Consider the following 113086-nt stretch of genomic DNA (forward strand, 5'->3'; position numbering starts at 1 on the left):
AGTGATAGTAGGTTGGCGTGACGATCCGCATCCACAGCGAATTGGTGTCGGCACCAATGCTGCGGATCAAGGCATGACCCGCATGCCCGTGGGCGTCAATCAGCCCGGGGATGATCAGTTTTCCGGTGCAGTCGATTACTTTTTTTCCGGCATGTCGGGCGTGGAGTTCTTCTGCGGTACCGATATCAACGATCCTGTCGTTTTCTATCGCCAGACCGCCATCCTCGATAATCCGTCGGCCTTCATCGACGGTGACGATTGTGCCGTGCAGTAAAAGAAGTCCACCCATTTCCATTCCCTTATTGTTTTGAATTGCGCGGTTCGCGCATGTTCAACATTGAACTGTCGATGTTTTGAATCATAATTGCCAACAATATCGTTGACAATAACATAAGCGATTACGATACTAACCAAAAATCGGACCCAAAAAGGCCGGTAGGGCTCATCATCCGCGAGGGGAAAAAAGCATGACGCGTCTTAACAGATTTCTCATATCGGCATTGACCGCAGCGGCTATTGCCGCTCCACTCGCGGTCTCATCGGCAGGTGCTGCGACATTGCGGTGGGGCAGCCGCGCGGACATCTACTCCCTTGATCCGGATTCGGTTCCTTCGACGTCCAATCTCGCTTTTCTGAACCATATTTACGAGGGATTGATCCGCTACGGCCCCAATTTCGAGATTGAGCCGGCGCTAGCCACCGAATGGAAGCTCATCGACAACAAGTACTGGCGCTTCACCTTGCGCAAAGGCGTGAAGTTCCACAACGGAGCGGACTTCACCGCTGACGATGTGGTCGCCTCGATGAACCGTGTGTCGGACCCGACCTCGCCCCTGCGCGGCAACATTCCGCTCTATGTCGGTGTCAAGAAAGTCGATGACTTCACAGTCGATATCGAGGTTTCGGCGCCAACCGCATTGTTCCTGAACGATATGACCAATATCTTCATGTTCAATGCAAAATGGCTCAAGGATAACAATGCCGAAAAGCCGACCGATATTGCCTCCAAAACCGAAAACTATGCCACCCACAACACCAACGGCACCGGCCCGTTCAAGCTCGATAGCCGCGTCCCGGATTCAAAGACGGTTCTGCTGGTCAACGACCAGTGGTGGGATGAGAAGAAACATAATCTCGACCGTATCGAGTATGTTCCAATCTCCTCTGCTGCAACCCGCGTTGCCGCATTGCTTTCAAACGAAATAGATCTGGTCGATTCCGCTCCTATTCAGGATCTTCCAAGGCTGGAATCCTCACCGGGCATCAAGGTGAGCAAGCGTACCGAATTGCGCACGGTCTTCATTGGTTTCAACGGCAAGGAAAAGCTTGAGGATGGGCGCCCGAACCCTTTCCTGGATGTTCGCGTTCGTCAGGCTGTGGAAGCGAGCCTCGACCGCGATCTCATCAACAAGAAGATCATGCGCGGTCTGGCCCGGCCTTCCGGTTCTCTCATAGCACCGGAAATCGCTGGTTATGCCAAGTCGCTCGACACCTATCAGCCAGCCGATCCCAAGCAAGCCCAGAAGCTGCTTGAAGAAGCCGGACAAAAGGGGCTGGCCTTCAACTATCTGTGCATGAATGACGAGAGCATCAACGAGGAAGATATCTGCTCGGGCATTGCGAACATGCTGAAGCGTGCCGGTTTCGCGCCGACCATCGATATGGGCCCGCGTGCAGTGCAGCAGCCGAAGCGGACCAATGGCAAAGCCGATATGTTCAACCTGAGCTGGGCCAACGAACCGACGCTCGATGCCTATTCGCTACTTTCGCAGGTTCTCTCCACGCGCAGCGGCTCGACCGGGGTTTCCAACTATGGCGGGTGGTCCTATCCAGAACTCGATGAGCTGGTGAAGAAGGCTGCGCAGGAAGCCGATACCACCAAGCGTCTTGCGCTGGAAGAACAGGCATTGAAGATCGCCAAGGACAACGCGATCCTGATTCCGCTCCACCAGCAGCCTATTGCATGGGGCATGCTTGATAAGGTCCAAAGCGTGGACTTCCGCGCCGACAACAAGCCGCGCCACTGGCATACGATGATGGCGGAATAATCTCATATTTTCAGTAGGTTAACAAATGGGGCGTTTCATTCCGGTGAAACGCTCTTTTGATATGCAACGCGGAGATATGCGATGAAGCCTGAACTGGCACATGAACTCGTTTTGGGTGAGCGGCCACAGGGGCGGACCCTGTTGACAGCGGAATGGGTTCTTGCGTGGCGCGACGAAGGGCATTGGCTCATTCCCAACGGCGAGATCGTCATCGAAGGCAATCAGGTGCTTTATGCCGGGCCGCATTTCGAAGGCGAGGTGGCGCGACGCATCGATTTTGGCACGGCACTGGTCAGCCCCGGTTTGATCGACCTCGATGCATTGTCGGATCTCGACACGTATCTGCTGGTTCATGACAATCAGCCGGGCTGGGCGAAAGGGCGCATCTGGCCGCGTTCCTATGTGGAGCGGGGGCCTTATGAAATGTATTCGAAAGAGGAACTGGCATTCCAGAAGCGCTTCGGCTTCGGTCTCCTGTTGTTGAACGGCATTACGTCAGCCGCTCCCATCGCATCGCTCTATTATCGAGAATGGGCGGAAACGGTGGCGGAGTTCGAGGCGGCAGCAGACGCGGCAGGCGACCTTGGCCTGCGTGTTTTTCTTAGCCCAGCCTATCGCTCCGGCGGCATGATATTGGAGGAACCGGGGCGCATCGAGCCGATGTTCGATGAAGAGCGCGGACTTCAGGGTCTCGCTGACGCCATCGATTTTATCGGGCGCAATCACGGTCGTCATGGCGGATTGGTCAACGGGCTGCTCGCGCCCGACCGTATCGAAACCTGCACATTGCCCTTGTTGCAACGCACCATGGCGGCCGCGCGCGATCTCGACTGCCGGGTTCGGATTCATATGGCGCAGGGCAAGCTGGAGCTGGATACGATGCACAAGCTGCATGGTGTTTCCGGGCCGCAATGGCTGGCGGATAACGGGCTGATGAGCGAAAGGCTCTATGCGCCGCACGGAACCTATGCCTCGGCGCAGGACTTGCAGCTTTATGCGCAGCATGGTGTTTCCATTGCGCATTCACCGCTGGTTTCGGCGAGGATGGGCAGCATCCTGCAATCCTTTGCTTCCTGTCGCAAACTCGGCATCAATATCGGTATGGCCACCGACACGGCGCCGCCCGATATGTTGATGAATATGCTCGTGGGATTGATCGCCTGTCGTATCGGCGAAAAAGCGTCAGACGCGGTTTTCTCGAAAGACCTGTTCGATGCGGCCACGCTGGGCGGCGCCAAAGCGCTCGGACGTCAGGACATCGGAAGGCTTTCCGCGGGCGCAAAGGCGGATATTGCCGTCTTCCGCCTCAATGATCTTTACATGACGCCGAGTGTCGATCCCATCACGACGCTGGTGGTTGGCGGTTCCGGCAAGGTCACAAAGGCGGTTTTTGTCGATGGGCGCTTGTCCATGCTGGATGGCAAGGTTGCCGGAATCGACATGGCGGCTGCGCGGGAGCGGGCGCAGCGGCAATATGAAGGACTGATCGCCAAATATGCCGACAGGAGCTGGCAACACCCGCCGGTCGAAGAGATATTTTCGCCAAGCTATCCGGTATGGAAGTCGGAATAAACCGACGTTCTCCACGGCTCCGTTTGTCGACATGCCGGACGCGCAAATATAATAATATTGTCAACAATTGAGTTGACAACTTTTGACCAATAGACATACTGTTCCCGTGGCCGAGGAAGAAGCCGGAAAGGCGGGGCCATATTGGAGGGAGGAAATCACACTCAATTTTGAAGCGCGCCGAAAAGGGCGCGAACCACCGAAATCATCGCGCGAGCAATGGTTGCGGCGATAAATGAAAACAGACCCCGAAAAAGGGGCGCAAATTTCCAGAAGCGGAGCAAATCAATGTTTAAAAAACTGGGCCTTGCGGCCACGCTGTTGGCTGGCCTGACGGGCTTGGCCTCACCGGTACAGGCTGCAACGCTGAAATGGGGGGCGGCACACGATATTTACTCGCTCGATCCCTATTCATACGGCGACAGCTACACGCTGGCTTTCCTCAATCACGTCTATGAAGGTTTGGTGCGTTACGACGCCAACCTGAAGATCGAACCGGCATTGGCCGAATCCTGGGAAAATGTTTCCGAGACGGTCTGGCGTTTCCACCTTCGCAAGGGCGTAAAATTCCACGACGGCGCGGAATTCACGGCCGATGACGTGCTTGCTTCGCTGAAGCGTGTCAGCGATCCGGTTTCACCGCTGCGCGGCAATCTGCCCGCCTACAAGTCGTCCCAGAAAGTGGACGATTACACTGTCGATATCGAGCTGAGCGGCCCCTATCCGCTGCTGCTCAACGATCTGACCAACATTCATATTTTCGATGCCGGATGGCTCAAGGCCAACAATTCGGAAAAACCGACCGACGTCGGCGCCAAAATCGAAGGTTACGCCACTTATCACACCAACGGCACGGGACCGTTCAAGCTGGAAAGCCGCACGCCGGATTCCAAGACGGTTCTGGTGAAAAACGCGGACTGGTGGGACAAGTCGAAGTCGAATATCGATCGCATCGAGTTCACACCAATCGTTTCGGCGGCGACGCGTGTGGCAGCGCTTCTGTCGGGCGAGATTAATTTCACGGAAAATGCGCCGTCGCAGGATTTGCCGCGCCTCCAGGCTCAGCCGGAGCTGAATGTGATGGAGCGTACTGATCTGCGCACCGTCATGATCGGTTTCAATCGCAAGCCGAAGCTTGTCAACGGTTCGGAAAACAAGTTCAACGATCTGCGCGTTCGTCAGGCTTTTGCTCATGCTCTCGACCGTGACCTGATCCAGAAGCGCATCATGCGCGGGAAGTCGCGCACGGCAGGCGCGGTGGTTGCACCGGAAATTCCGGGCTACACGCCTGAACTCGACACGACGTTGAAATACGATCCGGAACTGTCAAAGAAGCTTCTGGCCGAAGCCGGAGCTACCGACTTCCCCTTCACGCTGGTCTGCACGACCGACGCCTATGTGAACGAGGAAGAACTCTGCCAGGGTCTCGCCAACATGATGAGCCGCGCCGGTTTCAAGCCGCAGCTTGATATCGCGCCAGTGGCCGCACAGACCCCGAAGCGTACGGAAGGCAAGGCTGACGTCTATCTGATCGGCTGGGCAACGGAGCCGATGCTCGACAGCTATTCGATCCTGTTGCAGATGATGGAAACCAGAACCGAGAAGGCAGGCGTGTTCAACTGGGGTGGCTGGAGCTATCCGGAGATCGACAAGCTGACCGAGCAGGCTTCGACCGAGATGGATCGCACCAAGCGTTTGGCGTTGCAGACCGAGGCGCTGAAAGTGGTGAAAGACGAAATCGTGATGCTGCCGCTGCACCAGCAGCCGATGGCGTGGGTCATGTCGAAGAAGATCGACCAGATCGTGCAACTGCCGGACAACAAGCCGCGTCACTGGCTGACGCAGTTCGCCGAATAATTCAATCATGATGCTCCGGGAGAATCCAATCCCCCGGAGCGCCCTGCTGTTACCGAGGGAAACCCAATGCTGGTTTTTATCATTAAGCGCCTGGCAAACGCCGTTATGGTGATGTTGGCCGTCGCTTTGCTTGCCTTTCTGATTTTCCGGCTGGCGGGCGACCCTGTCGAAATGATGGCCAACGAGCAGATGACGCAGGCCGACCGCGATAATCTGCGCGAGCGTCTTGGTCTTAACGATGGCCTGATGACGCAATATACCCGTTTTGTGGTCAATGCGGCGCAAGGCAATTTCGGCATATCCTACCGAAACGGCCAGGATGTGCTGGGCCTGATCGGCGAACGCTTTCCCGCGACGCTGGAACTGGTGCTTGTCGCCACGCTGATCTCGCTGCTGGTTGGTCTGCCATTGGGCGTGCTGACAGCAATCAAGCGCGGCAAATGGTATACGGAGGGATTGCAATTCCTCTCCATTGTCGGTGTCTCGCTGCCGAGTTTCGTGGTCGGCATTCTGCTGATCCTTGTCTTTTCAGTCTCGCTCGGCTGGTTCCCGGCCTTCGGGCGCGGTGATGTGGTGCAGCTTGGCTGGTGGTCAACGGGCCTGCTGACGCCTTCGGGACGCGCCGCGATCCTGCTGCCTTCCATTGCGCTTTCGCTTTATCAGGTCACGCTGGTCATGCGTCTCGTGCGTGCCGAAATGCTGGAAGTGCTGCGGTCCGATTATGTCAAATTCGCCCGCGCTCGCGGCATTCCGCGCTGGCGCATCTATTTCCGCCATGCACTGCGCAACTGCCTTATGCCGGTCGTAACGATGACCGCCATGAATGTCGGTTCGCTGATCGCCTTCGCGCTCATCACCGAGACGGTGTTCCAGTGGCCGGGCATGGGCATGCTGTTCATTCAGGCTGTCACCTTCCTCGATATTCCGGTGATGGCGGCCTATCTCTGCATCATTTCCTTCATCTTCGTCGTGCTCAACACGCTGGTGGACATTGCCTATGCGGTAATCGATCCCCGCTTGCGCACTGCTCGCTGATCCAACGGGGAGTCCATATCGATGAGCACCCAAATCTCACAGGCCACACCCGTCGTGCGGCAGTCGCTTTTCCAGCGCATTCGTAAAAGCGATCTCTGGTGGTCTTTCACGCATAGCAAGACGGCCATGTTCAGTGCAGCACTTCTGGCCCTCCTTATCCTCACGGCCCTTTTCGCGCCGCTGATCGCGCCGCAAAACCCTTATGACGGCGCTGCGCTCGATATGTGGAAAGCCGAGCTGCCACCGGTATGGGAGGAGGGCGGTGAATGGCCGTATCTTCTCGGCACCGATACGCAGGGTCGCGACATGCTGTCGGCCATTCTCTATGGCACGCGCATTTCCATCGTCATCGGCATCGCCTCGGTGGTTCTCTCGCTTGTGATCGGCATGAGCGCGGGGCTTGTATCCGGCTATTTCGGCGGTTTCATCGACAATCTTCTGATGCGCTTCGGCGACATTACCCTGTCGATCCCGACCATTCTGGTTGCCATTCTGGTCTCAACCGTCGTGCGGCAGATGCTGCCCGTCAGTCTGCGCGAAATTGGTGCTTCTGCGGTTCTTATTCTGGCGATCGCGCTTTCAGCATGGGTGCAATATGCCCGCACGGTGCGCGCGCAGGCCATCGTCGAAAGCGGCAAGGATTATGTGTCGGCAGCGCGACTGATCGGCGTGCCGGCGCGGCGCATCATGGCCAAGCACATCCTGCCCAACACGCTGACGCCGATCATGGTGGCGGCGACGCTCAATTTCGGCATGGCCATCCTCACCGAAGCGACGCTCTCGTTTCTCGGTATCGGTATGCCGCCGAGCCAGCCATCGCTTGGAACACTGATCCGCATCGGCAACCAGTTCCTGTTCTCGGGTTCATGGTGGATCGTGCTTTTCCCTGTCATTCAGCTCTGCCTGCTGGTCGTGGCCGTCAACATGCTTGGCGACTGGCTGCGCGATGCTCTCAATCCGAAACTGAGGTAAGTCTTATGAACAATCTTTTGCTCCGCAACGTCCGCCCGATGGCAGGTGAAATCTGCGATATCCTCATCAGGGACGGAAAGATTGCCGGTTTCGGACAGTTTGAAGCAGAGCCGGGAATGGCTGTGGAAGATGGCGGCAACGCCATCGTCGCACCCGGTCTGATCGACGCGCATACCCATCTCGACAAGACCACCTGGGGCATGCCCTGGCATGTAAACAATCGTGCTGCGATCCTGCGCGAGCGCATTGATTTCGAACGCGAGCATCGGCTGGAAATCGGCATTGATCCGCATCGCCAGTCAATGCGCCACGCCATCGGTCTGGTCGCGCATGGCAGCACGCATATCCGCAGTCACGTGGATATCGATCCGACCCACGGCCTGTCGCTGGTTGAAGGCTTGTGGGAAACGCGGGAAAAGCTGAAGGGCATCATCGATATTGAAATCGTGGCCTTCCCACAGTCGGGCCTGATGGTCATGCCGGGCACGAAGGAGCTGCTGGACGAGGCGCTGCGGCAGGGCTGCGAAGTGCTGGGCGGCATCGATCCGTGCGGCATCGACCGTGATCCGAAGGGCCAGCTCGATATCCTGTTCGCCCTTGCCACCAAGCATGGCGTTCCGATCGATATTCACCTGCATGAAACGGGTGATCTCGGCGCCTTCACGATGGAGCTCATTTTCGAGCGCATCCGCGCCAATGGCATGGAAGGCAAGGTGGCGATCAGCCACGCCTTTGCGCTTGGCATGAACGACTATCTGCGCGTCGGCCAATTGATCGAACAGCTTGCTCTTCTCGATGTTGCCATCCTCACCACCGGCGCGCCTTCGGCCACGGTGCCGTCGATCAAGCGGCTCAAGGAAGCAGGCGTGCGCATCGGCGGCGGTTGCGACGGTATTCGCGATACATGGGGTCCGTGGGGCCAGCCGGACATGCTCGACCGCGCCAAGATTATCGGCATGAAGAACGGCGTGCGTTCCGATCACGATCTGGAGCATCTGCTGTACATTGTCTCGCAGGGCGGCGCGGACGTCATGCGACTTGAAAATTACGGGCTGAACGTCGGCTGCAATGCCGATTTCACCCTTCTGACCGGCGAGACGCTGGCCCACGCGGTGGTGGATGTCGCCCCGCGTCCGCTGGTGGTCAAAGGCGGTCGCGTTACGGCCCGTCAGGGCGTTGCCGTGGTGGAGATGCCATGATGAACAAGGCATTGGAAACCCTTCCGCTTGGATCGAGGCCGGAAGGCCGCACCCTGATCACCGCAAGCTGGGTGGTCGGGCACAAGGACGGTAGCCACCGGCTTCTCCGCAATGGCGAGGTCGTCTTCGAGAATAGCGAAATCCTGTTCGTCGGACATGGTTTTTCCGGCGAGGTGGCTCGCCGCATCGATTTCGGCAATGCGCTGATCAGCCCCGGCCTGATCGACCTCGACGCATTGTCTGATCTCGACACCACTATCCTTGGCATCGACCATCATCCCGGTTGGGCCAAGGGCCGCGTCTGGCCGCGCTCTTACGTCGAGGCTGGCCCCTATGAAATGTATAGCGAGGAAGAGCTTGCCTTCCAGAAGCGGTTTGCTTTCGGCCAGCTTTTGCTGAACGGCATCACCACTGCCGCGCCGATTGCCTCACTGTTTTACCGAGAATGGGGCGAAACAGTTGCCGAATTCGATGCTGCTGCGGAAGCCGCAGGCGATCTCGGCCTGCGCGTCTATCTCAGCCCCGCCTACCGTTCGGGCGGCATGGTGCTGGAAGCACCGGGCAAGATGGTGCCGGTCTTCGACGAGGAACGCGGTTTTCAGGGACTGAAGGACGCGATTGCCTATATTGAACGCCAGAATGGCCGTCATGGCGATCTGGTTCGGGGCATGCTGGCGCCGGATCGTGTTGAGACTTCAACGCTCGGACTGATCCAGCGTACCGATGCCGCCGCGCGCGATCTGGGCTGCAAGTTCCGCCTACACATGGCGCAGGGCGCGATGGAAGTCGATACGGTGCGGGCGCTGCATGGTTCGACCGCGCCGGTCTGGCTTGCCAAAAACGGCCTGCTAAGCGACCGTCTCATTGCGCCGCATGCCACCAACGCCACCGACGAAGATCTGGGCCTTTATGCGGAACATGGCGTTTCCATCGTCCATTGCCCGCTGGTTTCAGGCCGTGGCGGTTCGATCCTCAAGTCGTTCTCCGACTGCCGCGAGCGCGGGATCAACATTGCCATGGGCACGGATACGACGCCGCCTGACATGCTGATGAACCTGCTGGCCGGTCTCATCACCGGTCGTGTGGCCGATGGCGCAACGGATCGTCTGCGCGCCAAAGACCTGTTCGATGCCGCGACACTCGGCGGTGCAAAGGCGCTGGGGCGTTCTGATCTCGGCCATCTGTCGCCGGGTGCACGGGCCGATATTGCGGTTTTCCGTCTCGATGACGTCTTCATGGCGCCATCCATCGATCCGATAACCACAATCGTCACCGGCGGTTCGGGCAAGATCACGGAGGCCGTTTTTGTTGACGGTCGTGTCTCCATGATGAACCGCCAATTGGCTGGTTTCGACATGCAGAAGGCCCGTGATCAGGCGCAGGTGCAATATGATGGGCTGATCGCCAAATATCCTGAACGGAGCTGGAACAACCCTCCGGTCAGCGAAATCTTCCCACCCAGCTATCCTATAGAGGAAAATGAAAATGGGTGACATGCAAGAACCAGTCGTTGAGGTGCGCAATCTGCGCGTGGATTTCCCGGGCCGTCGTGGCACGGTAACCGCGCTGTCGGATGTCAGCCTGTCGATCCGCCCGGGTGAAATCCTCGGCGTGGTCGGTGAATCCGGTGCAGGCAAGTCCATGACAGGCCTCGCCATTCAGGGCCTGCTCGAAGCGCCCGGCCATATTGCCGGCGGCGAGGTCTGGCTTGGCAAAACGCGCATCGACACGCTTGATGATCGCGCCATGGAAAAAATCCGCGGGCGCGAAATCGGAGCCATTTTCCAGGACCCGCTCACCTCGCTCAATCCGTTGTTTACGGTGGGTGCGCAGCTTGTTGAAACAATCCGGCGGCATCTGGGGCTCGGCAAGGCGGAAGCCCGCGCCCGCGCCGTGCAATTGCTGCGCGATGTTGGCATTCCCTCACCGGAAGAGCGGGTCAACCAATATCCGCACCAGTTCTCCGGCGGCATGCGCCAGCGTGTAGTGATTGCGCTTGCGCTCGCGGCTTCGCCAAAGCTTGTCATCGCCGACGAGCCGACCACGGCGCTCGACGTGTCGATCCAGGCGCAGATCATCTCGCTCCTGCGCAAGTTGTGCAAGGAAAAGCACACCGCCGTCATGCTCGTCACTCACGACATGGGTGTGATCGCCGAGGCGGCTGACCGCATCGCGGTCATGTATGCCGGGCGGCTGATCGAGATCGGGCCGGTGGCGCAGGTGCTGCACCAGCCGCGTCATCCCTATACGCAAGGGTTGATGGCCTCGATCCCGTCGCTTGGCGCACGGGTCGAGAAGCTTAACCAGATTGACGGTTCCATGCCGCGTCTCGATGCGATCCCCCAGGGCTGCGCCTTCAATCCGCGCTGCAAAATGGCGGGGCCGCGCTGCCTGCGCGAGCGCCCGGAACTCGTATTCTCCGACCAGACCGCCAGCGCCTGCTGGCTGAACGCGGGAGGCACCGCATGACGAAACCGTTGCAAAAAGCTCCGGCCCTTACCGTTAATCGACTGGTCAAAACCTTCGACGTGTCTGCGCCATGGCTCAACCGGGTGGTCGAACGCAAGCCCCGGCAATATCTGCAAGCCGTCAACGATATCAGCTTCACGGTGCCTGCGGGCGGCTGCCTGAGCATCGTCGGTGAAAGCGGCTGCGGAAAATCCACTGTTGCCCGTCTCGTCACTGGCCTGCATCGTGCGACGAGCGGTGAAATGCGCTTTGCGCCGGGCAAGAGCGGCAAGCCGCTTTCAGCGCAGATGATTTTTCAGGATCCCTATGCCTCGCTCAATCCGCGCTGGCGGGTGAAGAACATCATCGCCGAGCCGCTGCGTGAACTGAAGCTGCGCGACACTGCCGCCGAAGTGACCGAGCGTGTGGAGGAACTTTTGCGCACGGTCGGGCTTTCGCCCTCCGATGGCGAAAAATTCCCGCACGAGTTTTCCGGCGGACAGCGCCAGCGCATCTCGATTGCCCGCGCATTGGCGAGCGAGCCTGAATTCCTCGTCTGCGACGAACCGACTTCGGCGCTTGACGTGTCGGTGCAGGCGCAGGTTTTGAACCTGATGCGCCGGTTGCAGGATGAGCTGGGCCTGACCTATCTCTTCATCAGTCACGACATGAGCGTCGTCCGCCATATGTCGGACCGCATCGCGGTAATGTATCTGGGCCGTATCGTGGAGGAGGGCGACACGGAAGAGCTGTTTGCCGCGCCGCGCCATCCCTATACGCAGCTCCTGTTGCAGACCATTCCGAATATTGAGGCCCCGAACCGCAACCGCGAACCGGCCAGCGGCGAAGTGCCAAGCCCGCTCAAGCCGCCATCCGGTTGTACCTTCCATCCGCGCTGCCCATTCGCCACGGAGCGCTGCTCAAAGGAAGTGCCCGCAATGCAGATGCTGCCGAACGGCACCCGGGTCGCTTGTCATCTGGTCGAAACGGAGGCTTGAAGAAGAAAGCCAGCGAAGAAGCCGGTATCCGGCTTCTTCGCTTCACGCCAATGCTGCTCGCAGATCGTGGGAAAGATCGCGTATCTCGCTCAGATCCAGTTCGGATTCCACATGTTCCAGATGATGCGCCATAAGATGCACGGCCTTCTGCACCTCTTTTGCCGAAATCGCTTCCACGATCTCGGCATGTTCGTCGGGGCCGCAATTGAAGCGGGCAGTGTTTCGATAAACGGCGGTGATAAGCGAGCTGCGGGCAATAAGGTCTCGCATCGTTGTGAACAGGAAATCGGAACCGGTCAGTTCTGCCAGCAAAAGATGGAAGCCACCGGACAATTTGATGATGTCGGTGGTGCTGTCTTCGGCGTTTGCAACCCGCTCCTGATTGACGTGATCGCGAAGCCTTTTCACGCTGTCTTTCAACGTCGAGCCGCAGAGCCTTTCAACGATGCACCGCTCCACGGCCTGTCGAACAAAGAAAACATCTCGCGCCTCTTCCACGGACGGCTTGCTGACGAAAGCGCCGCGATTGGGAATGATGGTCACAAGGCCATCGCGTTCAAGGACCGTCAACGCCTGACGGACACGGGCGCGACTGACGTGAAAGATCGAGGCCAGCTGTTCTTCTTTGAGTTGTACGCCAGGACGCAATCGCCGTTCAGCGATCGAAAGCCAAACCCTTTCAACTATCTGCTCGACCGACATTGCGGCTGGTGCGTTCATATGTGGTTTCTCCTTGTTGACGCAGACAATCGCCATATGCGTGAAAAAGTCAACTCGCGGATTTAATTGCTTGCAGTATTGTCGACAATATGAAACATTATTGTAGATAATAGTGCCAATATCTGGACCGCCCATGGAATTCGATTTCGAAGCGATTGAACCGCAGAGCCGTTATAGACTGCTGACGAATTTCATTGGTCCGCGTCCGATTGCTCTTGTGACGACACGATCGGAAGCGGGGCATAACAATGCTGCGCCGATGAGCTTTTTCAATGTGTTTTCCCATGATCCTGCCATCGTCGTATTGGGTATTCAGCCGCGTCTGACAGGAGAGCAGAAGGACACGATGGTCAACATACGTCGGTCCGGTGAGTTCGCCATCAGCATGGTCGATATGGCTTTGTCTCAACAGATGTTGATTTGCGGACTCGGTTTCGACAGCGAGGTGGACGAGCTGGAAGTTGCAGGATTGAGCCCCGTTCCGTGCCGCAAGATCAATGTCGCTTATCCTCAGGAAGCGCCATGCGTTTTCGAGTGCAGGGTCGAACGTCTCATCGAATACCCGCGCCGGACCCTGGTTCTGGGCGAGGTGGTGCAGATGCACGTGCGCCGCAATTGCCTTGATGCCGAGGGCCATTACGTGGATCCGGAAGCCTATCAGCCCATAGCCCGGCTTCATGCCGACAATTATGTGACATCAGACCGCCAGTTCGTTTTGAAAGCTCCGCCGATTGGCGATTTCAAGAAGCCGAAACAGTAGGTTTAGAGCCAGGTAACAGAGAATACCATTATGCATATTCATCTCATCAATCCCAATTCCACCGCTTCCATGACGGCGCAGGCGCTGGAAAGCGCCTTGCTGGTCAAGCATGATCATACGCATATCTCCGCCGCAAACCCGAGTGACACGCCTGTCAGTATCGAAGGTGGCGCGGACGAGGCGATGGCCGTGCCGGGAATGCTGGCAGAAATCCGAAAGGGTGAGGTTCTGGGGGTGGATGCCTATGTCATCGCCTGCTTTGACGATCCCGGCCTGCATGCCGCGCGCGAAGTGGCGAAAGGGCCCGTGATCGGCATTTGTCAGGCCGCGATACAGGTGGCCATGACGATCAGCCGCCGCTTTTCAGTGATAACGACGCTTCCTCGCTCGGTGGCTATCATCGAGGATCTTGTGAGCGATTACGGTGCCGATCGGCACTGCCGCAAGGTGCGTGCGATCGACCTTCCGGTGCTGGCCCTTGAGGAAGATTCGTATAAAGCGGAACAATTGTTGCTGAGAGAAATCGAACGCGCGAAGGCCGAGGACGGAGCAGAAGCCATTGTGCTGGGTTGCGCAGGAATGTCATTCTTGTGTGATCGTCTGAAGGAGGCGACTGGTGTGCCGGTGATCGATGGCGTAACGGCTGCGGTCAAAATGGCGGAAGCGCTGGTTGGCGCCGGATATGCAACCTCCAAGGTGAACAGCTATGACTATCCTCGGGTCAAAAGCGCGCCCGGTTGCAAGGTGTTTACTCAGGAGGCATAACCTTCAATCATTGTTGACAATATTGTCCTCTTTTACCGGTGATGATGGTTGACTTTTATTGTCGCATCAAGCTTGGTGACAAGGAAGGGGAGTATGGCTCATGGCAGAGCAGAGGGGTGCATCGGCACAGCAGATTGTTGAGAAAGTCTGGCTGTCTATTGCAGAACGGCGTTTGCGTCCGGGCGTGCAGCTCAAGGAAGAGCAGATGGCGGAGATTTTCAATGTCAGCCGCGCGCGCATCCGGCAAGCGCTTGCCGCACTCAAACGGGAGGGGCTTGTCGATATCTTTCCCAATCGCGGTGCATTCGTCTGCAAGCCTACAGTCGATGAGGCTCGGGATGTGTTCTTTGTTCGGCGCACGGTTGAGAGTTGCGTCGTGGAGCGCCTTTGCCGGTCAGCAACGCGCGCCGATCTTAAGCGGCTCAGTGATCACGTTGCCAAGGAGCGGGTTGCCAACGCGAAGAATATCACGACTGACATCATCAAATTGTCTGGTGGTTTTCATCTTCTTCTGGCTGAACTGGCATCTTCGGATTTTCTGTTCACGATGATGCGTGATCTCGTGTCTCGAACATCGCTTATTACCGCAGTCTATCGCAAGGCAGATTACTTCAATTGCGGACCGGACGAACATGCCGAGATCGTGGATGCGATATTGCAGAAAAATGTGACGAACGCGGTCCGTCTCATGGCGCATCACCTCGACCATGTGGAAACTCAGCTCGATCTTCGCGAAGTTAATGAATATTCGCATGATTTGAGTTCCGTCTTTGCGTAGATGGTGGCTCCGAAACCAGAGACCCGATGATAGCGCGTTCATAATGTGGATGACGTAAAGATACTCGCATCAAATATTATTTGTGCCTGCGTGACTGACGATTTTCTGCTGCTGCGAGCAGTCAGTTTATGCCGACCCCCACCTGCATTTCGTCGGCCTGGATATGATCTGACCACCGATCCGCCGGTACAGCTCGAAATCGACTGTAACTATTCTCGTTTCTTCGAATTCACATGGAGCAGTGGAATGCGCGGCGCGGATATTTTGGTGCAAATGCTGATTGGCTACGGTGTGGAGACAATCTTCGGGGTGCCCGGTGATACGAACGTACCTTTCTATGAAGCGCTCCAGCAACGGGAAGGCGAAATTCGCCATATCATGGCGCGTGATGAACGCTCTGCTGGTTACATGGCCGATGCCTATGGCCGCTTTTCCAATAAACCGGGCGTCTTCGAGTGCCCATCAGGCGCGGGCGCTATGTATTCCCTGCCGCCAGTTGCTGAATCTCACGGTTCATCTGTCCCGGTCATTCTTTTGACCATCGACATTCCATTGCCCGGCGAAGGACGTGGTGTGCTTACCGAGCTTGACTGCGCCAAACTGTTTGAGCCGGTAACAAAGCTTTCGGTGCAGGTGAAGTCGGCGGAGAAGCTTCCTGAAATTATCCGCCGTGCTTTCCGTATCGCTTGTTCGGGCAAACCCGGTGCGGTGCATCTCCAAATTCCTGAGGATATCCTGCTCGCGGAGATCGATCCAACGCGTATTTCGCTCCATGTTGAAGAAGAGTGCAAAACCTTTCCGGCTTTCCCGACCCTTCCGCCCAAACAGAAACTCAACGAATTGCTGGAGCTGATTGCGAAGGCCGAGCGGCCTTTGATCGTTGCAGGTGGTGGCGTCAATCGCGCTCGTGCCGGAGGATTGATTACCAAGCTCGCCGAGCGCTTTGATATTCCAATGTGCACGACAATGACCGGGCAAGGTGCGATTGATGACGATCATCGTCTTGCTATCGGCGTGATCGGAGACAACGGATATCATCCCCATGCCAACTGGGCGCTGGAGCATTCTGACTTCACATTGTTCGTCGGATCGCGGATTGGTTCGGTTGTTACGATTGGCTGGACGTTTCCGAAGATTACACTCAATCGACGTCTCGCGCAGATCGACATCTCGCCTGAGATAATGGCCAATAATTACGAGAATCTTCTTTCTATTCAGGGCGACGCGTCGCTGGTCCTGGATGAGTTGTTGCAGATCGAGCAAACGTCTGAACCAAGAAAGAACAACGATTGGATTGAGCGGCTGAATACGCATCGTCGAGAGTTCTGGGAACATGCCGAAGAAGCTTTGAGCGATGAACGTGTACCGTTACGCCCTGAACGTGTTGTGCGTTCCTTCAACAATGCTCTCAGCCAGTCGGAGCAGCCTGCATTCATTTATTCAGATGCGGGCACGCCAACGCCCTATATGACCCGTTTTCTGAAGATCAACGATAGTGAAACGCATTTTGCGATCCCGCGTGCTTTCGGCGGTCTGGGTTCGGCTTTGCCAGCAACGGTTGGTGCCTGGCGTGCTGGTCCCGATAAGCGACCAATTGGACTGTTTGGCGATGGCTCATTCGGCATGACGGTGGGTGAGCTGGAGACATTGGTGAGATTGCAAGTGCCGGCCATTCTGATCTTGTTTAACAACGGGACTTTCGGCTGGATCAAGGGTCTGCATCGTCTCAAAGGACATAACCAATGTTTTGGTGTCGATTTCCTGGCCCCAAAGGGACAAGCAATTGCTGAAGCCTATGGTTTGAAAGCATGGACGGCTAAGACTGCAGACCAATTAGATGCTGCGATGACAGAGGCCTTTGCATGGAAAGATGGACCATGCTTGATTGATGTCCATGTCGAATCGATTGCTGATCGCGTACCGCCGGTCTATTCGTGGCTTTTAAAGCGCGGTGAAGACCCGCTTAATCTCAAGCCAGTCGAACATTCCTATATCTGATTGACAGACGCCGCAGACAGATGATGCCTGTGGCGTTTTGCTTCTGCAATGAACCCGTCACGAAACAGGCGTACATTCTTTGATCCCTGACGGGCTTGCGCAGTGCAGAGAAAATAGCTTTCTCCCGATGTTTGCACGCGATCCAGCGCAAGCTTGAGTTTTCCCGACCGCAACTCGTCTTGAACGAAAATTCTGGGGGCAATGGCTAGCCCCATGCCAGCGATGGCGCATTCAATAATAACGTCATGCGTTGGCAGGCGCGGACCAAAAATACGTTTATTGTAATGGATGCCGGCGCCGCGCAACCAATGCAGCCAAAGACTTGGTCTGTTTGAATTCTGAATTAGCGGAAAGTCGAGCAATTCGACATCTCCGGCCAACCCATTTTCAGGCACGATGTCCGGTGAGCCGATGACGACAAGCTCTTCCGGGAAGAGCAGATGGCTTCGAACATGGGCCCAATTGCCGATTCCGCGCAACACGGCTAGATCAAGGTCGGACTTGCTCCAATCAAGATCATGAGAGCAGGGAAACACTTCGAACCATATTTGTGGATATGACCTGGCAAAAATACTGATGATGCCCGGCGCCCATTTTCGCATCAATGTTGGCGGTAGCCCGATCTTGAGCAGGCTTTGGGTTTTATAGCCACGCACGGCATCCATCGACACTTCTTCAAGTTTTGCGAGAATACGCGAGACTTCCTCGTAATAGCTCTGTCCTTCTTCTGTCAGAACCAGGCGCGGTCCCGCACGCTCAAACAGCTTAAGACCGAGAAAGGATTCGAGATTCTGAATCTGACGGCTTACGCCACTTTGCGTCATGCCGAGATTTTCTGATGCCCGCGTGAAGCTCAGGTAACGCACTGAAGCATCAAACGCATGGAGTGCAGAAAGCGATGGAAGAAAGCGGCGCATCGGGCTCCCCTTACGTTTCATCATGAGTTTAAGTCATGCATAATCCAATTTTTAATGCTTTTATTTGATGAGAAAGCGCCGCATGCTCATTAAAAATAAACATAAGGGAACACGATGGACTACGGTGATAGTATCGACCGCAATCTGGTCAGTATCCTGGAAGAAAACGCGCGGATGCCTGCGAGTGAATTGGCGCGGCGGGTAGGTCTTGCCCGGTCGAGCGTTCAGGAACGGATAGGTCGGCTTGAGCGGCGCGGCGTTATATTGGGTTACCGTGCCATCGTGCGCCGGGCAACGGACGATAACAGCATTTTCGCCTATCTGTTCATCACCGCCTCGCAGCGCCTTGTGTAACGCTTGTTCACAACATTGCGTGCCTATCCGGAAATCGTGACTGCTGATGCCATCAGCGGCCCGGCCAATATATTGTGCCGGATTCATGTGGGTTTTCTTGAGGACCTGGAGGCTTTGATTGAAGAGTTGGCGCAGATCGAGGGGGTCGAAAACGTCAGTTACTCGGTAGTACTTTCCAATAAGTTCAATAGAGAAAGCAGCCTGGCGCATTCCAGCGTACAGTAAAGCTTGCTTCAAAAAGAGGGAAACAACAATGAATAGACGTGAGTTTATCCAGACAACACTTTTCGGTAGCGCGGCGGTCATGTTCGCACCTGGATTATCCTGGGCTGTTGACGGGGGCGCGACGCTGAAAGCCATCAAAGAGCGCGGTGTTTTGCGCATCGGCGTGTTCAACGGCACAGCCCCATACTATCAGAAAAATCTTGCGACCGGAGAATGGGCCGGCTTTTGCGTATCCATGGGCAAGGACCTTGCAGAATATATTGGTGTGCAGCTGAAAATGGTCGAAACCACCTGGGGCAACTCGGTCATGGATCTTCAGGGTGACAAGATCGACATCATGTTTGCATTGAGTAACAATCCTGAGCGCGCAAAGGCTGTCGATTTCACTCAAGCGATGATGGATAACGTCTTCACCATCATTACCAGCAAGGATCGCGAGGTTCAAAACTGGGAAGATCTGAACAAGCCCGAAATCCGCGTTACGGTCGATCTTGGTTCGACCCAAGACCTTTTCGCCCGCAGAACCTTGCCGAACTGCACACTCGTTGCGCTCAAAGGAGCTGACGAAACGATCATTGCGCTGCAGTCTGGCCGCGCCGACGCAATCTTGCAGGTTGCGCTCATGTCGGTTGTCACGACGCATAAACTTGGTGGCAAATACAAGGTCTTCATTCCTGAGCCGCAGGATAGTCAACCTACAACGATCGGCGTCCGTAAAGACGCAAATGGTGAATTCCGCGACTACGTTGATGTCTGGCTTAAAAGGCGTCGTGAAGAGGGGAAGGTCAATGAATGGATCGTCGGCAGCCTGTCGCTGGTGGGTGTCCAACCGTCTGACCTGCCACCGACTTTGAAGTTTTGACCCGTCGACCGTCATGCAGCGTCAGCCAGGATCACTCGGTATCATCATGCTTGACACTGACTTTCCGCGTCCGCCCGGAGATGTCGGCAATCCGGCGTCATGGGATATGCCGGTAAAGTTCAAAAAGGTAAGCGAAGCTTCGCCCGAGAGGGTCATTCGTCAGGGTGGTGCCGGGTTGATCGAAGACTTCGTCATCGCGGGCGAGACTTTGATCGGCGAAGGATGCAGCGCGCTCGTTACGTCTTGCGGCTTCATGGCGCGTCACCAAAGCACGCTGAGCAGGAAGCTGTCGGTACCCATTGCGACCTCCAGCCTGCTTCAGTTGCCAATGGTCAGCACCTTGATTGGCCCGCAGCGGAAGGTGGGAGTCATCACCTACGATGAAACAAGCCTTGACGATGCGATCTTTACTGCTTGTGGTGCCGACATCAGCACACCCAGAATTGGCATGCCAGTCGGCGGCGCCTTTCGTGAGTTGATCGAAGGCGGTGGAATTTACGACCGCCCGGGGCTCGAAACCGAAGTCGTACACGCGGCACGGGAACTGAAGACACGGAGGCCTGATCTTGGCGCCATCGTCCTTGAGTGCACGAACATGCCGCCATTCGCGCAAGCGGTCACAACAGCATGCGGCGTGCCGGTGTTCGACATCCTGTCGCTAGGACATTGGCTGTTCAATTCGACCTATTGCGGAGCCTTCGCCGGGAAGTCAGAAAGAGTGAAGTAATGGACTATCAATGGGACTTTTCCGGCCTTTGGCAATATCGGGGATTATTCCTTCAGGGTCTGGCCTATACTGTCGGTTTCACGATCATAACCGTATTTTCGGGAATTTTCGTCGGGACAGTCTTCGCTTTGGGCAGGCTTTCCGGCAACAAAATCATCACCGTGCCCATTATGGCGGTTGTTGAGATATTCCGCTGTACGCCGGTGCTAGTGCAACTGGTCTGGTGCTATTACGCACTTCCAATGTTGATTGGTTTTGAAATTTCGCCGGCCATGGCGGCTTTTATCACACTTACTTTTTACGGCGCTGCATTTTATGCGGAAATCATTCGTGGCGGCATCGTTTCCATCGAGGCAGGCCAGTGGGATGCAGGACGCGCAATCGGAATGCGCCGCGGCCAACTCATGGGGAAAATCATACTACCGCAGGCCCTCCGCCGGATGGTGCCGCCATTGGTCAACCAGTCCGTGCTTCAGCTTAAGAACACATCGCTTTTGTCGGTTCTCGCCGTGCCGGACCTTCTTTACCAAGGCCAGCTTGTCACCTCGACCACCTATCGGCCGCTCGAAACCTACACCTTGATTGCAGTGCTTTATCTCGCAGTTCTTTTCCCTCTGACACGGCTCGCCCATGGGCTGGAGGGGAGGTTGAAATGACGGACTGCACGAGGCAAGCAATCCTTGGGGAGAGAAGCTATGGCTGCTGAACCGATGATCGAAGTACGCGGGCTGAAAAAGTCTTTCGGCGAAATCGTAGTGCTTCGCAATATCAGCCTCACGGTTGAGCGCGGACAGGTGGTTGCGCTTATCGGGCCAAGCGGCTCGGGCAAATCGACACTGTTGCGCAGTCTTAATCTGCTTTCATTGCCAGACGCGGGTTACATCTCAATTGGGGAGCAGAAGATAGATTTCTCGTCCGGGCGCGTATCTCTAAAGGACAGATATCTGGCGGCATTCCGCGCCAATACCGGGATGGTGTTCCAGAACTTCAATCTGTTTCCGCATATGAACGTTCTCGATAATGTCATGATCGGGCCTGTGACCGTTCTCAAACAAGACAAAAAGATTGCCAGCGAACTGGCCATGGAATTGCTGGATAAGGTCGGACTCGCAACCCGCGCGGATTCTAGACCGGAGCAGTTGTCAGGAGGTCAGAAACAGCGCGTTGCGATTGCAAGAGCTCTCGCAATGCGTCCGGATGTGATGCTGTTTGATGAGGCGACATCGGCTCTCGACCCGGCCCTCGTCGGCGAAGTCCTCGCGGTTATCCGGCAATTGGCCGAACAGGGCATGACAATGATCCTCGTTACCCATGAAATGGCCTTCGCTCGTGATGTCGCTGACAAGGTCATTTTCATGCAGGATGGCTATGTCGTTGAAACCGGTGATGCTCGCCAGGTGATAAATGAGCCGCGCGAAGCCGCAACGCGAGAGTTCCTGAGCCATTTCCATGGCGGCCTCGCATAAATGCACGTACAGAACGGATAAATGTCATGACAGGCAATGTCATTGTCGTCGGAGCTGGCATTATCGGCTCCACCACCGCCTTGCGGCTCGCTGAGGCAGGCATGAAGGTAACGCTGTGTGATGGTTCGGAACCCGGTGGCGAACAAAGTGCCAGCTACGGCAATGGGGGCTGGATTAGCCCTGCTTCGATCATTCCGATGAGTATGCCGGGACTGTGGAGGCAGATTCCTGGGTTCCTTCTGGATCGCAACGGGCCGCTGACCCTTGACTGGAAATCGGTTCCTCGGCTGACGCCGTGGCTTTTGCGCTTCCTGCTTGCTGGTGCCACCAGATCACGAGTTACAAAAACTGCTGCGACGTTGAACTGGTTGCTCAATGACGCTCCGAAACGGCATCTTGATCTGGCTAGCAAGACCGGGCAGGCACATCTCATCGTGCAGAGGGGCCTGCTTTACGCTTACCCTGATCGTGCTGCTTTTGAGGCTGAAGCGCTGAGCTGGCAGTTGCGTCGCGATAACGGCATTCTGTTCGACGAGTGGGAAGAGGTGGAACTGCGTGAACGTATCCCGGCGCTTGGAAACAATTTTCGCTTTGCCATTCATGTGCGGGAAGGTGCGCATTGTCTCGATACCGGGAGCTATGTTGCCGGTATCGCCGCGCAGGCGGAAAAAGTGGGCGTTCATCGCATCCGCAAGAATGTCATCAGGGTACTTACCGGTGTCTCTCCTCGTGTCGTCTTCGACAATAATGAAAGTATTGCCGCGGACTATATCGTGCTCGCGGCGGGCATTCATTCCGGTCGCATCATGCGGGATCTTGGCTTCTATGTGCCGATGCAAAGCGAGCGCGGCTATCACGTGACGTTGCCGATGAATGAACTTCCCTTCGACATACCGATCATGCCGAGTACTGGCCGTATGGGTAATACGCCGACCAACATGGGTTTACGTTTATCCGGTCAGGTCGAACTTGCAACGGTGGAGAAAGCTCCCGACTGGCGACGTTCGGAGGTACTGCTTAAGCACGCATTGGCGAGTTATCCCAACCTGGCAAAACAGGATCTCCAGCATCTCAAACTCTGGATGGGGCATCGCCCGTCACCCGCAGATGGCGTTCCGGTGATCGGCAAACTTTCACGCCATCCCGGGATTATTGCCGCCTTCGGTCACGGTCATATCGGGATCGCGGCGGCCCCCAAAACAGCCGATATGGTTTTCGAGGAAATCAACAATGTTGCCTCCGAACGCGCTCGCGATTTTTCCCCGGCGCGTTTCGGCCACTAAATTTCAAAGGAAGAAGCAATGATGCTCAAAGGTGGCTTCACAAATTATGGCCAGCAGATCGGCGTGCTTATGCTGGACACGATTTTCCCACGTCCGATCGGCGATATTGGCAATGCGCTCTCCTATGATTTTCCGGTTCGCTACAAGACGGTGAAAGGAGCGCATGCTGCGCGGATCATGGGCAGCAATCCTGATCCAAAACTAATCGAACCATTTATCGAAGCCGCTCGTGAACTGGAAGCGGAAGGCGTGCGTGCCATCACCACGAGTTGCGGTTTTCTGGGGCCGTTCCAGCAAGACATAGCGGCGGCGGTAAATATTCCAGTCTTCACGTCCGCATTAATGCAAGCGCCGATTATCCATGCCATGCTGGCTCCAGACAAAATCATCGGTATTTTTACCGAGCGAGCGCATCACATGAATGAGGCGCATTTTAAAGGCGTTGGCTGGTCATCCGATGTGATCCCGGTGCAGGTGCAGGGGATGAAGGCAAATGCGGAGTTTCCGCAGACGTACATCGAGGGCCGCGATTATCTCGATACAGAAGTGCTTAAAGAAGAAATGCTGGAAATGACGCGCGAGTTCATGAAAGGCTGCGAAAATCCGGGCGCTATTCTGTTTGAATGCACGAATATGTGCCCTTTTTCATCCCATGTTGCGGCTGAATCCGGTTTGCCGGTGTTCGACATCAACACGCTGATCAGCACTTTCTATCTGGCCGCAAATCCACGTCGTTATCTGTAAGCTCATCCGACAAACTGAATAGCCCTGAGATTTGTAGACGCCTTCTTTCCTAATTTTGAGGCAGGAAGAGCATCATGATCAAATCGAATTTCAGCGAAGATTTTAAACGCGACGCTGTGCATCAGATCACTGAACGGGGCTATCCGGTTGCGGAGGTTTCTCAACGGCTGGGCGTTAGCCAGCATTCGCTCTATGAATGGAAGAAGAAGTTTGCTGCCTCGAACGCGAAGGGCAGCGATGAGGCCGAGAAGATCAGTCTGTCGTTTGTCCTCGCTGGCTCGTTTGCTCAGCGGAGTCTTCAGCCAGGCGTAAAATCCACTCGGATAAACTTGCAAAAGGCGGCACAGAGATGGCTCGGTTTGTTTGAACAGCTTTGTGCGGATTCTAAGTGGCTTCCGGCACTGGTTAAGCCGTCGTAGTCTCGTCTGATCACTTGCGTTGACCGAACTGGTCGAATGGCTAGGTGTTCCAGTCTGCCGCACATCCAATCTGCGTAAGGTTATATGATACAAGACTATGCAATGTTCACCATCAGAATAGACCGAGGGTCCTCAACAAGCCTTCAAATGTATGTTGATGATAATCTTTTATAATTCCCCGCTCCGCAGGAGGAATTTGATCTACAATAGAATTTTTCCTGTATACGCTACTCGGGCTATAACCGAAATACTGTGTAAAGGTGCGGCTGAAATTGGCCGAGGATTCGATGCCAATCGCCAGTCCGATGTCTGCAATTTTCTGGCTATCCGTAGGATCTGCCAGCATGGCATGAGCAGTGAGAAGGCGACGTCGGCGGATATAGTTGGCGACACCGCCGGTAACTTCAAATAACTCATAAAGCCGCGTCCTGGAAATCGCCAGTTCCTTGCAGAGCCTGTCGATGTTCAGATCCGGTGAAGAAATATTGTTTTGGATGAAGCGTCTGGCCCGGGTCATTAATCCGACTTGAGAAAGCTGATCTTTGCTCTCAGTCCGATCTACCAAGGCAGTAACAGCATCAAACACCATTTCTTGCAGGCGGACTTTCACAACTGCCAAATCGTCATGCGTGAAAAGTTCGAGGTTGGCTTCAACGCTTGAAAGATAGTCCAGAAGCAGACTAACCCGATGCCCTCCTATAACGGCATTGTTGCTGGCTGGCGGTAAACCACCCTGATCAAAAAACAGGTCAACGGGGATAACCAGGCTTATCGTTGTCACAGCCAGGCTTCGCCCACGAAACGGTCGGCCGAGCGAACGAACTTCCATCATGCCCGGCTCATTTTGTGCAACATGGCCGTCCACTTCGGTCCAAGTGCGACCTGAGCGGAGGAATGCGATGCGCCAGTGATCAATCGGACTGAATCGAATCTTTTGGGGCGAGCGTTCGTATCCATAGGCCGGAACGGTCTCTTGAACGACTAACATGCCTCCCAGATTCCACACCGTCTGCTGGACAATAAACCCGTTCTGAATATCTGCGCCGTCCGGCAACCGGCAATCCAGTACGGGGGCCATATGCTCCTGCCAGGCAGGAAACTGCTGGGATTTTGGAAGCTCTGCTGTTCCAAATCGTAATGGAATCAGAATGCCCTTCCTCTCCTTATCGATTCCAAGCGGAGCATTGGACACGCGTGGATGACGGCGGCGTTCAACAAATCCCGGTTGTAACAGATCCTCCTTACCACTCATAATCCTACCTCCAACTTCATAGTTCCAATGAGTGCTTCCATTTCTGGAACGACATGCATTCTGCGACATCCAATGGATGGTGTGGTCAGTCAGTCATTACTTACCCAAGCTGAATGGCTCATGAATGGTTTGTGTCGCCGCTGTTCAGCCCTCCAAAGCCCAATGCATGGGGTGCGATTGTCCAGAACACATCTGTGATTTACGAAGTCACTCGCTTGTCCGTCTCCTCGCTGACATTTTCTATTGCCCGCAAAAATGGACGTTTTGAAAACTTTTCCGGACAAGTTGATATCGCCATGCTGGGTTGTAACGGATATCTAGATGGCCGTCAAAGTTGATTTCAAGAAAAATGTCTGAACAAGAAAATACGTTTTGATTCGAAGAAAGTATCTTCGTCCATCTGTCAATGGCGACCAACAATCCTTCCTGCCATCGGAGGCTTTCGTGGGTAAAGTAACTAATTCAGCAAGCGGTAATTCTCATCAGAAATCGGTGAGACGCATTCTTGTGGCCGGTGGTGCTGGTTTTCTTGGCTCACATCTTTGCGAAAGGCTTCTGAACGAGGGGCATTCAGTTGTCTGCGTGGATAATTTCTCCACCGGCAGGATGGAGAACTTGCAACACCTTCTGAGCTTTGACACGTTCAGCTTCGTGCGCCACGACATTGTGGAGCCTCTCGATCTCCCCGTTGACGAAATCTATAACCTTGCGTGTCCGGCTTCGCCGCCGCACTATCAGGTAGACCCTGTTCATACGATGAAGACGAATGTGATTGGCTCGCTCAATCTTCTGGAATTGGCTGTTCGCTATCAGGCGCGGATTTTCCAGGCCTCAACGTCGGAAGTCTATGGTGATCCCCATGTGCATCCGCAGCCCGAGAACTATTGGGGCAATGTCAATTCCTTCGGTCCTCGCGCCTGTTATGATGAGGGCAAGCGATCCGCTGAGACCCTGTTCTATGATTTTCATCAACAATACGGAGTCGATACCCGTATTGTGCGCATCTTCAATACGTATGGACCGCGCATGCGCCCGGACGACGGTCGCGTCGTGTCAAACTTTATCGTACAGGCACTGAAGTCCCAGGATATCACCGTCTATGGCGACGGTTCGCAGACCCGTTCCTTTTGCTATGTGGATGATCTCATCGAGGGCTTCCATCGACTGATGTATAGCCCCCGGGCGATCCATGCGCCGGTCAATATCGGCAATCCCGGTGAGTTCACCGTCGGCGAACTGGCAAGGCAGATCATCGATATGACCGGTTCACGCTCGAAAATCGTCTATCGCCCGCTGCCGATAGACGACCCGCGCCAGCGCCGCCCCGATATTGAAGTGGCGCAACGTGAACTCGGATGGGAACCCGCCGTGGCGCTTGCCGACGGTCTGAGGTCAACGATCGCTTATTTTGAGCGGCAACTGACCAATCCTATCGGGAAGTTCGCGGAGGCAGCGTAAGTCCCCTCCGAACGGGCATGGCGTTGCGACTGACAACGCCATCCAACCACCAGACCCGCAAATGTGAAACTGATGAACACTGCGCATTAGCGTGCGCAGATACTTCTATGCGTTCCAGGAAAAGACAGCGATGACTAAGAAAACGGTGTTGGTTGCCGGTGGGGCAGGCTTTATCGGCAGCCATACGGTCAAGCTTCTTGCCAGGCAGGGTTACGAGCCTGTTGTTTATGATAATCTCTCGACGGGACATCTGGCATCCATCCGCTGGGGAGACTTTGTCGAGGGCGACATCCTCGACACACGTTTGCTGATCGACACGATCGAAGAACACGATCCCGCTGCCGTCATTCACTTCGCCGCGTCCGCCTATGTCGGTGAGTCTGTCGAAAACCCCGCTAAATATTATCAAAACAATGTCAGCGGGACGCAGTCTTTGCTGGAGGCATGTCGCAGAACCGGCGGACGCAATGTGATTTTCTCTTCCAGCTGTGCGACCTACGGGATTCCAGATCAATTACCGATATGCGAAGGCGAAGTGCAGCGTCCCATCAATCCTTATGGGCGGACAAAGCTGATCGCTGAGGAAATGCTGGCCGATTATGCGGCCGCTTACGGAATGCATTATGTTGCCTTGCGCTATTTCAACGCCTCCGGCGCAGACGTAGAAGGCGAACTGGGCGAGGCGCACGATCCGGAAACACATCTGATTCCGCGTGCCATGATGGCGGCGGTCGGATGTATTGATGTTCTGGAAGTCTATGGCGACGATTACGATACAGCGGATGGCACCTGCATTCGCGACTATATTCATGTCACCGATCTGGCACGTGCGCATGTGCTCGCTGTTGAACATCTGATCAACAATCGTGGCAGCCTTGCAGTCAATCTCGGCAGCGGGCGGGGCACCTCCATCAAGGAAATCCTTGATGCCATCAGCAGGGTGACCGGCCGCGAAGTGCCGGTTGCAATGCGCGCGCGGCGTGCGGGCGATCCGCCCGTCCTCTATGCTGATCCGTCGCTTGCTGCGGAGAAGCTTGGTTTCAAGACGATTCACTCCGATCTCGACACGATCATTCGCACAGCTGCTCCCTTCTTCGGTCTGGAGGTACTCTCTTGAGAACTTTCAGGAAAGACGACGGCGCTGTCCACACAGTGCCGTTGATGGTGCCGATTTTTACCGGCTGGCAGCGGGCTGAATACCTGTTCGGCGCGGGACTTTGGATGGCGGCGCTGCTGTACTTCTGGAGTTGGTGGTTGGAACCTGCCAACCATATTCAGCTTGGCGGCACCGTTGTGGTTACGGCGATCCTGATGTGGGTGACGCTGTTGCCAATCTATTTCATCGTGCTCTTCTTCCGCGCGACCCGTCCGAACGGGCCGCTGAGCCTGCCGAAAGGCAGCCGGATCGCAATGGTCGTAACGAAAGCTCCGTCAGAGCCATTTCCTGTGGTAGCAGAGACCTTGCATGCCATGCTGGCGCAAGACGTGCCGCACGACACATGGTTGGCCGATGAGGATCCGTCTCCCGAAACGATTGCCTGGTGCAGGGCGAACGGGGTTTTCATTTCTACCCGCAAGGGACGCACCGATTATCATCGACAAACCTGGCCGCGTCGTACGCGCTGCAAGGAAGGCAATCTGGCCTTCTTCTACGATCATTACGGTTATGAACTTTATGATTTCGTGGTGCAGCTCGACGCCGATCACGTTCCTGAACCGGGTTATCTGTTCCAGATGCTGCGCCCATTTGCGGATCCCGCAATTGGATATGTTTCGGCCCCCAGCATCTGCGATCGCAATGCTGCGGAGAGCTGGTCGGCGCGAGGGCGCCTTTATGCAGAAGCCAGCATGCATGGTTCGTTACAGGCGGGTTACAACAACGGTCTCGCACCGCTTTGCATAGGATCGCATTATGCCGTCCGCACCATTGCCTTGCGTGAGATTGGCGGTCTTGGGCCGGAACTGGCGGAAGATCATTCCACCACGCTCATGATGAATTCTTATGGGTGGCGTGGAGCGCATGCTCTCGACGCCATCGCTCACGGTGACGGGCCGCGCACCTTTGCTGATCTTGTGACCCAGGAGTTCCAATGGTCTCGCAGCCTGATGATGCTCTTGCTGCAATATTCTCCGAGGTTCGTCCGCACTTTGCCCCCGCGACTGAAGTTCCAGTTCCTGTTCTCTCAGTTCTGGTATCCGCTATTTTCGTTCTTCATGGCATTGATGTTCATCTTGCCTATAGCGGCCTTGGTGATGGGCGAGAATTTCGTCGGCGTGACCTATCCCGATTTCTTGAGCCACTTCCTGCCACAGGCGATCATATTGATCCTTTTGGCATACCGCTGGCGCAATTCGGGAACTTTCCGTCCTTACAATGCGAGGGTTCTCAGCCTTGAAATGACGTTTTTTTTGTTCGCACGCTGGCCATGGGCGCTGGCTGGCACGCTTGCTGCCGTGCGTGACTGGGCAACGGGTTCCTTCGTAGATTTCCGCGTGACACCGAAGGGCGCAGCCGACGTGGATCCACTTCCATTGCGTGTGCTAGCCCCGTATGGCTTCCTCGCGATCACCTCGATCATGCCGGTATTGCTCATACCCGACGCCAGCGATGAATCTCGGGGGTTCTACATCTTCGCGATCATTAATGCGCTGATCTACACGGTGCTCCTATTCGTCATCGTCGTACAGCATGCAGGCGAGAACACGGTTCGCTACAAAACACGCATCTATCGCCCAGCTCTCGCAGCAAGTCTTGTTGCTCTCGTCGCGCTGCCGGCCCTTGCATCTGTCGAGCGCGGGCGCGAGGGCATTGAGGCGCTTGCATGGGGAACTCGGAGCTTTTCTCTCTTCGATGATCGCTTTGCTGTGGCCGGTGCAGGGGTCGGGGGGCGCAGCATTCGTCAAAGCATTTTCAACCCACGCTGGCGCACCGATGCCGGCGACAATTCAAATCGCAAGTAAGAGACAATTACATATGAAGATTGCTGTTATTGGAACCGGTTATGTCGGATTGGTCAGCGGGACTTGTTTTGCAAGCTGGGGCCACGAAGTCGTGTGCGTCGACAAGAACCAACAAAAGATTAATAGTCTTAAAAGCGGAATCTTGCCGATCTATGAGCCAGGCCTGGATGAACTCGTTGAATTCAACGTGGCCGAAGGGCGTTTGAGCTTCACTGGTAATCTGGCAGAGGCAGTAAAGGGTGCAACTGTCGTCTTTATCGCCGTTGGTACGCCGCCGCGGGCCGGTTCGGGCGATGCCGATCTTTCCTTCGTTTACATGGCGGCACGCGAACTGGCGCCGTTGATCGACAATCACACGGTTGTGGTGACGAAATCCACCGTTCCTGTCGGCACCGGCGACGAGGTGCAGAAAATCATCGGCTCGGTCCGCAACGCAAGCACTTTCTCGGTGGCGTCAAATCCCGAATTTCTGCGCGAGGGCGTTGCCATCCGTGATTTCCTGGAGCCGGACCGCGTCGTTATCGGCGTCGAGGACGAGCGCGCCCGCAAGGTCCTCATGGAACTCTACAGCGCACCGCTTGAAGCGCAAAATACTCCCATCGTTGTAACGCAGCGCCGCACTTCGGAATTGATCAAATACGCCGCCAACGCGTTTCTGGCGACCAAGATCACCTTCATCAATGAGCTGGCTGATCTCTGTGAACAGGTTGGCAGCAATGTTCGTGAACTGGCGCTCGGAATGGGCCTCGACAAACGGATCGGAACGAGTTTCCTCAATGCCGGACCTGGCTATGGTGGCTCCTGTTTTCCCAAGGACACAATGGCGCTTTTGCGCACGGCTCAGGATTATGGTGTCGCCGTGCGGATCGTACAGGAAACGGTTACAGCAAATGAAGCGCGCAAGCGCCGCATGGCTTTGAAGGTCATGGATGCGCTCGACGGCGACATCGAGGGGCGGACGATTGCTGTTCTGGGGCTCACCTTCAAGCCGGATACCGACGATATGCGTGACGCGCCGTCGGTCCCGTTAATTGAAACATTGCAGCGTTTCGGCGCAAGCATTCGAGCGTACGATCCCGTGGGGATGGAAAACGCAAGCAAAATTCTCACCGATGTGGAGTTTTGTGATGACGCCTACGAATGCGCCCGCGATGCCGATGCAATCGTCGTCATCACGGAGTGGGATAGCATCCGCAGGCTTGATCTGTCGCGTTTGAAGAAGCTCGTGCGCCGGCCGGTTCTGGTGGACCTTAGAAATGCTTTCGAACCCGGTGCAGCTGAAGAGCTCGGCTTTCATGTTTCGGCAATCGGACGCCCAACACCGGTCCGGCATCTTAGCGATGCGAAGATCGCATTACCGCAAAAGGTCAGGCGGACCCATTCAGAACGAGCAAACGGTACTCACATCGAACTGGCGGGAGGTTCCATTGACAATCCTTAAATCGGAACGCTCGCGGAACCGCAGCGGTATTCGAATGATGATGGCTATTGTTACAGCGGTATTTACGCTTGCGGGGCCGGCTTATGCAGAGGTGCCGCAGAATGTTGTGTTGCCCGCTGGAGCCCGCGCCATGACGGCGATCGAGATATTCAAACTCTATAGAAACAAGAGCTGGCAGTGGGAGAATGGTGCAGGCCGGATGAAGGTTGCAGGGCGCCACTTCAGCGCATGGATCGACAGTGACGAGGGCAAATCGTGGGCTGAAGGCCGATGGGTTATCACCCATACCGGCCAGATGTGCCTCAAGGCGACATGGCATTCGGCAAATGGCGCGGCTCCGGGCAGCGTTTGTTTCTCGCATAGGGTCCATGATGGAACTGTCTATCAAAAACGAGAACCCGATGGTGGGTGGTATGTCTTCCGGCATTCCAAGCCCCAGGAAGGTGACGAGGCCAGCAAGCTCATGACGTCCGATCTGGTGTCCGAACGGCTGGAAGGTATGAAGGCTGTGCTTTCTTCGACACAAACATCCGAACAATAGAAGGGAGGGGGCTATGAAAGGTCTCTTGAAAGTCATCGCGGGATTGCTCGGGAGTGCGGTTGTTTGCGGTGCAGTCTTTGCTGCCAGCGGCGTGTCGGGTGCCAGCGTCGACGGGCGCCCGTTTCATGACAAGCGCCCTGTAATAACGGAGCGATCAATCACGCCCGGTGCCTATGATCCGCACGGGGACTATACCAATGATCCGAATTCGAAGATCGAGCACCTGTTCCTTCCCTGGGAGGACGTGGATCTTGCGACACTTAAGACGGCAGACGAATATGCACGTCAACGCGGGCGCTCCTTGCTGATTACTATTGAACCCTGGTCATGGGCCCGCGACTGGCGTGTCAGCCCGGAGGACCTCCTGAGTGGAATTCTGGCGGGGCGCTACGATTCCAATATGGCTGCGGTCTGTTCTGAAGCAGCAAAGTTGAAGAGCCCGGTCACCATCCGCTGGGCACAGGAAATGGACGACAAGGAGGGACAGTTCACCTGGGCCTACTGGAAACCGGAAGGTTATGTGAAGGCCTACCGGCATGTCATCGACATTTGCCGCAAGCATCTTCCAAACGCGCAATATATGTGGTCACCGCGAGGAGATGCCCAGTTAGAAGCCTATTATCCGGGTGACGAATATCTCGACATCGTCGGTCTGTCGGTGTTCGGCTACCAACCCTATGACAAGCTGGTTGTCGGGCGAGACACGACATTCGTCGAGCGCACCAAGCCAGGATATGATCGTGTGGCAGGTTTTGGCAAACCAGTTGCCATTGCCGAGCTCGGTTATGAAGGCAGTGATAGCTACGTTCGGGACTGGGCGGCGGAAGCCAACAAGCCCCACGCCGAGTTTCCGGCCCTGACGGCCGTCATCTACTTTAACGACCGTGAAGTCTACCCATGGCCGCGTGGTGTCGGACGCCCGGACTGGCGCGTCGCAAACCATCCGCTCGATTGACCCGGGTAATTCAACCGGAGCGGCTTGTTATTTGTGAAAACGCCGCCGCTCTTTTCTTTGCATTCTTGCAGTTCCGCCAAGCCAGCTTGCTGGAACTGCTCGATCAACAGGAAGAAGAAAATGCTATCGAAGCATTTCATCATTGCGAGCGCTGCGATGTTAGCGCTCTCGCTGGCAGGCAACGCCAGTGCAGCGCCAAAGCCGGCGACGGATAATACCGTCACCCAACTGGCGGCCGCAGCCTCACCGATGAAAGGCCATGCGCTTGAAAAGCTCTATGCCGGCCGCACCTGGAAATGGAAAACCGGCGGCGGATTCTTTTCCAGTGAGAAAGCCCGTGGCTGGTTTCTTTCTGGGGAACAGAAACAATTCTCCGCTTGGTCCGGCGAAGGCGCGGCCACTACCCATGCCACAGGCTATTGGTATGTGACCGATGGCGGAAAGCTCTGCTTGCGCGCGCTCTGGAGCAGCCGGGGCGACAGCAGCGGCGCAGTCACCTGCTTCCTGCACCGCGAGAAAAATGGCGTGATCTACCAGAAACCCGCTCTTGGCGGAAAATGGTATGTCTTTGCGCACAATCCAGTTCGGAAAGACGATGAAATACGCAAACTGGTCAAAGGTGATCGGGTAGGCGCAGAAGTGGCGCGGCTGAAGGCTAATGGCCGATAAAGAACGATAGTGCGGGGGCTTCTCGAGCGTTGCTCGGGAACTCTGGCCTGTCGTTAATTTAACAGATGAAAAGTTTCACGTAGAGGGCGAAAAACGATGTTAAAGACCAACGAATTCCCGCATTTTAAATCACGTATCGGAAAGACCTGCATGACAATCATGGCCGCGTCGGTGGGCGTGATGATGGCGTGGTCCTCAGCCGTGGCTGACGAATTAACCTGTAGCGCTCCAGAAAATGGCGAAGCGCGAGTCAGCCTGCGTTTGCCGGAGAATGCACGGCCAATGACGGCACTGGAACTTCATGAACTCTACCGCGACAAGAGCTGGAAATGGTGCGATGGCGCCGCTTACATGCAGGACAAGGATCGGATATTCAAGGGATGGGCAGGGTCGGGTGCCCGTGCTTCCTGGGCCTTGGGACATTGGACCGTGGCCGACACCGGAAGGATGTGCCTTGAGGCCGACTGGCATGCTCCAAACGGCACATCCAGCGACAGGACGTGTTTCGAGCACATGATCGATGGCCAGACCATCTACCAGAGGAAAGAACCGACCGGCGGCTGGTACGTGTTCAAGCATTCCGAACCGCAGGATGGCGATGAATTCACCAAACTGGTCCCTGAGGACCTGGTTTCGGAGAAGCTGGAGAAACTCCGCAATCAATAATTGCGGGGCATATTAAACGTAGAAAAAGCTGCCGGACTTTCTGATCGGCAGCCAAGGATATAAAGCCGGTTTGGCGGATGGTATCTGCCACCGGCAGCGTGTCTGCTCCTTGATACGACGGCCGCTATTTTCCCTTCCAGACAGGATCGCGCTTTTCGGCGAAAGCTCTGGCGCCTTCCAAATTATCCTCCGATCCATAAAGAATGTCGACCGTCGCCAGCTTGCGCCGCATGATGAGGTTCATCATGGTTTGGAAGTCCTCGCTTTCTGCGCGCCGAACAGTCTCCTTGATCGCGGCGTAAACGAGTGGAGGACCGGAGGCGAGCAGACGGGCGATCTCCCAAACGCGTTCCTCGAGCCTCTCCTGAGGCAGGACTTCATTGACGAAACCCCAGCGATGAGCTTCTTGAGCGTCGACCCAGCGGCCGGTCAGCAAAAGTTCCATGGCTATGTGGTATGGAATGCGTTTCGGAAGCCGGATACTTGCTGCGTCTGCAATGGTTCCGGAGCGAATTTCGGGAAGCGAAAAGGTCGAATGGTCCGAGGCATAGATCAGGTCACAGGACAGCGCCAGTTCGAAGCCGCCGCCTGCGGCCATGCCGCTGACACATGCGATGACAGGTTTGTTCAGGTCTCGCAGTTCCTGGATGCCGCCGAAACCGCCAATTCCGTAGTCGCCATCGATAGGCGCGCCTTCTGCCGCCGCTTTCAAATCCCAACCGGCAGAAAAGAAACGGTCGCCAGCGGTCTTGAGGATAGCGACACGTAATTCCGGGTCATCGCGGAAGGCTGCAAAAATTTGACCCATCACGCGCGATGTCGGCAGATCGATGGCGTTGGCCTTGGGCCGATCCAGAGTAACTTCCAGAATAGCACCGTCCCGGCGGGTTGTTATGGCGCCTTCGGCAAATGTGCTCATTTCATCTGCCTTTCCATACGGGATCGCGCTTTTCGACCGCTGCGCGCGGTCCTTCCAGCGCGTCTTCGCTTTCGATCAGCGATTTGAACAGTGGGAAATTACCAGCCCGCATGGCGGCGTAGCTTTCGGTCAGGCTCATATGTTCGGCCATACGCGCTGTCTGTTTGGCTGCGGCAACAGAAAGCGGTGCGGAGCGCAGGATACGGGCAGCGAGCGCACGGGCAGCGCTCATCAGCTCCGCCTGCGGCACCACGTCATTGACCAGACCCCAGCGGAGGCAATCCTGCGCGCTGAAACGCCGCCCTCCATAAAGAACTTCGTTCGCTATAACCTTGGGCAGGAGTTTGGGTAGAACGAATGAGCCGATATCCGGCAAAACCCCGAGCGAAGTTTCCGGCAGCCAGAATTGCGCGTGGTCGGCGGCAATGACGAAATCGGCAGTCAGGAGAATTTCGAAACCCGCGCCGATGGCATAACCGTTGATCGCGCAGATGACAGGCTTCTCCAATCCGGGCAATTCGGAAAAGCCATAGATTCCACCCTGACCATAGTCGGCGATATACCCATCTCCGCCGGTCGAAGCCGCTTCGTTCAGATCCCAGCCGGCGGAAAAAAACTTCTCGCCCCCACCGGTAAAAATAGCAACGCGCAGATCCGGGTCGTCTCGAAACATGGCGAAGACATCGCCGAGCTTTCGGCTGGTTGGCTGGTCGATGGCATTGGCCTTTGGCCGGTCGAGCGTGATCTCCAATATCTGACCGTTGCGAACGGCCTTCACCTCGTCAGTCATCAAGCTCTCCTGTTGCGTATCAGGGCATCGACGGCGATTGCATCATCCGCTGTGACGATGAGTGGGTTGATGTCGAGCTCCTCAAGTTTCCCTGCCTGTTCGAGCGCATAGTTGCCAATCTGCCATGTGGCCTCGACAGCGGCTTCGATATTGGCTTTTGGCCTGCCGCGAAAGCCGGTCAGGAGGGGGGCGGAGCGCAGGGAAAGAAGCGCCTCGCGGATTTCATCGCGGCTCGCAGGTAAGAGCAGCGAACGTGTATCGTTCCAAAGCTCAACCATCACGCCGCCCGCGCCAATGGTCAGATAAAGCCCGAATTGCGGGTCGCGCGCGATGCCGATAATCAGTTCAGCTACACCGCCCTGAACCATTTTCTCGACCAGAAAATCGCATTTCAAAGCAGTAAGCGAAAGAGCGGCAGCGCGTACTGCTTCGGCATTCGCCAAATTGAGGCACACCGCCGCCATTTCCGTTTTGTGGAGCAAGTTCTCACCAACACCCTTGAGAACGACGGGGTAACCCAGCTTTTCGGCAAGGGCGACAGCATCGTCGATAGTCGATACTACGCCGCCTGTTGGGGTTATCAGGCCGATTTCGCGCAAGGCGGATTTCGATGACCACTCGTCCATTGCGGTGGCTGCAGATGGCGACGCTGGCGCTTGGTCAGCCAGCATTGGAGATTGCGGTTTCGACCAGATTTCGCCAATCCAGGCAGCATTGGCTGCTGCCGCAAGCGCAGTTGCAAGCCCCATCATCGGGGCTATTCCTGCTGCTATCAGACGTTCGGCATGGGCTTCCGTCATGTTCTCCGGCAAACTGGCAACCAGCGCAAAGCGACCGCCTCCAGCTTTGTGCGCCGCTATCGCGGCTTCGAGCGATGTTTCGCAACCATTATCAACACAGCGGTCCCCACGGGGGAAGTCGAGCACCAGTATGGTCAGACCGAAATTGCCATCGAGCATGGCGCGATAGGTCTCAGTCAGCGACGGCCCGTTTCCCCATGTAAAGGTGTGATAGTCGAGGGGGTTCGAGATGGTAACCATCTCGGGCAGGGTGGCGCGAAGCCTGTTTGCCTCGTGCGGCGCCAGCGGTCTGAGATCGAGACCCGCGGCGTTTGCGAGATCGCCGACGAGTGAGGCTTCGCCGCCGGAACAGCTCATAGAGCCGAGACTGTTGTCCGGTGAGGGGCCAAGCACATGCAGAAGCTTCAGCGTTTCGATAAATTCGTCGAGCGTTCCAACACGGACGACGCCACACCGCGCAAAGAAAGCGTCGGCAAGCGTGTCGGCTCCAGCTAGCGATGCCGTGTGTGAAAGGGTCATCGCCTGTGCAGCGACGGAAGTTCCGACCTTGATGGCAACAACGGGCTTTTTCATCTCACGCGCTCTGGCGAAGACACGTTCCAACCGTGAAATATTGTCGAAGCCTTCTATATGCAAACCGAGAACAGTAACCCGCGGGTCTTCGAGCGCGGCTTCCGCCAATTCGGAAAGACCGGTCTGTGCCTGATTTCCGGCTGTCAGCACATAGGCAATGGGAAGACCTCGGCGCTGCATCGTAAGATTGATAGCTATGTTTGACGATTGAACGACGATGGCGGCGCCGCTTTCCACCCTCTTGCCGCCATGCTGGTCAGGCCAGAGCAGCGCTCCATCAAGGTAGTTGATGAAGCCGTAGCAGTTGGGGCCGAGGATCGGCATTTCGCCTGCTGAGGCCAGCAGGGCCTGATTGCGTTCGGCGCCGTCGGATACTTCGCTGAAGCCAGAGGCAAAGCACACTGCGCCGCCACTTCCCCGCGCTGAGAGCTGGCGAACAATATCGATTGTTCCGTCGCGGTTGACGCCGATGAAACTTACATCCGGTGCGCCGGGAAGGTCGGCGACAGATCGATAGCAGGGAATATCGTCGATAGTATCGCGGGTGGGGTGGACAGGCCAGAGTTCTCCCTCAAAGCCCATTTTACGGCATTGCCTGAGGACAGCCGTAGACCATCCTCCGCCAAAGATGGCGATGGAACGGGGACGCAAGACACGAGACAGGTTCTGTTTGCTCACGATCAGGCTCCGAGTGGGCGAAGGAGGTCGCGGGCGATGATATGGCGCTGGATCTCGCTTGTGCCGTCCCATATCCGCTCGACACGGGCATCACGCCAGAAGCGTTCCAGCGGGAGGTCGTCCATCAGGCCCATGCCTCCATGCACCTGGATAGCCCGATCAGTGACGCGAGCCAGCATTTCGGAGGCGTAGACTTTCGCCGAGGCGATCTCGCGGTTTGCCGGCAATCCCTGATCGAGACGCCAGGCCGCTGCCAGCGTCAGCCAGTCGGCTGCGTCGATTTCGGTGACGGAGTCGGCAAGCTGGAAGCCGACGCCCTGAAAGCGGCCGATAGGCTGGCCAAATTGCTTGCGCTGGGCGGCGTAGTCGACCATCAAGTCGAACACGCGGCGCGCGCGCCCCACCGCCATCGTCGCAACTGTTATGCGGGTCGCGTAAAGCCACTCATTCATGACCGCAAAGCCGCCATCGACCTCTCCGAGAACCTGCGCATCGGGAAGACGGCAGTCGTCGAATTCAAGGATCATGTTCTTGTAGCCGCGATGGCTGACGGATTTGTAACCCTCGCGGATGGTGAAGCCCGGTGTTCCACGATCCACCAGAAAGGTCGTGATTTTCTTCTTCGTTCCGGCGGAGGACTGTTCCTCGCCTGTCGCCATGAAGACAATGACGAAGTCGGCGTGCTCGGCGCCGGAAATGAAGTGCTTGGTGCCGTTCAGCACCCAATCGCCACCGTCGCGACGCGCACTGGCTTTCATACCGCGAATGTCGGAGCCGGCGTCGGGCTCGGTCATGGCAAGTGCATCCATCCTTTCGCCGCGCACCGCTGGCAGGAGGTAGCGCTCGATCTGCTCACCCTTGCAGGCCATCAGGATATTTTGCGGGCGTCCGAAAAAATGAGTGAGCGCCATCGACCCGCGCCCCAGCTCGCGTTCCACCAGCGCGAACTCAAGATGGGAAAGTCCGGGGCCACCCGCCGTTTCCGGGAAATTGCTGGCATAGAAACCAAGTTCGATGGTCTTCCGCTTGATTTCGTCGCCGATTTCCACCGGCACGTAACCAAGCCGCTCGACGGTCGTTTCATGCGGATAAATCTCGTTCTCGACAAAGCTTCGAACTGTCGAGACGATCATTTCCTGTTCTTCAGTCAGTCCGAAATGCATAGCGTTCCTCCCAGTCGCTTTGCCAGACCGTCCCGGCCTATGGCGTCGTTATTTCTATAAGTGCGGGCCCCTCGACAGCCTGGGCGCGGTGAAGCGCCCCGGCGAGTTGCGCAAGGTCGAGTGCACCTGGATGAAGCGCATCCTGATTGTCTTGATTAGTCAGGCGGATATGTTCCCCCGGTATGCCATAGGCCTGCGCGAGCTTGAGAAAATCGGGAGGTGTCGGGCGAACGCCCACGGGCTCGATATCCCGAGAAAGCATGTAATCTTCGATTTCCTGATAACCATGATTGTTCCAGACGACGAAAATCACCGGCGCTTTCTCGTCTGTGGCAGTGCCGAGAGTGCCGAGACAGAACTGGAAACCGCCGTCTCCCACCAGGCAGACCACCGGTGTGTCGGCCTGCGCAAGACTGGCGCCCACTGCGGCCGGAGGACCAAATCCGAGCGCGCCGTACCCCGTCGAAGCATTGAACCAGCTTCGTGCGCCATCGGCTTCGAAGAAAAGGTTGCCAGCATAGGCGAGCTGCGTGGAATCTCCGACTATGATACTGCCGGGCAGGGCATTCCGAATGGTGTCCAGAACTTCGGTCAAAGCCTGCATCTTGGGTGAAAGGAAGTCGTATGCCGCAGCTTTAGCCGCCGTTGCGCGCTCCTTTCCGTCCTCACGTGGTGCCTGAGGAAGAAGCTGCAGAACAGAAATGAGCTCTGCCGTTATTGGGGCGGCATCGCCCACGATCATCAGGCCCGCCGGGGCGCTGGTTGCCTCCGCATCCGGGTCGATGTCGATGCGGATCATGCGGGCAGGAGGTTCGAAACCTCCGTCTACATACATGTCGTAATCGGTCGGACCGAACTGGGTTCCTATCGCAATGACGAGATCGGCATCGGCGATCAGCTGGCGGATAGGCGGCAGGCTGGGGCTTGCCTGCACCGCGAGCGGATGACGGCCAAGCAAACCACGGGCGTTCGTTGTGGTCACGACCGGGGCGTCAAGCATCTGCGAAAGGACGAAAACGGCATCACCCGCCCGGTTGGCGCCTCCACCTGCGAGGATCAAAGGACGGCGAGCTTCGGCGCAAAGTGTTGCAGCGGCTTTGATTTTCTCGACATTGGAACCCACAGCCGTAGCGCTCGGAACTGCCGGGCACTTGCGCAAGTTTCCTTCAAACGGGGCTTCCATAAGGTCCGTCGGGATTTCAATATGGACAGGGCCCGGACGTCCGGATTTCATCCGGGCGAAGGCACGGCCAACTAGTTCTGCAAGATCGCCGGGCTGTTCCAGTCGTTCTGACGACAGGGCGATTGTTCGCATGGTCGCGGACTGGTCGGGAAGCTCGTGCAGGTGCCCCTTATATTGTCCAAGCGTGTGGCGCGCGTTGACGCCTGAGATGACGAGCATCGGTATGGAATCGGCTCGCGCCTGGGCCATCGGGGTTATCGCATTGGTAAGCCCCGGCCCCGTAATCAGCAGGCAGATACCCGGCTTGCCCGAAACCCGCGCATAGCCATCTGCCATGAAGCCCGCATCCTGTTCGTCGCGCGGGGTAACATGCCGGATGCTCGATCCGGCAAGGCCACGATAAAGTTCGGCTGTGTGCACGCCCGGAATGCCAAATACTGTATCGACATCGTATGCTTCCAGAAGGCGGATCAGCGCTTGCCCGACCGTTATTTTGCTGCTCATGAAACCAGACTTTCCGCTCTGTAGTTCAGGCTGCGGGCAAACCGGGCAATGCGGTCACAAGCCTCGATTATGCTGTCTTCAGGAACGGTGACGCTCATGCGGACCAGATTCTTCGCGACCTGGCCGAAAGACGTGCCGGGCATCGTCGAGACGTAGTGTTCTTCAAGCAGCCGGCTGGCGAATTCCTCACCATTGAGGCCAGTGCCGCCAATATCCAGCAGCACGAACATGCCCGCTTCCGGCATCAGGGGCTTGATACCCGCAACGCCTTGCAAACGCTCTACAATCAGCTCGGACCGCGCCTTGTACTGCGCGCGCATGATTGAGGCTGTCGGCAGATCATGTGTCAGCGCATAGGCTGCCATGTCGGCAATGAAAGGCTGTCCACCGAAGAGCATGGATTCGGAGAAAGGCAGCAATCTCTGGCAAAACTCCTCCGAACCCACAGCCCAGCCTGCACGAAAGCCGGGGGCTGCGTGTGACTTCGATATGGAGGAGACCACGATGGTGCGGTCCGCCATCTCCGGAAGATCGAGCGGCGACGCAAATGCGGCGCCGAAAGTAAGCTCTTCATAAACTTCATCGCACACGATCCAGAGATCGTTCTTGCGGCAGACTTCGCTGATCGCAGCAATTTCGGGTTTTGTGAGAACCGCTCCGGTCGGATTGTGCGGGTTGTTGAGAAGCAATACCCGGCAGCCGGGCGTGATTGCCGCTTCCAGTATTTCCGCTCGAAGATGAAAGCCATCTTCGGCCCGCAGTGGCACCGGGACGATATCGGCTCCCGGCGCTCGCACCACGCCTTCATAGGTTGCATAATAAGGATCGGGGACGAGAACCTTGTCGCCACTCTCGACCAATCCTGTCAAAACGGCATAAAGCGCTGTTTGGGTTCCAGGAAAATAGAGGACATTGTTGGTCGTGATGGCGCGGCCGGTGCGCTTTGAATATTTTGCCGCCAGCGCCGCCAGCACCGCCGGTTCGCCGCGACCGTTGGAATAGCGGGTGCGTCCGGCGCGCATGGCGTTATTGCACGCTTCGAGCAGCGAGGAATCCGGGGCAACGTCGGGTTCGCCGATCGTAAATTCTATGACGGGATGGCCAAGCGCGCGCAGTTCCCTGCCTCGTGCATGGACCCGCCATTTGTCCGAACCCAATCCTGAGAGTCTATCGGTGATGGAGGCGTAATGCATGTCAATCTCTCGGAAGTGGTGGCGCAGCGGGAAGCTCAATGCCGAGAAGAGCGCCGATTGAGCTTAGTCCGATGCCAATTTGGGTGGTTTCGTCGATTTCAGCCGCGCTGAGACAGCCTTCGATCCAAAGGCCGTCAATCAGGGCGTTGACTGCGATGGCAAGGTTTCGGCACGATTGCGGGGCCGGTTCCCGGCCTTCTGCCGACAACACCTCGGCAATCAAGGTCTCGGTCGCCCGCCGGAAAGCGAGATAGCCTTCGCGATGTTCGTGCTCCAGATCCGGATCAAGATGAACCTGGCTGACGAAAGTCGCCCAGAGCGAGAGCATCCGCGGATCGGCCACAGCTCCGCCGAGGCTGGCTGCGATGAACCGCGTCAGCCGGTCGTGGGGCGTGCCGCCATCCGATTCCAGAACGCTAAGCGCGGGCAGGGTCATCATTTCGATCATGCGCTGGTAGGCGGCGGCGATGAGATTGGCCTTCGATGCGAAATGATGGCGGATCAGGCCATTGCTGACGCCTGCACGCGCCGCAACGGCACGAACCGTTGTCGCCTGTATTCCGAGATCGGCAATGCAGTCGAGCGTAGCCTCTATCATGTCCGTGCGACGATCGAAGTCCGGCGCACGTCGAAACGATGCGGTCATCCTCTCCTCCCTCGATGTCTGACTATGCACTTGCGCAATACTTATTCAAGTGTATAGTCGACGTCAAGGGAACGGTTGGCCGCTTGTCGAGAAGTCGAAAGAACTCCGAAGTGGCTGATAATAAAGCAATATCCAGGTGGCTTGCGACAAACCGCAAGGGTGTCGGGCCAAGGGAGGTTTGTGCCGCATGAGCCAAGGCGAAGAGGCGATCTCCGTCGTCGACCTTCACAAGCGTTTCGGTGATCTCGAGGTGCTTAAAGGCGTTTCACTCAGGGCGCGCGAGGGCGATGTCATCGCCATTATTGGCGGATCAGGCTCCGGTAAATCGACATTTCTTCGCTGCATCAACATGCTGGAACTGCCAACATCGGGGGCGGTCACCATCCACGGTGAAACCATTGCCATGCGAAACGCCGGCAATGGCGGCCAGATACCCGCGGACCGAAGGCAGATCGAGCGTATTCGCACGCGGCTTGGAATGGTCTTCCAGAGCTTCAATCTCTGGCAGCACATGACCGTTCTGGAGAATGTGATCGAAGCGCCTGTGCATGTGCTGGGCGTGCCCAAGGCCGAAGCGACAGAGCGGGCCGAAGCGCTTCTAAGGCGCGTCGGCCTTTACGAGAAGCGAGACGTCTATCCCGCTTTCATGTCCGGTGGCCAGCAGCAGCGTGCCGCGATTGCGCGGGCGCTGGCGATAGAGCCATTAGTGATGCTTTTCGACGAGCCGACATCTGCGCTGGACCCTGAACTGGTCGGCGAGGTACTCACTGTTATCGGTGATCTGGCCAAGGAAAAACGCACGATGATCCTGGTTACGCACGAGATGAAGTTTGCGCGCAAGGTCGCCAATCATATCGTTTTTCTGCACAATGGCAGGATTGAGGAAGAGGGGCCTCCCGAAGAGGTCTTCGGGGCGCCCAAATCCGAGCGATTGAAGAAGTTTATCAGTTCAACACACTGAAATGGGAATGGGAGGAGTACCAATGAAGTGTCTTTTGGCTAGTCTGTGCGTGGGTGTAACATTTGCCGTTGCGGGAGTGGGGGCGGCAAGCGCCGAACAGGTGAAACTCGGTATCGCAGCAGAACCTTATCCCCCTTTCACGGAACCTGACGCCACGGGAAAATGGCACGGCTGGGAAATCGATTTTGCGGATGCAGTCTGCAAAGAAGCCAAGCTTGATTGCGTGATAACGCCGGTCGCCTGGGATGGCATCATCCCCGCACTCACCACCGGCAAGATCGACATGATCGTCGGCTCAATGTCGATGACGCCTGAACGTCTCAAGACCATCGATTTCTCTGACAAATATTATAATACACCGACGATCGTCATCGGCACCAAGGATCTCAAATTCGACGCGACGCCGGAGGGGCTGAAGGACAAGACGATTGGCGTGCAGGTTTCTACCATCCATCAGGCCTATGCGGTGAAGCATTTCGCGCCCGCCGGTGCCACGATCAAGGAATATCAGACGCAGGACGAAGCCAACAACGACCTCACCGCCGGGCGCATCGATGCCGTGCAGGCGGACTCTCTGGCTCTGCGGACGTTCCTTGCGACGGATAACGGCAAGGCATGCTGCGAGGAAAAAGGAACCGTCGCTCAGGATGTCGAGGTTCTGGGGCCGGGCGTGGGCATCGGATTGCGCAAGGGCGATACGGAACTCAAGGACAAGCTGAACGCCGCGATCAAGGCCATCCGCGCGAATGGAACCTACGATGCCTTCACCAAAAAATATTTCGATTTCGACATTTACGGCCAGTGAGTTTCCTGGCCAGCCGGTTTCTCTTCGGCTGGCCTCCCCGATTTCAGCATGAACGGAACTGCCCATGGATGCACCACTGATCAACTGGAGCCTGCTTGCTCTCAATCCGCCGGGATGGGGAGGGGTGCTTCTGCAGGGTTTCTGGCACACGCTGCAAATTGCCGTTGGCGGTTATTCGCTCGGTCTGTTGATCGGAATGTTCGGTGCGCTGGGCAAGCTCTATGGCGGTCCGATCATTCGCGACCTTCTGGAAGTGTATACGACAGTGGTCCGCGCCGTGCCGGAACTGGTGCTGATCCTTATCCTGTACTACGCAGGCACCGACCTGTTGAACCAGTTGCTTGCTCTGCTTGGGCAAGGCAAGGTCGATATCAGCGGACTTGCGGCAGGTATTTTCGTCATCGGTGTCGTGCAGGGCGCATATTCGACGGAAGTCCTGCGCGGTGCGATCAAAGCGATCGCGCCCGGCCAGATCGAGGCGGCGCGCGCATTCGGCATGCCCCCGTCCAAGATGCTCAGACGCATCACGATACCGGCCATGTTGCCCTTCGCCACCCCTGGCCTTGCCAATCTGTGGCTTATCTCAACCAAGGATACAGCCCTTCTGGCGGTTGTCGGCTTCAGCGAACTGACCCTGGTGACGAGACAGGCAGCGGGCACGACCAAGCATTATCTGCTGTTCTTCATGGCCGCTGGCGTGCTGTATCTCGGGCTTACCCTGATTTCGAACGTCTTCATCGGCATTGTCGAGCGGCGCGCGCGCCGTGGTTTCGCACGGATTGACTGAGATGAGCACATCTTCAGCAGTATTGGAAAACCGGATATCCGTCAGAAACTGGCTCGAACCGCACCGCCTTGCGCTGATTGTCATCGCGATAGCGCTGTTTGCCTCGGCGGTGGTGCTTGGCCGCTGGGACTGGCTGCCGCAATACCTGCCTCGTCTGGGTTCCGGCATCGTAGTAACTCTGTTCATGCTTTTCGGGTCTGCAATTCTGGGGTTTATGCTGGCTCTTCCCCTCGGATTGCTTCAGGTGACCGGCCCATGGTGGTTGAGCTGGCCAGCGAAGGCGTTCTGCACCGTCATCCGGGGGACGCCGTTGCTGTTGCAGCTGTGGCTGCTCTATTACGGCCTTGGGTCGCTGTTTCCCTCCATTCCCGGCATTCGCGGCTCGTTTATCTGGCCTTATCTGCGCGAGGCATGGCCATATGGACTTGCCGCGCTGACGATCTCCTTCGCGGCCTATGAGGGGGAGGTCATGCGCGGTGCGTTTGCTGGCGTGCCATCCGGCGAGCTGCAGGCCGGTCGTGCCTTCGGCATGTCACCCTGGAAAGTGTTTCGCCGTATCTGGCTGCCGCGCGCGATCCATCGCGCCCTGCCGACACTGAACGGCGAAACGGTCCTTCAATTGAAATCGACGCCGCTGGTGGCAACCATAACCGTTGTCGATGTCTACGGCGTCGTTTCGCGGGTGCGCCAGGAAACCTATCTCACTTATGAACCGCTTCTGCTGTTGGCCTTGATCTACATGATATTGACCGCAGGCCTGGTCCTGGTCTTCCGGCGTCTTGAGAACCGAATTCCGACAAGAGGTGCTTGAATGCGCGATTTTTCGACTGCTATTCGCAACAACCTTCCAGAGCTGACAGCGTTGCGGCATGACCTTCATGCTCACCCTGAACTGGGGCTCGAGGAGAAACGGACCTCCGAGATCATTGCGCGGCAGCTCGAGGCCCTGGGATACAAGGTCACGCGAGGACTTGCAAAAACCGGGGTCATTGGGACTTTGACGAATGGATCGGGCCGGAAGTCGGTCGGCATTCGTGCCGATATCGACGCGCTTCCCATTCATGAGCAGACAAATCTGCCCTATTCCAGCAAATCCCCGGGTCTGATGCATGCCTGTGGACATGATGGCCATACGACGATGTTGCTCGGTGCTGCCAAGGCTCTGGCTGAACGGCGCAATTTCGACGGAACCATTCATCTGATTTTCCAGCCGGCGGAAGAGAATTTCGGCGGTGCCAAGATCATGATAGACGAAGGATTGTTCGACCGTTTTCCTTGTGATGCTGTTTTTGCCCTTCACAACGATCCCGGCATTCCCCTCGGCAAGTTTGCCTTCCGCGATGGGCCGATCATGGCGGCGGTCGATGAAGCATTTATCAGGGTGAACGGCTACGGCGGTCACGGCTCGGAACCGGAAAAAACCGCTGATCCGATAACCGCGGGCGCTTCGATTGTGATGGCCCTGCAGACCATCAAGTCCCGTAACGTGCCAGCGCTCGACCCGGCGGTTGTGACGGTTGCCGCATTCCATGGTGGTTCGGCCAGCAATATCATTCCATCGACGGCAGAAATCGTGGTCGGCATTCGCACTTTTTCGCCCACCATTCGCGATCAGATCGAGCAACGCATCAAACGTGTTGCAGCGCATCAGGCAGAGAGCTTCGGGCTAACTGCTGAAGTGGAGTATCTGTGCAGTTATGATGCGACGATCAACCATACCGCGGAAACTGATTTCGCGCGCTCACTGGCGGTGAACTCGTTTGGCGCAACGAACGTGATCGATCTGGAACGACCTTTCATGGGCAGCGAGGATTTTGCCTATATGCTCCGTGAGCGGCCCGGAACCTACTTCTTTGTGGGGGGCGGCAAGGGAGAAAACGATTTCCAGCTCCACCATCCGTCTTACGATTTCAACGATGATCTGATTCCCATCGGCGCGGCCTTCTGGACCGAGCTTGCTGAAGCCTATCTCAAACCCGAGTGATTTCCATGACTGCCGTTTATCAATTCAATGCAGCTATCGTCCGTACGCCGGGACGATCCGTCGTCAATGGTTTGCGCGCCGATGACAAGGGCAATCCGACCTACGAAGGTGTCAGGGAAGAACACGAAGCCTATGTGCAGGCGTTGCGAAACGCTGGTGTCGAGGTGACGGTTCTGCCGCCGATGGAGGATTTTCCGGATTCGATATTTGTAGAAGATCCGGCGCTGGTGTTCCACGAAGGCGCAGTTCTGCTGCGTCCCGGCGCACCATCGCGCATGGGTGAGACGGCTGAAATCGAACCGGTTCTGCGTTCGCTCTTTGAGAATGTCGTGTCGCTCCCTTCACCCGGTTTCGCCGATGGCGGTGATGTGCTGGTGACGCCCAAGGCGGTGATGATCGGCCTGTCGGCGCGTACCGACAAGAGTGGCGCCGAAGGGCTTCGGGCTGCACTGACGGCGCTCGGACGTGCCGCTGAGATTGTCGAGACGCCGAAGGGTGTACTGCACTTCAAGACCGACTGTTCGCTGTTGGACGAGGAGACGGTGCTTGCGACGCACAGGCTGGCGGGCTCGGGCTTCTTTCGAGGCATGCGTGAAATTGTGACGCCGGAGGGTGAAGAGGCAGCCGCCAATGCGCTTCGGGTCAACGATGTCGTTTTCGTCGGCGCGGACTATCCCCGCACGATCGATAAGCTTGATAAAGAGGGATATAAGGTTGTTGCCCTCAAGACAGGTGAAATTGGACGGATCGATGCAGGCTTGTCATGCATGTCGCTCAGGTGGCGGCGATAATTAGAAACAGATTTTACAATGGATCGGCGCGGTAATTCCGCGCCGATTTTCGTTTGATGTTGCTCAGGCCCGACGCCTTAATGGTGACGCGCTCAACGCACGAGGGAACGTTTGAAGCGAGCTTCGAGCTTCGCCTGGCCATATTCCAGCACGACGGACAGTGCCCAGTAGATCATTGATGCCGTGATGAGCATCTCGATATGCCGGAACTCGGTTTGGCCCTGTGTGCGGGCAAGATACATAAGCTCCCATACGCCGATGACAGAGACCAGCGACGAGTCTTTGAGCATCGCGATGAACTGGTTGCCCGTTGGCGGAATGATGATGCGCATCGCCTGCGGAAGAATGACCAGCCACATCGTTTGCGACGGTCCCAGACCCAGAGCGGCGGCACCTTCCTGCTGTCCGCGCGGGATGCTTTCGATGCCCGCACGAAAGATTTCCGTCATATAAGCGCCGTAACACAGCGAAAGCGCCAGAATACCGGCGGGGATCGGCCCAATGACATATCCCACCTGCGGCAAGCCGAGGTAAATAATGTAAATCTGCATCAGCAAGGGCAGGCCGCGGAAGAGCGAGGTGTAGAACGTCGCCAGACCATAGACCAGACCGTTCTTGGAGAGTTTGGCCACAGCGCCGATCAGCGCCAGAACGGTTGCGAAGAAGATGGAAGCGGTGGAAATGTAAAGCGTCGTGACGACGCCCTGACTGATGAGAAATCCGATTTTTTTGGCGATGAATTCAAACGAGAGATTGAATGAATAGAAGAAGACCATCAGCAGCAGGAACAGTTCCAGCCATATGGCTATAATCTGCACCCAACGTGGAAATAGTCTCAAAAAGCTCCAATTGGCGAAGATCAGGAGGCTAAGCAGAACGGAGGAAAGCAACGTCGCCTTGGTGAAACCCGCCTTCGCGACTTTGGGGTCGATCCCCAGCCAGTTTGTTATGCCCGAGAATCGGACATTCATGAAACAGAAGAGCGCTGTCAGGATAACAAAAAACGCTACCTGAACAGTTCGTTTAGCGGCCTCAGGCCGTGTCAGAAAAAACCTCCCGAGCATGTTCTCTCCCCTGTCAGCCTGCTTTTCGCTCGGCAAGCCAATCCTGCATCTGCAATTTCCAATAGGTCAACTGGGCGGCTGCGAGACCTGCGGCACCTCCCGCCCAGACCAGCCCGAATTTCTCGAAGAGCTTGTAGCGGTCACTTTGTCCGCAAATGGCTTCGGCGACGACCTTGCCGCCGATTGCGGTCGTGTTGAGCCCATGTCCGCCAAATGCCGTGCAGTACCAGGTGGCCCGATCGAGCTGGCCGATCTGGGGCATGAGATGTCTTGCGTAAGACATCAGGCCCGACCATGCGAGTTCCGTCTTCAGCGAAGCGAGCTGAGGGTAGGTCCCCACCATTTCGTTGCGCAGTTCCCGCACGACACCGGGCGTATCGGCTGCTCTTGTCGTGATGCGTCCGCCCCACAATAGTCTGCGGCCGCCATCAATCACGCGGTAATAGTCGCCCGCCCGGCGATTATCCCCAATCGCTGCGGTTGTGCGGATTGCTGATGCGATGAGTTCGGGCGCTTCTTCGCTGACCATCACATAAGTCGCGATGGGCAGATAGGCCCGCTTGATCTGACCAACCAGTCCATCGGTATAGCCTCCGGTGGTGATCAGAACTGCACCTGCCTTAACTTGCCCCTGTGCCGTTTTTATGAGCTTGCCATCTCTATCGTCGAGCAGCTGGACCACGCGGCTATGTTCGAATATCCGCCCGTCAAGCCGTTCGATCTCGCGACCGAGCGCCCGCAGATAATTCAGCGGGTGGATATGAAACGCATTGGGGTCTGTGACAGACTGGAAATAACGCTTGGAATTCAAAATATTGCGGGTTTCGGCTGTTGTATGAAATTCGAGCTTGTAGCCGTAGTCGCGGTAGAGTTCGTCGGCGTAGTGTTTCAGGCTGTCGCCATCGTCATACCGGCGAACGCTCATAATGCCGGGAGATAGCTGGGCTTCCTCGATGTTCAGCGAGGCAATGTTCTGGCGAACGAACTCGACGCCCTCGATCGACATTTCATGTAGCGTTCTGGCGACGGCATCGTTGGTGCGGGCGGCAATAGCATCACCGCCGGTCGCAAAACCGGGGCTGACAAATCCGCCATTGCGCCCGGACGCGCCGAAACCGATGCTTTCGGCTTCAAGAACAACAACTTTCTTGCCCGCGCGCGACATTTGCAAAGCAGCCGACAAACCGGCAAGCCCGCCGCCGATCACCGCGACGTCTGCTGTTATTTCACGCTCCAGCGTCGGACGTGCGAAGTCGTCCGCCTTGGTACGGCTGTAGTAAGTGACGGGATATGTCATCGTAACACCAAAATAAGGGTATCGGATGAGCCACCGCATGGATGGCTCATTTCAATATAGAAGCAGGGGACAGGTCAGTCGGCGCTGTAGTCCTTGCCGTACCACTTTGCGGTGAGCGTCCCGAGAGTGCCGTCGGACTTCATCTGCTTGATGATTTCGCCAATTTTGGCGGTCCAGTCAGGATCGTTCTTCTCGGCGATAACAACGAGCGGCTCGCGGAAAGCATAGTCGCCTTCAAGGATTTTTACAGGGTAGCCGTTCTTGATCGCGTTCTGGGCCGTCTGCTCCGGTGCGACAATCGCATCGATACGAACGCCATCACCCAGTCTCAGATCGTCGAACGGCAGCATGGAATCCGCGAAAGTGCGAATGTCGCCCGGTTCGAGCTTATATTCGATCGGGGGAAGGCCGGGCGCGTCGATCTCCAGCTGGTGACGCGCATAATCTTCCGAAGTGGTGGCGGTCTCGACGCCGATAACCTTGCCTTTGAGGTCTGCGACCGATTTCGCCTCGCTGTCCTTGTGCACGACATAGACATATGGGCTGTAATAATAAATGCCAGCAAAATCAATGACATTGGCGCGCGCCTTGGTCGGCGTGACCGATCCGACGCCTACGTCATAGCGCCCTTGCCAGCGTCCGCCGGTCAAGGTTGCCCAGTCCGGTGTCTCGAAGGATACCGCAACGCCGAGACGCTTGCCGATCTCGTTGGCCACGTCGACGTCAAAGCCTACGAGCTGGTTGGAATCATCGAGAAAGCTTTGAGGAGGCCAGCCTGCATTGGTTGCGACAACCATGGCTTTCTTTTCCATGACGCGATCCAGCGTCTCTCCCGCATGAGCCGCGAATCCCGTTGCCAGAATGGCGCCTGCGATACCCATTATTGTTATGATTTTTCTCATCTTATCGACCCCTCCACTGGTCTGACGCACGAGCATGGCATAAACACGCAAGCATCGGCTAGGCTGCTCGCGGAAACGAATTATGAAATTAGCGTATGATTATATGCTAATCGCGCAGGAGTCAGGTCAGGGCCGGACAAGTTCGGGGCCGTTCATATCCCACGGCCCCGAAGGCGAACTGTGCCGTGTGTCGGCGGCTACTGATTGCGGACGGCCATTGCCGTGACTTCAACCCGCATCTCCGGCGTTGCCAGCCCCGCAACGCCGACCGCGCAACGAACCGGAAAAGGTTTCTTGAAATAGCGCAGATAAACTTCGTTGAAGGCGGGGCGTTCGTTGATATCGGTCAGATAGATCGTCAGATGAATGACGTTCGCCAGGCTGCTGCCAGCCTTTTCAAGTGATGTTTTGAGGCTGTTCAGCGTGCATTCGCTTTGGGCGGTTATGTCGCCGGTTTCCATTGAGCCATCTGCCCGGATGGGAACATGGGTCGTTACAAGAAGATTGCCGATGCCTGCGACATCGGAAGAAATCTCGCTTTCGTCCGTATCCTCAAGAAAATAGGGCATTGCGTTGTTTGTCATGGTCATTCTCCAAGCAGGCTCATCTGAATTTGCGAAGCGCTTGTCGAATAAATCGCGCGTTAAAACAAGCCGCATGAACATCGTTCCCGCTCAAACCGAACGCCAAACGTTTCCAATGGCAACAGCTGAATGGCTCGAACGAGGTAGCAACATTGTGTATCCGCCATGCGGGCAACCTGTTGCGATGGGAAGCGGACAGGTCTAAGAAACAGGGTCGGAAGCGAGGAGGCTTCCACTCAACGACGACCGTTCTGGTCTGAAAGCTATCCATGACAGAAAAACATTCTCATCGCGGGCTCGTTGTCGCTGCGATCATGGCAAGCATGGCCATGATCGCCGTCGAGGCAACGATTGTGTCAACTGCAATGCCGCAGATCGCAGCGCAGCTGGGGCAGCTCAATCTGTATTCCTGGGTTTTCTCGTCGTTCCTGTTGAGCCAAACTGCAACGACGGTGGTGTTTGGCAAGCTGGCCGACATATACGGACGCAAGCCGGTGCTTGTTTTCGGCATTGCGCTGTTTCTTTCTGCGTCGGTATTGGCCGGTTTCTCCTGGTCGATGCCTTCGATGATTGTTTTCCGGTTATTGCAGGGCATCGGGGCGGGGGCCATCCAGCCAGCATCCATGACCGTGGTCGCGGATCTTTTTCCGGGCGCGCAGCGCAGCAAGGTGCAGGGATATCTTGCAAGCGTCTGGGCACTGTCAGCGGTTGTCGGCCCGCTGCTTGGCAGCCTGATCATTCATAATGTGAGCTGGGCCTGGGTGTTCTGGATCAACGTGCCGGTCGGCATCCTGGCGGCATCGGGTTTTCTTCTTTTCCTGCATGAAGAGAAGCGGACAAAGCCGGTTTCGGTCGATGTGCTGGGTGCGGCGCTTTTCGCCGTGTCCATCTCTTCCCTGATGATTGCGCTCACTCTTATCGAAAGTGCGGTCTCGCTCGAAGCGGTTCTGTCGTTCATTCTCTTTGGCTTGTCGCTGGTTGCCTTCATCTGGCAGGAGCGCCGTGCAAAGGAGCCGATGGTTGCGCCCGGCCTGTGGCTGAAGCGTCCGATCGCATTCTCCAATCTGGCGGTCTTTCTGGCCAGTATGTCGATCATGGGGCTGACGACATTCCTTCCGATGTATGTGCAGACGGTTCTTGATCGGTCTCCGGTGGTAGCGGGCTTTGCCTTGACCATGCTGCTGTTGGGCTGGCCATGCGGAGCAACGATTGCTTCGCGGCAGTTTACGCGTTTCGGACTGCGCCCCATCATGATTGCCGGGAGCATTTGCATTCCCATTGGAACATCTCTGCTCGTCATGCTCACCCCATCAAGCTCGGCCATTTTGGCCGGAGCCGGTTCTCTTGTCATGGGGTTCGGCATGGGGCTGCTTAATATCGGGGCGCTGATCTTGACGCAGGACAGCGTGAACTGGTCGGAGCGCGGCAGCGCCACGGCATCGAACGTATTCTCGCGCAATTTGGGCAGCACCCTTGGAGCGGCCATTCTGGGAGCGATTCTGGCCTACGGCCTCGCAAATGCCAACCACGGTGAAGCGATTACCTCGGACCAACTCCGGGATCTTCTGAACGGCGCGGAGATGTTGATTGATCGGCAGGAGCTTCGGCTGGCGCTTCAACAGGCGCTGCACGCAACGTTTGTTGCGATGATGCTTATCGCCGCGTTGATCGTACCGGCCTGCCTCTGTGTGCCGGGGGTTAAAAAGACATACGAAGAAAACGTGGTGACCTGAGCGCTCTCGAATTTTTGCAAGCAAAGGGCTTGGAGCGGTTCCTATTTGTACGGAATCACCGGAACCGCTCTAACGATTTGTTTGTCGCATTTTCAACGCATCGAAGCGGGATAAGAAATCAGTCCAGTGAACTGATTTCCCCGCGTAGACGTTTCACACTTTTGGCTCGAAAATGCTCCGGCTGATGATTGATTTCATGCCGGCTGAGCTTGCGCGGCTGCTGCAATCGCACCGGCGCACTTTGACGACGAAGAAAAAGCCTGAAAAGCAAAAATCCCGGACAAAGCCGGGATTTTGTTGCCTGTACTTAACGGAAAACTGGAGCGGGCGAAGGGATTCGAACCCTCGACCCCAACCTTGGCAAGGTTGTGCTCTACCCCTGAGCTACACCCGCTCGCGCCAGTAGTTTCCGTCAGGCAGGCGCTATATGAACCAACGCCCCGGAGATTGCAACAGGGAAATTGCAGGAAAATACAGTTTCAGTGAATTTAGCAGTCGGTTAAATCATAACTATCTGTAAATATTATCTTTTCCAGAGGTGTTTGTCAGGTTTTCGGCTGTGGTTTCTCCGCGAAACAGGAAAAATGCACCTCTGCGGATGGCGGAATCAGGCGCTTGCGGCGCGAGTCAGTTCGTAGCGTTTCGAACGATCAATCCAATTTGCGTTGCATGGTTTCTAAGCATGCAGCCATGGTCTATAAGCGCTGTTGCGTGTCGCCGAAACGTGAGGAGCGTGGTGACATGTCCAACATATCAGTGCCGAACAGAATGGGGTGGAAATCATGCCTTTGTCGCCGAGCGAGCTTCACGATTATCTTCAGAAACTTGGTATCGAAGTGAAAACGGTCGAACATCCTCCCTTGTTCACGGTCGCCGATTCCCAAAACCTGCGCGGTGAAATTCCCGGCGGTCATACGAAGAACCTCTTTTTGAAGGACAAGAAAGACAATTTCTTTCTGGTAACGGTGGAGGAAGATGCGGTTGTCGATCTGAAGTCGATCCATCAATTGATCGGCGCGGCAAGCCGCGTATCGTTCGGCAAGCCGGAGAAGCTGATGGAATATCTGGGCGTGATCCCCGGTTCGGTCACCGTATTCGGTGCGGTCAACGATACCGCGCATAATGTGCAGGTCGTTCTCGACGCCGATTTGATGAAACATGATGTCATCAACGGGCATCCGCTGACCAACGAAGCCACGACCTCTATCAAGCGCGACGATCTTGTCGCTTTTCTGAAGTCCACGGGACACGAACCGCGTATTCTGGCCGTTTCCGAGGGTGCGAAGGTGGATGCTTCGGTATAAACTGATTTTCGAAACCGGTTGCCTTTTCACACATGGCGAACAGCGATTGAAGTGAGGCGCGGGAGCGCTAGATTACAGCGCAAATTGCCTGATCAACCGTCTTGAATTTCGCCGTTGAAGATACGAACTGAAAGATCGACACCGGCTTGCATGCGGACTTTGCATGGGGCGGAAAATACGAAGGAATTTCTCATGACCAGCCAGAACAATCCTTATGCCGGCGCAGGCGGCCAGATGACGGCGAATGTCTCTTTCGGTTCGGCGCCAGCAGCCTCAGGGAGCACGGACCTTGTCAAGGACACGACGACGGCAGGCTTTCAGGCGGATGTGATCGCGGAATCCCGCAGGCAGCCGGTGCTTGTGGACTTCTGGGCGCCATGGTGCGGACCTTGCAAGCAGCTGACCCCGATCATCGAAAAAGCGGTTCGCGAGGCTGGCGGCGCCGTCAAGCTGGTCAAGATGAATATCGACGATCATCCGTCCATCGCTGGCCAGCTTGGCATTCAGTCCATTCCGGCGGTCATCGCTTTCGTCAATGGCCAGCCGGTCGATGGTTTCATGGGCGCGGTGCCGGAATCGAAGGTGAAGGAATTCATCGCCAAGATCGGCGGTCCGAGCGACGCGGAAACTGCGATTGCCGAGGCGGTCACAGCGGCGAACGAGCTGATGGAAGCCGGAGATTTCGTTCAGGCAGCGGAGATTTTCTCCTCCATTCTTCAGGCCGTGCCGGATAATGTCGATGCAGTCGTCGGACTTGCAACTTGCGTTCTGGAATCCGGCGATGCGGAAAAGGCGCGCGAAATTCTGGCTCAGGTTCCTGCCGACAAGCAGAATGCGCCTGCCGTTCGCGCACTGGAAGCGCGTCTCGCGCTCGCCGATCAGGTCAAGCTCATTGGCGATCCGATTGAGCTTGAAAAGCGAATTCAGGCCGATCCGAAGGATTATCAGGCCCGGTTCGACCTTGCGCAGGTGCGCAACGCGCAGGGGCGGCGTGAAGATGCAGCCAATGAGCTGCTTTTCATCATGAAGGCCAGCCGCGAGTGGAACGATGACGGTGCGCGCAAGCAGTTGCTCCAGTTCTTTGAGGCGTGGGGCAATGCCGATCCGGCGACGCTCGGTGCTCGGCGCAAGCTGTCGTCTCTTCTCTTTTCCTGATCGCATGCGGTCGGGATGTGACGGGTAAATTGCGTTTTCCCGTCACACAGAATCCAACTGTTAGAACCACCCCTGCGGTGGGCTCTAAAAGGAGGTTGCAATGCAGGTGGGCAATGCCCGTTATAGAACGGGCGCTGACATACCGGAAACCGTGCCGGTTTTTCCGTTGAAGGGGGCGCTGCTTCTGCCCGGTGGCCAGCTTCCGCTTAACATTTTCGAGCCGCGCTATCTGGCGATGGTGGAGAATGCCCTGGCAGGCAAACGCATCATTGGCCTGATCCAGCCGAAAATCGATGGCGACGACGACGAGACGATCGACGAACTGGATGAGAGCTTTCGTCCCCAGTTGAGCAATGTCGGTTGTCTCGGCCGCATCACGACCTTTGCCGAGACCGGCGATGGCCGCTTGCTGATTACCCTTCAGGGCATCTGCCGTTTTCGCGTGCGCGAGGAAGTCAACTGCCGCCAGCCGTACCGGCAATGCCGGATCATGCCGTTTCTGGCCGATCTGGAAGAAGCGCGGGATTCATCGGAAATCGACCGGGATGCCTTGCTGGGTGCATTCCGCGATTATCTGGAAGCGCACAATCTGGAAGCGGACTGGGACAGTATCGCGCGGGCGAACAACGAAACTCTCGTCAACGCGCTTTCCATCATGTCGCCATTCGGCCCGGCTGAAAAACAGGCGCTTCTGGAAGCCCCCGATCTGAAGACGCGTGCAGCGACCTTGATCGCCATCACGGAAATGGTATTGGCCAAGGTGAAGGACGACGATTTCGGTTCGCGTTTGCAATAGATTTCGGAAACAGGACAATGGAAGACAAGACGGATACCGGCAATATCGACGTGCGCCTGCTGGAACTGCTCGTTTGCCCACTCACCAAGGGGCCGCTGGAATATGATGCGGAACATGGCGAGCTGATCTCGCGCAAGGCAAAGCTTGCCTATCCGGTTCGCGGTGGCATCCCGATCATGCTGCCTTCCGAAGCGCGCAGCCTGACGGACTGACCGCAAGCGGGCTCATCGGTTGTGAATGCGCGAGACGCTGAGCAGCGCGTGCCGGATTGATGGTTATATAATTTCTGCACAAGCCCTCATCTTTTTCATAAGTTTCAGCCCTGCGCATTATTGCTTGTCGGACAACAGGGCTCTATAACCCTCGCGGAACTTGAAAAAGGCAGTAACGGAAGGCATCGCGCCGGTCGTTGATGCCGTGAATTCGAACGCAGATTTCCTGGCGAAACGGCTCTCCGTTTCGCGGAATATTCGAAATAAAACAGAGGCTTGGCATTATGGCATCCAGAAAACTCCTTCTCCTGCCCGGCGACGGCATCGGTCCAGAGGCGATGGCGGAAGTCCGCAAGATCATCGCTTTCCTCAATTCGGGACTCAATCTTGGTTTCGAAACCGAAGAAGGTCTGGTTGGCGGTTCTGCCTACGACGCGCATGGCCAGGCGATTTCCGATGCGGATATGGAGAAGGCGCTGGCTGCCGATGCCGTGCTTTTCGGTGCCGTTGGCGGTCCGAAGTGGGATAGCGTGCCTTATGAAGTGCGCCCGGAAGCCGGTCTTCTGCGTCTGCGCAAGGACATGCAGCTTTATGCAAACCTGCGCCCGGCCATCTGCTATCCGGCGCTGGCTCATTCTTCCTCGCTGAAGCCGGAAGTGATCGAGGGCCTCGACATCCTCATTCTGCGCGAGCTGACCGGCGGCGTCTATTTTGGCGAGCCGAAGGAAATCATCGATCTTGGCAACGGCCAGAAGCGTGGCATCGACACGCAGGTCTATGACACCTACGAAATCGAACGTATCGCCGATGTTGCCTTCGAGCTGGCGCGCACGCGCCGCAACAAGGTCACGTCGATGGAAAAGCGCAATGTGATGAAGTCGGGCGTCCTGTGGAACCAGGTCGTGACCGCGCGTCACAAGGAAAAGCACGCGGACGTGGAACTGGAGCATATGCTGGCCGACGCTGGCGGCATGCAGCTCGTGCGCTGGCCGAAGCAGTTCGACGTCATCGTGACCGACAATCTGTTCGGCGACATGCTGTCGGACGTTGCCGCGATGCTGACCGGCTCGCTCGGCATGTTGCCATCGGCTTCGCTCGGTGCGGTCGATTCCAAGACCGGCAAGCGCAAGGCGCTGTATGAGCCGGTTCACGGTTCCGCACCGGATATCGCCGGCAAGGGCGTCGCCAATCCGATTGCGATGATTGCCTCGCTTGCCATGTGCCTGCGTTATTCATTCAATCTCGTTGAAGAAGCCGACCGTCTGGAAGCAGCGATTGCTCAAGTGCTGGATGACGGTCTGCGCACCGCCGACATCTGGTCGGAAGGTACAACCAAGGTAGGCACTGTCGAAATGGGCGATGCCATCCTCGACAAGTTTTCGAAGCTCTCGGCTGAATAAGCACGACAAAATCACAAGAACGAAAGCCCGTATGCTACTCGCATGGCGGGCTTTTCTTTTTTGAATAAGTGCCCGATTTGAGGCTGTAAATTCATGGCGTGCTGCATAAGAATAGCGGCATGTTGTTCACGCTCCCTGACCAAGACAAACTTTACGATGCGCTTGTCGCCCGCGATGCCGCTTATGAGGGCAGGGCCTATGTCGGCGTAATCTCAACCGGAATTTTCTGCCGCCTGACCTGTCCGGCGCGCAAGCCCAAACAGGAAAACTGCCGCTTCTTTGCGTCGGTTGCCGAATGCATGGCCGATGGCTTCCGGCCCTGCAAGAGATGCCATCCCCTGCAACCGGCAGCGGAATCCGAACCTGCGGTGAAAATGCTTCTCGATGCGCTTGAATCCGATCCTGCGCGGCGCTGGAGCGAAGAGGATGTGGCCCGAATGGGGCTTGATCTATCGACTGTTCGCCGCAGTTTCCGCCGCCATTTTGGAATGACGTTTCTGGAAATGGCGCGGCAGGAGCGTCTGCGGCACGGATTTCAGGCGCTTGCCGATGGCGGACGTGTGATTGATGCGCAGATTGACGCGGGATTTGAATCTCCCGAAGCTTTCCGCAATGCCTTTGCGCGCATTCTTGGGCTTCCGCCTGGCAAATTGCGGGGCGATGGTTTGCTGCGTGCCGACTGGATCAGGACGCCGCTGGGCACGATGATCGCCATCTGTGATGCCCGAAACCTGCATCTTCTCGAATTCGTGGATCGCAAGGCGCTGCCCGCTGAACTGAAGAAGCTCCATGCCACCTGTCGCGGAAATCTGGGGATCGGTCGTTTTGAAACGCATGATCTGGTGGAAGGTCAGCTGAATGCCTTTTTCGAGGGCAATTCCCCGACGTTCGACCTGCCGTTGGTGCTGCACGGCAGTGCTTTTACGCAAGATGTCTGGCGTGCGCTTCAGAACATCCGGGCAGGGGACACGCGCAGCTATAGCGAGCTTGCGCAAGCTATCGACAAGCCGCTTGCCGTGCGTGCGGTTGCGCGGGCCAATGGCGCGAACCAGATCGCGATCATCATTCCCTGCCATCGTGTGATTGGCGCGGACGGGTCGCTGACGGGCTACGGCGGCGGTCTCTGGCGCAAGCAGAAGCTGATCGAGATCGAGGCGCAATATCGCCGATAGTGCACCATATGAATATGAAAACGCCGCCCCGGGAGGCGGCGTTTCGCATCGTTTTTTGCGGGATCAGTCGACCTTGTGCAGATCCACGCCCTTGGTTTCCTTGACGAAGATCATGCCGATCACAAAGGTGACGGAGGCGATGATGATCGGGTACCAGAGACCGTAATAGATGTCGCCCTTGGCGGCGCTGAGTGCGAACACGCCAGCCGGAAGCAGGCCGCCGAACCAGCCATTGCCGATGTGATATGGCAGCGACATGCCGGTGTAGCGAATGCGGGTCGGGAACATCTCGACGAGGATCGCGGCAATCGGGCCGTACACCATCGTCACATAGATGACGAGGATGGTCAGGATGGCGATTGTCAGGACCCAGTTCACCTGTGCAGGGTCGGCAACCATCTTGAATGCGCCAGCATTCGGGATGGTGTAGACGGCCTGCTCGGTGCTGACGCCAAGGCCGTCAGCTTCGGTCTGGGTCAGAAGCTTCTGCTTCACCAGATCGGCAGCCGGAACCATGGATTTGTCGCCGGCGCGAATGGCTTCGGCATTCAGCTGAAGCTCCGGATTGGCAGCGACGAATGCTTCGAGCTTGCTGTCCGGCACCTTCGCAGGGTCGCGAACGAGCGGGAAACCGGCTTTTTGCAAAGCAAGGTTTACGTCATGAGCCAATGCCGACTGCTTGGTCGCAGCATCTGCTCCGGCTTGAACAGCGTCGTAGGACGTGATCGTGCTGTCACCGATCGTGACGGTTGCAGCAGTGCCGGCCGCCGCCGTCTGGACGATTTCGTACGGCACCGAGGTCTTTGCGAGGAAGCTTGTTGCGACATCGCAAGACGTGGTGAATTTGGACGTGCCGGTGGCGTTGAACTGGAAGTTGCAATCGCCAGGCGCAGCCGTCACAGTTGCCTTGATGGTCTGCTCAGCCTGTGCCAGTGCCGGGTTGGCGGCATTGGTCAACGCCTTGAACAGCGGGAAGTAGGTCACAGCCGCAAGAAGCAGGCCTGCCATGATGATGGGCTTGCGCCCGATCTTGTCCGACAGCCAGCCAAAGAAGACGAAGCCGCTGGTGCCGATCAGGAGCGCGATGGCCACCATGATATTGGCCGACTGGTTTTCCACCTTCAAGACGTTCTGCAGGAAGAACAGCGCATAGAACTGGCCGCAATACCACACGACGGCCTGACCGGCGGTGAGGCCGAAAAGGGCGATGAGCGCGATCTTGGCATTCTTCCACTGGCCGAATGCTTCAGAAAGCGGAGCCTTGGAGGTTTTGCCTTCTTCTTTCATGCGCTTGAAAGCGGGCGACTCGCTCATCTGCATGCGAATCCAGACGGAAATGCCAAGCAGGATGATCGAGACGAGGAACGGAATGCGCCAGCCCCAGGCCGCGAAGGCTTCCTTGCTCATGGCTGACTGGATGCCGAGGATGATCAGCAGCGACAGGAACAGACCGAGCGTCGCAGTGGTCTGGATCCATGAGGTGAAGAAACCACGGCGATTGTTTGGCGCATGTTCCGCGACATAGGTTGCGGCACCGCCATATTCACCGCCGAGTGCGAGGCCCTGCAACATGCGCAGCGCGATCAGGATGATCGGGGCGAAAATGCCAAGCGTGGCGGAGCCGGGCAGGACACCCACGAGGAAAGTGGATGCGCCCATGATGACGATGGTAACAAGGAATGTGTATTTACGGCCGACGAGATCGCCGATGCGTCCGAAAACGAGCGCGCCGAACGGACGGACGAGAAAGCCTGCCGCGAAGGCGAGCAGAACGAAGATGTTTCGGGTTGCTTCCGGATATTCGTTGAAGAAAGCCGCGCCGATGAAGGCAGCGAGCGTTCCGTAGAGATAAAAGTCGTACCATTCGAAGACGGTACCAAGCGATGACGCAAAGATCACCTTGCGTTCTTCGCTCGTCATTTTCTGCGTGCCCACATCGGCACTTGACGAGACTGCCATTAATCTGTCCTCCCAAACAGAGCCCGTGACGGGCAAATGTAAGACGATCCTTCTTCACCGGGTAAATGAAGTTCGCCTGATGCGCCGGGAACAGTTCCTCTCAACTGTCCGGGCGCTCTCCTCACACTTGCATGATGAACCGAAAAAGGGGATTCGTGCAGTAGTCTTTAGTATGAGACAGAATTGACGGCTTGAAATACTGGAAGAAACAACAAAGCGTCGAAAAATACGCTCCTTGAAGCGTTGGAGAATTGACTCCATCTATAAACCGCGTAAAAGCAGTGGCGAACGAAGGAGAACCCGCGTGGATCGCGTCAACGTAGCGTCAGTTTCGCTTGGAACTGCCGGCATTCTTGCCGGGGCAGCGCGCATGCCTTCGATTTCCAAAACACTCACGGCCATTACCAAAACGACCACGAAAACGGTCTGATTCCCTTGGCCTGCTCGCCCTCTCCCCGGGTCTGGCCCGGGGGCGGAAGTCCCGCGTGGCCTGCGGGGTTCCGAATCTGGAAGCGGAGAGGGACAGGAGACGAAAAATGGGTTTCAAGGTTGCAGTTGTCGGCGCTACCGGAAATGTCGGGCGCGAAATGCTCAATATCCTCGAAGAACGCGGCTTCCCGGCTGACGAAGTTGTTGCGCTCGCATCGCGCCGCAGCCAGGGCACGGAAGTGTCCTATGGCGACCGGACGCTGAAGGTCAAGGCGCTCGACACGTATGATTTCTCCGATACCGACATCTGCCTGATGTCTGCCGGTGGCGAGATTTCCAAGGAATGGTCGCCGAAGATCGGCAAGCAGGGCTGCGTCGTCATCGATAATTCCTCGGCCTGGCGTTATGACTCGGAAGTGCCGCTGATTGTGCCGGAAGTGAACCCGGACGCAATTGAAGGCTTCCGCAAGAAGAACATCATTGCCAATCCGAATTGCTCGACCGCCCAGCTCGTCGTGGCTTTGAAGCCGCTGCACGATGTCGCCAAGATCAAGCGCGTCGTCGTGTCGACCTACCAGTCGGTCTCGGGCGCTGGCAAGGAAGGCATGGATGAGCTGTTCGAACAGTCACGCGCTGTTTTCGTGGCCGATCCGGTCACTGCGAAGAAGTTCACCAAGCGCATTGCGTTCAACGTGATCCCGCATATCGATGTGTTCATGGAAGACGGCTACACCAAGGAAGAATGGAAAATGGTGGCCGAAACCAAGAAGATGCTTGATCCGAAGATCAAGCTGACGGCAACGGCTGTTCGCGTTCCTGTCTTCATCGGCCATTCCGAAGCGGTCAATATCGAGTTCGAAAATCCGATTACGCCCGAAGAAGCACGCGAAATCCTGCGCGAAGCCCCAGGCTGCCAAGTTGTCGACAAGCACGAGAACGGCGGCTACATCACGCCTTATGAATCCGCCGGAGAAGACGCGACCTATATCAGCCGCATCCGCGAGGATATCACGGTCGAAAACGGTCTTGCCATGTGGGTTGTTTCCGACAATCTGCGTAAGGGTGCTGCTCTCAACACGATCCAGATTGCCGAACTGCTGGTCGCACGCGGCCTCATCAAGCCGAAAGCGCTTGCCGCCTGATCTGTTTTCTCAGTACTGAGATTGAAAAGCGCCGGTTTTCCGGCGCTTTTTGTTTGATGCAAGTGGCGGTCTAGTAGGCTTTGGGATAAGAAGTGATCGGGATGGGGAGGGCAATATGAGTTTGATACACAACGAACGAACCAAGTTGCTGGCGAACAATCTTGATCGCCTTTCCACGGGGTTTCTCGCTGTCGGGGTTTTGGGCAACACCTTCAATTTCACGCCGGGGAGCGGATTGTTTGTGTCGTTTCTCAGCGTTGCGGCTTGGATTTTGCCGGCGATTGGCTTACATTTAGCGGCAAGGCGTGTTCTAGGGAGACTAAAGCCATGACGTCTGAAGTGTTCTTCTGGTATGTTTTCCCGTTGATCGTAGCGGCCGCTGCTTTTGGCTGGCTTTGGTACGACAAGCATTATAACGACCATTATCGCTGATCTGGCATAGCCTTATCAGAAGTCCGAGCGCCGGTTTTCCGGCGCTTTTTTGTTAGCGGTTGAGACTGTCGGCGAGATTGCCGCGTATGTTGAGCAAGCGCGTGCGCAAATCCTGCAACTCATCGACAGGCTGACCAAGCGCGCAGAACACCTGCTCGGGAATGTTCTCAGCCTCCTTGCGCAATTCCCGGCCCTCGTCGGTCAGTGTAATGCGCACTTGCCGCTCGTCGCGGGGATCGCGCCGCCGTGCAATGCGTCCGGCAGCTTCAAGCCGTTTCAGCAACGGGGTCAGGGTTCCTGAATCCAGATTGAGTTTTGCGCCGATTTCCGAGACGGTCCGATCATCTTGTTCCCACAGCACGATCATCACCAGAAACTGCGGATAGGTGAGGTCAAGTTTGTTGAGGATGGGCTGATAGGCGCGCGACAGCGCATTCGCGGTCGAATAGATCGCAAAGCAGACCATGTTGGATAGGTCGAGACTGGATTCCTGTTCGTCGCGCTTCATCGGGATAACTCCTTGGGAAATATATACATCAAGTGCAATCCAATTGTGCATCATATAATCGTGATATTATATTTTACAAAATTAGATTGCGCACAATTTAATAATCTGCAAGCTTGGTTGCGAAGACAAGCCAAAGGAGAAACCCAATGCCAATTCTGTATACCACCCAGTCCACAGCAACCGGCGGCCGTACCGGCAGCGCCAAAACCGCCGACGGACGGCTCAGCGTCGTTCTCGACACGCCGAAGGAACTCGGCGGCTCGGGCGGCGAGGGCACCAATCCCGAGCAGCTTTTCGCTTCCGGCTATGCGGCCTGCTTCCTCGGCGCGTTGAAGTTCGTTGCCGCAAAGGAAAAAGTTGCCATTTCAGCCGACAGCACGGTCACCGCGACGGTCGGTATCGGTCCGCGAGAAGATGGTACGGGATTCGGCCTCGATGTCGCGCTGCAAGTGGCCTTGCCGGGCGTAGACAAGGCAAAAGCAGAAGAGCTGGTTCAGGCAGCACACATTGTCTGCCCATATTCGCACGCAACACGCGGCAATATCGATGTTCGCCTGAGTGTGGCCTGACAGACATGGAAAGGCGCCTGATGAGGGCGCCTTTTATGATATTTTCCAAATTTTAGCAGGAAGCCATTTCGATGAACCCGGATATTCGCGAACTTCGCTCCACGTGTGAAAGAATGGAAGCGCGCTACCTTGCAAATCCAGTAATAAATGCCTCATACCACAGGCTTGCAGATCGCTTTGCCGCAGACCTCTCAGAAGAGCGAGACGTCTTGCTCAGCCGGTGCGCCGCGCTCATGGCGATCAAATTCTTGAGGGACGATGGAGCGCTTTAAATCGCTCCCGTAAACGGCAGACGACTACTCCGCCTGAGCTTCGATATTCTCCATGTCGTCGTCTGACAGGCCGAAATGATGACCGATCTCGTGAATCAGTACATGGGTGATGATATCGCCCAGCACTTCTTCATGTTCAGACCAGTAGTCGAGGATCGCGCGACGATAGAGCGTAATGCGGTTCGGGCCATCGCCGGTCTGAAGGCTGAAGCGTTCGCCGATGCCGCGACCTTCGAAGAGGCCGAGCAGGTCGAAAGGCGTTTCCAGCCCCATATCCTCAATGATCTGATCATCGGGAAAGTCGGCGATCTGGATGATGATGTCGCCGCACAGCGCACGAAACTCCTGCGGCAGATGCGCAAGAGCTTCAATCGCGATGGATTCAATTTCGTCGAGCGAGGGCGAGAGTCGTCCCGCCCAGTCACCGCTTTGATCTTCTCGGGCCATTCCAGCCAATCGTGTCCTATTCAATGTCTCAGGCCACCGGGCTCTTGCAGGCCATATATAATGCTTTCAGTCATCATGCCCAGGGGCGCTGTTCGGCGCGTTTAGCCTCGAATGCGTCAATGCTGCCAGCCTTTTCCATGGTCAGGCCGATATCGTCGAGACCGTTGAGCAGGCAATGGCGCTTGAAATCATCAAGGTCGAAGGAAATGGTGCCACCATCGGGGCCGTGAATTTCCTTGGCTTCCAGATCGATGGTGAGGGTTGCATTGGCGCCGCGCGAAGCGTCGTCCATCAGCTTGTCGAGGTCTTCCTGGGCGACCTTGATCGGCAGAATGCCGTTCTTGAAGCAGTTATTGTAGAAGATATCGGCGAACGAGGTCGAGATCACGCAGCGGATGCCGAAATCGAGCAAGGCCCAAGGCGCATGCTCGCGCGAGGAGCCGCAGCCGAAATTGTCGCCTGCAACGAGGATCTGCGCGTTGCGGTAGCCCGGCTTGTTCAGGACGAAATCCGGGTTCTCCGTGCCGTCTTCGTTGAAGCGCATTTCGGCGAAAAGACCCTTGCTCAGACCCGTGCGCTTGATCGTCTTCAGGTAATCCTTCGGAATGATCATATCCGTGTCGATATTGACGATCGGCAGGGGGGCAGCGACGCCTGTGAGCTTGGTGAACTTATCCATGTCCTGAACCTGTCGGTTGGGAATTTGCAATTTGCAAACTGGTTTACATCAGCTTGACCGAGAGTCAACGTTTGAGGCCGAAACTGCCCAATAGGTCGCAACTCCCGACCCGCCTTGCGAATTATCCGGCGCGCTTGCAAACGCGCCGGATCGTTCGACTGTCGGGTTATGCGCATAATCCTGTCTGTAAACGGCGTCAAGTTTTACGGATCATGCGTATGCGAGGCATTTTGAGTAATTATGCAACATTCAGCGCGACGCCGCCGCTCTCGCTGCCGGTCAGGCGGCGGGATTTGCCGTCGGTGCCGACGACGATCGTATAACGCCCCCGCCGCATTGAGAGGTTTGGCGACATAGCCACATCGATGGCAGGATCGAACCGCAAGGTGATACGCCACAATTCAGGCTTGATCGTTTCCTCGACTGCGATGATGCGGGCATCGAACGGCGTGGTGTGAAACATGCCGGTGATGCGCTGTCCGACGCGGTAGGGCGCGGTTTCGTCCGAAACGAAAGCGGGTTCCGCCTTGCTGCCATTGGCGGCAAGCGTGTTCCAGTCGCGTGTGCCGGACTGGCGTGCCACAAGGTCAAGCGCCTTGCCGTGGCTGATGGTGATGCCTTCCTCGCTCAGTGCCTGCCGCAGACGGCGGGCCTGATGCTTGAAGTCAACGTTATTGGTCCCAGCAATGATAGCTGTGGTCATTGTTTTCGCTCCTGGTTGTGAGCGGCGTTTTCATGAACGGGTGCCCGCATTGCCGTTTCTGCCGTCACCGGAACAGGAACGAGAAGTCAGAATGCTTTACCATGGCTTGGAAGCTGCGGGCGGCAGGTGCATTCAACCGAAGGCCGGAAAATAGGCGTGTCGACGCAGGATTTCAAGGCCCTGTCCGCAGGCGCTGTCTGTGCTTGCGCTGCCCGGCGGTTCAGTGCACAAATCGGGACATGAAAACCATTGCTCGTCCTCGCCGTTCCGTCCTGTTCGTTCCTGCCGTCAATGCACGGGCATTGGAAAAGTCGCTGACGCTTGCCGCCGATTGCGTGATCTATGATCTGGAAGATTCCGTTGCGCCGGAGGCAAAGGTTTTGGCGCGTGACGCGCTGTCGGCGCATTTTGCAAGCCATCCGAAGGCAGGTTTCGAACGCATCGTGCGGGTGAATACGGCGGAAACGCCATGGGGCAGGGACGATGTTGCGGCTGCGGCGAAGATGGGCGCGGATGCGATCCTTCTGCCCAAGGTCGAACGTCCGCAGGATATCATCGACGCGGCCAACCGGCTTGATCGTCACGATGCCGATCCCGCAGTTGGCGTCTGGGCGATGATCGAGACGGCAAGAGGCATTCTCAATGCCGACGAAATTGCGGTTCTCGGCCACCGTTCGGCGGTGCGGCTTGCCTGCTTTGTCGTCGGGCCAAACGATATTGCGCGGGAAACGGGCGTGCGTCCGCAACCGGGGCGACCCTATCTGATCCCCTGGCTGATGCAGATCATTCTTGCGGCGCGCGCCGGAGGGATCACCGTTCTCGATGGTGTTTATAATGATTTTCGCGACAGCGTTGGCTTCGAGGCGGAATGCGCGCAAGGTGCCGCCATGGGGTTCGACGGCAAGACGTTGATTCATCCCGGCCAGATCGAAGCGGCCAATCGCGCATTCTCGCCAACGGAAAGCGAATTGGCCTATGCCCGCGCCGTTGTTGATATTTTCGCCCAGCCCGAAAATGCCGACAAGGGCGTCGTTTCGCTTGATGGGCAAATGGTCGAAAGACTGCATCTCGAAATGGCCGAGCGTTTGCTCGCCAAGGCGGGCGCAAAGTTATAACAGAGGAAGTACCAGCATGAAGTTATATCGTTTCATTACAGGCCCGGACGATTCCGCATTCTGCCATCGCGTCACGGCGGCCCTCAACAAGGGCTGGCAGCTCTATGGCTCGCCGACCTATGCCTTCAACGCCGCCACCGGCGTCATGCATTGCGGCCAGCCGGTGGTGAAGGAAGTCGACGGCGTTGACTACACGCCAGACATCAAGCTCGGCGAATACTGATGGCCGTGCGCCGCATCGTCACCAATATCGCCGCCGGTGATCCGGCGGCGGCAAAGCGCTTCTATGGCGACTTGCTGGGCCTCGATGTGGCGATGGATTTCGGCTGGATCGTCACCTATGCCACCGATGCTGAGGCGCGGGTACAGGTGAGCATCATGAGCGAAGGTGGGGCGGGCACGCCGGTGCCCGATCTTTCAATAGAGGTCGATGACGTCGACGCCATGCTGGAACGCACCATCGCGCTGGGTTTCCCCGTCGAATACGGTCCGGCGGAAGAGGAATGGGGCGTACGCCGTTTCTTCACGCGTGACCCTTATGGGCGGCTCGTGAATATCCTGACCCACAAGAGTTGAAAAAGGCCGGTTTCCCGGCCTTTTTCCTTGTTCAGTTCAGTCCGCGCTTTTCGATCATCGCGTCCGGTGTCGGCATCTTGCCGCGGAATGCCTTGTAAAGCTCTTCCGGGTCGCGACTGCCGCCGGCGGCATAGATATGCTGCTTCAGTTTCGCTGCCAGTTCCGGGTTGAAGGCATCGCCGGTTTCCTCGAATGCGGAAAACGCGTCTGCGTCCAGCACCTCCGACCACATATAGGAATAGTACCCTGCGGAATAACCGTCGCCCGAGAATACGTGGGTGAAGTGCGGCGTGCGATGACGCATGATGATTGCATCGGGCATGGAGAGCTTTTCCAGCGTCTTTACCTCGAAAGCGAGCGGATCAGCGATCTTTTCCGTGCCGGTGTGGAATGCCATGTCCACGAGCGCCGAAGAGGTGAACTCGACCGTGTTGAACCCCGAATTGAAGGTGCGGGCGGCCAATACCTTGTCCAACAGCGCCTTCGGCATGGCTTCTCCAGTGCGATAATGCACGGCGTATTTTTCGAGAACCGCAGGGACTGTGAGCCAGTGTTCATAAAGCTGCGACGGCAGTTCCACGAAATCGCGGGAAACGGCGGTGCCGGCAACGGCAGGCCACGTCACGTCCGACAGAAGCCCATGCAGCGCATGGCCGAATTCGTGGAATAGCGTGCGTGCATCATCGAGCGAGAGCAGGGCTGGTTCACCGGCCTTTGGCTTGGCAAAATTCATCACATTGTAGATGATCGGCTTCTGCCCGCCATCAAGCTTGTGACTTGATTGCAGGGAACTCATCCACGCGCCCGAACGCTTCGATGTCCGCGCGAAATAATCGCCAAGGAACAGGCCGCGTTCGCTGCCATCGGCGTTGAGCACCTGAAACACGCGCACATCGGGGTGCCATGCGGCAATGCCTGTCTTCTCCTCGAAGCGGACGCCGAACAGTCGGCCTGCCACATCGAAAGCGGCTTCGATGATCTTTTCAAGCTGAAGATAAGGCTTCAGTTCCGCTTCATCGAAGGCGAAACGTTCGGCACGCAGCTTTTCCGTATAGAAGCGCCAGTCCCATGGCGCGACCTTGTGATTGCCGCCATCGGCCGCGATCAGACGCTCCAGCTCTACCTCTTCCTGGCGGGCTTTGGCGCGTGCCTTGTCCCAGACGGGTTCGAGAAGATCCATGACCGCCTTGGGCGTCTTGGCCATGGTGTCATCGAGCTTGTAGGCGGCAAAGTTGGCGTAACCGAGCAGCTGCGCCTTGCGCTCGCGCAGTTCCACCATTTCGCGCACGATTTCACGATTGTCGCTTTCACCGCCATTTTCACCGCGCTTCGCCCAGGCGTTGAACGCCTGTTCGCGCAAGCTTCGGTTCTGCGAGAATGACAGGAACGGCTCGACAATCGAGCGCGACAGCGTAACGGCCCATGCATCCGGCTTGCCGCGTTCGGCGGCAGCGCTCTGCATGGCGTTTTTCAGGAAGTCCGGCAGACCGGCGAGGTCAGCCTCATCGGTGATGAACAACGCCCAGCTCGATTCATCCTTCAGCACGTTCTGGCCGAAGCGGGCGCCAAGTCCGGCAAGCTTTTCATTGATGCCTGCGAGTTCCGTCTTGCCCGCTTCATCGAGCTTCGCACCCGAGCGGACGAAACCCTTCCACGTCTTTTCAAGAACGCGCTTGGTCTCAGTGTCGAGGTCCAGCATGTCGCGGTTTTCATAAAGCGCGTCAATGCGGGCGAAGAGTGCGGGGTCCATCATGATACGCGAATAATGACGCGACATTCTCGGCGCAATTTCGCGCTCCAGCGCCTGAATCGTGTTGTTGGTATGCGCACCCGCACGCAGCCAGAAAATGGAGGAAACGCGGTCGAGCGCCTTGCCCGTCAATTGCAGCGCCTTCAGCGTATTGTCGATGGTTGGCGCGTCGCTCGCCCCGGCGATGACTTCCACTTCGGCAAGGTCTTCCGCCAGCGCCACATCGAAGGCGGGTGCGAAATCCTCGTCCCTGAACGCGGTGAAATCCGGCAGGCCCAGTGGTCCGCTCCAGTCTGTCAGCGCGTGATTGTGGGCGGTTTTGTCGGACATGATGAAGCTCCGGTTGAGATGGCATCGATATGCAGCAAATTAATAAGTCGTGACCCTATGCGCCGCCTTGCTACCAAGCAAGAGGGAAACCGTGGGAGCTAACTTGCGGGAAAACCGTTCCACATCGTCCGGCAGGGCTTGACTTTATGGGCGGCCAAGCGCAAATCACGCTCGCAGCCGGAATTCAGCGGCAGCATTTTCAACCGGAGTTTTATTCTCTTATGCCAAGCGACAGTCACAGTCGATTGTTTCAGCCGTCAAGGCAGTTCGTGATCTGATCGCTTGCGGTCGGCTTGCACGGTCTGCCTTTGACGGCGGATCGACAGAAAGGCAAGCCCCATGACCGGCCTTAAGACCGACAACAACTTCTCCCCGGAAGTACTCAATGTTGCCGACCTTCCTGCTGCTGCCATCGCAAGCCGCATTGCGGATATGCGTACCGGCGACGCAGTGGAACTCGTTAACGAACTCGATGCCGATGATGCAGTCGCCGTCATCGCCCAGCTTTCGCACGAAGATGCTATCCGTCTGCTCGATCAGCCGGAACTGCACCGTGCTACCGAAATCATCGCCACGCTCCCGCCCGGCCTCGCAAGTCTTTTGCTCGATGGCATGTCTGCGGACCGTGCAACCGACGTTTTTCAGGAACTGGAAGACGATGACCGCGCACGCCTGTTTCCCATTCTCGCGCCTGAGACCAAGGTCGCGCTGAAAAAGCTGATGGGCTATCCGCCGAATACGGCGGGTTCGCTCATGACTATCGAATTCATCGCCGTGCCTTCCAACTGGAATGTCGGCCAGACGCTGGAACATATCCGCAAGGTCGAGCGCACCCGCGAAACGGTTTATGCGATTTATGTGATCGATCCGGTCAGCCGCGTTCTGCTTGGCGTGGTCAGCCTGCGCCGCCTTATCATCCGCGAGCCGGACGAGCCGATCCTGTCGATTGCCCGCGATGACGAACCGATCACGATTTCGCCGCTGGCAAGCCGTGAGGAAGTGGCCCGGCTTTTCCGCAAGCATGACCTTCTGGCCGTGCCTGTGGTTGACGAAAGCCGTCACATCATCGGCATCGTGACCGTCGATGACGTGCTGGACGCCATGACCGAAGAGGCCAGCGAGGACGCTTACCGTTTCGGCGGTATGGAAGCGCTGGACAAGCCCTATATGCGCATCGGTTTCGGCGAGATGCTGAAAAAACGCGCTGGCTGGCTCGGCATCCTTTTCCTTGGCGAAATGCTGACCGCGAGCGCGATGCAGCATTTCGAGCTGGAGCTTGAAAAGGCGCTGGTGCTGACATTGTTCATCCCGCTCATCATGTCTTCGGGCGGCAATTCCGGTTCGCAGGCAACGTCCCTGATTATTCGTGCGCTTGCCTTGCAGGAAATCAGGCTCAAGGACTGGTGGCGCGTCGCGCTTCGCGAATTGCCAACGGGTCTGGCGCTCGGAAGCTTCCTCGGCGTCATCGGCATCATACGCATCGCCATCTGGCAGACGCTCGGCATCTATGACTACGGCGAACACTGGATTCTTGTGGCCGCAACCGTCGGCATGGCGCTGGTCTGCATCGTGACATTCGGCTCGCTGACCGGGTCCATGTTGCCGTTCATATTGCAAAGGCTCGGCTTCGATCCGGCCAGCGCATCGGCGCCTTTCGTTGCCACGCTGGTCGATGTGACCGGTCTTGTGATCTATTTCAGCGTCGCGCTGGTGATTTTGTCGGGCACGCTTTTATAACGGCCCGAATGCTTTCGGTGACAAAAAACTGACAGATTAGCCGTGTAAAAACGTAATGAAATCCGGGTTTTTCGGGTTAATTGGGGGGCAGTTTCGTGCTGCCCCTTTCTAAAAGGCAAAAAAACCTGTAAGAGCGCCGCATTGTTTTTCCGCGCGGGTCTGTTGGCGCGGCTCCCAACTCATATAGAAGTGATCTCCATATGGAATTGCGTAATATCGCTATTATCGCACACGTCGATCATGGCAAAACCACTCTGGTTGACGAACTTTTGAAACAGGCTGGCTCGTTCCGCGAGAACCAGCGTGTTGGTGAACGCATGATGGACTCCGGCGACATCGAGCGTGAGCGCGGCATCACCATTCTGGCCAAGGCGACTTCGGTTGTCTGGAAGAACACCCGCATCAACATTGTCGACACGCCCGGCCACGCCGATTTCGGCGGCGAGGTGGAGCGTATCCTGTCGATGGTGGACGGCGCGATCGTGCTGGTCGACTCTGCTGAAGGCCCGATGCCGCAGACGAAATTCGTCGTCGGCAAGGCGCTGAAAGTTGGCCTGAAGCCCATCGTTGCGATCAACAAGATCGACCGTCCGGATGGCCGCCATGAAGAAGTCGTCAACGAAGTGTTCGACCTCTTCGCCAATCTCGATGCGACCGACGAACAGCTCGACTTCCCGATTCTCTACGGTTCGGGCCGCAATGGCTGGATGGCGCTGAACCCGGACGGTCCGAAGGACGAAGGTCTGGCCCCGCTGTTCGACCTCGTGCTGAAGCACGTTCCAGCACCGAAGGTCGCCGAAGGTCCGTTCCGCATGATCGGCACCATCCTTGAAGCCGATCCGTTCCTGGGCCGTATCATTACAGGCCGTATCCATTCGGGTTCGATCAAGCCGAACCAGGCCGTCAAGGTTCTCGGTCAGGATGGTTCGCTGCTGGAAAATGGCCGTATCTCGAAAATTCTCGCTTTCCGCGGCATCGAGCGTCAGCCGATTGAAGAAGCGCAGGCAGGCGACATCGTCGCTATTGCCGGTCTTTCCAAGGGCACTGTTGCCGACACGTTCTGCGATCCATCGGTCAATACGCCGCTGGAAGCCCAGCCGATTGATCCGCCGACGGTCACTATGTCCTTCATCGTCAACGACAGCCCTTATGCGGGCACCGAAGGCGACAAGGTGACGAGCCGCGTCATTCGCGACCGTCTGCTGAAGGAAGCCGAAGGCAATGTCGCGCTGAAGATCGAGGAATCGAACGAAAAGGATTCGTTCTTCGTGTCCGGTCGCGGTGAATTGCAGCTTGCGGTTCTGATCGAAAACATGCGCCGTGAAGGTTTTGAGCTTGGCGTTTCGCGTCCGCGCGTCGTCATGAAGGACGGCGAGAACGGCGAAAAGCTGGAGCCGATTGAGGAAGTCGTCATCGACGTCGATGAAGAATATTCCGGCACGGTCGTGCAGAAGATGTCTGAACGCAAGGCCGAAATGGTTGAGCTGCGTCCTTCGGGCGGCAATCGCGTGCGTCTGGTGTTCTATGCGCCGACCCGTGGCCTGATCGGCTATCAGTCGGAACTTCTGACCGATACGCGCGGCACGGCGATCATGAACCGCCTGTTCCACGATTATCAGCCATATAAGGGCGAAATCGCAGGCCGCAGCAATGGCGTTCTGATCTCCAACGATCAGGGTGAAGCAGTGGCCTACGCACTGTTCAACCTTGAAGATCGCGGCCCGATGATCATCGACGCAGGCGTCAAGGTCTATCAGGGCATGCTGATCGGCATTCACAGCCGCGACAACGATCTGGAAGTCAACGTCCTGAAGGGCAAGAAGCTCACCAACATCCGCGCCGCTGGCAAGGATGAAGCCGTGAAGCTGACCCCGCCGATCAAGATGACGCTGGAACGCGCCCTGTCGTGGATTCAGGACGACGAGCTGGTGGAAGTAACGCCGAAGTCTATCCGCCTTCGCAAGCTCTATCTGGATCCGAATGAGCGCAAGCGCTTTGAAAAGAGCAAGTCGAGCGCTGCATAAGCCCGACAGCGTAAAAGAAAACGGCGGTCCGAAAGGCCGCCGTTTTTGTTTGGAGAGTTTTACCGCTCGCCGCCCCTTGCCCTTCGAGACGCCGCCTGCGGCGGCTCCTCAGGATGAGGGGCTGGTGTTGCGTGAAGCGCTTACCGCTCGCCGCGCCGATAAGGCTGCATCAGCGCCTGCGGAACGCGGGCGCGGCGCGCCATGACGATCAACGCCACAATCGACATGATGTAAGGGATCATCAGGAAAAGCTGGTAGGGCACGGCCTTGCCGTAAACCGTCTGCAATCGAAGCTGGAACGCATCGAACAGCGCAAAGAGCAGGGCACCCAGAAGGGCGCGAGCCGGTTTCCATGAGGCGAAGACGACAAGCGCGATACAGACCCAGCCGCGTCCCTGCATCATGGTGGGGAAGAACGAATTGAACGCCGAAAGCGTCAGGAACGCGCCGCCCACGGCCATCAGCGCGCTGCCGAACATGATCGTGAAAATGCGCACGCGGATCGGGTTGATGCCCTGCGCTTCCGCCGCATGCGGGTTTTCGCCGGTCATGCGGATGGCAAGGCCGAGAGGCGTGCGGAACAGGACGTAACCGAGCAGAAGCGCCAGCGGAACGGCAATCCATGTCAATGCCGTCTGTGTGCCAAGCACCTGTCCGATGAACGGGACTTCCGCAAGCCAGGCCGGATTGAGCGGCTGGAAAGGCGTGATGGACGGCGGTGTTGAGGACAGCGGCACCAGAAGCCGAAACAGGAAATAGGAAAGGCTTGAAGCAAACAGCGTGATGCCCAGGCCCACAACGTGCTGCGACAGGCCGAGCGGTACGGTGAGCGCCGCATGAAGCAGGCCGAACAGCGCGCCGGAAGCTGCCGCAACCGCTACGCCGGTCCATAGGTCCGCGCCGTTGAACACGGTCAGCCAGCCGATCATTGCGCCGAAGGTCATGATGCCTTCGATGCCGAGATTGAGCACACCGGCGCGTTCGCAATAAAGCGCGCCGAGCGTGCCGAAAATCAACGGCGTTGCAATGCGCAGGACCGAAACCCACAGACCGGCGGAGAGAAGAATATCCATCAACTCGTTCATCGGGCGATCCTGTATTGTGTGAAGAACAGCGCAACCAGCATGGTCAGGAGCGACAGCGCGACGGTAACATCGGCGATAAAGCTCGGGATGCCGATGGCGCGGCTCATGCCGTCGGCGCCGACGAACATGGCGGCAGCAAAAAGCGCGGAGAAGATCGCGCCGATGGGGTTCAGATTGGCGAGCATCGCGACAATGATGCCCGAATAGCCGAAGCCGGGCGAAAGATCGGTCGTGACATAGCCCTTCACGCCCATGACCTGTATCGCGCCTGCAAGCCCGGCCAGCCCGCCGGAAATGCAGGCGACCTTTATCAGCGTTCTGGCCAGGGGCACACCGGCGAAGCGGGCAGCGGCAGGGTTGAGCCCCGCAGCCTTGGTTTCGAGCCCGAATACGGTTCGCTTCTGCACATAGGCGATGATGAGCGCCAGAGCGATGGCAATCGCGATGCCGATATGGAGTCGCATGCCGGACATGATCTTGGGCAGCACGGCGGCATCGGGAACGGGTTCGGATTGCGGCCAGCCGAAGGCAAGCGGATCTTTCATCGGCCCTTCGATCATCATCGAAACGATGAGCACGGCGACGAAATTCAAAAGCAGCGTCGTCACCACTTCATCGACGCCAAAGCGCAGGCGAAGCCCGAGCGGGATCAGAAGAAAAATCATGCCCGCTATCGCTCCGACGATCAGCAGAAGCGGTATGAGGATGGCGGCTGGAAGCTGCAACTGCGTGCCGCAGGCGACCACCGCCAGCGCGCCCATATAGAACTGGCCTTCTGCACCGATATTCCAGAGCTTCGAGCGGAAGGCGACGGCGGCGGCAAGGCCTGTCAGCATCAGGGGCGTTGCGCGGGTGAGCGTTTCGGTGATCGAAAGCTTGTTACCGAAAGCGCCAATGGCGATCTGCCGGAAGGCTTCCAGAACCGGCGCACCGGCGGCGGCGATCAGCAATCCGGCAAGCACGAAGGCGGTCAGGACGGCGATGATCGGTGCCGTTGCCACCAGAGCCATGGGCCGTGTTTCGCGTCGTTCAATACGCATCAGTTCAGCCCCTTGTTGCTATTATTCTGCCATTCGCCAGCCATCATCAGGCCCAATCGCTGCGCATTGGCTTCTTCCGCGTCGATGGGCGGGGAAAGACGGCCTTTAACAATCGCTTGAACCCGATCCGCCAAGCCAATGATTTCATCGAGATCTTCCGAAATCAGCAATACGGCAGCGCCCTTGGCACGGGCTTCCAGAATGCGGGCGTGGATGGCCGCGACGGCGCCTTCATCGAGGCCGCGCGTCGGCTGCGCGGCGATCAGGATGCGCGGAGCGGTTTCCAGATTACGGCCCAGAATTAGCTTTTGCATGTTGCCGCCGGAAAGCAGGCGAATGCGGCTGTCGGGCGTGCCGCCGCGCACATCGAAATCCTTGATGATGCGGTTGGTAAATTCCCGCGCTGCCGTGCGGTTGACCAGAAGTCCATTGGAAAACTGCGGATCGCGCACGCGCTCCAGCACCGCATTTTCCCATAGCGTCAGATCGCCGATTGCGCCTTCGGCATTGCGGTCTTCCGGGATGCGGCCAACACCCGCCGCCACAAACTGGCGAGGGTCGAATTTCGTGACCATCTGCCCGAACATTGCAAGCTCGCCGCTTGCCGGTTGGCTGAGGCCGGAAACGAGACGTCCAAGCGCTGCCTGACCGTTGCCCGACACGCCGATGATGCCAAGCGTTTCACCGGCGCGAACGTGGAAATGGAGGTCGGAAAGGCGGGGCGCTCCATCTTCAACGACCGTTACATTCTTTGCTTCCAGCAAGGTCTCGCCGGGTGTGGCCGCAGCGCGTGCAGGGCGCGAAACGCGACGGCCAACCATCAGTTCGGCGAGTTCTTCTTTCGAGGTTTCGGAAGCCTTGCGTTCGGCGACAAGCTTGCCGCCGCGCAGGACGACCACGCGGTCGGCTGCCGACATGACTTCATGCAGCTTGTGCGAAATGAAGATCAGCGACAGGCCCTGACGCGCCATCTCCTTGAGCGTCGCGAACAGGCTTTCCGCCTCCTGCGTGGTCAGAACGGCGGTTGGCTCATCGAGGATCAGTATGTCGGCGTTGTTATAGAGCGCTTTCAGAATTTCGACGCGCTGCTGCTCGCCCACCGACAGATCGCCCAGCCGCGCGTCGGGATCGACCTGCAAGCCGAAGCGCTTTGCAATCTGGGCGATTTTGGTGCGCGCAGGCCCGTGCGCGGATTTGAGCTTCCACAGGCTTTCGGTGCCGGTGATGATGTTTTCTAGCACGGTAAGATTGGGCGCCAGCGTGAAATGCTGGTGCACCATGCCCACGCCCGCATCGATTGCCGCGCGGGGCTTGCCCTGCGGGATTTCCGCGCCCTTGACGAAGACGCGGCCTTCATCCGGCACATAATGGCCGAACAGGATATTCATCAGCGTGGTCTTGCCTGCACCGTTTTCGCCAAGAAATGCAAGAATTTCGCCGCGTTCGAGTTTGAGCGAAATATCGTCATTGGCGGTCAACGGGCCAAAGCGCTTGGTGATATTTTGCAGTTCAAGGACGGTGGAGGTCATGGGAGAGGCCCGTACAGGAGGGCGCGCCGGTGCTGGAACGAGCGTTGAAGCACCGGCGCGGAGGCATGATTATTTCGGCTCTTCGGCGTTCAGCTTGAGCGTAAAGGTGCCGGATTTGATCTCGTTGCGGCGGGCTTCCATCTTCGCTTCCGCTTCCGCCGGTGCGATGCCCTTGACATAGATGATGTCGTTGCCGCCTTCTTTCATCATGCTGAAAGGCGTGTAGTCCTTGCCCGCAGGCTGTCCAGCCTTCACGTCCGCGATTGCTGCGTTAAGGATTGGCCCGAAGTTCCAGATTGCATTGGCAAAAACCGTATCGGGATAACGCGGCGTATAGTCGGTCAGCGAACCGATGGCCTTGATGCCGCGCTCCTTGGCGGCATCCGCCGTGCCGATGCGCTCGCCAAACAGAATGTCCGCGCCGGAATCGATTGCCGCAAGCCCGGCCTCGCGCGCCTTTGGCGGATCGAAGAAGGTGCCCATGAAGGAGGCAACGAATTTCGCGTCGGGCCGCGTTTCGCGCACGCCGTCCTGAAAGGCGTTGATCAGCATGTTGATTTCCGGGATCGGCACTGCGCCGACCGAGCCGAAGATGCCGGACTTGCTCATCGCGCCCGCCAGCATTCCGGTGAGATAGCCCGCTTCGAAATTCCAGGTGCCGAACACGCCGAAATTGTCGCCCTGCGGCTTGCCGGAGGAACCCATGACGAAAGCCGTCTGCGGATAGTCGCCCGCAACCTGACGCGCTTCACGTTCGACGGCGTAGGATTCGCCCACGATCAGCTTGATGCCCTGTTCGGCATATTCGCGCATGGCGCGGGGATAGTCGCTCGCCGAAACGCCTTCCGAAAAAACATAGTCGATCAGGCCAGCATCATTGGCCTGTTGCAGGGCGGCATGAAGGCGCGAGTTCCAGGCATTTTCAACCGGCGAGGCGTGGATGCCTGCGACTTTCAGCTTTTCATCGGCGGCGAAGGCGCGGGTGGTCATTGCCGTTGCACCAAGCGCTGCCGACATTGCAAGAAAATCGCGGCGCGTGAAGTTCGATGTCTTGATGATTTTGGTCATTTGGTCAGGGACCCCTCATGTGTGTTTTCGGCGCGCGGGTGCGCGCAGCCGGTTGCTTCGTTTCGACGTGCGTATGTCATGAGCAACGATTTCCATCATTGCCCAAACCGCCTTTAATTCAAGAAAATTCTAAAGCTGGCCGACTGGTGCGTAGTCAGCTCCATCAACCGAAGACGGGCGGCCTTCGAGGTTGAGTGCGCTTACACGCTGCGGGGTTTCGGCGATCACCTTGCCGCGCTTCACGACCTTGAGGCGGTTTGCCTTGAGCCGCAGCGCTTCGATGGGGTCGCGTGCTTGCAACACCACGAAATCCGCATTGCAGCCCTTGGCCAGACCGTAGCTTTCGAGGCCGAGCGCCTTGGCCGAGTTGACGGTCAGCGCGTCGAAAACCTGCCGCTTGCCTTCGATGGAAGTCATCTGCGCGACATGGATTGCCATGTGTCCCACTTCCAGCATGTCGCCGGAACCCATCGAATACCACGGGTCCATCACGCAGTCGTGGCCGAAGGCGACATTGATGCCCGCCGCCATCAGTTCCGGCACGCGGGTCATGCCGCGGCGCTTCGGATAGCTATCGGCGCGGCCCTGCAGCGTGATGTTGATAAGCGGGTTTGGAATGGCGTTCATCTTCGCTTCCGCGATCAGCGGAATGAGTTTCGAGACGTAATAATTGTCCATGGAGTGCATGGAGGTGAGATGCGAGCCAGAAACCCGGCCCTGCAGTCCGAAGCGCATGGTCTCGGCGGCCAGCGTTTCGACATGGCGCGACATCGGGTCGTCGCTCTCGTCGCAATGAATATCGACCGGCAGGCCGCGCTCGGCGGCGATGCGGCAGAGCGCTTCCAGCGAGGCTGCGCCATCGGCCATGGTGCGTTCGAAATGCGGAATGCCGCCGACGACATCGAGGCCCATGTCGAGCGAGCGGTTGACGAGATCGACCGCGCCCGGCGAACGGTAATAGCCGTCCTGCGGGAAGGCGACCAGTTGCAGGTCGATATAAGGCTTCACCTTCTCGCGCACCTCGATCATCGCTTCTGCGGTGAGAAGGCGCGGGTCGCTAACATCGACATGGCTGCGGATCGCCAGCAGGCCTTGGCTGACGGCCAGATCGCAATAGCGCAATGCGCGCTCGACCATGGCTTCGACGGTCAGCATCGGCTTCAGTTCACCCCAGAGCGCGATGCCTTCCAGAAGCGTGCCGGAGCGGTTGAGGCGCGGCAGGCCGAGCGACAGGGTCGCGTCCATATGGAAATGCGGATCGACGAAAGGCGGGGTTACGAGCCGGTCGGTTGCATCGATTTCCTGAGCCGCCTGATGCTCGCCCGTGGATGGGATAATGTCGGCAATCTTGCCGTCCTTGACCAGAATGTCCTGCTTCTCGCGACCGTCGGGGAGATTGGCGTTTCTCACGATCAAATCGAACATCGGCGGGACCTTTCATCTGGGTATGCAAGAACCGAGCCCAAAAGAAGGGCTCATTTTTCAATTGCCTTATACTCTATAACCGGTGGGCGCAATGGCGGGAAATACCAAAACTCAATGAGTTTGGCTCATCGAGTTTTGGTCAAGCCCGTGCGGCGATTGAGCATTTCCGGGCGCGATGCGTCAGCATCTTAGCGCCCGGATATAAAGTCTGGAAGGGGTCGTCATCCTCAATGGAAAATGTTAGGGCGCAAACGTTATTGTTTTCGGGATTGCCATGTTCACGATCAGCCGCGTCGAAACCTTCAGCCAGGAGATCAAGAAGAGCCGGTTTCTGGCCATTGCCGCGCCTGTTGCGAACGAACAGGCAGCGAAGGATTTCTTGAGCGAACATTCGGACCTTTCCGCCACCCACAATTGCTGGGCGTGGCGCATGGGGCAGAGCTATCGGTTCAGCGACGATGGCGAGCCGAGCGGCACGGCGGGCAAGCCGATCCTGCAAGCCATCGATGGCCAGCAGCTCGATAACATCGTGGTGGTGGTTACGCGCTGGTTCGGCGGCATTCTGCTGGGCAGCGGCGGCTTGATGCGCGCCTATGGCGGTACTGCCGCGACCTGTCTGCGACAGGCCGAAAAGACCGAGGTCATTCCGCTGATCGGCTTCTCGCTCGCCTGTGATTTTTCCGACCATGCGCTTTTGAAGGCACGTCTCACTGCGGTCGAAAATCTCGCCATTGCGCAGGAAAACTTCACCGGCACCGGCGTCGAGATAACGGGTGCCATGCCCATTGCCGCGCAGGATGATGTCGCGCGGCTCGTGACCGATCTGACGCGCGGCAAGACAGTTATCAAGTTCGACGACTAGATCATGCCGCCCGTATATTGCTGGCGTTTGTTTTCATACATCAGCAGGTCGGCGCGCTTGGCGACGGTTTCGAGCTTTTCGCCGGGCAGGCTTGTGGCCGTGCCAATGGAAAGATTGAGCTTGAGCTGCGAATAATACTGGTTGTTGATATCCACCAGCCGCTGGATGTCCTCGACCATCGCTTCGGCGCCGCGTTCGTCCACATAAGGCAGCACGACTGCGAATTCGTCACCGCCGATGCGGGCCGCATGGCCCGGCTGCTTCACAGCCTCATTCAGCACTTCGCCAAGGCGCCGCAGCAACCCGTCACCCGTGGCATGGCCCCATTGATCGTTTGCGGCCTTGAGGCCGTTGAGATCGATGATGATGATCGAGATGGGCGCATGGCCTTTGCGCTCAAGCCGGTTGAGCTCATCGACATAAAAGGCGCGGTTGTGCAGCTTCGTCAGCACATCGTGCTTGCCGAGATATTCCAGATAGGCTTCCGCCTTTTTGCGGGCAGTAATGTCGGTGAGGGCGACTTGCACCAGCGACCAGTCCTGCTCATGTCCCGGCAGGACCGAGAATTGCAGCAGCACATGCCGCTCGGTGCCGTCGAGTGCGTAATTGACCACTTCGCGGCGCTGGAACAGCAAGCCGTTCCACAAGTCGATCAGCTGCTCGCGGAACGATGCCTCCATCTCGTCCTTGAAGATGTGCGGCAGGTTTTGCAGCAGGGTTTTCTTGTCGGGCGCGAGGAAGAGGGCAAGCGTTTCGGAATTGACTTCGAGCACGCGGATTTCGCTCATGCACTGGCGCACGAATTCCGGATGCACGTCGGTGAATACGCGAAAATCGACAATACCGCGCTGGCGCACATCGTCCATCAACTGCTTGATGCGGCTGAAATCCTCGACCCAGAGGGAAACCGGCGAATGCTCGAAAAGCCCCTGCGCATGCTGCTTGTGGCGGTCCTGTTCGCGGCGGGCATTTTCGCGCGCGGTCACGTCCTCGATGGAAAGCAGGACGCGCTCCCATGAATGTTCGTAGCCGGGCAGAACAACACCCTTCAACTGAATGTCGAGCCGCTTGCCGCCGAGCGTATAGTTGATGGTGTCGCTGGAAAAGGCATTGCCACCATTCCACAGCTGCACCATCTCGTCGATATGCGGGTCCAGCATGTCGTCGCGGAACACGCGTTCCAGATTCGCGACCAGATGGTCGACGCTATCGGCCTCGAAAAGCGAAAGCGTCTTGCGATTGACCTTCAGCACCCGGATATGGCTGGTGCAGATGCGCAGCCGGCCCGTATCTTCGTGCAGGAACGCCCGCAGATCGGTAACGCCCAGCGCACGCCATTCTTCGAACTGCCTGCGCAGGCCGCTATAGTCCTCAAGCCACAGGGAGATTGGCGCGAGGTCAAAAATATTGGCGCTGTCGCTCAGGGCAGACTCGATATTCATGGATTTCCGTTCCAACTTTTTGCCGAAACACGTGTCCAGGTTGGGGGCCGTCTCACAATGTTCGGGATGCGTTGTCCGTCCCATCGGGAAAAGCCGCGATGGTTATTGGGCCGCCTTATATTATGGTTGTCTTGCATAAACTAGGGGTTTTATGACTTGCTGTCTCAGCTTTGTGCGCAAAGACGAAAAATGGGCGGCCCAGCGGACCGCCCATTCATAACCCAAATTTCGCCGGTAGAGGCCGGGTTCGCTCAGTTGCTGATTGGCAGGCGATGCCGCACGAGGGTTGTCCAGTAGGAGCAGCCCCAGGCGATCACATCATCGTTAAAGTCGTATTTCGGGTGGTGCAGATTGGCGCTCGGGCCATTGCCGATGTTGATCATCGCGCCCGGCACCTCGTTCAGCATGAAGGCAAAATCCTCGCCGCCAAGCGTTGCCGGCATGTCGCGCGTGACGCGTTCAGCGCCAGAGACGGCTTCGGCGGCAATCGCCGCAAGCTCGGTCTCCCGCTCGTGATTGACCGTCACCGGATAATTGCGCTGGTAGTCGAGCGTGGCCTTTGCTCCGAAAGCATCGGCAATGCCTTGCACGGCGCGGGTGAGCTTCTCCTCGATATGGTTGCGCACTTCCTCGCGCAGCGTGCGCACCGTGCCGGTCAGGCGGATTTTCTGCGGAATGACATTGAACGCATCGCCGCCCTGAATGGTGGTGATCGAAATCACAGCGGAATCCAGCGGATCGATGGTGCGTGCCGTCAGCGTCTGGATCGCCTGAATAAGCGCCGCCGTCACCGGAATGGGGTCGATGGTCTGGTGCGGAGAGGCCGCATGTCCGCCAACGCCTTCAATGGTGATATCCAGCACATCGACCGATCCCATGATCGGGCCGGAATTGATGGTGAAATGCCCGACCGCAAGGTTCGGGCGGTTGTGCATGCCGTAGACTTCGTTGACCGGCCAGCGCTTGAACAAACCGTCGTCAATCATCGCCTTGGCGCCTGCGCCGCCTTCTTCGGCAGGCTGGAAGATCACGATGACCGTGCCGTCGAAGGCGCGGCTTTGCGCCAGTTCGCGGGCAGCGCCCAGAAGCATGGTCGTATGGCCGTCATGGCCGCAGGCATGCATCTTGCCCGGCACTTTCGACGACCATTCCGCGCCGGTTTCCTCAAGGATCGGCAGGGCGTCCATGTCGGCGCGCAGGCCGATGACCCGGCCCGAACGGTTGGACTGGCCGCGAATGACGCCGACGACGCCGGTGCGCCCGATGCCGGTCACCACCTCATCGACACCCGCAGCACGCAGCGCCTCGGCCACCTTTTCGGCGGTGCGGTTGACGTCATAGAGCAGTTCCGGGTTCTGGTGCAGGTCGCGGCGGAAGGCGACCAGTTCTTCAATCTGGTTCGAAGTCCAGTTTTCAACCGGCATATCAGGCTTCCTTGTCTTTGGATTCGAGGCGGTAGCGGAAATCGCAGTGGCTTGCGCCCTTCATGATGGTCTGCGTGCGCTCCAGCTTCATGTCGGGGTTGTAGCCGATGCAGAAATCGCCATCGCGATTGCAGGAGAGCAGGTGCCCGATATGGCCAAGGCCCATCTCGCGGTACATTTCCGAATAGCGGCAGCGCGTCACGTTGAAATCGAAATGATCTTCGCCCTGCGAAATCACGTCGATTTCCAGCGCGTTTTCCTTCGTCCACAGCGGCTGGATATCGGCAAAATCCTGTATTGTCGGCGTGCGGCCAAGCTCGTCGGCAAAGCTTTTGCCCTGTTCGATGGCCGAACGGCTGACGGCTTCGCCGATTGCGGCTTGCGCTTCGTCCTCGCCGGAGCGCTCGCGAATAACTTCGTAGACATTCTTGAGAACCAGCGCCTCGATGCGGCGGCGTTCGAGAATTGACATTTGATTCATGGACCTGACCTTTCACATGAACATTCAATGAGGTGCGTTAGAGATTTGGCTCGGTGAGATCCTTGCGCCGAAGCCATGCGAGATAGAACGGTGCGATTTTTCGGGCGACTTTATGAAAAGGCAGCGGCGCCGGTTCCGAAACGGGAAGCGCAAGTTCCTGCACAGGCTCGCCATCCAGTGCGCGCGCGAATTCCCGGCCAAGCGATGTGCCAAGCGCAACGCCGCGACCGTTACAGCCGATCCATGCCCAGCCATTGGGGCCGAGTTGATGGACACGCGGAAAACGATCCCACGTCATGCCGATATAGCCGCTCCAGACATGGGTGATTTCCGGTTCGCCAAGGGCCGGAAAGGCTTCCGCCATGTTGCGCGCCGTCTTGCGCCTGACGCGCTCAGCCACGTTGAAATCGCCCATCACAACGCCGCCGGTAATCAGCCGGTTGCGGGCATCGTAGCGGAAGAAGCGCAGGTCGCCGCGCGTGTCGGAAACGGCCTGCCTGCCGGGCAAGATCGTTGCGCGCAGATTGTCGCTGACCGGCGCTGTCGCCATCTGCCATGAGAGCACCGGCACGATGGTGCGGGCAAGGCGCGGGGCAAGCCCTTCGCGCAGTTCGCCGGTATAGGCGTTGGTAGCAAGCAGAAAGCCCTTGGCGCGCACTGTGGCGCTGGCGGTCTTCACCTCCCAATGATCGCCCGTTTGAGCATAGGCGACGACCGGGCTTTGCTCGTGGATGATTGCGCCGTGGCGTTCGGCAGCCGCGGCAAGGCCGCGCGCGAAAGCCAGCGGATTGATATGCCCGCCGGTCGGGTTGAACATGCCGCCATACCAGAAATCGCTGCCCAATAGCTGCGATGTTGCCGTGCGGTCGAGAAACTCTGCCGGGAAGCCGAAGCGCTTCCACGCTTCCACGCGACTTTGCGAAAGTTTTACCCGGCCCGGCGAATGGGCAGGCTGGAACCAGCCGTTCTGCTCAGCCTCGGCCTCGATGTTTTCATCACGCACGATGGAAAACAATATGTCGGCGCTGTTGCCGATCAATCGGGCAAAACGCTCACCCGAAGCACCATAACGCTTGGCAATGGCATCCGGCTCGGCGGCGGTCATGGTCGGGATCACCTGGCCATTATTGCGCCCAGATGCGCCCCAGCCGACCGCTTTGCCTTCCAGCAGGATGACGCGCTTGCCGCGCTTTGCCAGATGGAGTGCCGCCGAAAGCCCCGTAAAGCCGCCGCCGACAATGACAATATCGGCTTCCGCGTCTTTTGTGAGCGCAGGGGCGGGTATGCGTTCGGGTGCGGTTGCGGCCCAGATGGAGGGTGGAAATTCTACTTTTTGCATGGCTTCACGCATTTTCAAAACGGGGTGGCGTCCAGCTCTTGCCGGGGATGGAGGCGAGCAGGCGCTGTGTATATTCATGTTGCGGGTTGGCGAAGACTTGCGCCGTTGGCCCGGTTTCGGCGATCTCGCCCTTCGACATGACGATGACGCGGTCGCAAAGCTGGGCTGCGACGCGCAGATCGTGCGTTACGAAAAGGAGCGACAGGTTCAGCCTTTCGCGCAAATCGGCCAGAAGCCGCAGCACTTGCGCCTGCACCGAAACATCGAGCGCCGAGACCGGTTCGTCGGCCACGATGATGCGCGGCTCAAGCGCCAGTGCGCGGGCGATGCCGATACGCTGGCGCTGCCCGCCCGAGAATTCATGCGGGAAACGGTCGGCGGCAGCGGGGGAAAGTTCGACCAGTTCCAGCAATTCACGTGCCTTCGCGTGGGCCTGTTCTTTCGGCACGCCATGGACGATCGGACCCTGCGCGATCAGGTCCACGACGCGACGGCGCGGATTGAGCGAGGCCATCGGGTCCTGAAAGACCATCTGGATATCCTTGCGCATGGCGCGCACTTCGCGCGGGCTGGCGCTCAGAAAATCACGGCCATTCACATCGACCTTGCCGCTATCGGCTTCCAGCAGTCGCGTCACGATCCGCGAAACGGTCGTCTTGCCGGAGCCGCTTTCGCCGACGACGCCAAGCGTTTCTCCCTGACGCAGTTCGAAGGAAAGGTCTTTCACGGCGGAGACGGCGCTGCGCTTGCCGGTCAGCAAGCCGCCGCGCGCCCTGAAGGTTTTGCGCAAGGCGCTCGCCTTGAGAATGATCGGCTGCGCGTCGCCCGCTGGCTTCGGTTCGGGCGGCGTGAGGGCTGGAACCGAGGCAATCAGCGCCTTTGTATAGGCGTGCTGCGGGTGGTTCAGCACTTCATTTGCCGGGCCTTCCTCGACCAGTTCGCCGAGCCGCAGTACGGCGACGCGGTCGGCGATCTCCGCGACCACGCCAAAATCATGCGTGATGAACAGGATGCCGGTATTATGCTCGCGTTGCAGGTCGCGGATCAGTTTGAGGATTTGCGCCTGCGTGGTCACGTCGAGCGCCGTGGTCGGTTCGTCGGCGATGATGAGGCGCGGTTTCAGGATCAGCGCCATGGCGATCATGACACGCTGGCGCTGGCCGCCGGAAATCTGGTGCGGATAGGCGTTATAGGCGGATTCCGGGTCAGGAATTTTCACCTCTGCCAGCATGTCGAGTACGGCGGCGCGACGTTCCTTGCGACCGAGTTTCGTGTGCAGGCGCAGCACTTCATCGATCTGCCAGCCAACCGTCTTCTGCGGGTTGAGCGCGGTCATCGGCTCCTGAAAAATCATGCCGATGCGGTTGCCGCGCAGCTTCTTCATATCGGCTTCGCTGAGCGAATAAAGATCGGTGCCTTCAAGCCTGATCGTGCCATTCGTCACGCGCACATGCGGTTCGGGCAGAAGGCGCATGATCGCGCCTGCCGAAAGCGACTTGCCGGAGCCGCTTTCTCCGACGAGGCAGACGATCTCGCCGGGATTGATGGTGAGTGAAAGGTCTTGCAAGGCATAAGGCCGGTCGGCGCCTTTCGGTAGCGCGATTTGCAGGTTTTTGATTTCAAGCACAGGTGCGGCGGTCATTATTTCTTCTGCCTCGGATTAAGCGCGTCGTTCAGGCCCTCGCCAAGCAGGCTGAAGGACAGGACGGTGAGCAGAATGGCGATGCCGGGAATGACCGAGCAGAACCAGTCGGTGCGCAGCACGGCGCGGCCCTGGCCGATCATGTTGCCCCAGCTCGCATAGTTCGGATCGCCAAGGCCGAGGAAGGCGAGCGCGCTTTCCATCAGGATGGACGTGGCCATCACCACGGATGCGAAGACGATCACCGGCGGCAGGGCATTCGGCAGGATTTCGCGGAAGATGATCGAGACATTGCCGACACCCAGATTGCGCGCTGCGTCGATGAATTCGCGCTTGCGCAGCGCCAGAAACTCGGCGCGCACCATGCGGGCGGGCGCAGTCCAAGAAACAATGCCGATGCAGATGATGATGTTCTCGATGGAAGAGCCGAAGATCGCCACCAATGTCAGAAGCAGCACGAAGCTTGGCACGGTCTGGAAGGCTTCGGTGATGCGCATCAAAACGTCATCCACCCAGCCGCCATAATAGCCAGCAAGCGCGCCGATTATGATGCCGATGAAGATCGAAATCAGGGTGGCCACCACGCCGATCATGAGCGAGATGCGCGCGCCATGGAAGATGCCTGCCATGATATCGCGCCCAAGCTGGTCGGTGCCGAGCGGCGTTGCGGCATTGATGAACGGCCAGACCAGCGGATCGCCAGCGCGCCGCAGCGGGTCGCCGGGCGCAATGACATCAGCCAAAAGCGCGATCAGCACAACGACGATGAAGAGGATGAGGCCGAGCACGGCAGCGCGGTTGCGGCTGAAGCGCTGCCACAGAATTTTCGTGCGGGAGACCTGCGGGCGGGTTAGGGAAAGGTCCTGTGAAGTCATGACAGTTCGATCCTGGAATCAAGCCGCGCATAGATGAGATCGGTGATGAAATTCACGATCACCACCAGCACCGAGCACAGGAAGATGATGCCCATCAGCGTGTTGAGGTCGCGCTTGATCACGGATGTATAGGCAAGCTGGCCGAGGCCGGGCAGTGAGAAGATCGTTTCGATCACGACCGAGCCGCCAAGAACGGTCGAGAACTGCAGGCCGAGCAGCGTGACGACAGGCAGGAAGGCGTTGCGCATGATGTGATGAAACATCAGCCTTGCGCCGCTGGCGCCCTTGGCGCGCGCGGTGCGCACATAATCGAGGTCAGCCACTTCCAAAACGCTGGTGCGCATCAGGCGCATATAGAAAGCGAGATAGATAAGCGAAAGCGCCGTCGTTGGCATGACGAGGTGCACGGCAATATCCCAGACATTCTTCCAGCCGGTATAAAACCCGCCAAGCGTCTTGTAGCCGCCGACCGGCAGCCAGCCGAGCTTGACCGAAAAGATGAACATCAGGATGAGGCTGAGGAAGAAGCTCGGCATGGCGTAGAAGACAAGGCCGAGCGTGGAAATCGCATTGTCGGTCAGCGAGTAGGCGCGCCGCGCCGCAAAGGCACCGAGCGCGATGCCGAAAATGAAGGCCACCGAAAGCGAGGAAACCATCAGCAGGAGCGTCGGTATGAGGCGGGCTTTCAGCACGTCCAGCACCGGCTGTTCATAGACATAGGACCAGCCGAAATCGAACTGTGCCAGCTTGGTCATGTAAATCCACAGCTGCGTCCAGACCGGCTGGTCGAGGCCATATTCAGTGCGCAGATTGGCGACGAATTGCGGGTCTGCGCCGCCCATGTCGCCGACAAGCGCGTCCACCGTATCGCCGGGGGCAAGCTTGATCAGCAGGAATGACCCGATCATGATCAGGAGAATGACGGGGATTGCCTGCAAGATGCGCCGCAGCGCAAAAGTCAGGATCGGGGGCAGGGGCATTGCGGATTATCCTGCAAGATATTCATTTCGGCATTCATAAAACAGGGGAGCCGCCGCCGGTTGACCGGCAGCGGCTGGGCCTTGCTTATTGGTCGATCCACAGATCATACCAGCTGGAGGAATCCCAGCGCGGCGTGTTGTGGTGGTTCTTCAACACCTTGTTGGTCACGCCGACGAACGGATGCTCGATGGCGAAGATGACCGGCAGGTCCTTCATCTCAAGCTGCTGGATCTGGTGGTAGAGATCGGCGCGCTTGGCCGGATCGAGCTCGGAAGCGGCCTGATCGATCAGGCTGTCCATCTCGTCGGACTTGTAGCCGAACTGGTTGGACCATGCCGTGCCGACCGGAGCGCCGGAGCGCAGCCAAACCGTGGTGGAAACCGCCGGGTCGGAGCGGAACTGGTGCCAGCCATTGGCCGTATCGAAGTCGTGATCGCGATAGACGCCGTTGAGGAAACCCGGCGCGTCGTTGGTGAGAATCTGGACGTCGATGCCGACTTCCTTCATCGCCTGAGCGTAATATTCAGCCCAGAGCTGCGTATATTCGCCCCAAGGTGCCGGACGGTGGCGGAGCTTGAAGCGGATGCCATCGGGGCCAGCGGGATAACCGGCTTCATCGAGAAGTTTCTTCGCCTTTTCAACATCATACGGGTAAGTCTGAACCTGATCCGTATAGTTGGCGCCGCCGGTGCTGGGGATCGGGCCGCGACCCGGCTTGGCATAGCCGCGCATGATCGTCTTGATCGCGAAGTCGATGTCGAGCGCGTGATAGATCGCCTGGCGAACCTTCAGATTGGCGAGGATCGGATTGCGCAGGTTGAACTCGATTGTCGAGTGGGCGACGTTGTTCTCAAAACCCTTGGTGCCGGTATCGAAGCGGCCATCCTTCTGGAGACGTTCGGTGTCCGACATGGAAATGCCGTTGAAGGCCGTTTCCATCATTTCGCCTGCTTCAAGCGCTGCGGCGGCAGCGGCCTTGTCCGGCATGAAACGCCAGATGATGCGGTCGAGATAAGGATATTCCTTTCCGCGCCAGTAATCGTCATTGCGTTCGGCAATAATGTGCTGGCCGCGCTCATATTCGACGAACTTGAACGGTCCCGTGCCGATTGGCGCGGCGTTATACTTGTTCTTCAGAATATCCGTGCCTTCATAAAGATGCTTCGGCACCGGATGGCCGAGATCGGGCATGGCCGCGACGAGCAGTTCGAGCGGCATCGGCTTGGAATAGCGGAACACGGCGGTGTGCGGATCGGTGCAGTCCACGGCTTCCAGATTGGCCTGAAGCGTCGTCGAATAGTTGAGCTGCGTCTTCCAGAAGTTCATCGCGGTATAGGAGACGTCATCGCAGCTGAAAGGCTTGCCGTCATGCCAGCGCACATTTTCGCGCAGCTTGAAGGTGATGGCCTTGCCGTCTTCCGAGGAAGACCAGCTTGTCGCCAGAACCGGCACATATCCTTCATAGGTGCGGTCGATCAGCGGCTCCATGATGCGGCCAGTGATCTGATAGACGCCGGTCGAGGCGCGCAGCGCAGGGTTAAGCACACCCTGCTCGGTATTCATATGGACGATGACAGTGCCGCCGCGCTTCACTTCTTCGGCGTGCGAAGGCGCCGTCGCAAGCGAAAACGCCGCAACAAACAGGCCAAGGCCAGTCTTTCTGATATGCATTCTCTGTTCCCCTGAAGGACGTTGAGGGAGGGCTTTCAAGCCTCTTTTCCCGCAGGTCCCAATATTGTTCAAGCCCCTGAAATTGCTCGAAAAGCTGCTTCAGAAGGTCTTTATTCTACACAAGCACTGGCATGCTAGAATGCGTGACGATATTGTCAAGATAAACTAATATGAAGCATAAATTTAGAAAAATATATCAGCGGTTCCGCGCCAATAAATGTGTATTTTTCTGATGAAGATCGGCGGTAGGCCGGTTTCCCGCAAAATAGCGGGCAAACCGGCGGCGGCGATGAAATTGAAAAGGGAATTTTGCATGTCTCATCCGGTCAAGGGCGTCGATCATATTTTCCTGCTGGTCGATGATCTGGAGAAAAGTGCCGCGCACTATCGCCGTTTCGGTTTTACGCTGAGCCCGCGCGGGCTGCACAGCAAGGAAAAGGGCACCGGCAATTACACCATCATGTTTCCGGAAGATTATTTCGAGCTGCTCGGCATTGTCACCGAGACGCCGGGCAATCTGCACCAGCGCGAGAAACTGTCGGCGCAGGGCGAGGGGCTTCATGCCATCGCCTGCCGGATCGACAATGCGCGAGACGCCAAGGCCGAACTGGGTGCTCTTGGCATCACGACGGGCGAAGTTGGCGCTTTCCAGCGCCCCGTGGAACTGCCGGGCGGCGGCGAGGGTGTCGCGGCTTTTGAAACCGTTTCCTTTGCCGACAGCGAAGTGCCGCAAGGCATGGTATTCATGTGCCAGCACAAGACCCGCGAGACCGTCTGGCTGCCGGAACTGATCGAGCATCCAAACGGCGCGAACGGCCTTTCCGCCATTATTGCCATTTCGTCCGACCCGCAAACAGCCGCCAAGGGGTTCGCCCGGCTGTTCGCGGATGGGAAAGCTGAGGCACAGGATGGCGGCTGGAAGGTGTCAACCGGCCCGCGCTCGGCTGACATATGGGTTGTGACCAACGACCGGACGGCGGAAATCTATCCCGGTGTCGATTTCAGCAAAACGCCGGGTCAGGCCTTCGCGGTCCTTCGGGTCCGTGTCGCTTCGCTGGACAAGGCGCGGGGCGTTCTTGAAGCCAATGGCGTTTCTTACGTGGCGACAACAGCAGGCATCGCCGTGGCGCCGCAGAATGCCAGCGGCACGCTTCTGGAATTCTCCGAGCGCTGATTGGAGCCGCTTTGCCAAACATGCGCTAAATTAGGCAAAGTTGATCCCAATCAATGACATCCGGCTCCGAATTGGGTTGATGGGGCAGGCGCGTGTTCCATATCGCTTGTGGGATGCGTTGCATTGCCATTCACCAACCACGCAGGAAAGGATGAATCATGTCGGCAAACGGTAAGGTCGCGCTTGTCACGGGCGCAGCACAGGGCATTGGGCGCGGCATCGCATTGCGACTGGCCAAGGACGGTTTCGATATCGCGCTGGTCGACCTGAAGGCCGACAAGCTTGATGCGGTGCGGAAGGAAGTCGAGGCGCTGGGCCGCAAGGCGTCCACTTTTTCCGCCGATGTCAGCAAGCGCGATGATGTCTATGCCGCGATTGACCATGCGGAAAAGACGCTTGGCGGCTTCGATGTCATCGTTAACAATGCCGGTATAGCACAGGTTCAGCCGATTGCCGACGTGAAGCCGGAAGAGGTGGAACGGATTTTCCGCATCAATGTCGATGGCGTCCTGTGGGGCATTCAGGCGGCGGCTGCCAAGTTCAAGGCGCGCAAGCAGAAGGGCAAGATCATCAATGCCTCTTCCATTGCCGGCCATGACGGGTTTGCGATGCTTGGCGTCTATTCGGCGACAAAATTCGCGGTGCGCGCGCTGACACAAGCCGCCGCCAAGGAATATGCAAGCGCCGGGATCACGGTCAACGCCTATTGCCCCGGCATTGTCGGCACCGATATGTGGGTCGAGATCGATGAGCGCTTCTCGGAAATCACCGGCGCGCCGAAAGGCGAGACCTACAAGAAATATGTGGACGGCATCGCGCTTGGCCGCGCCCAGACGCCGGACGATGTGGCGGCTCTGGTGTCGTTCCTCTCAAGCCCGGATTCCGATTACATCACCGGTCAGGCCATCCTGACCGACGGCGGTATCGTCTATCGCTGACTGTATCCGTCCCGCGCCTTTCAGGGTGCGGGACGGACAATTCTGCCTGATAATCAGGCTTTCGCCTTCAGCGACTTGAAGATGTTGAAGGCGATCACCACCACAATGCCGATCAGAATGGCGAGCACTGCTTGCAGCAACGACGTTGCGATCCATTCGAAAGCGCCCGAAAACCGGGTGTTTTCGGTCGGCAGGTGGGACACGATGGAATGGATGAAGGCTTCAACGCCGTGCACGCCGATGGAATCCAGCCCGTGAACGATGATGCTGCCGCCGACCCACAGCATGGCGACGGTGCCGACCGTGCTTAAAACCTTCAGCACGATGGGCATGCCCGCGACCAGCCCCTTGCCGAACTGTTTGCCGAAGGCCGTGTGGCTGTTGCGCACCAGCGAAACGCCCATATCGTCGAGCTTCACGATGAAGCCAACCACGCCGTAAACGGCGAAGGTGATCAGAATGCCCACGCTGGCGAGAATGGCCGCCTGTGTATAAATGCTTGAAGGCCCCAGCCCGGCCAGCGTCAGCGCCATGATTTCCGCCGAGAGGATGAAATCCGTGCGGATCGCACCGTTGACGGTCGTTTCCTCGATCTCCTTGGGCGTCGCGCCCTTGGTCTCCTCATGTTCCTCTTCCTTGTGCGGAATGAAGAACTCCACCAGTTTTTCCGTTCCTTCAAAGGCCAGATAGACGCCGCCGATCATCAAAAGCGGCATGATGAAGGATGGCGCAAAATAGCCGAGGATGAGCGCCAGCGGCAGCAGGAAGATGAGCTTGTTGCGCAGCGATCCCTTGGTGATTTTCCAGATGACCGGCAATTCGCGTTCCGGCTTCAGCCCCACGACATATTTCGGCGTGACGGCGGTGTCGTCGATGACGATGCCTGCCGCCTTGGCGCTGGCCTTTGCCGTCTGTCCTGCAACGTCATCAAGGGAGGCTGCCGCCATTTTCGCAATGGCTGCAACATCATCGAGAAGCGCGAACAAGCCGGACGCCATGGGGAACCTTTCTATATTGCTGTTGCAAGTAGCTAAACTTTGTCGGGGCGCTACGTCCAGATGAAAAATCATCGAGAGTTATTGTCTCTAAAATCGATACAATCTGTGTATGATTGTCAATATTTCAATATGCATTCTGATGGTTATATTGCCGGTAACACAACAGGAGAGATCGCTATGCTTAATCAGATCAAGGGGCTCCATCACGTCACCTCGCTTGCCGCTGATGCGCGTTCCAACAACCGGTTTTTCACCGATGTTCTGGGGCTGCGCCGCGTCAAGAAGACCGTCAATTTCGACGATCCGAGCGTCTATCACCTTTATTATGGCGATGAAGTGGGCACGCCCGGCACCATTATGACCTATTTCCCGTTTCCCGGAATTCCGCGGGGCCGCGAAGGCACCGGCGAGGTGGGGACGACTGTTTTTGCCGTGCCGCAGGGTTCGCTTGGTTTCTGGAAGGACCGCTTTGCGCAGTCCGCTATCAAGGTCGAGTCCGAAGATGAAGCCTTTGGCGAGAAGCGCATCCATTTCCGTGGGCCGGATGGCGACAGCTTTGCCTTGGTGGAAGTGAAGGACGATCCGCGTGCGCCCTGGCTGCATGACGGGATCGATGCCGATCACGCCATTCGCGGCTTTCATTCGGTTTCGATGCGGCTTCGCGACGAAGGCGCTACAGCCGAATTGCTGAACTATATGGGATATCAGAAGCTTGATGCGAAAGATGGCATCACCCGTCTCATCATGCCGGAAGGCAATGGCGCGGGCGTTATCGATCTGGAAACGCTGCCATCAGTCGGTCGCAACCAGCAGGGTGCCGGTTCCGTGCATCACGTGGCCTTTGCCGTCGATAATCGCGAGAAGCAGCTGGAAGTGCGCAAGGCGCTGATGGATACGGGCTATCATGTGACGCCGGTCATCGACCGCGATTACTTCTGGGCCGTTTATTTCCGCACGCCGGGCGGCGTGCTGTTCGAGGTGGCGACCAGTGAACCCGGTTTCGACCGTGACGAGGATACGACCCATCTCGGCGAGGCATTGAAGCTGCCAACGCAGCACCAGCATCTGCGCGACTATCTCGAAGAACATCTCGACAAGCTTTGAAAACGTCGGGACAGGAGATCGGACATGACCATTCAAACCTATGAGCACCGGCTGAAGGCCGGTGCGAACGGCGCGCCGCTTTTCATCGTGTTTCATGGCACCGGCGGCGACGAGAACCAGTTTTTCGGCTTGGCGGAACAGCTTCTGCCGGAAGCGACCATCGTGTCGCCGCGCGGTGACGTGTCGGAATATGGTGCCGCGCGCTTCTTCCGCCGCACGGGCGAGGGCGTCTACGACATGGAAGACCTTGCCCGCGCCACCGACAAGATGGCCGGGTTCATCGCCGGACTTGTGGCGGAACACAAGCCGACGGAAGTGATCGGGCTTGGTTATTCCAATGGGGCCAACATCATGGCGAACCTTCTGATCGAGAAAGGCCGGATCTTTGACAAGGCGGCGCTTCTGCATCCGCTGGTGCCGTTCAGGCCGAAGGACAATTCGGCGCTTGAGGGCGCGAAAATTCTGATGACCGCTGGTCGTATGGACCCCATCTGCCCGCCGGATCAGACGGAAGCGCTCGCGCAATATTTCGAGCGCCAGAAGGCCGATGTCGAGCTTGTCTGGCATTCCGGCGGGCATGAATTGCGCCAGACGGAACTGAGCGCCGTGCAGGCGCTGCTTGGGAATTAAAGCAATTCCAGCAAAAGTGGACACCGGTTTTGCGTTCGGAAATGCGTTAGAAGAAAAAACCGCCGTTCAGAATTGAGCGGCGGTTTTTTGCGTCGGCCCCTCTTGTAAATATCATTATATAATATACTTAATTGTATAATGATAATGAGGTGCCGTGATGGAAGCGATGTCGGGCGGTGCGCCAGCCCATGAAAACAGAATGACGCGCGCGGAAATGGAGGGGCGGGCAACCGAGGTTGCCGAACTCCTGAAAACGCTGTCGCATCCGGCGCGGCTGATGCTGGCCTGTACGCTCGCGGAAGGAGAATATTCGGTCGGGGAGCTGGAGGAGGCGCTTGGCATTCACCAGCCGACGCTGTCGCAGCAGCTCGGCGTGCTGCGCGAAGCTGGCATCGTCGAAACCCGCCGCGACGCCAAGCAGATTTTCTACCGCCTGACAGAAGCGCGGGCCGCGCAGCTTATCGAGGCTCTTTACGGCATTTTCTGCACACCGGAGATCCGATCATGATCGCAACCTATCTGCAATCGCTGGCGGGCGGCATGTTGCTCGGCCTGTCTGCCATTCTGCTTCTCGTCTTCAACGGACGCATTGCCGGCATCAGCGGCATCGTCGGGCGTCTTCTTGGCGGCAAACAGATACCGGCCAATGCGGTCTTTGTGGTCGGCCTCATTCTCGGACCCATTATCTATGCGGCGATCTATGGTTCCTTTCCGCCGGTGACGATTGCCATGTCCTGGCCTGTCATTGTCGTGGCAGGGCTTCTGGTCGGCATCGGCACTCGCATGGGATCAGGCTGCACCTCCGGTCATGGCATTCTCGGCATGGCGCGGTTTTCCAAGCGTTCGATAGCCGCGACGCTCACTTTTCTCATAACCGGCATCGTGGTCGCCAGCATTTCAGGGGCATTGCTATGAAACAGTCGGCTTATGCACGTCTCGTCGTGACGCTGCTTGCGGGCGCGATCTTCGGTTTCGGCCTGTCGCTGTCCGGCATGATCGACCCGTCGCGCGTGACGGGTTTCCTGTACGTCACCAGCGGTGATTGGGACCCGAGCCTTGCCTTCGTGCTGGGCGGCGCTCTTCTGGTGGCCATCCTCGGCGTGATGATCCAGCGGCGCATGGCGCGGCCCGTGCTGGACCAGTCCTTCCATCTGCCGGAAAAGACGGAAATCGACCGGCGGCTGATTATCGGTTCCGCCATCTTCGGCGCGGGCTGGGGGCTGGCAGGCTTTTGTCCCGGCCCGGTCATCTCCGCGCTATCGATGGGCCTGCCGCAGGTCTGGCTTTTCGTCGCGATGATGGTGGTGGGAATGATTGTCCATGATCGCATCATGGTGAGCTCTTCATAGAGCGCTAGAAGAACAAAGGGAGGCGCTGCGCCCCCCTTTGTCGCCATGTTTAGTAGAGAACGTTCTTGGCTTCAGGCTTGTCGATATTGTCCTTGGTCACGACAACAGCGCCCGTATCAACGAACTTCTCGACCTTTTCCTTGTTCAGCACTTTCAGCAGGGTTTCGATGCCCTTTTCGCCCATCTGGTAGGAACCCTGAACGACGATGGCGTTGAGCGTGCCGTCCTTGACGAATTCCTGCAGGTCCTGATTGCCGTCGAAGCCGATGGCAGTCAGCTTGCCGGACTTGCCTGCCTGCTTGATCGCGCGACCCATGCCGATGGCGGTCGGTTCGTTGGCGCCGAAGATGCCGACGAGATCGCCATTGGCCGCCAGAGCGTCGGTGGTCTGGTTGAGCGCGGTCGCCATCTGCGACTGCGAGTAATAGGGGCCGACGATTTCCAGCTTGGAATTGGCCTTGATATAATCCACGAAGCCGCCGACGCGGCCGATTTCCGAACCTGCACCCGCGACATAGGACATGACGGCGATCTTGCCGGTGGTGCCTGCCTTGTCGATCAGGGCCTTGGCTGCGGCTTCACCAGCCTTGCGGTTATCGGTGGCGAGGAAGGACTGGTAATATTTGTCGCCGCCATCGGCGAGCTGCGAGTCGATGATGACCACCGGAATGCGGGCTTCCCATGCCTTCTTCACGGCAGGCGTCAGCGCGTCCGGGTCGGAAGGTGCGAGCAGGATCGCATCCACTTTGCGGTTCACGGCATTTTCCACCATGTTCACCTGATCGGCGATGGCCGATTCAGCCGCCGGACCCTGAAAGGTCATAGTGTGATCCTTGGAATCCTTGATCGCAGCTTCGGCGCCCTTCTGGACATTCTGCCAGAAGGTCGAGTTCACGGTCTTCACGATCACGGCGATTTCGCCCGCCGAAGCGCCTGCCGCTCCTGCTAGCACAAAGGCCGAAGCCATCAATGCAGACACCAGTTTACGCATGTTTTCCTCCTGTTATCGAGCTCTTGGCTCTACCCTTGCCGGAATGCCCCGCATTCCGTCTCCCCTGTCATCGGCGGTTGCGCATCTGGTCGATCCATACGGTGACCAGAATGACGAGGCCGATGATGATCTGCTGCGTGAAAGCGGAAATGCCGTTCATGTTGAGGCCGTTCCGCAGGATGCCGATGACGAACGAGCCGATGAACGTGCCCGAGATCGTGCCGACGCCGCCGATGAGCGATGTGCCGCCGATGACCGCGCTCGCAATGGCGTCAAGCTCATAGGCAACGCCTTCATTGGGCTGTGCGGTGACGAGGCGGGACATGAGAACGCAGCCCGTAAGCCCGGCAAGCGTTCCCGAAACGATATAGGTGAAGGCCGTCACGCGGGCGACATTGACGCCGGAAAGCCGTGCTGCCTCGGCATTCGAGCCGATGGCATAGATGTGGCGGCCAAGCACGGTGCGGTTCAAGACGAGTGCGGCCGCGATCGCGATCACGATCATCAGCACCACCGGATAGGGGATGCCGGGGAAGGTGACGACCGGAAAGCCCTGTTCGTCGATGCTTTCGATGCGGAACAGCGAGCCGTTGCCGAGCACGCCGAAGGATTCGCCGAGGCCGGAAACGGCGCGCGCGCCGGTGATCTGGAGCGCGACGCCGCGCGCGATCAGCATCATGCCAAGCGTGGCGATAAAGGGCGGCAGCTTGAGCCTGGTGATGACGAAGCCGTTGATGAGACCGCAGAGCGATCCCGTCAATATGCCGAGCAGCATGGCGAGCGGGATCGGCAGCGACAGCTCCTTGACCGCGAGAGCTGCCACCACGCCCGCAAGCGCCAGCACGGAGCCGACCGAAAGATCGATGCCGCCGGTGATGATGACATAGGTCGCGCCGATGCCGAGCAGCGCGATGGATGTCACCTGCAAGGCGATGGTCATCGCATTATTGACGGTCATGAAGGCGCTGCTGGTGACGGAAAAGATCGCCGCCAGAATAATCAGGCTGCCGACAGCCGCAAATTTCTGGATGATGTCCTTCTGGCGGTCGCTGAGCCCTTTGGATTTTGCCGTCTGCTGGGGCTTGTCGGTGGTGATTTCGGCCATTACTGCGTCCTCATTTGTCCTGCCGGCCCCGACCGGAGGCATAGGTCATAATTTCTTCCTGCGTTGTCGCAGCCGTGTCGAGGACCGCGGTGATGCGCCCCTCGTGAAAGACCGCCACGCGGTCCGAAAGCCCAAGAATTTCCGGCAGTTCCGAGCTGATCAGCACAATGCCGATGCCTCTTGCGGCCAGCTCGTCCATGATCTGGTAGATCGCGAATTTCGCGCCCACATCGATGCCGCGCGTCGGCTCGTCGAAGAACATGATGCGCGGCTCGCGGAACAGCCACTTGCCGATGATGATCTTCTGCTGGTTGCCGCCCGAAAGCAGGCGGACGGGCTGGGCCAGCCCCGGCGTCTTGATGTTGAGAAGATCGACATAGCGCTGGCTTGCCTGCCGGTGGCGCTCGAAATCGATAACGCCATAGGCGCTGCTGACAGCTTCCATATTGGCAAGCGTCAGATTGGCGTCGACCGGCATCTTGACGGCCAGTCCCTGCGCCTTGCGGTCTTCCGATAGGTAGGCAATGCCTGCCTCGATGGCGTCGCGCGGGCTGGCGATCGAAAGTGTTTCGCCTTCAAGCACGATTGTTCCGGCGTCATGCGGATCGGCACCGAAGATCGCGCGCGCCACTTCCGTCCGTCCCGCGCCCATCAGCCCGGCAAAGCCAAGGATTTCGCCGCGCTTGAGCTCGAAGCCGATATTCTCGAACACGCCGCCCCGCGTCAGCCCGGCGACGGAGAACATCACTTCCTCTGTCGGCTTTCGCGTCGGTTCGGGAAATTTCTCGTCCAGCGAGCGCCCGACCATTCCGGCCACGATCTCATCCACGGTGACATCGTGGAAATCCTTGGTCCAGACGTAGCGCCCGTCGCGCAGGATGGTGACGCGGTCGACAATCTCCGCCATTTCGTCGAGGCGATGCGAGATATAGACAATGCCGGTGCCCTGCGCCTTCAGTTCCCGGATGACCCTGAACAGGAGCTGCGCTTCCTGTTCGGTCAGGGAGGAGGTCGGCTCGTCCATGATGAGGACGGAGGCGTTGAGCGACAGCGCCTTGGCGATCTCGACCATCTGGCACTGGGCGACCGAAAGGTTCAGCACCTGTGTCGACGGGTCGATCTTGACGCCAAGCCGGTCGAGGCAGCGCTGCGCGTCTTCCTTCAGCTTGCGGCGGTCCACGAAGAAACCGCGTTTCGGCTCGCGCGCAAGATAGATGTTTTCGGCAACGCTCAAGTGCGGAATGAGGTTCAGTTCCTGATGGATGATGGCGATGCCCGCCGCTTCCGATTCCAGTGTGGAGCCAAAGCGAACCGGCTGGCCGCGATAATGGATCGTCCCGCCATCGGGCTGATAGACGCCGCTGACGATCTTCATCAGGGTCGATTTGCCCGCACCATTTTCACCGCAGACGGCATGAACCTCGCCCGCCCGCAATTCAAAGCTGACGTTCGACAGGGCTTTGACGCCCGGAAATTCCTTGGAAACGGAATCCAGCTTCAGCAATACAGGCGCAGCATCCGCGCGCGCTGACGCTGACGGTAATCCTCCCATCGCGCTTCCTCCTCGCGCAAAGTTTCGTCAACTATCGACAGAAGAAGTAGAAGGCACGCGGTTTCTGGTCAAGCCAATTTTGTGCAGGCAGCAAAAAACTCGTTTGGATGGAGAGGCTCGGCCCTGAATTGCCGCTATCAGCCCTGATTGGCCTGACCAAACTTCTATTTCTCCGTTTTACCTGCATTCCAGAACATTTATCGGCAGGACGGTCAAAGGACAGGCTTTCCGCACGGAAACGGGCCGGAAGAAAGCGCGTCATGACTGCAATTCAGGCAGTATCGCAGTATTTTATGCGGGGCGCCTCTGGAAAGAGGGTGCTTTCCTTTCTATTATTAGAGCATTTCCAGCAAAAGTGCGAAGCGGTTTTGCGTAGGATAATGCGTAACAAAAAGGATAGAGCGGTTCTACGAATCCGTTTTAACTGGAACCGCTCTATATTCCGATTATCTGATCCTGAGGGGCAGTTTTGTATTTTGAAATAATTACGGTCGTGCTGTTGACGATCCTCAATGGCGTTCTCGCCATGTCGGAACTGGCAGTAGTTTCCTCCCGCCCGGCACGACTGAGGGTAATGGCTGACAAGGGCAGCCGCGGCGCCCGCATGGCTATCGAGCTTGCCGATAATCCAGGCCGTTTCCTGTCCACCGTGCAAATCGGCATTACGCTGGTCGGCATTCTGTCTGGCGCATTTTCCGGCGCGACGCTGGGCGCCCGCCTGTCGGGCTGGCTTCTGGGGCAGGGCCTTTCGCCAGCCCTTGCCGATGCGCTTGGCGTCGGCTCGGTCGTAGTGGTCATTACCTATCTGTCGCTGATCGTCGGCGAACTCGTGCCGAAGCAGATTGCGCTGCGCGCACCGGAGGCGGTGGCAAGCCGCGTCGCCCCGACCATGACGCTGTTGTCGAAAATGGCGGCGCCGCTCGTCTGGCTTCTCGATACATCGGGCCGTCTGGTCCTGAAACTGCTCGGCCAGTCGGGCAAGACGAGCGATGGCGTGACCGATGAGGAGATCAAGTCCGTTCTTGCCGAAGCGCACAGCGCCGGTGTGATCGAGACCGAGGAATCCCGCATGATCGCGGGCGTTATGCGCCTCGCAGACCGCACCGCGCGCGGGTTGATGACGCCGCGCATGGACGTCGAAATGGTCGATATAGAAGACAGTTTCGATGAAATCCGCGAGCAGTTGCACACTACCAGCCGCTCACGGCTTCCGGTGCGCGGCGAAGATTCCGATGAGGTGATCGGTGTCCTGCATGTGCGGGATTTCTTCAACCAGCTGTCCTCAAGGGGCAGCGTCGATCTGCGCGAGATCGTCCGGGACGTCCCCGTCGTGTCGGATTTTTCCGATGCGCTGGACGTGGTGGAAGCCATTCGCGGCACGCCGACACATATGGTGCTCGTCTATGACGAATACGGCCATTTTGAAGGCGTGATTACTGCGGGCGACGTGATCGAGGCCATTATCGGCGCCATGCAGGAAGAGGATCATATCGAGGAAAAGGCGATCGTGCGCCGGGCGGATGGTTCCTATCTCGTCTCGGGCTGGATGCCGATTGACGAGTTCTCGGAATTTCTGCGTTTCCAGATCGATGATGAGGCGGAATACAACACCGTTGCCGGGCTGGCGCTTGAGGAACTCAAGCATCTGCCGGATGTGGGCGAAACCTTCGTCAAGAACGGTTGGGTGTTCGAGATTGTCGACCTTGACGGACGCCGCATCGACAAGCTGCTGCTGACGGCGGAAGAACCCGCGACCGAGTAGGCCTGGCTATCAATGCCGGTTTTTGAGAACAGGCAGGATGGGCATGCCGGGTGGTATGCCCCATCCACCGAAGTAATTCTATCGATTGAACCGCTGGACCATTGGCATTTTAGATAAAGTGCATGTTATATTTGGCAGCTGGGGGCAGGTTTTCTGCATTCCTTTCTGGTCGGAAACTCGGGGGCGTCCCGATCGGGAAAAGCTGAACGTGCTCTGGCCGGTGGTTGCGTATCAATGGGGTCGAAAACTGCATATTGGCTTCAACTGGTCAGGTCGGCCTATGGCAGCCACGACAGTCCGATAGCCGACAAGATCCTTGCGGACCAGCTCGAGGAGATTTGCGAGGGCGCGCGCTTCTCGATGCCCATCAGCACGATTCTTTCGGGGCTTATCGTGCTGGTCCAGAGCGCCGCCGGGCATTTCTGGGAATCGATTGTCTGGTTCGCGCTGGTGAATATCGTCAACGCGCTGCGTTTCTTCGAGGCAATTGCCCATACCCGCCGCACGGCACCGATCGGGAACATCGCGGATTTGCAGCGCCAGATCGGGCATTTCCAGCTTCTTGCCGCCCTGTCCGGCTTTCTGTGGTCCGGCGTCGCTCTGCTCTCCAACGGGTTCACGGACCCGCAATCGCCGGTCTACCTCGTCATCCTTGCCGGCATCTGCGCAGGCGCTGTTACCTACGGCTCGTCCTATGCGTCCGTTGCCATCAATTTCATAACGCCGCCGCTTGTCGTGACGGCGGTGTGTCTGGCCGTGCATGCAGACCTGCATAGCGGCGTGATCGTGGTTTCCGTCGTCCTGTTCTGGTGCGGGCTTACACGCGGCGCGCTTCTGGGGCAGAACCGTTTCATCCAGACAAGCAGGCTGAAGCACGAGGCCGAGCAGCTCGCTGACGAAATGGCGCTCAAGTCGCAGGAAGACCCGTTGACGGGCCTTTTCAACCGGCGCGGGCTGGAAACCTCCATCCGGCTGTTTCCGCCAAGGGACGGTCCCTTCATTGTCATGCTGATCGATCTCGACGGCTTCAAGTCCGTCAACGATACTTATGGTCACAAGGCGGGCGACGATCTCCTCGTTTCCATCGCGCAACGCATCCGCCAGATTTCGCCCGAACGGTCCATGCTGGCGCGCATTGGCGGCGACGAATTCGTGCTCGCATATCCCGAGCCGTCGGCGACCATCGAGGCGGGGCTGGTCGCGGCGCGCATCATTGGCAGCCTGAGCGCCCATTATGAGGGCATCCTGTCGGTCGAGATCGGCGCCTGCGTCGGCATCTGCCGGCTGGAGCAGCTCGACCCGGTGGAAATGCTGCTGCGTGCCGATTTCGCGCTTTATGCGGCCAAGAAACGAGGCCGCAACGAATATTACTTTTTCGAAAAACGCCTGCAACATGAATGGGAACGCAAGCAGAGCATCGAGCGTGATCTGCGCATCGCCATCGAGACCGGGCAGATACAAACCTATTTCCAGCCGGTGGTGGAGCTATCCAGCGGGAACATGGTGGGCTTCGAGGCCTTGCTGCGCTGGGATCATCCGCAGCACGGCACAATCGCCCCGCCGGAAATTATCGATGTTGCCTGTGAGGTGGGCGTGGTGCGGCAGCTCACGCATAATGTGTTCTTCAATTGCTGCGAGATGATCGACAAGCTCATGGAAAGCGGCCGCTGCGATCTGACGGTCGCCATGAACCTGTCGCCGCGCGAACTGTCCGGCGGGCGCATTCCGCATGAAATCCTGTCCCAGATGGAAAAGCGCAAACTGCTGGTCTCCATGCTGGAAATCGAGATCACGGAGGAGGCCCCCTTCGACCAGCGCGGAATGAATGACAGCCTGAGCGCGCTGGCGAATGCCGGTGTTTCCATTGCGCTCGATGATTTCGGCACTGGATTTGCCACCTTTGCTTCCTTGAAGAAGGGCCTTGTCACCAAGATCAAGATTGATCAGGTGTTCGTGCGCGGTATCGCAGGATCGGAGGGCGACCAGCACATCGTGCGGGCGATGGTTGCGCTGGCCGACGCCCTCGGCGTCAAGGTCACGGCTGAAGGGATCGAGACGGAGGACGACCGCAATATGCTGCGCAGCCTCGGCTGCGGCAGCGGGCAGGGGTTCCTGTTTGCGCCTGCCCTGCCGATGGGCATGGCCCTGGATGCGCTTGGCCGCTCCGGTGCGCGGCTTGACCAGGCTTTACGATAAAGCTTTAACTTCACGCGTTCTTCCTCAACCGGCCCTCGCTTGCAGGAGCCTAGGGGCAGGTGGAGAAAATGCTGAATCTGTCTGGAGGGAGGAAACTTATGGCAGGCGACGAGGATGCTTCGAAGCTTATTGACGGGCGCATTGCGGAACTTGGCGACTGGCGCGGCGAAACGCTCGCCAGAATGCGTGCGCTGATAAAGCGGGCTGATCCGGACGTCATCGAGGAATGGAAATGGCGCGGCGTCCCGGTCTGGTCGCATGACGGCATCATCTGCACCGGCGAGACCTACAAGAAGGTCGTGAAGCTGACTTTCGCCAATGGCGCGGCGCTTGACGATCCGGCCCATATCTTCAATGCCAGCCTTGAAGGCAATATGCGCCGGGCGGTCGATATAGGCGAGGGCGAAACGATCGACGACGACGCCTTCATTGCGCTCGTTCGCGCTGCCATAGCGCATAATCAGGCCAAAAAGGCGCGGAAAAAGTCCGGACGCGGCTGACCGGATTTATCAAAACCTGTGAGAAATTTGCAAAATATGCCGATTTCTTTCAGGTTTTTATGCAATGTAGCCCAGTATTTTTCCGCATTTTTATTTCTATTTTATTAGAATTAACTAATATAAATAATAATGGTTTCATTTATTGATTTGAAATTCTTTTTTCCTATCGTATAGGTTCAAAGAATATTTGTCATCCGGTCTATGATATTTGGATGAGTGGGTAAGAGAGGAATATTCGGATGTGTATTGCCTGTAATCCCGGCATGGTGGCTTATCTGCGGTCCACGGCGTCAAGGCGCGATTTTCTCAAATATCTCGGTGCCGCCGCCGCGACGTCGGCCTTCGCCTGTTCTTCGCCGGGCATGGCGTTTGCGCAGCAGGCCGCGACACCCGCAGGCGATATCATCTTCAAGGGCGGAACGATCATCACGATGAACGATCAGGCGCCGCGTGCGGAAGCGATCGCCATCCGCGGCAACAAGATACTGGCCGTCGGCAAGCTGGATGACGTGCAGTCCGCCATCGGCTCCGGGGCACAGGTGGTGGACCTTCAGGGCCGCACGTTGATGCCGGGCCTGATCGATCCGCATATGCATTTCGTGTTCACGGCCTTCGAGGACTGGATCGACGTCAGCCCGATCACGACGCCGGATTACGCGACTGTCTGGTCGAAGCTCCAGAAGGGTGTTGCCGACGCCAAGCCGGGCGAATGGGTGCGCGCGCAGCAGTTCGACGCCAGCATCACCCGCGACGCCAAAATTCCTACGCTGGCCGAATTGGACGCTCTTGCTCCCAACAATCCGTTCTTCATGCAGGAAAGCAACGGTCATATCGCCTATGCCAACAGCGCTGCTTTCAAGGCTGCCGGCATCACGCGGGATACGCCCGATCCATCGGGCGCGCGCTTTGTGAAGGACGCCAGCGGCAACCTGTCCGGGCGCCTTGAAGAAATGGCGGCGCAGCAGGTGTTCCTCGGCGCGATGCCTTCGCCGACGGCCGCGGACATGGTTGGACGTGTTCGTCGTTTTGTGGATCATGCAAGTTCCGTCGGCTGCACCATGCTGCACGATTGCGGCATCGGCATCATGGCAGGCGCACAGGACCTGAAAATCCTCGATGCGGCTCTGGGCGACGGCAAGGCTCCGGTGCGCTATCGCGGCATGCTCGTGTCGACGATCATGGACGAATGGGAAAAGGAAGGGATCAAGCCCGGTCGCGGCAACGACCTTTTCCGTGTCGATGGCATCAAGGCCTGGGCCGACGGGTCCAATCAGGCGCGGACCGGCTACCAGCGCGAGAATTACCTCGGCACCGATGCGCGCGGCGCTTTGAACTACAGCCTTGAGCAGGTGACGGATGTCATCCGCCGGGCGCATGAAGGCGGCTGGCAGGTTGGCGTTCACGCCAATGGCGACGCGGCCATCGACATGGTTCTGGATGCCTATGAGGCCGTTCTCGGAAAAACCTCGAACAGCGATCTTCGTCATCGCATCGAGCATTGCAGCGTCTTTCACCCGGAACAGATGGTCCGCATGAAGGAGATGGGGCTGTCGCCATCCTTCCTGATCGGCCATGTGCACTGGTGGGGCAAGGCGTTCCGCGACCGTCTTCTGGGGCCGGACCGTGCCCGCTTCTATGACCCATGCGCTTCGGCACTGGCGGCGGGCCTCAAGATTTCGCTCCATTCCGACTGGAACGTGACGCCAATTGAACCGCTGCGCTATGTCGAAAACGCGGTCACCCGCGTCATGAACGAAGGCGGCGATGTGTTCTTCCCGGAAGAATGTATCCCGGTGGATGCAGCGCTGCGCGCCGTCACCATCGATGCGGCCTGGCAGTGCCATATGGAAGACCAGATCGGTTCGCTGGAAACCGGAAAGTTCGCCGACTTCGCCATTCTGGAAGAAGATCCGACTGCACCGGATGTGAAGATCAGCAAGATCAAGGTCAGCGAAACCTGGATGGACGGCACCAAGCGTTACGCTGCCTGACGAACTTTAGAGCATAATCCGACCGGAGTGAAACGAGGTCGATAAGATTATGCTTGAAATAGAAGAAGTTAGAGCGCCGATCTGATCCAGTCAGATCGAAACGCGCTCTAACGCAGCGGCAGCTGGCTTGGAGCATTTCCAGCCGCAAAACCGGTTTCCACTTTTGCCGGAACCGCTCGAGCGCTGCCGCCGCGCCATCAAATCATACCGACCGGGTCAGGCCGCCATCCACGCGCAGGTTCTGGCCCGTAATGTAGGCGGCGCCATCCGATGCGAGGAAGGCGATCGTCGCGGCGATTTCCTCGCTCTTGCCATAGCGCTGCATCGGAACGCTTGCGCGGCGCTCTTCCACCGTCGGCAGGCTGTCGATCCAGCCCGGAAGAACATTGTTCATGCGGATATTGTCGGCAGCATAGGTGTCGGCGAAAATCTTGGTGAAAGAGGCGAGACCGGCGCGGAACACCGCCGAAGTCGGGAACATGGCGCTTGGTTCGAAGGCCCATGCGGTCGAGATATTGATGATGACGCCGGATTTCTGCTTCTGCATTGTCGGCACCACGAGACGGGACGGCCGCACCGCATTGAGGAAATAGGTGTCCATCCCCTTGTGCCAGTCCTCATCGGTGATGTCGAGGATTGGCGCGCGCGGACCATGGCCTGCGCTGTTGACCAGCACGTCGATACGGCCCCATTTTCCCAGAACCTCATCCACCAGACGCTTCAGATCGTCATTCGACTGGTTTGAGCCGGTAACGCCGATGCCGCCCAGTTCCTGCGCCAGTGCTTCGCCCTTGCCGGAAGATGAAAGGATTGCGACCTTGAAGCCGTCCTGCGCCAGCCTGCGTGCGGCGGCTGCGCCCATGCCGCTTCCGCCAGCCGTCACAATCGCTACTTTTTCTACTGTCATGATGCTTTCCTTTCCGGGAAATGCTGCCCGAGACGGCAACCGCCAACAATCATTCCTTCGATTTATAACGGAGAACCATTGTCCTGACGAACGAAAATGCGTAACATCAGGCAATAGAAAATCTATCGGTTTTGTTTCATGAAAAGACTTCCCTCGCTCAACGGCCTGCGTGTGTTCGAAGTCGTCACGCGGCATCTGAACTTCCGTCTGGCGGCGGAGGAACTTGGCGTGACACAGGCGGCGGTGGCCCAGCAGATACGCGGCCTTGAGGCGGAGCTTGGGCTGAAACTCTTTGAGCGCCAGCCGCGCACGCTGGTCATGACTGAACCGGCTCGTTCTTATATCGCCAGTGTGCGGCGGGCGTTTGACCTGCTTTCGGAAGCGACCGAAATGCTGCGTCCCGAGCCGCAGCACCTGACTGTCAGCGTGACGCCGACCTTCGCCTCGAAATGGCTGATCCCGCGGCTGGCCGGGTTTACGCAAGCCCATCCCGATATTGAATTGCGCATTGTTGCGAGCGACAAGGTCGCCAATTTCCAGACCGATGCCGTCGATCTCGCGGTGCGCTATGGCGAGCCGCCATTCGGTCCGGGGCTCAATGCGGAGCTGCTTTTCGAGCATGTGATTGTCGCCATCGCAAGCCCGGTGCTGGTCGAGAGGCTGGGTGATCCGGGCCTGCCGGAAAATCTGGAGCGCTATCCGCTGCTGCACGATGCGCATAATTTCTGGCCGCGATATCTGGAAAAGGCTTTTCCGGGCGGCGTGTCGGCTTCGCCGAAGAATACCCGCTTCAACCAGACTTCGCTTGCCATCGATGCGGCAATTGCCGGGCACGGGCTGGCGCTGGCAAGCCGCTTTTTCGTGGAAAAGGATATTGCGGCGGGCAGTCTCGTGCAGGCGCTGGCCACCGAATTGCGGGTCGGCGCGGACTTCTATGCGGTTTCACTGCGAAAGCCGCGCCATCCGCAATCCGTGGAGGCGGTGAAGGATTGGCTGAAAAGCGCGAGCGCATCAGGTTGATGGTTCGGGCACTTCAAGCCGAGTTTTCTGGCTGCGTGTCGGTATGGTGATGCAGACAAGGCAGGCCACAACCAGAACCACGCCGAGCCAGCCGGTGGCGGAGAGCCTTTCACCCACGATCACCGCCGCGAAAAAAGCGGCCACCACCGGCTCGAACAGCGTCAGCGTGGTAGCGACGCTCGTTTCGACCCGGCTCAACCCATAGCCGAAACACACATAGCCGAGAAACATTGTCACGAAGGCCATATAGAGCCCCACCGCAGCATTGTTCCACGAGGCGAGAAACGGTCCGCCGGTGGCGATCAGAACCGGCATGAGCAACAGTCCGCCAACGCCGAATATGGCCCCCATGGCGGTGGTCGAGGCCATGCCGCCCTGCATGAGCTGGCGCGCGCATGAGGAATAGACGGCATAGGTAAGGCCTGCCACAAGGCCAAGCAGCGAGCCGGTCAGGGTGGCGCTTCCGGTGGCATGGGCGCCGCCGTCCTCCGACAGGCTGAGCATCATCATGCCGATAATGCCGATGATTGCTCCTGCCAGCCAGCGTAGCGATGGGCGAAAGCCGCTTTGCCTGTATTCGACAGCCGCCGAAAGGAGCGGGGCGGACCCGAGCGAAATGACCGTTCCGATGGTCACGCCTGCAAGCCGCATCGACGCATAAAAGGCGAGGGGATAAAGGGCGACGCAGATGGCTCCCAGCATCAGCCCGCGCCATTGATGGGCGAGCGCCCGTCGCGAGGCGATGATGCCGCGCCAGGCGATTGCCGCCTGCGCCAGCCCGCCAAGCCCCATGGCGGCGGCGCCGATTGCGACCGCGCTGACTTCCGGCGCGAAGGTCGCTGCCGTTCCGGTCGTGCCCCAGATCGTGGACGCGACGAGGATAGCTGCCACGCCCAGAAAATAGTCCCTCGATGATTGCATTTTACCCCAGCCGCAAAACTGTAGCCACCATCGCCCTGGCTTCCCCGAGGCGGGCGCTGTTTCCCTCAAGCCCTGCGCGCATGATTGCTCCTTCCAGTATGAAGGAAAGCTGCACGGCCAACTGGCTGACCCGTTCCGGATTATCGGGGATCAGGCCGTTCAGATGCTCCACAAGCAGGTGCTCCACCTGTTCCTTGTGTTTTCTGACCGCTTCCCGTCCGGGGTCGCCAGCGGGCAGTTCTGCTGCCGCATTCAGCAGGCCGCAGCCGCGAAACCCGTGTTCATAGGCAAATTCCGCGTGATCGCGATAAGCGTCGAAGATGGCCAGTATCCCGTCCATCGGGTTTGCTGCCTGTTCGAGCCGCTTTTCATAGAGGCCAAGCCATTCGGCGTGGCGGTGCTCCAGATAGGTGGCCACCAGCTCCGCCTTGGAGGCGAAGTTGTTGTAGAGGCTCTGCTTCGCCACGCCTGCGCGCTGGATGATCGCGTCGATCCCGGTGGCCGAAATGCCCTCGTCGTAAAACAGTTCCGCCGCCGCTTGCAGAAGCCGCTCGCGGGCTGGTTTCGAACTTGCCGTTGCGGAATCGCTCATAATTCGTTGCCTTGATGATTAGGTAGACCAGTCTACCTAATCGAGAGGCCGAGTCAATTCCGCAGTAGCCGTGCCGTCTTGATGTGAACTGATTTCTATCCGCATGGGATCCTGCCGGACAGCCGAACAGACCTGTCAATTGTCAGGGAAAGGCATATCGAAACACGTCGTTCAAATAGGCCTGGTTCTGAATCCGGAAATGCGTTGTTCCAATTCGTTCAAAGCCTTGGGACGTATAGAAATTGATTGCGGAGGTATTTTCCGAGTTCGTGGTCAGCCATACGGAAGGAACATTCGCATCACGTGCGTGGCGCAAAGCTTCCTGCAGCAGTGCTCGTCCAATCCCGCTTTTTTGATGTCGAGGCTGGACGTAAAGGGTCGAGATTTCCATGGTCGAACAATTATCTATCGGAGCGGAGCTTTTTGAACTGATCCGAGTGAAGCCATCCAGACCCTCTTTATTCTCCGAAACGACAATATGTTCATCGGAGTCTTCGATGAGGTTCCGGAATTTTTTCTCCGTGAACTCGCTTAAAACGTAATCGGCAAAAAATGCGTTCACGCCTTGGCGGATGTAGGTGCCCAGCCAAACCTCAATCGAGATGGCAGCGAGAACAGAAGCGTCAGAAATTTGTGCTGTTCGCAAGCCCATGGGCAACTGTACTCCAACAGGAAAAATAATAATCAAGAATAAAGGGTTGGCTCAATATTTACAGCACATATAAACGTTGATGGGATGTCGTGACAAGTTTGGCACTATCCCCCTTGTCCCGTGGGAGAGATTCACGTATCCGCTATGTGAGGCAGATGGAACGGGAGGTCGTCCGGTGCCGCAGAGAATTTCCCCCCTGGCGCCTTTCCAGTACAAGACATTCCGGGCGCTGTGGTCAGCTACACTGGTTTCCAACCTTGGCGGTCTGGTGCAGACGGTCGGCGCTGGCTGGATGATGGCAACCATCGCCCATTCGGACGACATGGTTGCACTGGTGCAGGCTTCGACAACCCTGCCTGTGATGATCTTTTCGGTCGCAGCCGGTGCCCTGGCCGATAACTTCGACCGCCGCCGCATCATGCTGACCGCGCAGGTCCTGCTTCTGTTCATTTCGGTTGCATTGGCGGTTTTTGCCTATCTTGGCATCCTGACGCCGTGGATGCTGCTCAGTTTTACGTTCCTCATCGGCTGCGGTGGGGCCTTGCACAATCCTTCGTGGCAGGCGTCGATGGGCGACATCGTGCCCCGCACCGATCTGCCTGCGGCGGTGGCGCTCAACAGCATGAGCTTCAATCTCATGCGCAGCATTGGTCCGGCTATCGGCGGTATCATCGTTGCGGCTGCAGGTGCGGCTTTTGCCTTCATTTTCAATGCGTTCAGCTATTGCGCGCTCATTCTGGCGCTGTGGCAGTGGAAGCCCGAAACGGTCAAGTCCACCTTGCCGCGCGAAACGCTGGGACCGGCCATGATCGCTGGGCTGCGTTATGTCGCCATGTCTCCGAACCTTCTGAAAGTGATGTTCCGGGGCTTCCTCTTCGGCCTGTCCGCCATTGTCATTCTGGCGCTTCTGCCGCTCGTCGCCCGCGATCTCGTTCACGGAACGGCGCTGATCTACGGTATCATGCTGGGTTTCTTCGGGCTTGGCGCCATTGGCGGCGCGTTGCTCAGCGCCCGGCTGCGCGAGCTTCTCGGCAATGAATGGCTGGTGCGCGGCGCTTTCATCGCGTTCGCGGTCAGTTGCGGCCTGCTGTCGATCAGCCGGAACATGTGGCTGAGCTGCATTTTCCTGCTGCCTGCTGGTGTTTCGTGGGTTCTGGCGCTGTCGCTGTTCAATGTCACCGTGCAGCTTTCCACGCCGCGCTGGGTGGTTGGGCGCGCGCTGGCGCTTTACCAGACCGCGACCTTCGGTGGCATGGCGGCGGGCAGCTGGCTCTGGGGTGCCGTGGCGGACGAATATAGTGTGCCGGGCGCGCTTCTGGCTGCCGCCGTCGTGCTCGTTTTCGGTGCGCTGATCGGGCTTCTCCTGCCACAGCCTGACTTTGAGGCCCTCAATCTCGATCCGCTCAACCGTTTCAGCGAGCCGCAGCTTCGGCTTGATCTTCGTTCGCGCAGCGGCCCGATCATGATCATGGTCGATTACAAGATCGCGCAGGAAGATGTTCCGGCATTCCTTTCCGCCATGGCGTTGCGGCGGCGCATGCGCATCCGCGACGGTGCCCGGCAGTGGGTGCTGCTGCGCGATCTGGAGAACCCGGAAACCTGGACGGAAAGTTATCACGTGCCGACCTGGGTGGAGTATGTCCGTCATAACCAGCGTCGCACCCACGCCGATGCGGAAGTGTCGG

106 protein-coding genes, 1 tRNA gene and 1 pseudogene (2 of these 108 only partly in view) are annotated in these 113086 nt (G+C 57.7%); 64 read left to right on the forward strand and 44 right to left on the reverse strand.

Going from position 1 to position 113086, the window contains the following annotated elements; all coding sequences use genetic code 11:
* On the reverse strand, positions 1-289 hold the 5' end (the start) of the coding sequence (locus AC0TOF_RS17530) for an amidohydrolase family protein (RefSeq protein WP_473769182.1). 1190 nt of this gene lie to the left of the window's left edge; the window shows 289 of its 1479 coding nt (coding positions 1-289); its start codon is at positions 287-289; its stop codon lies off the left edge, out of view.
* Positions 290-467: 178 nt separating this feature from the next.
* On the opposite strand from AC0TOF_RS17530, the gene AC0TOF_RS17535 reads away from it, so the two are divergent.
* The 9 genes from AC0TOF_RS17535 (at position 468) to AC0TOF_RS17575 (ending at position 12126) form a co-directional block, all read left to right on the forward strand.
* Entirely contained in the window at positions 468-2048 is a 1581-nt protein-coding gene (locus AC0TOF_RS17535; RefSeq protein ID WP_122002619.1) for an ABC transporter substrate-binding protein, read from the forward strand.
* 81 nt (positions 2049-2129) lie between these two features.
* Positions 2130-3620 carry an amidohydrolase family protein gene (locus AC0TOF_RS17540; protein WP_473769183.1) on the forward strand — a complete coding sequence of 497 codons (1491 nt, stop codon included), beginning with the start codon at positions 2130-2132 and terminating at the stop codon, positions 3618-3620.
* 285 nt (positions 3621-3905) lie between these two features.
* Positions 3906-5474: an ABC transporter substrate-binding protein gene (locus AC0TOF_RS17545; RefSeq protein WP_473769184.1), complete on the forward strand. Its 1569-nt coding sequence runs from the start codon at positions 3906-3908 to the stop codon at positions 5472-5474.
* Positions 5475-5540: 66 nt separating this feature from the next.
* Entirely contained in the window at positions 5541-6509 is a 969-nt protein-coding gene (locus tag AC0TOF_RS17550; RefSeq protein ID WP_122002617.1) for an ABC transporter permease, read from the forward strand.
* 21 nt (positions 6510-6530) lie between these two features.
* On the forward strand, positions 6531-7481 hold the full coding sequence (locus AC0TOF_RS17555) for an ABC transporter permease (RefSeq protein WP_473769185.1): 951 nt from the start codon (positions 6531-6533) through the stop codon (positions 7479-7481).
* A 5-nt stretch (positions 7482-7486) separates the two neighbouring features.
* Positions 7487-8680, forward strand: coding sequence for an amidohydrolase family protein (locus tag AC0TOF_RS17560; protein WP_473769186.1), 1194 nt, complete (start codon positions 7487-7489; stop codon positions 8678-8680).
* On the forward strand, positions 8680-10173 hold the full coding sequence (locus tag AC0TOF_RS17565) for an amidohydrolase family protein (RefSeq protein WP_473769473.1): 1494 nt from the start codon (positions 8680-8682) through the stop codon (positions 10171-10173). The genes AC0TOF_RS17560 and AC0TOF_RS17565 overlap by 1 nt, the downstream gene beginning before the upstream one ends.
* Complete coding sequence (locus AC0TOF_RS17570; RefSeq protein ID WP_121980825.1) at positions 10166-11149, forward strand: ABC transporter ATP-binding protein; 984 nt, start codon at positions 10166-10168, stop codon at positions 11147-11149. The genes AC0TOF_RS17565 and AC0TOF_RS17570 overlap by 8 nt, the downstream gene beginning before the upstream one ends.
* Positions 11146-12126, forward strand: a complete 981-nt coding sequence (locus AC0TOF_RS17575; protein WP_473769187.1) for an ABC transporter ATP-binding protein — start codon at positions 11146-11148, stop codon at positions 12124-12126. The genes AC0TOF_RS17570 and AC0TOF_RS17575 overlap by 4 nt, the downstream gene beginning before the upstream one ends.
* A 42-nt stretch (positions 12127-12168) precedes the next feature.
* Here AC0TOF_RS17575 and AC0TOF_RS17580 read toward each other — a convergent pair whose 3' ends face one another.
* Entirely contained in the window at positions 12169-12846 is a 678-nt protein-coding gene (locus AC0TOF_RS17580; RefSeq protein WP_473769188.1) for a GntR family transcriptional regulator, read from the reverse strand.
* Between the two features lie 133 nt (positions 12847-12979).
* On the opposite strand from AC0TOF_RS17580, the gene AC0TOF_RS17585 reads away from it, so the two are divergent.
* The 4 genes from AC0TOF_RS17585 to AC0TOF_RS17600 all read left to right on the forward strand — a co-directional run bounded on the left by AC0TOF_RS17585 (position 12980) and on the right by AC0TOF_RS17600 (position 17147).
* The gene (locus AC0TOF_RS17585) at positions 12980-13606 is read left to right on the forward strand and encodes a flavin reductase family protein (protein WP_122002612.1); all 627 of its coding nucleotides are present in this window, start codon (positions 12980-12982) and stop codon (positions 13604-13606) included.
* Positions 13607-13636: 30 nt separating this feature from the next.
* Complete coding sequence (locus AC0TOF_RS17590; RefSeq protein WP_473769189.1) at positions 13637-14371, forward strand: aspartate/glutamate racemase family protein; 735 nt, start codon at positions 13637-13639, stop codon at positions 14369-14371.
* Positions 14372-14471: 100 nt separating this feature from the next.
* The gene (locus AC0TOF_RS17595) at positions 14472-15149 is read left to right on the forward strand and encodes a GntR family transcriptional regulator (RefSeq protein ID WP_122002610.1); all 678 of its coding nucleotides are present in this window, start codon (positions 14472-14474) and stop codon (positions 15147-15149) included.
* 246 nt (positions 15150-15395) lie between these two features.
* Complete coding sequence (locus AC0TOF_RS17600; RefSeq protein ID WP_473769190.1) at positions 15396-17147, forward strand: thiamine pyrophosphate-binding protein; 1752 nt, start codon at positions 15396-15398, stop codon at positions 17145-17147.
* Here AC0TOF_RS17600 and AC0TOF_RS17605 read toward each other — a convergent pair.
* Positions 17138-18064, reverse strand: coding sequence for a LysR substrate-binding domain-containing protein (locus AC0TOF_RS17605; protein ID WP_122002608.1), 927 nt, complete (start codon positions 18062-18064; stop codon positions 17138-17140). The genes AC0TOF_RS17600 and AC0TOF_RS17605 overlap by 10 nt on opposite strands.
* A 60-nt stretch (positions 18065-18124) precedes the next feature.
* Positions 18125-18802, reverse strand: a complete 678-nt coding sequence (locus AC0TOF_RS17610) for a hypothetical protein (RefSeq protein WP_473769191.1) — start codon at positions 18800-18802, stop codon at positions 18125-18127.
* On the opposite strand from AC0TOF_RS17610, the gene AC0TOF_RS17615 reads away from it, so the two are divergent.
* The 7 genes and pseudogenes from AC0TOF_RS17615 to AC0TOF_RS17645 all read left to right on the forward strand — a co-directional run.
* The gene (locus tag AC0TOF_RS17615; RefSeq protein WP_473769192.1) at positions 18795-19505 is read left to right on the forward strand and encodes a transporter substrate-binding domain-containing protein; all 711 of its coding nucleotides are present in this window, start codon (positions 18795-18797) and stop codon (positions 19503-19505) included. The two genes, AC0TOF_RS17610 and AC0TOF_RS17615, sit on opposite strands and share 8 nt — an antisense overlap.
* Before the next feature lie 46 nt (positions 19506-19551).
* On the forward strand, positions 19552-20232 hold the full coding sequence (locus tag AC0TOF_RS17620; protein WP_473769193.1) for an aspartate/glutamate racemase family protein: 681 nt from the start codon (positions 19552-19554) through the stop codon (positions 20230-20232).
* Positions 20232-20888 carry an amino acid ABC transporter permease gene (locus tag AC0TOF_RS17625; RefSeq protein WP_473769474.1) on the forward strand — a complete coding sequence of 219 codons (657 nt, stop codon included), beginning with the start codon at positions 20232-20234 and terminating at the stop codon, positions 20886-20888. Before AC0TOF_RS17620 ends, AC0TOF_RS17625 begins: the two co-directional genes overlap by 1 nt.
* Before the next feature lie 39 nt (positions 20889-20927).
* A complete protein-coding gene (locus AC0TOF_RS17630) occupies positions 20928-21698 on the forward strand; it encodes an amino acid ABC transporter ATP-binding protein (protein ID WP_473769194.1) in 771 nt (256 codons plus the stop codon).
* Positions 21699-21724: 26 nt separating this feature from the next.
* The gene (locus AC0TOF_RS17635; RefSeq protein WP_473769195.1) at positions 21725-22981 is read left to right on the forward strand and encodes an NAD(P)/FAD-dependent oxidoreductase; all 1257 of its coding nucleotides are present in this window, start codon (positions 21725-21727) and stop codon (positions 22979-22981) included.
* Between the two features lie 21 nt (positions 22982-23002).
* Positions 23003-23725, forward strand: coding sequence for an aspartate/glutamate racemase family protein (locus tag AC0TOF_RS17640; protein WP_473769196.1), 723 nt, complete (start codon positions 23003-23005; stop codon positions 23723-23725).
* 71 nt (positions 23726-23796) lie between these two features.
* Positions 23797-23947: pseudogene (locus AC0TOF_RS17645) on the forward strand (transposase); the annotation flags it as partial.
* A 309-nt stretch (positions 23948-24256) separates the two neighbouring features.
* Here the strand turns inward: AC0TOF_RS17645 and AC0TOF_RS17650 are convergent.
* On the reverse strand, positions 24257-25396 hold the full coding sequence (locus AC0TOF_RS17650; RefSeq protein WP_473769197.1) for an AraC family transcriptional regulator: 1140 nt from the start codon (positions 25394-25396) through the stop codon (positions 24257-24259).
* A gap of 131 nt (positions 25397-25527) precedes the next feature.
* Between AC0TOF_RS17650 and AC0TOF_RS17655 the strand changes: the two genes are divergently transcribed.
* The 9 genes from AC0TOF_RS17655 (at position 25528) to AC0TOF_RS17695 (ending at position 34087) form a co-directional block, all read left to right on the forward strand.
* The gene (locus tag AC0TOF_RS17655; protein WP_473769198.1) at positions 25528-25734 is read left to right on the forward strand and encodes a hypothetical protein; all 207 of its coding nucleotides are present in this window, start codon (positions 25528-25530) and stop codon (positions 25732-25734) included.
* A gap of 106 nt (positions 25735-25840) precedes the next feature.
* Positions 25841-26854, forward strand: a complete 1014-nt coding sequence (locus tag AC0TOF_RS17660) for a UDP-glucuronic acid decarboxylase family protein (protein WP_473769199.1) — start codon at positions 25841-25843, stop codon at positions 26852-26854.
* A 130-nt stretch (positions 26855-26984) separates the two neighbouring features.
* Positions 26985-27971, forward strand: a complete 987-nt coding sequence (gene galE, locus AC0TOF_RS17665; RefSeq protein WP_473769200.1) for a UDP-glucose 4-epimerase GalE — start codon at positions 26985-26987, stop codon at positions 27969-27971.
* 44 nt (positions 27972-28015) lie between these two features.
* On the forward strand, positions 28016-29815 hold the full coding sequence (locus AC0TOF_RS17670; protein ID WP_473769475.1) for a glycosyltransferase family 2 protein: 1800 nt from the start codon (positions 28016-28018) through the stop codon (positions 29813-29815).
* 13 nt (positions 29816-29828) lie between these two features.
* Positions 29829-31256, forward strand: a complete 1428-nt coding sequence (locus AC0TOF_RS17675) for a UDP-glucose dehydrogenase family protein (protein WP_473769201.1) — start codon at positions 29829-29831, stop codon at positions 31254-31256.
* Positions 31257-31290: 34 nt separating this feature from the next.
* Entirely contained in the window at positions 31291-31797 is a 507-nt protein-coding gene (locus AC0TOF_RS17680; protein ID WP_473769476.1) for a DUF995 domain-containing protein, read from the forward strand.
* 13 nt (positions 31798-31810) lie between these two features.
* Positions 31811-32752: a glycoside hydrolase family 26 protein gene (locus AC0TOF_RS17685; protein ID WP_473769202.1), complete on the forward strand. Its 942-nt coding sequence runs from the start codon at positions 31811-31813 to the stop codon at positions 32750-32752.
* Between the two features lie 120 nt (positions 32753-32872).
* A complete protein-coding gene (locus AC0TOF_RS17690; protein ID WP_473769477.1) occupies positions 32873-33421 on the forward strand; it encodes a DUF995 domain-containing protein in 549 nt (182 codons plus the stop codon).
* A 96-nt stretch (positions 33422-33517) separates the two neighbouring features.
* Positions 33518-34087, forward strand: a complete 570-nt coding sequence (locus tag AC0TOF_RS17695) for a DUF995 domain-containing protein (RefSeq protein WP_473769203.1) — start codon at positions 33518-33520, stop codon at positions 34085-34087.
* Between the two features lie 124 nt (positions 34088-34211).
* Here the strand turns inward: AC0TOF_RS17695 and AC0TOF_RS17700 are convergent, their stop codons facing one another.
* From AC0TOF_RS17700 to AC0TOF_RS17730, 7 genes are read right to left on the reverse strand one after another with little or no spacing between them, the layout of a single operon-like run.
* Positions 34212-35006, reverse strand: a complete 795-nt coding sequence (locus AC0TOF_RS17700; RefSeq protein ID WP_473769204.1) for a carnitinyl-CoA dehydratase — start codon at positions 35004-35006, stop codon at positions 34212-34214.
* A gap of 1 nt (position 35007) precedes the next feature.
* Complete coding sequence (locus tag AC0TOF_RS17705) at positions 35008-35796, reverse strand: enoyl-CoA hydratase-related protein (protein WP_473769205.1); 789 nt, start codon at positions 35794-35796, stop codon at positions 35008-35010.
* Entirely contained in the window at positions 35796-37853 is a 2058-nt protein-coding gene (locus tag AC0TOF_RS17710; RefSeq protein ID WP_473769478.1) for an acetate--CoA ligase family protein, read from the reverse strand. The genes AC0TOF_RS17705 and AC0TOF_RS17710 overlap by 1 nt, the downstream gene beginning before the upstream one ends.
* The gene (locus AC0TOF_RS17715) at positions 37850-39010 is read right to left on the reverse strand and encodes an acyl-CoA dehydrogenase family protein (RefSeq protein WP_473769206.1); all 1161 of its coding nucleotides are present in this window, start codon (positions 39008-39010) and stop codon (positions 37850-37852) included. Before AC0TOF_RS17715 ends, AC0TOF_RS17710 begins: the two co-directional genes overlap by 4 nt.
* Before the next feature lie 37 nt (positions 39011-39047).
* Positions 39048-40697 (reverse strand): 5-guanidino-2-oxopentanoate decarboxylase, encoded by a 1650-nt coding sequence (locus AC0TOF_RS17720; RefSeq protein ID WP_473769207.1) that lies wholly within the window; start codon positions 40695-40697, stop codon positions 39048-39050.
* Complete coding sequence (locus tag AC0TOF_RS17725) at positions 40694-41890, reverse strand: pyridoxal phosphate-dependent aminotransferase (protein WP_473769208.1); 1197 nt, start codon at positions 41888-41890, stop codon at positions 40694-40696. Before AC0TOF_RS17725 ends, AC0TOF_RS17720 begins: the two co-directional genes overlap by 4 nt.
* 1 nt (position 41891) lies before the next feature.
* Positions 41892-42536: a TetR family transcriptional regulator C-terminal domain-containing protein gene (locus AC0TOF_RS17730; RefSeq protein WP_473769209.1), complete on the reverse strand. Its 645-nt coding sequence runs from the start codon at positions 42534-42536 to the stop codon at positions 41892-41894.
* 187 nt (positions 42537-42723) lie between these two features.
* Here AC0TOF_RS17730 and AC0TOF_RS17735 point away from each other — a divergent pair, with 187 nt between their 5' ends.
* The 6 genes from AC0TOF_RS17735 to AC0TOF_RS17760 all read left to right on the forward strand — a co-directional run bounded on the left by AC0TOF_RS17735 (position 42724) and on the right by AC0TOF_RS17760 (position 47864).
* Complete coding sequence (locus AC0TOF_RS17735) at positions 42724-43497, forward strand: ABC transporter ATP-binding protein (protein ID WP_473769210.1); 774 nt, start codon at positions 42724-42726, stop codon at positions 43495-43497.
* A gap of 22 nt (positions 43498-43519) precedes the next feature.
* Positions 43520-44302, forward strand: coding sequence for a transporter substrate-binding domain-containing protein (locus AC0TOF_RS17740; RefSeq protein ID WP_473769211.1), 783 nt, complete (start codon positions 43520-43522; stop codon positions 44300-44302).
* A 64-nt stretch (positions 44303-44366) separates the two neighbouring features.
* Positions 44367-45089, forward strand: coding sequence for an ABC transporter permease (locus AC0TOF_RS17745; RefSeq protein ID WP_122002583.1), 723 nt, complete (start codon positions 44367-44369; stop codon positions 45087-45089).
* Between the two features lies 1 nt (position 45090).
* Positions 45091-45900, forward strand: a complete 810-nt coding sequence (locus AC0TOF_RS17750; RefSeq protein ID WP_473769212.1) for an ABC transporter permease — start codon at positions 45091-45093, stop codon at positions 45898-45900.
* Positions 45901-47073, forward strand: coding sequence for a M20 aminoacylase family protein (locus AC0TOF_RS17755; RefSeq protein WP_473769213.1), 1173 nt, complete (start codon positions 45901-45903; stop codon positions 47071-47073).
* Between the two features lie 5 nt (positions 47074-47078).
* Positions 47079-47864, forward strand: a complete 786-nt coding sequence (locus AC0TOF_RS17760) for a dimethylarginine dimethylaminohydrolase family protein (protein ID WP_473769214.1) — start codon at positions 47079-47081, stop codon at positions 47862-47864.
* Positions 47865-47956: 92 nt separating this feature from the next.
* On the opposite strand, the gene AC0TOF_RS17765 is transcribed toward AC0TOF_RS17760, so the two are convergent.
* From AC0TOF_RS17765 to AC0TOF_RS17780, 4 genes are all read right to left on the reverse strand, one after another.
* Positions 47957-48928 (reverse strand): amino acid ABC transporter permease, encoded by a 972-nt coding sequence (locus AC0TOF_RS17765; RefSeq protein WP_473769215.1) that lies wholly within the window; start codon positions 48926-48928, stop codon positions 47957-47959.
* A gap of 13 nt (positions 48929-48941) precedes the next feature.
* Positions 48942-50225 carry an NAD(P)/FAD-dependent oxidoreductase gene (locus tag AC0TOF_RS17770; RefSeq protein ID WP_473769216.1) on the reverse strand — a complete coding sequence of 428 codons (1284 nt, stop codon included), beginning with the start codon at positions 50223-50225 and terminating at the stop codon, positions 48942-48944.
* Between the two features lie 74 nt (positions 50226-50299).
* On the reverse strand, positions 50300-51127 hold the full coding sequence (locus tag AC0TOF_RS17775; protein WP_473769217.1) for a transporter substrate-binding domain-containing protein: 828 nt from the start codon (positions 51125-51127) through the stop codon (positions 50300-50302).
* 197 nt (positions 51128-51324) lie between these two features.
* On the reverse strand, positions 51325-51711 hold the full coding sequence (locus tag AC0TOF_RS17780) for a RidA family protein (protein ID WP_473769218.1): 387 nt from the start codon (positions 51709-51711) through the stop codon (positions 51325-51327).
* Positions 51712-51980: 269 nt separating this feature from the next.
* Here AC0TOF_RS17780 and AC0TOF_RS17785 point away from each other — a divergent pair, with 269 nt between their 5' ends.
* Positions 51981-53444 (forward strand): MDR family MFS transporter, encoded by a 1464-nt coding sequence (locus AC0TOF_RS17785; protein WP_473769219.1) that lies wholly within the window; start codon positions 51981-51983, stop codon positions 53442-53444.
* A 319-nt stretch (positions 53445-53763) separates the two neighbouring features.
* Here AC0TOF_RS17785 and AC0TOF_RS17790 read toward each other — a convergent pair.
* Positions 53764-53838 (reverse strand) — tRNA-Gly (locus AC0TOF_RS17790).
* A gap of 388 nt (positions 53839-54226) precedes the next feature.
* Between AC0TOF_RS17790 and AC0TOF_RS17795 the strand changes: the two genes are divergently transcribed.
* The 6 genes from AC0TOF_RS17795 (at position 54227) to AC0TOF_RS17820 (ending at position 59483) form a co-directional block, all read left to right on the forward strand.
* Positions 54227-54748, forward strand: coding sequence for a prolyl-tRNA synthetase associated domain-containing protein (locus tag AC0TOF_RS17795; RefSeq protein WP_473769220.1), 522 nt, complete (start codon positions 54227-54229; stop codon positions 54746-54748).
* 192 nt (positions 54749-54940) lie between these two features.
* The gene (trxA, locus tag AC0TOF_RS17800; protein ID WP_473769221.1) at positions 54941-55903 is read left to right on the forward strand and encodes a thioredoxin; all 963 of its coding nucleotides are present in this window, start codon (positions 54941-54943) and stop codon (positions 55901-55903) included.
* Between the two features lie 100 nt (positions 55904-56003).
* On the forward strand, positions 56004-56699 hold the full coding sequence (locus AC0TOF_RS17805; RefSeq protein WP_122002574.1) for an LON peptidase substrate-binding domain-containing protein: 696 nt from the start codon (positions 56004-56006) through the stop codon (positions 56697-56699).
* Between the two features lie 17 nt (positions 56700-56716).
* On the forward strand, positions 56717-56911 hold the full coding sequence (locus AC0TOF_RS17810) for a Trm112 family protein (protein ID WP_122002573.1): 195 nt from the start codon (positions 56717-56719) through the stop codon (positions 56909-56911).
* 284 nt (positions 56912-57195) lie between these two features.
* Complete coding sequence (gene leuB / locus AC0TOF_RS17815) at positions 57196-58311, forward strand: 3-isopropylmalate dehydrogenase (RefSeq protein WP_122002572.1); 1116 nt, start codon at positions 57196-57198, stop codon at positions 58309-58311.
* 119 nt (positions 58312-58430) lie between these two features.
* On the forward strand, positions 58431-59483 hold the full coding sequence (locus AC0TOF_RS17820) for a bifunctional transcriptional activator/DNA repair enzyme AdaA (protein ID WP_473769222.1): 1053 nt from the start codon (positions 58431-58433) through the stop codon (positions 59481-59483).
* A 63-nt stretch (positions 59484-59546) separates the two neighbouring features.
* Here the strand turns inward: AC0TOF_RS17820 and AC0TOF_RS17825 are convergent, their stop codons facing one another.
* Entirely contained in the window at positions 59547-61442 is a 1896-nt protein-coding gene (locus tag AC0TOF_RS17825) for an MFS transporter (RefSeq protein ID WP_122002571.1), read from the reverse strand.
* Positions 61443-61746: 304 nt separating this feature from the next.
* On the opposite strand from AC0TOF_RS17825, the gene AC0TOF_RS17830 reads away from it, so the two are divergent.
* Together AC0TOF_RS17830 and AC0TOF_RS17835 are read left to right on the forward strand one after the other, a co-directional pair.
* On the forward strand, positions 61747-61872 hold the full coding sequence (locus tag AC0TOF_RS17830) for a hypothetical protein (protein ID WP_006472225.1): 126 nt from the start codon (positions 61747-61749) through the stop codon (positions 61870-61872).
* Positions 61873-61978: 106 nt separating this feature from the next.
* Positions 61979-63013, forward strand: a complete 1035-nt coding sequence (locus tag AC0TOF_RS17835) for an aspartate-semialdehyde dehydrogenase (protein WP_473769223.1) — start codon at positions 61979-61981, stop codon at positions 63011-63013.
* Positions 63014-63497: 484 nt separating this feature from the next.
* Here the strand turns inward: AC0TOF_RS17835 and AC0TOF_RS17840 are convergent, their stop codons facing one another.
* Entirely contained in the window at positions 63498-63953 is a 456-nt protein-coding gene (locus AC0TOF_RS17840; protein ID WP_122002568.1) for a MarR family transcriptional regulator, read from the reverse strand.
* 146 nt (positions 63954-64099) lie between these two features.
* On the opposite strand from AC0TOF_RS17840, the gene AC0TOF_RS17845 reads away from it, so the two are divergent.
* Complete coding sequence (locus AC0TOF_RS17845; RefSeq protein WP_010658490.1) at positions 64100-64522, forward strand: organic hydroperoxide resistance protein; 423 nt, start codon at positions 64100-64102, stop codon at positions 64520-64522.
* Positions 64523-64818: 296 nt separating this feature from the next.
* On the opposite strand, the gene AC0TOF_RS17850 is transcribed toward AC0TOF_RS17845, so the two are convergent.
* From AC0TOF_RS17850 to AC0TOF_RS17860, 3 genes are all read right to left on the reverse strand, one after another.
* Positions 64819-65241: a metallopeptidase family protein gene (locus AC0TOF_RS17850; protein WP_122002567.1), complete on the reverse strand. Its 423-nt coding sequence runs from the start codon at positions 65239-65241 to the stop codon at positions 64819-64821.
* A gap of 73 nt (positions 65242-65314) precedes the next feature.
* Positions 65315-65920, reverse strand: coding sequence for a 3-isopropylmalate dehydratase small subunit (gene leuD, locus AC0TOF_RS17855; protein ID WP_122002566.1), 606 nt, complete (start codon positions 65918-65920; stop codon positions 65315-65317).
* A 238-nt stretch (positions 65921-66158) separates the two neighbouring features.
* On the reverse strand, positions 66159-66623 hold the full coding sequence (locus AC0TOF_RS17860; protein WP_122002565.1) for a glyoxalase superfamily protein: 465 nt from the start codon (positions 66621-66623) through the stop codon (positions 66159-66161).
* A gap of 239 nt (positions 66624-66862) precedes the next feature.
* Between AC0TOF_RS17860 and AC0TOF_RS17865 the strand changes: the two genes are divergently transcribed.
* Genes AC0TOF_RS17865 through AC0TOF_RS17875 form a run of 3 tightly spaced genes read left to right on the forward strand, consistent with a single transcriptional unit; the run spans position 66863 to position 68314 of the window.
* Positions 66863-67738, forward strand: a complete 876-nt coding sequence (locus AC0TOF_RS17865; RefSeq protein WP_473769224.1) for an HpcH/HpaI aldolase/citrate lyase family protein — start codon at positions 66863-66865, stop codon at positions 67736-67738.
* 16 nt (positions 67739-67754) lie between these two features.
* Positions 67755-67961 carry a DUF1737 domain-containing protein gene (locus tag AC0TOF_RS17870; protein ID WP_002965766.1) on the forward strand — a complete coding sequence of 69 codons (207 nt, stop codon included), beginning with the start codon at positions 67755-67757 and terminating at the stop codon, positions 67959-67961.
* On the forward strand, positions 67961-68314 hold the full coding sequence (locus tag AC0TOF_RS17875) for a VOC family protein (protein WP_473769225.1): 354 nt from the start codon (positions 67961-67963) through the stop codon (positions 68312-68314). The genes AC0TOF_RS17870 and AC0TOF_RS17875 overlap by 1 nt, the downstream gene beginning before the upstream one ends.
* Before the next feature lie 31 nt (positions 68315-68345).
* Here the strand turns inward: AC0TOF_RS17875 and AC0TOF_RS17880 are convergent, their stop codons facing one another.
* On the reverse strand, positions 68346-70394 hold the full coding sequence (locus AC0TOF_RS17880; protein ID WP_473769226.1) for a M3 family metallopeptidase: 2049 nt from the start codon (positions 70392-70394) through the stop codon (positions 68346-68348).
* A 339-nt stretch (positions 70395-70733) separates the two neighbouring features.
* On the opposite strand from AC0TOF_RS17880, the gene mgtE reads away from it, so the two are divergent.
* Positions 70734-72131, forward strand: a complete 1398-nt coding sequence (gene mgtE / locus AC0TOF_RS17885; RefSeq protein WP_122002561.1) for a magnesium transporter — start codon at positions 70734-70736, stop codon at positions 72129-72131.
* A gap of 200 nt (positions 72132-72331) precedes the next feature.
* Complete coding sequence (gene typA / locus AC0TOF_RS17890) at positions 72332-74155, forward strand: translational GTPase TypA (protein WP_122002560.1); 1824 nt, start codon at positions 72332-72334, stop codon at positions 74153-74155.
* 140 nt (positions 74156-74295) lie between these two features.
* Here the strand turns inward: typA and AC0TOF_RS17895 are convergent, their stop codons facing one another.
* From AC0TOF_RS17895 to AC0TOF_RS17915, 5 genes are all read right to left on the reverse strand, one after another.
* Positions 74296-75240 (reverse strand): ABC transporter permease, encoded by a 945-nt coding sequence (locus AC0TOF_RS17895; protein WP_122002559.1) that lies wholly within the window; start codon positions 75238-75240, stop codon positions 74296-74298.
* Positions 75237-76280 (reverse strand): ABC transporter permease, encoded by a 1044-nt coding sequence (locus AC0TOF_RS17900; RefSeq protein ID WP_473769227.1) that lies wholly within the window; start codon positions 76278-76280, stop codon positions 75237-75239. Before AC0TOF_RS17900 ends, AC0TOF_RS17895 begins: the two co-directional genes overlap by 4 nt.
* Complete coding sequence (locus tag AC0TOF_RS17905; protein WP_473769228.1) at positions 76280-77809, reverse strand: ABC transporter ATP-binding protein; 1530 nt, start codon at positions 77807-77809, stop codon at positions 76280-76282. The genes AC0TOF_RS17900 and AC0TOF_RS17905 overlap by 1 nt, the downstream gene beginning before the upstream one ends.
* Positions 77810-77878: 69 nt before the next feature.
* On the reverse strand, positions 77879-78877 hold the full coding sequence (locus tag AC0TOF_RS17910; protein ID WP_122002556.1) for a BMP family protein: 999 nt from the start codon (positions 78875-78877) through the stop codon (positions 77879-77881).
* Between the two features lie 129 nt (positions 78878-79006).
* The gene (locus AC0TOF_RS17915; RefSeq protein WP_473769229.1) at positions 79007-80302 is read right to left on the reverse strand and encodes an amidohydrolase family protein; all 1296 of its coding nucleotides are present in this window, start codon (positions 80300-80302) and stop codon (positions 79007-79009) included.
* Positions 80303-80576: 274 nt separating this feature from the next.
* Between AC0TOF_RS17915 and AC0TOF_RS17920 the strand changes: the two genes are divergently transcribed.
* The gene (locus AC0TOF_RS17920; RefSeq protein ID WP_473769230.1) at positions 80577-81164 is read left to right on the forward strand and encodes an IMPACT family protein; all 588 of its coding nucleotides are present in this window, start codon (positions 80577-80579) and stop codon (positions 81162-81164) included.
* Here the strand turns inward: AC0TOF_RS17920 and AC0TOF_RS17925 are convergent.
* The 8 genes from AC0TOF_RS17925 to AC0TOF_RS17960 form a co-directional block, all read right to left on the reverse strand.
* Positions 81161-82606: a sensor domain-containing diguanylate cyclase gene (locus AC0TOF_RS17925; protein ID WP_473769231.1), complete on the reverse strand. Its 1446-nt coding sequence runs from the start codon at positions 82604-82606 to the stop codon at positions 81161-81163. The two genes, AC0TOF_RS17920 and AC0TOF_RS17925, sit on opposite strands and share 4 nt — an antisense overlap.
* A 251-nt stretch (positions 82607-82857) precedes the next feature.
* Positions 82858-84030: a M20 aminoacylase family protein gene (locus tag AC0TOF_RS17930; protein WP_473769232.1), complete on the reverse strand. Its 1173-nt coding sequence runs from the start codon at positions 84028-84030 to the stop codon at positions 82858-82860.
* A 1-nt stretch (position 84031) separates the two neighbouring features.
* Positions 84032-84511, reverse strand: a complete 480-nt coding sequence (locus tag AC0TOF_RS17935) for an L-2-amino-thiazoline-4-carboxylic acid hydrolase (protein ID WP_473769233.1) — start codon at positions 84509-84511, stop codon at positions 84032-84034.
* Between the two features lie 37 nt (positions 84512-84548).
* Positions 84549-85850 (reverse strand): NAD(P)/FAD-dependent oxidoreductase, encoded by a 1302-nt coding sequence (locus tag AC0TOF_RS17940; RefSeq protein WP_473769234.1) that lies wholly within the window; start codon positions 85848-85850, stop codon positions 84549-84551.
* Positions 85851-85854: 4 nt separating this feature from the next.
* Positions 85855-87492 carry an ABC transporter ATP-binding protein gene (locus tag AC0TOF_RS17945; RefSeq protein WP_473769235.1) on the reverse strand — a complete coding sequence of 546 codons (1638 nt, stop codon included), beginning with the start codon at positions 87490-87492 and terminating at the stop codon, positions 85855-85857.
* Positions 87492-88367 carry an ABC transporter permease gene (locus tag AC0TOF_RS17950; protein WP_473769236.1) on the reverse strand — a complete coding sequence of 292 codons (876 nt, stop codon included), beginning with the start codon at positions 88365-88367 and terminating at the stop codon, positions 87492-87494. Before AC0TOF_RS17950 ends, AC0TOF_RS17945 begins: the two co-directional genes overlap by 1 nt.
* A complete protein-coding gene (locus AC0TOF_RS17955; protein ID WP_473769237.1) occupies positions 88364-89347 on the reverse strand; it encodes an ABC transporter permease in 984 nt (327 codons plus the stop codon). The genes AC0TOF_RS17950 and AC0TOF_RS17955 overlap by 4 nt, the downstream gene beginning before the upstream one ends.
* 85 nt (positions 89348-89432) lie before the next feature.
* On the reverse strand, positions 89433-91019 hold the full coding sequence (locus AC0TOF_RS17960; RefSeq protein ID WP_122002547.1) for an ABC transporter substrate-binding protein: 1587 nt from the start codon (positions 91017-91019) through the stop codon (positions 89433-89435).
* A 313-nt stretch (positions 91020-91332) separates the two neighbouring features.
* Here AC0TOF_RS17960 and AC0TOF_RS17965 point away from each other — a divergent pair, with 313 nt between their 5' ends.
* Together AC0TOF_RS17965 and AC0TOF_RS17970 are read left to right on the forward strand one after the other, a co-directional pair.
* Positions 91333-92193 carry a VOC family protein gene (locus AC0TOF_RS17965; protein ID WP_473769238.1) on the forward strand — a complete coding sequence of 287 codons (861 nt, stop codon included), beginning with the start codon at positions 91333-91335 and terminating at the stop codon, positions 92191-92193.
* Between the two features lie 158 nt (positions 92194-92351).
* Positions 92352-93131 (forward strand): acetoin reductase, encoded by a 780-nt coding sequence (locus AC0TOF_RS17970; RefSeq protein WP_122002545.1) that lies wholly within the window; start codon positions 92352-92354, stop codon positions 93129-93131.
* A 53-nt stretch (positions 93132-93184) separates the two neighbouring features.
* Here AC0TOF_RS17970 and AC0TOF_RS17975 read toward each other — a convergent pair whose 3' ends face one another.
* Positions 93185-94129: a DUF808 domain-containing protein gene (locus AC0TOF_RS17975; protein ID WP_473769239.1), complete on the reverse strand. Its 945-nt coding sequence runs from the start codon at positions 94127-94129 to the stop codon at positions 93185-93187.
* 177 nt (positions 94130-94306) lie between these two features.
* Here AC0TOF_RS17975 and AC0TOF_RS17980 point away from each other — a divergent pair, with 177 nt between their 5' ends.
* The 5 genes from AC0TOF_RS17980 (at position 94307) to AC0TOF_RS18000 (ending at position 97212) form a co-directional block, all read left to right on the forward strand.
* Positions 94307-95233 carry a VOC family protein gene (locus AC0TOF_RS17980; RefSeq protein ID WP_473769240.1) on the forward strand — a complete coding sequence of 309 codons (927 nt, stop codon included), beginning with the start codon at positions 94307-94309 and terminating at the stop codon, positions 95231-95233.
* Positions 95234-95257: 24 nt separating this feature from the next.
* Positions 95258-95863 (forward strand): alpha/beta hydrolase, encoded by a 606-nt coding sequence (locus AC0TOF_RS17985; RefSeq protein WP_473769241.1) that lies wholly within the window; start codon positions 95258-95260, stop codon positions 95861-95863.
* Between the two features lie 157 nt (positions 95864-96020).
* Positions 96021-96371, forward strand: a complete 351-nt coding sequence (gene bigR / locus AC0TOF_RS17990; protein ID WP_473769242.1) for a sulfite-sensing transcriptional repressor BigR — start codon at positions 96021-96023, stop codon at positions 96369-96371.
* Positions 96368-96778, forward strand: a complete 411-nt coding sequence (locus AC0TOF_RS17995; RefSeq protein ID WP_122002540.1) for a YeeE/YedE thiosulfate transporter family protein — start codon at positions 96368-96370, stop codon at positions 96776-96778. The genes bigR and AC0TOF_RS17995 overlap by 4 nt, the downstream gene beginning before the upstream one ends.
* Complete coding sequence (locus AC0TOF_RS18000) at positions 96775-97212, forward strand: DUF6691 family protein (protein ID WP_473769243.1); 438 nt, start codon at positions 96775-96777, stop codon at positions 97210-97212. Before AC0TOF_RS17995 ends, AC0TOF_RS18000 begins: the two co-directional genes overlap by 4 nt.
* 49 nt (positions 97213-97261) lie before the next feature.
* Here AC0TOF_RS18000 and AC0TOF_RS18005 read toward each other — a convergent pair whose 3' ends face one another.
* The 3 genes from AC0TOF_RS18005 to AC0TOF_RS18015 all read right to left on the reverse strand — a co-directional run bounded on the left by AC0TOF_RS18005 (position 97262) and on the right by AC0TOF_RS18015 (position 100860).
* Positions 97262-98203 (reverse strand): ABC transporter substrate-binding protein, encoded by a 942-nt coding sequence (locus AC0TOF_RS18005; RefSeq protein ID WP_122002538.1) that lies wholly within the window; start codon positions 98201-98203, stop codon positions 97262-97264.
* A gap of 67 nt (positions 98204-98270) precedes the next feature.
* Entirely contained in the window at positions 98271-99308 is a 1038-nt protein-coding gene (locus AC0TOF_RS18010; RefSeq protein ID WP_063620495.1) for an ABC transporter permease, read from the reverse strand.
* 10 nt (positions 99309-99318) lie between these two features.
* On the reverse strand, positions 99319-100860 hold the full coding sequence (locus AC0TOF_RS18015; RefSeq protein WP_473769244.1) for a sugar ABC transporter ATP-binding protein: 1542 nt from the start codon (positions 100858-100860) through the stop codon (positions 99319-99321).
* Positions 100861-101329: 469 nt separating this feature from the next.
* On the opposite strand from AC0TOF_RS18015, the gene AC0TOF_RS18020 reads away from it, so the two are divergent.
* From AC0TOF_RS18020 to AC0TOF_RS18035, 4 genes are all read left to right on the forward strand, one after another.
* The gene (locus AC0TOF_RS18020) at positions 101330-102622 is read left to right on the forward strand and encodes a hemolysin family protein (protein WP_473769245.1); all 1293 of its coding nucleotides are present in this window, start codon (positions 101330-101332) and stop codon (positions 102620-102622) included.
* A gap of 234 nt (positions 102623-102856) precedes the next feature.
* Positions 102857-104818 carry a putative bifunctional diguanylate cyclase/phosphodiesterase gene (locus AC0TOF_RS18025; protein WP_473769246.1) on the forward strand — a complete coding sequence of 654 codons (1962 nt, stop codon included), beginning with the start codon at positions 102857-102859 and terminating at the stop codon, positions 104816-104818.
* Positions 104819-104916: 98 nt separating this feature from the next.
* Positions 104917-105318: a DUF1801 domain-containing protein gene (locus AC0TOF_RS18030; RefSeq protein ID WP_473769247.1), complete on the forward strand. Its 402-nt coding sequence runs from the start codon at positions 104917-104919 to the stop codon at positions 105316-105318.
* A gap of 239 nt (positions 105319-105557) precedes the next feature.
* The gene (locus tag AC0TOF_RS18035) at positions 105558-107309 is read left to right on the forward strand and encodes an amidohydrolase (protein WP_473769248.1); all 1752 of its coding nucleotides are present in this window, start codon (positions 105558-105560) and stop codon (positions 107307-107309) included.
* 202 nt (positions 107310-107511) lie between these two features.
* On the opposite strand, the gene AC0TOF_RS18040 is transcribed toward AC0TOF_RS18035, so the two are convergent.
* Positions 107512-108216, reverse strand: a complete 705-nt coding sequence (locus tag AC0TOF_RS18040; protein WP_473769249.1) for an SDR family oxidoreductase — start codon at positions 108214-108216, stop codon at positions 107512-107514.
* Positions 108217-108354: 138 nt separating this feature from the next.
* Here AC0TOF_RS18040 and AC0TOF_RS18045 point away from each other — a divergent pair, with 138 nt between their 5' ends.
* Positions 108355-109236 carry a LysR substrate-binding domain-containing protein gene (locus tag AC0TOF_RS18045; RefSeq protein WP_473769250.1) on the forward strand — a complete coding sequence of 294 codons (882 nt, stop codon included), beginning with the start codon at positions 108355-108357 and terminating at the stop codon, positions 109234-109236.
* On the opposite strand, the gene AC0TOF_RS18050 is transcribed toward AC0TOF_RS18045, so the two are convergent.
* The 3 genes from AC0TOF_RS18050 to AC0TOF_RS18060 form a co-directional block, all read right to left on the reverse strand.
* Complete coding sequence (locus AC0TOF_RS18050) at positions 109228-110157, reverse strand: DMT family transporter (protein WP_473769251.1); 930 nt, start codon at positions 110155-110157, stop codon at positions 109228-109230. The two genes, AC0TOF_RS18045 and AC0TOF_RS18050, sit on opposite strands and share 9 nt — an antisense overlap.
* A 1-nt stretch (position 110158) precedes the next feature.
* The gene (locus AC0TOF_RS18055; RefSeq protein WP_473769252.1) at positions 110159-110749 is read right to left on the reverse strand and encodes a TetR/AcrR family transcriptional regulator; all 591 of its coding nucleotides are present in this window, start codon (positions 110747-110749) and stop codon (positions 110159-110161) included.
* 142 nt (positions 110750-110891) lie between these two features.
* On the reverse strand, positions 110892-111401 hold the full coding sequence (locus AC0TOF_RS18060) for a GNAT family N-acetyltransferase (protein ID WP_122002527.1): 510 nt from the start codon (positions 111399-111401) through the stop codon (positions 110892-110894).
* A 175-nt stretch (positions 111402-111576) separates the two neighbouring features.
* On the opposite strand from AC0TOF_RS18060, the gene AC0TOF_RS18065 reads away from it, so the two are divergent.
* A protein-coding gene (locus AC0TOF_RS18065; protein WP_122002526.1) for an MFS transporter crosses the window boundary here: on the forward strand, positions 111577-113086 show its 5' portion. Its footprint extends 119 nt past the window's final position; only the first 1510 of its 1629 coding nucleotides appear in the window; its start codon is at positions 111577-111579; its stop codon lies beyond the right edge, outside the window.

It is taken from the genome of Ochrobactrum sp. PL_is501 (genome assembly GCF_055816895.1).

Coding starts and splice junctions, on each gene's coding strand:
- AC0TOF_RS17535 (WP_122002619.1), top strand. CDS start 468: ATGACGCGTCTTAACAGATTTCTCATATCGGCATTGACCGCAGCGGCT.
- AC0TOF_RS17540 (WP_473769183.1), top strand. CDS start 2,130: ATGAAGCCTGAACTGGCACATGAACTCGTTTTGGGTGAGCGGCCACAG.
- AC0TOF_RS17545 (WP_473769184.1), top strand. CDS start 3,906: ATGTTTAAAAAACTGGGCCTTGCGGCCACGCTGTTGGCTGGCCTGACG.
- AC0TOF_RS17550 (WP_122002617.1), top strand. CDS start 5,541: ATGCTGGTTTTTATCATTAAGCGCCTGGCAAACGCCGTTATGGTGATG.
- AC0TOF_RS17555 (WP_473769185.1), top strand. CDS start 6,531: ATGAGCACCCAAATCTCACAGGCCACACCCGTCGTGCGGCAGTCGCTT.
- AC0TOF_RS17560 (WP_473769186.1), top strand. CDS start 7,487: ATGAACAATCTTTTGCTCCGCAACGTCCGCCCGATGGCAGGTGAAATC.
- AC0TOF_RS17565 (WP_473769473.1), top strand. CDS start 8,680: ATGAACAAGGCATTGGAAACCCTTCCGCTTGGATCGAGGCCGGAAGGC.
- AC0TOF_RS17570 (WP_121980825.1), top strand. CDS start 10,166: ATGGGTGACATGCAAGAACCAGTCGTTGAGGTGCGCAATCTGCGCGTG.
- AC0TOF_RS17575 (WP_473769187.1), top strand. CDS start 11,146: ATGACGAAACCGTTGCAAAAAGCTCCGGCCCTTACCGTTAATCGACTG.
- AC0TOF_RS17580 (WP_473769188.1), bottom strand. CDS start 12,846: ATGAACGCACCAGCCGCAATGTCGGTCGAGCAGATAGTTGAAAGGGTT.
- AC0TOF_RS17585 (WP_122002612.1), top strand. CDS start 12,980: ATGGAATTCGATTTCGAAGCGATTGAACCGCAGAGCCGTTATAGACTG.
- AC0TOF_RS17590 (WP_473769189.1), top strand. CDS start 13,637: ATGCATATTCATCTCATCAATCCCAATTCCACCGCTTCCATGACGGCG.
- AC0TOF_RS17595 (WP_122002610.1), top strand. CDS start 14,472: ATGGCAGAGCAGAGGGGTGCATCGGCACAGCAGATTGTTGAGAAAGTC.
- AC0TOF_RS17600 (WP_473769190.1), top strand. CDS start 15,396: ATGCGCGGCGCGGATATTTTGGTGCAAATGCTGATTGGCTACGGTGTG.
- AC0TOF_RS17605 (WP_122002608.1), bottom strand. CDS start 18,064: ATGCGCCGCTTTCTTCCATCGCTTTCTGCACTCCATGCGTTTGATGCT.
- AC0TOF_RS17610 (WP_473769191.1), bottom strand. CDS start 18,802: ATGCGCAAAACACCGCGCTCTTTGATGGCTTTCAGCGTCGCGCCCCCG.
- AC0TOF_RS17620 (WP_473769193.1), top strand. CDS start 19,552: ATGCTTGACACTGACTTTCCGCGTCCGCCCGGAGATGTCGGCAATCCG.
- AC0TOF_RS17625 (WP_473769474.1), top strand. CDS start 20,232: ATGGACTATCAATGGGACTTTTCCGGCCTTTGGCAATATCGGGGATTA.
- AC0TOF_RS17630 (WP_473769194.1), top strand. CDS start 20,928: ATGGCTGCTGAACCGATGATCGAAGTACGCGGGCTGAAAAAGTCTTTC.
- AC0TOF_RS17635 (WP_473769195.1), top strand. CDS start 21,725: ATGACAGGCAATGTCATTGTCGTCGGAGCTGGCATTATCGGCTCCACC.
- AC0TOF_RS17640 (WP_473769196.1), top strand. CDS start 23,003: ATGCTCAAAGGTGGCTTCACAAATTATGGCCAGCAGATCGGCGTGCTT.
- AC0TOF_RS17650 (WP_473769197.1), bottom strand. CDS start 25,396: ATGAGTGGTAAGGAGGATCTGTTACAACCGGGATTTGTTGAACGCCGC.
- galE (WP_473769200.1), top strand. CDS start 26,985: ATGACTAAGAAAACGGTGTTGGTTGCCGGTGGGGCAGGCTTTATCGGC.
- AC0TOF_RS17670 (WP_473769475.1), top strand. CDS start 28,016: ATGGTGCCGATTTTTACCGGCTGGCAGCGGGCTGAATACCTGTTCGGC.
- AC0TOF_RS17675 (WP_473769201.1), top strand. CDS start 29,829: ATGAAGATTGCTGTTATTGGAACCGGTTATGTCGGATTGGTCAGCGGG.
- AC0TOF_RS17680 (WP_473769476.1), top strand. CDS start 31,291: ATGATGATGGCTATTGTTACAGCGGTATTTACGCTTGCGGGGCCGGCT.
- AC0TOF_RS17685 (WP_473769202.1), top strand. CDS start 31,811: ATGAAAGGTCTCTTGAAAGTCATCGCGGGATTGCTCGGGAGTGCGGTT.
- AC0TOF_RS17690 (WP_473769477.1), top strand. CDS start 32,873: ATGCTATCGAAGCATTTCATCATTGCGAGCGCTGCGATGTTAGCGCTC.
- AC0TOF_RS17695 (WP_473769203.1), top strand. CDS start 33,518: ATGTTAAAGACCAACGAATTCCCGCATTTTAAATCACGTATCGGAAAG.
- AC0TOF_RS17700 (WP_473769204.1), bottom strand. CDS start 35,006: ATGAGCACATTTGCCGAAGGCGCCATAACAACCCGCCGGGACGGTGCT.
- AC0TOF_RS17705 (WP_473769205.1), bottom strand. CDS start 35,796: ATGACTGACGAGGTGAAGGCCGTTCGCAACGGTCAGATATTGGAGATC.
- AC0TOF_RS17715 (WP_473769206.1), bottom strand. CDS start 39,010: ATGCATTTCGGACTGACTGAAGAACAGGAAATGATCGTCTCGACAGTT.
- AC0TOF_RS17720 (WP_473769207.1), bottom strand. CDS start 40,697: ATGAGCAGCAAAATAACGGTCGGGCAAGCGCTGATCCGCCTTCTGGAA.
- AC0TOF_RS17725 (WP_473769208.1), bottom strand. CDS start 41,890: ATGCATTACGCCTCCATCACCGATAGACTCTCAGGATTGGGTTCGGAC.
- AC0TOF_RS17730 (WP_473769209.1), bottom strand. CDS start 42,536: ATGACCGCATCGTTTCGACGTGCGCCGGACTTCGATCGTCGCACGGAC.
- AC0TOF_RS17735 (WP_473769210.1), top strand. CDS start 42,724: ATGAGCCAAGGCGAAGAGGCGATCTCCGTCGTCGACCTTCACAAGCGT.
- AC0TOF_RS17740 (WP_473769211.1), top strand. CDS start 43,520: ATGAAGTGTCTTTTGGCTAGTCTGTGCGTGGGTGTAACATTTGCCGTT.
- AC0TOF_RS17745 (WP_122002583.1), top strand. CDS start 44,367: ATGGATGCACCACTGATCAACTGGAGCCTGCTTGCTCTCAATCCGCCG.
- AC0TOF_RS17750 (WP_473769212.1), top strand. CDS start 45,091: ATGAGCACATCTTCAGCAGTATTGGAAAACCGGATATCCGTCAGAAAC.
- AC0TOF_RS17755 (WP_473769213.1), top strand. CDS start 45,901: ATGCGCGATTTTTCGACTGCTATTCGCAACAACCTTCCAGAGCTGACA.
- AC0TOF_RS17760 (WP_473769214.1), top strand. CDS start 47,079: ATGACTGCCGTTTATCAATTCAATGCAGCTATCGTCCGTACGCCGGGA.
- AC0TOF_RS17765 (WP_473769215.1), bottom strand. CDS start 48,928: ATGCTCGGGAGGTTTTTTCTGACACGGCCTGAGGCCGCTAAACGAACT.
- AC0TOF_RS17770 (WP_473769216.1), bottom strand. CDS start 50,225: ATGACATATCCCGTCACTTACTACAGCCGTACCAAGGCGGACGACTTC.
- AC0TOF_RS17775 (WP_473769217.1), bottom strand. CDS start 51,127: ATGAGAAAAATCATAACAATAATGGGTATCGCAGGCGCCATTCTGGCA.
- AC0TOF_RS17780 (WP_473769218.1), bottom strand. CDS start 51,711: ATGACAAACAACGCAATGCCCTATTTTCTTGAGGATACGGACGAAAGC.
- AC0TOF_RS17785 (WP_473769219.1), top strand. CDS start 51,981: ATGACAGAAAAACATTCTCATCGCGGGCTCGTTGTCGCTGCGATCATG.
- AC0TOF_RS17795 (WP_473769220.1), top strand. CDS start 54,227: ATGCCTTTGTCGCCGAGCGAGCTTCACGATTATCTTCAGAAACTTGGT.
- trxA (WP_473769221.1), top strand. CDS start 54,941: ATGACCAGCCAGAACAATCCTTATGCCGGCGCAGGCGGCCAGATGACG.
- AC0TOF_RS17805 (WP_122002574.1), top strand. CDS start 56,004: ATGCAGGTGGGCAATGCCCGTTATAGAACGGGCGCTGACATACCGGAA.
- AC0TOF_RS17810 (WP_122002573.1), top strand. CDS start 56,717: ATGGAAGACAAGACGGATACCGGCAATATCGACGTGCGCCTGCTGGAA.
- leuB (WP_122002572.1), top strand. CDS start 57,196: ATGGCATCCAGAAAACTCCTTCTCCTGCCCGGCGACGGCATCGGTCCA.
- AC0TOF_RS17820 (WP_473769222.1), top strand. CDS start 58,431: ATGTTGTTCACGCTCCCTGACCAAGACAAACTTTACGATGCGCTTGTC.
- AC0TOF_RS17825 (WP_122002571.1), bottom strand. CDS start 61,442: ATGGCAGTCTCGTCAAGTGCCGATGTGGGCACGCAGAAAATGACGAGC.
- AC0TOF_RS17835 (WP_473769223.1), top strand. CDS start 61,979: ATGGGTTTCAAGGTTGCAGTTGTCGGCGCTACCGGAAATGTCGGGCGC.
- AC0TOF_RS17840 (WP_122002568.1), bottom strand. CDS start 63,953: ATGAAGCGCGACGAACAGGAATCCAGTCTCGACCTATCCAACATGGTC.
- AC0TOF_RS17845 (WP_010658490.1), top strand. CDS start 64,100: ATGCCAATTCTGTATACCACCCAGTCCACAGCAACCGGCGGCCGTACC.
- AC0TOF_RS17850 (WP_122002567.1), bottom strand. CDS start 65,241: ATGGCCCGAGAAGATCAAAGCGGTGACTGGGCGGGACGACTCTCGCCC.
- leuD (WP_122002566.1), bottom strand. CDS start 65,920: ATGGATAAGTTCACCAAGCTCACAGGCGTCGCTGCCCCCCTGCCGATC.
- AC0TOF_RS17860 (WP_122002565.1), bottom strand. CDS start 66,623: ATGACCACAGCTATCATTGCTGGGACCAATAACGTTGACTTCAAGCAT.
- AC0TOF_RS17865 (WP_473769224.1), top strand. CDS start 66,863: ATGAAAACCATTGCTCGTCCTCGCCGTTCCGTCCTGTTCGTTCCTGCC.
- AC0TOF_RS17870 (WP_002965766.1), top strand. CDS start 67,755: ATGAAGTTATATCGTTTCATTACAGGCCCGGACGATTCCGCATTCTGC.
- AC0TOF_RS17875 (WP_473769225.1), top strand. CDS start 67,961: ATGGCCGTGCGCCGCATCGTCACCAATATCGCCGCCGGTGATCCGGCG.
- AC0TOF_RS17880 (WP_473769226.1), bottom strand. CDS start 70,394: ATGTCCGACAAAACCGCCCACAATCACGCGCTGACAGACTGGAGCGGA.
- mgtE (WP_122002561.1), top strand. CDS start 70,734: ATGACCGGCCTTAAGACCGACAACAACTTCTCCCCGGAAGTACTCAAT.
- typA (WP_122002560.1), top strand. CDS start 72,332: ATGGAATTGCGTAATATCGCTATTATCGCACACGTCGATCATGGCAAA.
- AC0TOF_RS17895 (WP_122002559.1), bottom strand. CDS start 75,240: ATGAACGAGTTGATGGATATTCTTCTCTCCGCCGGTCTGTGGGTTTCG.
- AC0TOF_RS17900 (WP_473769227.1), bottom strand. CDS start 76,280: ATGCGTATTGAACGACGCGAAACACGGCCCATGGCTCTGGTGGCAACG.
- AC0TOF_RS17905 (WP_473769228.1), bottom strand. CDS start 77,809: ATGACCTCCACCGTCCTTGAACTGCAAAATATCACCAAGCGCTTTGGC.
- AC0TOF_RS17910 (WP_122002556.1), bottom strand. CDS start 78,877: ATGACCAAAATCATCAAGACATCGAACTTCACGCGCCGCGATTTTCTT.
- AC0TOF_RS17915 (WP_473769229.1), bottom strand. CDS start 80,302: ATGTTCGATTTGATCGTGAGAAACGCCAATCTCCCCGACGGTCGCGAG.
- AC0TOF_RS17920 (WP_473769230.1), top strand. CDS start 80,577: ATGTTCACGATCAGCCGCGTCGAAACCTTCAGCCAGGAGATCAAGAAG.
- AC0TOF_RS17925 (WP_473769231.1), bottom strand. CDS start 82,606: ATGAATATCGAGTCTGCCCTGAGCGACAGCGCCAATATTTTTGACCTC.
- AC0TOF_RS17930 (WP_473769232.1), bottom strand. CDS start 84,030: ATGCCGGTTGAAAACTGGACTTCGAACCAGATTGAAGAACTGGTCGCC.
- AC0TOF_RS17935 (WP_473769233.1), bottom strand. CDS start 84,511: ATGAATCAAATGTCAATTCTCGAACGCCGCCGCATCGAGGCGCTGGTT.
- AC0TOF_RS17940 (WP_473769234.1), bottom strand. CDS start 85,850: ATGCAAAAAGTAGAATTTCCACCCTCCATCTGGGCCGCAACCGCACCC.
- AC0TOF_RS17945 (WP_473769235.1), bottom strand. CDS start 87,492: ATGACCGCCGCACCTGTGCTTGAAATCAAAAACCTGCAAATCGCGCTA.
- AC0TOF_RS17950 (WP_473769236.1), bottom strand. CDS start 88,367: ATGACTTCACAGGACCTTTCCCTAACCCGCCCGCAGGTCTCCCGCACG.
- AC0TOF_RS17955 (WP_473769237.1), bottom strand. CDS start 89,347: ATGCCCCTGCCCCCGATCCTGACTTTTGCGCTGCGGCGCATCTTGCAG.
- AC0TOF_RS17960 (WP_122002547.1), bottom strand. CDS start 91,019: ATGCATATCAGAAAGACTGGCCTTGGCCTGTTTGTTGCGGCGTTTTCG.
- AC0TOF_RS17965 (WP_473769238.1), top strand. CDS start 91,333: ATGTCTCATCCGGTCAAGGGCGTCGATCATATTTTCCTGCTGGTCGAT.
- AC0TOF_RS17970 (WP_122002545.1), top strand. CDS start 92,352: ATGTCGGCAAACGGTAAGGTCGCGCTTGTCACGGGCGCAGCACAGGGC.
- AC0TOF_RS17975 (WP_473769239.1), bottom strand. CDS start 94,129: ATGGCGTCCGGCTTGTTCGCGCTTCTCGATGATGTTGCAGCCATTGCG.
- AC0TOF_RS17980 (WP_473769240.1), top strand. CDS start 94,307: ATGCTTAATCAGATCAAGGGGCTCCATCACGTCACCTCGCTTGCCGCT.
- AC0TOF_RS17985 (WP_473769241.1), top strand. CDS start 95,258: ATGACCATTCAAACCTATGAGCACCGGCTGAAGGCCGGTGCGAACGGC.
- bigR (WP_473769242.1), top strand. CDS start 96,021: ATGGAAGCGATGTCGGGCGGTGCGCCAGCCCATGAAAACAGAATGACG.
- AC0TOF_RS17995 (WP_122002540.1), top strand. CDS start 96,368: ATGATCGCAACCTATCTGCAATCGCTGGCGGGCGGCATGTTGCTCGGC.
- AC0TOF_RS18000 (WP_473769243.1), top strand. CDS start 96,775: ATGAAACAGTCGGCTTATGCACGTCTCGTCGTGACGCTGCTTGCGGGC.
- AC0TOF_RS18005 (WP_122002538.1), bottom strand. CDS start 98,203: ATGCGTAAACTGGTGTCTGCATTGATGGCTTCGGCCTTTGTGCTAGCA.
- AC0TOF_RS18010 (WP_063620495.1), bottom strand. CDS start 99,308: ATGGCCGAAATCACCACCGACAAGCCCCAGCAGACGGCAAAATCCAAA.
- AC0TOF_RS18015 (WP_473769244.1), bottom strand. CDS start 100,860: ATGGGAGGATTACCGTCAGCGTCAGCGCGCGCGGATGCTGCGCCTGTA.
- AC0TOF_RS18025 (WP_473769246.1), top strand. CDS start 102,857: ATGGGGTCGAAAACTGCATATTGGCTTCAACTGGTCAGGTCGGCCTAT.
- AC0TOF_RS18030 (WP_473769247.1), top strand. CDS start 104,917: ATGGCAGGCGACGAGGATGCTTCGAAGCTTATTGACGGGCGCATTGCG.
- AC0TOF_RS18035 (WP_473769248.1), top strand. CDS start 105,558: ATGTGTATTGCCTGTAATCCCGGCATGGTGGCTTATCTGCGGTCCACG.
- AC0TOF_RS18040 (WP_473769249.1), bottom strand. CDS start 108,216: ATGACAGTAGAAAAAGTAGCGATTGTGACGGCTGGCGGAAGCGGCATG.
- AC0TOF_RS18045 (WP_473769250.1), top strand. CDS start 108,355: ATGAAAAGACTTCCCTCGCTCAACGGCCTGCGTGTGTTCGAAGTCGTC.
- AC0TOF_RS18050 (WP_473769251.1), bottom strand. CDS start 110,157: ATGCAATCATCGAGGGACTATTTTCTGGGCGTGGCAGCTATCCTCGTC.
- AC0TOF_RS18055 (WP_473769252.1), bottom strand. CDS start 110,749: ATGAGCGATTCCGCAACGGCAAGTTCGAAACCAGCCCGCGAGCGGCTT.
- AC0TOF_RS18060 (WP_122002527.1), bottom strand. CDS start 111,401: ATGGGCTTGCGAACAGCACAAATTTCTGACGCTTCTGTTCTCGCTGCC.